This window comes from Pararhizobium sp. PWRC1-1 (assembly GCF_049897905.1).
Taxonomy (GTDB): Bacteria; Pseudomonadota; Alphaproteobacteria; order Rhizobiales; family Rhizobiaceae; genus Pararhizobium.
The window spans coordinates 227529-315797 of the sequence record NZ_JAFCXE010000005.1; the positions used below are offsets into that span (position 1 = coordinate 227529).

The 88269-nt window shown below is 60.6% G+C and carries 91 protein-coding genes, 1 tRNA gene and 1 pseudogene (1 of these 93 cut by a window edge); 54 read left to right on the forward strand and 39 right to left on the reverse strand.

Going from position 1 to position 88269, the window contains the following annotated elements; all coding sequences use genetic code 11:
• The 13 genes and pseudogenes from ACP7E0_RS10855 to ACP7E0_RS10915 form a co-directional block, all read left to right on the forward strand.
• Positions 1-565, forward strand: partial view of a phytanoyl-CoA dioxygenase family protein gene (locus tag ACP7E0_RS10855; protein WP_426124833.1) — the 3' portion only. It extends 266 nt beyond the left edge of the window; the window shows 565 of its 831 coding nt (coding positions 267-831); its start codon lies beyond the left edge, outside the window; the stop codon is at positions 563-565.
• Positions 566-691: 126 nt separating this feature from the next.
• Positions 692-2224: an acyl-CoA carboxylase subunit beta gene (locus ACP7E0_RS10860; RefSeq protein ID WP_426124834.1), complete on the forward strand. Its 1533-nt coding sequence runs from the start codon at positions 692-694 to the stop codon at positions 2222-2224.
• Positions 2225-2234: 10 nt separating this feature from the next.
• Positions 2235-2471, forward strand: a complete 237-nt coding sequence (locus ACP7E0_RS10865; RefSeq protein ID WP_426124835.1) for a DUF4160 domain-containing protein — start codon at positions 2235-2237, stop codon at positions 2469-2471.
• Positions 2452-2730 carry a DUF2442 domain-containing protein gene (locus ACP7E0_RS10870; RefSeq protein WP_426124837.1) on the forward strand — a complete coding sequence of 93 codons (279 nt, stop codon included), beginning with the start codon at positions 2452-2454 and terminating at the stop codon, positions 2728-2730. Before ACP7E0_RS10865 ends, ACP7E0_RS10870 begins: the two co-directional genes overlap by 20 nt.
• A 70-nt stretch (positions 2731-2800) precedes the next feature.
• Positions 2801-3721, forward strand: coding sequence for a glutathione-dependent disulfide-bond oxidoreductase (yghU, locus tag ACP7E0_RS10875; RefSeq protein WP_426124838.1), 921 nt, complete (start codon positions 2801-2803; stop codon positions 3719-3721).
• A 10-nt stretch (positions 3722-3731) separates the two neighbouring features.
• Positions 3732-4109 carry a hypothetical protein gene (locus tag ACP7E0_RS10880; RefSeq protein ID WP_426124839.1) on the forward strand — a complete coding sequence of 126 codons (378 nt, stop codon included), beginning with the start codon at positions 3732-3734 and terminating at the stop codon, positions 4107-4109.
• A gap of 4 nt (positions 4110-4113) precedes the next feature.
• A complete protein-coding gene (locus ACP7E0_RS10885; RefSeq protein WP_426124840.1) occupies positions 4114-4524 on the forward strand; it encodes a hypothetical protein in 411 nt (136 codons plus the stop codon).
• A 16-nt stretch (positions 4525-4540) separates the two neighbouring features.
• A complete protein-coding gene (locus ACP7E0_RS10890) occupies positions 4541-6562 on the forward strand; it encodes an acetyl-CoA carboxylase biotin carboxylase subunit (RefSeq protein ID WP_426124841.1) in 2022 nt (673 codons plus the stop codon).
• Positions 6563-7571: 1009 nt separating this feature from the next.
• Entirely contained in the window at positions 7572-9713 is a 2142-nt protein-coding gene (gene scpA, locus ACP7E0_RS10895; protein WP_426124842.1) for a methylmalonyl-CoA mutase, read from the forward strand.
• A 166-nt stretch (positions 9714-9879) separates the two neighbouring features.
• On the forward strand, positions 9880-10068 hold the full coding sequence (locus ACP7E0_RS10900; protein WP_426124843.1) for a hypothetical protein: 189 nt from the start codon (positions 9880-9882) through the stop codon (positions 10066-10068).
• Positions 10069-10217: 149 nt separating this feature from the next.
• Entirely contained in the window at positions 10218-10424 is a 207-nt protein-coding gene (locus tag ACP7E0_RS10905; protein ID WP_426124844.1) for a hypothetical protein, read from the forward strand.
• Between the two features lie 69 nt (positions 10425-10493).
• The gene (locus ACP7E0_RS10910; RefSeq protein ID WP_426124845.1) at positions 10494-10916 is read left to right on the forward strand and encodes a winged helix-turn-helix transcriptional regulator; all 423 of its coding nucleotides are present in this window, start codon (positions 10494-10496) and stop codon (positions 10914-10916) included.
• 241 nt (positions 10917-11157) lie between these two features.
• Positions 11158-12434, forward strand: a pseudogene (locus tag ACP7E0_RS10915) (MFS transporter).
• A gap of 6 nt (positions 12435-12440) precedes the next feature.
• On the opposite strand, the gene ACP7E0_RS10920 reads toward ACP7E0_RS10915, so the two are convergent.
• A complete protein-coding gene (locus ACP7E0_RS10920) occupies positions 12441-13472 on the reverse strand; it encodes a hydroxyacid dehydrogenase (protein ID WP_426124846.1) in 1032 nt (343 codons plus the stop codon).
• Positions 13473-13577: 105 nt separating this feature from the next.
• The gene (locus ACP7E0_RS10925; protein ID WP_426124847.1) at positions 13578-13895 is read right to left on the reverse strand and encodes a hypothetical protein; all 318 of its coding nucleotides are present in this window, start codon (positions 13893-13895) and stop codon (positions 13578-13580) included.
• Between the two features lie 142 nt (positions 13896-14037).
• Between ACP7E0_RS10925 and ACP7E0_RS10930 the strand changes: the two genes are divergently transcribed.
• The 3 genes from ACP7E0_RS10930 to ACP7E0_RS10940 all read left to right on the forward strand — a co-directional run bounded on the left by ACP7E0_RS10930 (position 14038) and on the right by ACP7E0_RS10940 (position 17347).
• On the forward strand, positions 14038-14664 hold the full coding sequence (locus tag ACP7E0_RS10930; protein WP_426124848.1) for a ribonuclease D: 627 nt from the start codon (positions 14038-14040) through the stop codon (positions 14662-14664).
• Positions 14665-14858: 194 nt separating this feature from the next.
• Positions 14859-16226: a hypothetical protein gene (locus ACP7E0_RS10935; RefSeq protein ID WP_426124849.1), complete on the forward strand. Its 1368-nt coding sequence runs from the start codon at positions 14859-14861 to the stop codon at positions 16224-16226.
• Positions 16227-16291: 65 nt separating this feature from the next.
• Positions 16292-17347 (forward strand): hypothetical protein, encoded by a 1056-nt coding sequence (locus ACP7E0_RS10940; RefSeq protein WP_426124850.1) that lies wholly within the window; start codon positions 16292-16294, stop codon positions 17345-17347.
• Here ACP7E0_RS10940 and ACP7E0_RS10945 read toward each other — a convergent pair whose 3' ends face one another.
• Together ACP7E0_RS10945 and ACP7E0_RS10950 are read right to left on the reverse strand one after the other, a co-directional pair.
• Complete coding sequence (locus tag ACP7E0_RS10945; protein WP_426124851.1) at positions 17348-17683, reverse strand: DUF6665 family protein; 336 nt, start codon at positions 17681-17683, stop codon at positions 17348-17350.
• 62 nt (positions 17684-17745) lie between these two features.
• Positions 17746-19128, reverse strand: coding sequence for a nicotinate phosphoribosyltransferase (locus ACP7E0_RS10950; RefSeq protein WP_426124852.1), 1383 nt, complete (start codon positions 19126-19128; stop codon positions 17746-17748).
• Between the two features lie 179 nt (positions 19129-19307).
• On the opposite strand from ACP7E0_RS10950, the gene ACP7E0_RS10955 reads away from it, so the two are divergent.
• A complete protein-coding gene (locus ACP7E0_RS10955; RefSeq protein WP_426124854.1) occupies positions 19308-21344 on the forward strand; it encodes a hypothetical protein in 2037 nt (678 codons plus the stop codon).
• Positions 21345-21435: 91 nt separating this feature from the next.
• On the opposite strand, the gene rpsA is transcribed toward ACP7E0_RS10955, so the two are convergent.
• Positions 21436-23139 carry a 30S ribosomal protein S1 gene (rpsA, locus tag ACP7E0_RS10960; RefSeq protein ID WP_426124856.1) on the reverse strand — a complete coding sequence of 568 codons (1704 nt, stop codon included), beginning with the start codon at positions 23137-23139 and terminating at the stop codon, positions 21436-21438.
• Between the two features lie 152 nt (positions 23140-23291).
• Positions 23292-23942 carry a (d)CMP kinase gene (cmk, locus tag ACP7E0_RS10965; RefSeq protein WP_426124857.1) on the reverse strand — a complete coding sequence of 217 codons (651 nt, stop codon included), beginning with the start codon at positions 23940-23942 and terminating at the stop codon, positions 23292-23294.
• 390 nt (positions 23943-24332) lie between these two features.
• On the opposite strand from cmk, the gene ACP7E0_RS10970 reads away from it, so the two are divergent.
• From ACP7E0_RS10970 to ACP7E0_RS10980, 3 genes are all read left to right on the forward strand, one after another.
• A complete protein-coding gene (locus ACP7E0_RS10970; RefSeq protein ID WP_113246277.1) occupies positions 24333-24722 on the forward strand; it encodes a TIGR02300 family protein in 390 nt (129 codons plus the stop codon).
• A 202-nt stretch (positions 24723-24924) separates the two neighbouring features.
• Positions 24925-25000, forward strand: a tRNA-Ala gene (locus tag ACP7E0_RS10975).
• A 178-nt stretch (positions 25001-25178) separates the two neighbouring features.
• A complete protein-coding gene (locus ACP7E0_RS10980; protein ID WP_426124859.1) occupies positions 25179-25958 on the forward strand; it encodes an SDR family oxidoreductase in 780 nt (259 codons plus the stop codon).
• 65 nt (positions 25959-26023) lie between these two features.
• Here the strand turns inward: ACP7E0_RS10980 and ACP7E0_RS10985 are convergent, their stop codons facing one another.
• Positions 26024-26278 carry a DUF6894 family protein gene (locus ACP7E0_RS10985; RefSeq protein ID WP_426124861.1) on the reverse strand — a complete coding sequence of 85 codons (255 nt, stop codon included), beginning with the start codon at positions 26276-26278 and terminating at the stop codon, positions 26024-26026.
• Between the two features lie 149 nt (positions 26279-26427).
• Between ACP7E0_RS10985 and ACP7E0_RS10990 the strand changes: the two genes are divergently transcribed.
• Positions 26428-27147, forward strand: coding sequence for a Crp/Fnr family transcriptional regulator (locus ACP7E0_RS10990; RefSeq protein WP_426124862.1), 720 nt, complete (start codon positions 26428-26430; stop codon positions 27145-27147).
• A gap of 17 nt (positions 27148-27164) precedes the next feature.
• Here the strand turns inward: ACP7E0_RS10990 and ACP7E0_RS10995 are convergent, their stop codons facing one another.
• The 3 genes from ACP7E0_RS10995 to tauA are packed head-to-tail and all read right to left on the reverse strand — an operon-like array spanning position 27165 to position 29873.
• A complete protein-coding gene (locus tag ACP7E0_RS10995; RefSeq protein WP_426124863.1) occupies positions 27165-28013 on the reverse strand; it encodes an ABC transporter permease subunit in 849 nt (282 codons plus the stop codon).
• Positions 28010-28807 (reverse strand): taurine ABC transporter ATP-binding protein, encoded by a 798-nt coding sequence (locus tag ACP7E0_RS11000; RefSeq protein WP_426124864.1) that lies wholly within the window; start codon positions 28805-28807, stop codon positions 28010-28012. Before ACP7E0_RS11000 ends, ACP7E0_RS10995 begins: the two co-directional genes overlap by 4 nt.
• Before the next feature lie 55 nt (positions 28808-28862).
• Positions 28863-29873 carry a taurine ABC transporter substrate-binding protein gene (tauA, locus tag ACP7E0_RS11005; protein WP_426124865.1) on the reverse strand — a complete coding sequence of 337 codons (1011 nt, stop codon included), beginning with the start codon at positions 29871-29873 and terminating at the stop codon, positions 28863-28865.
• A gap of 215 nt (positions 29874-30088) precedes the next feature.
• Between tauA and ACP7E0_RS11010 the strand changes: the two genes are divergently transcribed.
• Positions 30089-31456 carry an LLM class flavin-dependent oxidoreductase gene (locus tag ACP7E0_RS11010; RefSeq protein ID WP_426124866.1) on the forward strand — a complete coding sequence of 456 codons (1368 nt, stop codon included), beginning with the start codon at positions 30089-30091 and terminating at the stop codon, positions 31454-31456.
• Between the two features lie 4 nt (positions 31457-31460).
• On the opposite strand, the gene ACP7E0_RS11015 is transcribed toward ACP7E0_RS11010, so the two are convergent.
• The 3 genes from ACP7E0_RS11015 to ACP7E0_RS11025 form a co-directional block, all read right to left on the reverse strand.
• The gene (locus ACP7E0_RS11015) at positions 31461-32114 is read right to left on the reverse strand and encodes a methionine ABC transporter permease (RefSeq protein ID WP_426124867.1); all 654 of its coding nucleotides are present in this window, start codon (positions 32112-32114) and stop codon (positions 31461-31463) included.
• Positions 32095-33174 (reverse strand): methionine ABC transporter ATP-binding protein, encoded by a 1080-nt coding sequence (locus ACP7E0_RS11020; RefSeq protein WP_426124868.1) that lies wholly within the window; start codon positions 33172-33174, stop codon positions 32095-32097. The genes ACP7E0_RS11015 and ACP7E0_RS11020 overlap by 20 nt, the downstream gene beginning before the upstream one ends.
• A gap of 129 nt (positions 33175-33303) precedes the next feature.
• Positions 33304-34137: a MetQ/NlpA family lipoprotein gene (locus tag ACP7E0_RS11025; RefSeq protein ID WP_426124870.1), complete on the reverse strand. Its 834-nt coding sequence runs from the start codon at positions 34135-34137 to the stop codon at positions 33304-33306.
• Positions 34138-34405: 268 nt separating this feature from the next.
• On the opposite strand from ACP7E0_RS11025, the gene ACP7E0_RS11030 reads away from it, so the two are divergent.
• Complete coding sequence (locus ACP7E0_RS11030) at positions 34406-34834, forward strand: OsmC family protein (protein WP_426124871.1); 429 nt, start codon at positions 34406-34408, stop codon at positions 34832-34834.
• A 13-nt stretch (positions 34835-34847) separates the two neighbouring features.
• Here ACP7E0_RS11030 and ACP7E0_RS11035 read toward each other — a convergent pair whose 3' ends face one another.
• Positions 34848-35435: a DUF1349 domain-containing protein gene (locus ACP7E0_RS11035; protein ID WP_426124872.1), complete on the reverse strand. Its 588-nt coding sequence runs from the start codon at positions 35433-35435 to the stop codon at positions 34848-34850.
• Positions 35436-35637: 202 nt separating this feature from the next.
• Here ACP7E0_RS11035 and ACP7E0_RS11040 point away from each other — a divergent pair, with 202 nt between their 5' ends.
• The 3 genes from ACP7E0_RS11040 to ACP7E0_RS11050 all read left to right on the forward strand — a co-directional run bounded on the left by ACP7E0_RS11040 (position 35638) and on the right by ACP7E0_RS11050 (position 38990).
• Positions 35638-36945 (forward strand): UDP-glucose dehydrogenase family protein, encoded by a 1308-nt coding sequence (locus ACP7E0_RS11040; protein WP_426124873.1) that lies wholly within the window; start codon positions 35638-35640, stop codon positions 36943-36945.
• 44 nt (positions 36946-36989) lie between these two features.
• The gene (locus ACP7E0_RS11045) at positions 36990-37994 is read left to right on the forward strand and encodes an NAD-dependent epimerase (RefSeq protein WP_426124874.1); all 1005 of its coding nucleotides are present in this window, start codon (positions 36990-36992) and stop codon (positions 37992-37994) included.
• A 222-nt stretch (positions 37995-38216) separates the two neighbouring features.
• The gene (locus ACP7E0_RS11050) at positions 38217-38990 is read left to right on the forward strand and encodes a metallophosphoesterase (RefSeq protein WP_426124876.1); all 774 of its coding nucleotides are present in this window, start codon (positions 38217-38219) and stop codon (positions 38988-38990) included.
• A 56-nt stretch (positions 38991-39046) separates the two neighbouring features.
• Here the strand turns inward: ACP7E0_RS11050 and ACP7E0_RS11055 are convergent, their stop codons facing one another.
• Complete coding sequence (locus ACP7E0_RS11055) at positions 39047-40204, reverse strand: fumarylacetoacetate hydrolase family protein (RefSeq protein WP_426124877.1); 1158 nt, start codon at positions 40202-40204, stop codon at positions 39047-39049.
• 253 nt (positions 40205-40457) lie between these two features.
• Between ACP7E0_RS11055 and ACP7E0_RS11060 the strand changes: the two genes are divergently transcribed.
• The 3 genes from ACP7E0_RS11060 to ACP7E0_RS11070 all read left to right on the forward strand — a co-directional run bounded on the left by ACP7E0_RS11060 (position 40458) and on the right by ACP7E0_RS11070 (position 43316).
• A complete protein-coding gene (locus ACP7E0_RS11060) occupies positions 40458-41642 on the forward strand; it encodes a TMEM43 family protein (protein WP_426124878.1) in 1185 nt (394 codons plus the stop codon).
• Between the two features lie 152 nt (positions 41643-41794).
• The gene (locus ACP7E0_RS11065) at positions 41795-42583 is read left to right on the forward strand and encodes a YdcF family protein (RefSeq protein WP_426124879.1); all 789 of its coding nucleotides are present in this window, start codon (positions 41795-41797) and stop codon (positions 42581-42583) included.
• A gap of 97 nt (positions 42584-42680) precedes the next feature.
• Positions 42681-43316, forward strand: coding sequence for a trimeric intracellular cation channel family protein (locus ACP7E0_RS11070; protein ID WP_426124881.1), 636 nt, complete (start codon positions 42681-42683; stop codon positions 43314-43316).
• Between the two features lie 56 nt (positions 43317-43372).
• Here ACP7E0_RS11070 and irrA read toward each other — a convergent pair whose 3' ends face one another.
• Entirely contained in the window at positions 43373-43792 is a 420-nt protein-coding gene (gene irrA / locus ACP7E0_RS11075) for an iron response transcriptional regulator IrrA (RefSeq protein ID WP_060637917.1), read from the reverse strand.
• A gap of 320 nt (positions 43793-44112) precedes the next feature.
• On the opposite strand from irrA, the gene fabA reads away from it, so the two are divergent.
• The 4 genes from fabA (at position 44113) to htpG (ending at position 48700) form a co-directional block, all read left to right on the forward strand.
• Positions 44113-44628 carry a 3-hydroxyacyl-[acyl-carrier-protein] dehydratase FabA gene (gene fabA / locus ACP7E0_RS11080; protein WP_318415760.1) on the forward strand — a complete coding sequence of 172 codons (516 nt, stop codon included), beginning with the start codon at positions 44113-44115 and terminating at the stop codon, positions 44626-44628.
• Between the two features lie 47 nt (positions 44629-44675).
• Positions 44676-45899, forward strand: a complete 1224-nt coding sequence (gene fabB, locus ACP7E0_RS11085; RefSeq protein WP_426124883.1) for a beta-ketoacyl-ACP synthase I — start codon at positions 44676-44678, stop codon at positions 45897-45899.
• Positions 45900-45903: 4 nt separating this feature from the next.
• The gene (fabI, locus tag ACP7E0_RS11090) at positions 45904-46710 is read left to right on the forward strand and encodes an enoyl-ACP reductase FabI (RefSeq protein WP_426124885.1); all 807 of its coding nucleotides are present in this window, start codon (positions 45904-45906) and stop codon (positions 46708-46710) included.
• A 103-nt stretch (positions 46711-46813) separates the two neighbouring features.
• Positions 46814-48700, forward strand: a complete 1887-nt coding sequence (htpG, locus tag ACP7E0_RS11095; RefSeq protein WP_426124886.1) for a molecular chaperone HtpG — start codon at positions 46814-46816, stop codon at positions 48698-48700.
• A gap of 26 nt (positions 48701-48726) precedes the next feature.
• Here the strand turns inward: htpG and ACP7E0_RS11100 are convergent, their stop codons facing one another.
• The 9 genes from ACP7E0_RS11100 to rbfA all read right to left on the reverse strand — a co-directional run bounded on the left by ACP7E0_RS11100 (position 48727) and on the right by rbfA (position 57246).
• Positions 48727-48966, reverse strand: a complete 240-nt coding sequence (locus ACP7E0_RS11100; protein WP_426124887.1) for a hypothetical protein — start codon at positions 48964-48966, stop codon at positions 48727-48729.
• Positions 48967-49061: 95 nt separating this feature from the next.
• Positions 49062-50078: a class I SAM-dependent methyltransferase gene (locus ACP7E0_RS11105; RefSeq protein WP_426124888.1), complete on the reverse strand. Its 1017-nt coding sequence runs from the start codon at positions 50076-50078 to the stop codon at positions 49062-49064.
• A 168-nt stretch (positions 50079-50246) separates the two neighbouring features.
• On the reverse strand, positions 50247-52379 hold the full coding sequence (gene pnp, locus ACP7E0_RS11110) for a polyribonucleotide nucleotidyltransferase (protein WP_426124889.1): 2133 nt from the start codon (positions 52377-52379) through the stop codon (positions 50247-50249).
• A 362-nt stretch (positions 52380-52741) separates the two neighbouring features.
• A complete protein-coding gene (rpsO, locus tag ACP7E0_RS11115; protein WP_113314631.1) occupies positions 52742-53011 on the reverse strand; it encodes a 30S ribosomal protein S15 in 270 nt (89 codons plus the stop codon).
• 178 nt (positions 53012-53189) lie between these two features.
• Positions 53190-53522, reverse strand: a complete 333-nt coding sequence (locus ACP7E0_RS11120; protein WP_426124890.1) for an SH3 domain-containing protein — start codon at positions 53520-53522, stop codon at positions 53190-53192.
• Positions 53523-53559: 37 nt separating this feature from the next.
• The gene (locus ACP7E0_RS11125) at positions 53560-55269 is read right to left on the reverse strand and encodes a sensor histidine kinase (protein ID WP_426124892.1); all 1710 of its coding nucleotides are present in this window, start codon (positions 55267-55269) and stop codon (positions 53560-53562) included.
• Positions 55270-55447: 178 nt separating this feature from the next.
• Entirely contained in the window at positions 55448-56383 is a 936-nt protein-coding gene (truB, locus tag ACP7E0_RS11130) for a tRNA pseudouridine(55) synthase TruB (RefSeq protein ID WP_426124893.1), read from the reverse strand.
• A 3-nt stretch (positions 56384-56386) separates the two neighbouring features.
• Entirely contained in the window at positions 56387-56842 is a 456-nt protein-coding gene (locus tag ACP7E0_RS11135) for a hypothetical protein (RefSeq protein WP_426124894.1), read from the reverse strand.
• Entirely contained in the window at positions 56842-57246 is a 405-nt protein-coding gene (gene rbfA / locus ACP7E0_RS11140; protein WP_113245463.1) for a 30S ribosome-binding factor RbfA, read from the reverse strand. The genes ACP7E0_RS11135 and rbfA overlap by 1 nt, the downstream gene beginning before the upstream one ends.
• A gap of 188 nt (positions 57247-57434) precedes the next feature.
• Between rbfA and ACP7E0_RS11145 the strand changes: the two genes are divergently transcribed.
• The 3 genes from ACP7E0_RS11145 to ACP7E0_RS11155 all read left to right on the forward strand — a co-directional run bounded on the left by ACP7E0_RS11145 (position 57435) and on the right by ACP7E0_RS11155 (position 59645).
• Positions 57435-58193 carry a type 1 glutamine amidotransferase gene (locus ACP7E0_RS11145; protein WP_426124895.1) on the forward strand — a complete coding sequence of 253 codons (759 nt, stop codon included), beginning with the start codon at positions 57435-57437 and terminating at the stop codon, positions 58191-58193.
• A 116-nt stretch (positions 58194-58309) separates the two neighbouring features.
• Positions 58310-59068, forward strand: coding sequence for a pentapeptide repeat-containing protein (locus ACP7E0_RS11150; RefSeq protein WP_426124896.1), 759 nt, complete (start codon positions 58310-58312; stop codon positions 59066-59068).
• A gap of 115 nt (positions 59069-59183) precedes the next feature.
• On the forward strand, positions 59184-59645 hold the full coding sequence (locus ACP7E0_RS11155) for a GFA family protein (protein WP_426124897.1): 462 nt from the start codon (positions 59184-59186) through the stop codon (positions 59643-59645).
• On the opposite strand, the gene ACP7E0_RS11160 is transcribed toward ACP7E0_RS11155, so the two are convergent.
• From ACP7E0_RS11160 to ACP7E0_RS11175, 4 genes are read right to left on the reverse strand one after another with little or no spacing between them, the layout of a single operon-like run.
• The gene (locus ACP7E0_RS11160) at positions 59642-59941 is read right to left on the reverse strand and encodes a CcdB family protein (protein WP_426124898.1); all 300 of its coding nucleotides are present in this window, start codon (positions 59939-59941) and stop codon (positions 59642-59644) included. The genes ACP7E0_RS11155 and ACP7E0_RS11160 overlap by 4 nt on opposite strands.
• On the reverse strand, positions 59941-60171 hold the full coding sequence (locus ACP7E0_RS11165) for a type II toxin-antitoxin system CcdA family antitoxin (protein ID WP_426124899.1): 231 nt from the start codon (positions 60169-60171) through the stop codon (positions 59941-59943). The genes ACP7E0_RS11160 and ACP7E0_RS11165 overlap by 1 nt, the downstream gene beginning before the upstream one ends.
• A 57-nt stretch (positions 60172-60228) precedes the next feature.
• Positions 60229-62064 carry a translation elongation factor 4 gene (gene lepA / locus ACP7E0_RS11170; RefSeq protein ID WP_426124900.1) on the reverse strand — a complete coding sequence of 612 codons (1836 nt, stop codon included), beginning with the start codon at positions 62062-62064 and terminating at the stop codon, positions 60229-60231.
• 49 nt (positions 62065-62113) lie between these two features.
• Positions 62114-63394 carry an MFS transporter gene (locus ACP7E0_RS11175; protein WP_426124901.1) on the reverse strand — a complete coding sequence of 427 codons (1281 nt, stop codon included), beginning with the start codon at positions 63392-63394 and terminating at the stop codon, positions 62114-62116.
• 217 nt (positions 63395-63611) lie between these two features.
• On the opposite strand from ACP7E0_RS11175, the gene ACP7E0_RS11180 reads away from it, so the two are divergent.
• The 3 genes from ACP7E0_RS11180 (at position 63612) to ACP7E0_RS11190 (ending at position 65260) form a co-directional block, all read left to right on the forward strand.
• Positions 63612-64187: a helix-turn-helix domain-containing protein gene (locus ACP7E0_RS11180; RefSeq protein WP_426124903.1), complete on the forward strand. Its 576-nt coding sequence runs from the start codon at positions 63612-63614 to the stop codon at positions 64185-64187.
• A gap of 5 nt (positions 64188-64192) precedes the next feature.
• The gene (locus ACP7E0_RS11185; RefSeq protein WP_426124904.1) at positions 64193-64723 is read left to right on the forward strand and encodes a GNAT family N-acetyltransferase; all 531 of its coding nucleotides are present in this window, start codon (positions 64193-64195) and stop codon (positions 64721-64723) included.
• A 159-nt stretch (positions 64724-64882) separates the two neighbouring features.
• A complete protein-coding gene (locus ACP7E0_RS11190) occupies positions 64883-65260 on the forward strand; it encodes a hypothetical protein (protein WP_426124905.1) in 378 nt (125 codons plus the stop codon).
• A 55-nt stretch (positions 65261-65315) separates the two neighbouring features.
• Here ACP7E0_RS11190 and ACP7E0_RS11195 read toward each other — a convergent pair whose 3' ends face one another.
• On the reverse strand, positions 65316-66026 hold the full coding sequence (locus ACP7E0_RS11195; protein WP_426124906.1) for an anti-sigma factor: 711 nt from the start codon (positions 66024-66026) through the stop codon (positions 65316-65318).
• Positions 66023-66574, reverse strand: coding sequence for a sigma-70 family RNA polymerase sigma factor (locus ACP7E0_RS11200; RefSeq protein WP_426124907.1), 552 nt, complete (start codon positions 66572-66574; stop codon positions 66023-66025). Before ACP7E0_RS11200 ends, ACP7E0_RS11195 begins: the two co-directional genes overlap by 4 nt.
• Before the next feature lie 241 nt (positions 66575-66815).
• Here ACP7E0_RS11200 and ACP7E0_RS11205 point away from each other — a divergent pair, with 241 nt between their 5' ends.
• From ACP7E0_RS11205 to ACP7E0_RS11215, 3 genes are all read left to right on the forward strand, one after another.
• Positions 66816-67604: a DUF4394 domain-containing protein gene (locus ACP7E0_RS11205; RefSeq protein ID WP_426124908.1), complete on the forward strand. Its 789-nt coding sequence runs from the start codon at positions 66816-66818 to the stop codon at positions 67602-67604.
• A gap of 177 nt (positions 67605-67781) precedes the next feature.
• On the forward strand, positions 67782-68447 hold the full coding sequence (locus tag ACP7E0_RS11210) for an OmpA family protein (RefSeq protein WP_426124910.1): 666 nt from the start codon (positions 67782-67784) through the stop codon (positions 68445-68447).
• 185 nt (positions 68448-68632) lie between these two features.
• The gene (locus tag ACP7E0_RS11215) at positions 68633-69733 is read left to right on the forward strand and encodes a helix-turn-helix transcriptional regulator (protein WP_426124912.1); all 1101 of its coding nucleotides are present in this window, start codon (positions 68633-68635) and stop codon (positions 69731-69733) included.
• On the opposite strand, the gene ACP7E0_RS11220 is transcribed toward ACP7E0_RS11215, so the two are convergent.
• On the reverse strand, positions 69730-70800 hold the full coding sequence (locus ACP7E0_RS11220) for a lysine-2,3-aminomutase-like protein (RefSeq protein ID WP_426124914.1): 1071 nt from the start codon (positions 70798-70800) through the stop codon (positions 69730-69732). The genes ACP7E0_RS11215 and ACP7E0_RS11220 overlap by 4 nt on opposite strands.
• The gene (epmA, locus tag ACP7E0_RS11225; RefSeq protein ID WP_426124915.1) at positions 70797-71867 is read right to left on the reverse strand and encodes an EF-P lysine aminoacylase EpmA; all 1071 of its coding nucleotides are present in this window, start codon (positions 71865-71867) and stop codon (positions 70797-70799) included. Before epmA ends, ACP7E0_RS11220 begins: the two co-directional genes overlap by 4 nt.
• A gap of 199 nt (positions 71868-72066) precedes the next feature.
• Here epmA and efp point away from each other — a divergent pair, with 199 nt between their 5' ends.
• Entirely contained in the window at positions 72067-72636 is a 570-nt protein-coding gene (efp, locus tag ACP7E0_RS11230) for an elongation factor P (protein WP_113314649.1), read from the forward strand.
• A 71-nt stretch (positions 72637-72707) separates the two neighbouring features.
• Here efp and ACP7E0_RS11235 read toward each other — a convergent pair whose 3' ends face one another.
• Positions 72708-73037, reverse strand: coding sequence for a hypothetical protein (locus tag ACP7E0_RS11235; protein WP_426124916.1), 330 nt, complete (start codon positions 73035-73037; stop codon positions 72708-72710).
• Between the two features lie 20 nt (positions 73038-73057).
• Positions 73058-73309 carry a GlsB/YeaQ/YmgE family stress response membrane protein gene (locus tag ACP7E0_RS11240; RefSeq protein WP_426124917.1) on the reverse strand — a complete coding sequence of 84 codons (252 nt, stop codon included), beginning with the start codon at positions 73307-73309 and terminating at the stop codon, positions 73058-73060.
• A gap of 297 nt (positions 73310-73606) precedes the next feature.
• Between ACP7E0_RS11240 and ACP7E0_RS11245 the strand changes: the two genes are divergently transcribed.
• Both ACP7E0_RS11245 and ACP7E0_RS11250 read left to right on the forward strand, forming a co-directional pair.
• Positions 73607-74413 (forward strand): EamA family transporter, encoded by an 807-nt coding sequence (locus tag ACP7E0_RS11245; RefSeq protein ID WP_426124955.1) that lies wholly within the window; start codon positions 73607-73609, stop codon positions 74411-74413.
• An 82-nt stretch (positions 74414-74495) separates the two neighbouring features.
• Positions 74496-75737 (forward strand): class I SAM-dependent methyltransferase, encoded by a 1242-nt coding sequence (locus ACP7E0_RS11250; RefSeq protein WP_426124918.1) that lies wholly within the window; start codon positions 74496-74498, stop codon positions 75735-75737.
• On the opposite strand, the gene ACP7E0_RS11255 is transcribed toward ACP7E0_RS11250, so the two are convergent.
• Positions 75732-76568 carry a lipo-like protein gene (locus ACP7E0_RS11255; RefSeq protein WP_426124920.1) on the reverse strand — a complete coding sequence of 279 codons (837 nt, stop codon included), beginning with the start codon at positions 76566-76568 and terminating at the stop codon, positions 75732-75734. The two genes, ACP7E0_RS11250 and ACP7E0_RS11255, sit on opposite strands and share 6 nt — an antisense overlap.
• 148 nt (positions 76569-76716) lie before the next feature.
• On the opposite strand from ACP7E0_RS11255, the gene mbfA reads away from it, so the two are divergent.
• Complete coding sequence (gene mbfA / locus ACP7E0_RS11260; RefSeq protein WP_426124921.1) at positions 76717-77700, forward strand: iron exporter MbfA; 984 nt, start codon at positions 76717-76719, stop codon at positions 77698-77700.
• Between the two features lie 141 nt (positions 77701-77841).
• Positions 77842-78234 (forward strand): glyoxalase superfamily protein, encoded by a 393-nt coding sequence (locus ACP7E0_RS11265; protein WP_426124922.1) that lies wholly within the window; start codon positions 77842-77844, stop codon positions 78232-78234.
• A gap of 66 nt (positions 78235-78300) precedes the next feature.
• Here the strand turns inward: ACP7E0_RS11265 and ACP7E0_RS11270 are convergent, their stop codons facing one another.
• A complete protein-coding gene (locus ACP7E0_RS11270; protein ID WP_426124924.1) occupies positions 78301-78921 on the reverse strand; it encodes a transglutaminase-like cysteine peptidase in 621 nt (206 codons plus the stop codon).
• A gap of 224 nt (positions 78922-79145) precedes the next feature.
• Positions 79146-79949, reverse strand: a complete 804-nt coding sequence (locus tag ACP7E0_RS11275; protein WP_426124925.1) for an alpha/beta hydrolase — start codon at positions 79947-79949, stop codon at positions 79146-79148.
• A 216-nt stretch (positions 79950-80165) separates the two neighbouring features.
• Here ACP7E0_RS11275 and infC point away from each other — a divergent pair, with 216 nt between their 5' ends.
• The 6 genes from infC to pheT all read left to right on the forward strand — a co-directional run bounded on the left by infC (position 80166) and on the right by pheT (position 85627).
• Positions 80166-80702 carry a translation initiation factor IF-3 gene (gene infC, locus ACP7E0_RS11280; RefSeq protein ID WP_113245492.1) on the forward strand — a complete coding sequence of 179 codons (537 nt, stop codon included), beginning with the start codon at positions 80166-80168 and terminating at the stop codon, positions 80700-80702.
• A gap of 232 nt (positions 80703-80934) precedes the next feature.
• Positions 80935-81138, forward strand: coding sequence for a 50S ribosomal protein L35 (gene rpmI / locus ACP7E0_RS11285; protein ID WP_113314658.1), 204 nt, complete (start codon positions 80935-80937; stop codon positions 81136-81138).
• Between the two features lie 36 nt (positions 81139-81174).
• A complete protein-coding gene (rplT, locus tag ACP7E0_RS11290; RefSeq protein ID WP_113314659.1) occupies positions 81175-81579 on the forward strand; it encodes a 50S ribosomal protein L20 in 405 nt (134 codons plus the stop codon).
• A gap of 107 nt (positions 81580-81686) precedes the next feature.
• Positions 81687-82772: a phenylalanine--tRNA ligase subunit alpha gene (gene pheS, locus ACP7E0_RS11295; RefSeq protein ID WP_426124927.1), complete on the forward strand. Its 1086-nt coding sequence runs from the start codon at positions 81687-81689 to the stop codon at positions 82770-82772.
• Positions 82769-83179 carry an ASCH domain-containing protein gene (locus ACP7E0_RS11300; protein ID WP_426124928.1) on the forward strand — a complete coding sequence of 137 codons (411 nt, stop codon included), beginning with the start codon at positions 82769-82771 and terminating at the stop codon, positions 83177-83179. Before pheS ends, ACP7E0_RS11300 begins: the two co-directional genes overlap by 4 nt.
• Positions 83180-83200: 21 nt before the next feature.
• Complete coding sequence (gene pheT, locus ACP7E0_RS11305) at positions 83201-85627, forward strand: phenylalanine--tRNA ligase subunit beta (protein WP_426124929.1); 2427 nt, start codon at positions 83201-83203, stop codon at positions 85625-85627.
• A gap of 1259 nt (positions 85628-86886) precedes the next feature.
• On the opposite strand, the gene ACP7E0_RS11310 is transcribed toward pheT, so the two are convergent.
• The gene (locus ACP7E0_RS11310) at positions 86887-87246 is read right to left on the reverse strand and encodes a nuclear transport factor 2 family protein (protein WP_426124930.1); all 360 of its coding nucleotides are present in this window, start codon (positions 87244-87246) and stop codon (positions 86887-86889) included.
• Between the two features lie 151 nt (positions 87247-87397).
• On the opposite strand from ACP7E0_RS11310, the gene ACP7E0_RS11315 reads away from it, so the two are divergent.
• The gene (locus ACP7E0_RS11315) at positions 87398-88009 is read left to right on the forward strand and encodes a hypothetical protein (protein WP_426124932.1); all 612 of its coding nucleotides are present in this window, start codon (positions 87398-87400) and stop codon (positions 88007-88009) included.
• The last annotated feature ends 260 nt before the right edge of the window (positions 88010-88269 follow it).

Sequence of the window (88269 nt, forward strand, 5' to 3'; positions counted from 1 at the left end):
CACGCTGGGGCCGGACTACCAGATCGTCGAAATCGGCCTGGACGTGCCGTTCGAGGGCGCGCGGTACCAGCCCTGGCACCGCGACTTTCCCTCGCCGGAAGACACCTATGTGGGCCGCCGCATCACCTCGCTCGCCTTCAACCTGACCGGCGTCGATGTCACGCCGGATATGGGGCCATTCGAGATCGCCCCCGGCACCCAGTATGATGACGGCCGCGACTGGAAACACGAGATGTTTCCGGACAAGGCGCTCTGGGGCCGGTTCCAGGAACGCGCCACCCGCAAGTTTCCGCAGCGCGGCGATATTTCCTGCCGCTCGGCCCTGACAGTCCATCGCGGCACCGAGCACCTGTCGCCGATCGCAAGGCCGGTCATGGTGCTCGGCGTCGATGCGCCGGGCGCCGGTCATGCCGAACTGCACGACATGATGGTAACGCAGGACTATTTCGATGCCCTGCCGGACAAGGCCAAGAAGCACCTCGTCTGCCGCGTCGTCGATGAACTGGTGCCGATCAGCCAGAAGCATGACATCGAGGGGCTGGTGATGGGCGCCGATCCCGCCTGACGGAGAGTTTCACCGCGCGCCGCCAGCGGCTCGTCCTTTTGTCTAAGCACGCACCGCTTGCGCGATCGGTGATTTCCTTCGATCGTGTTTCCGGCTAAGCAGGAGACAAAGACGACGGGAGGAAGCATGCGCAATATCATCGAAACCGTGGAAGCGCGCCGCGCCGAGGCGCGTCTTGGCGGCGGGCAGAAGCGCATCGACGCCCAGCATGCCAAGGGCAAGCTGACGGCGCGCGAGCGCATCGAGGTGCTGCTCGACGAAGGCTCGTTCGAAGAATACGACATGTATGTCACCCACCGCGCCGTCGATTTCGGCATGGCCGAACAGAAGGTGGCGGGCGACGGCGTCGTCACCGGCTGGGGCACGATCAACGGCCGCCAGGTCTATGTCTTTTCCCAAGACTTCACCGTGCTCGGCGGCTCGCTGTCCGAGACCCATGCACAAAAAATCTGCAAGATCATGGACATGGCCGTGCGCAACGGTGCGCCGGTCATCGGGCTGAATGATTCCGGCGGCGCCCGCATCCAGGAAGGTGTGGCCTCGCTTGCCGGTTATGCCGAAGTGTTCCGCCGCAATGCCGAGGCCTCCGGCGTCATCCCGCAGATTTCCGTCATCATGGGCCCTTGTGCCGGCGGTGCGGTCTATTCGCCGGCGATGACCGATTTCATCTTCATGGTGCGTGACAGTTCCTACATGTTCGTCACCGGCCCAGACGTGGTGAAGACCGTCACCAACGAGATCGTCACGGCCGAGGAACTGGGCGGCGCCGGCACCCATACGAAGAAATCCTCGGTCGCCGATGCGGCCTATGAAAACGACATCGAGACGCTCGAGCAGGTCCGCCTGCTGTTTGATTTCCTGCCGCTCAACAACCGCGAAAAGCCGCCGGTCCGTCCCTTCCACGACGATCCGGCCCGCATCGAAAACCGGCTCGACACGCTGATCCCGGACAGTTCCGCCAAACCCTACGACATGAAGGAGCTCATCCACGCGATCGCCGACGAAGGCGATTTCTTCGAGCTTCAGGAAGCCTTCGCCCGCAACATCATCACCGGCTTCATCCGGCTGGAAGGCCAGAGCGTCGGCGTCGTCGCCAACCAGCCGATGGTGCTGGCCGGTTGTCTCGATATCGACAGTTCGCGCAAGGCTGCCCGCTTCGTGCGCTTCTGCGATGCCTTCTCGATCCCGATCTTGACGCTCGTAGACGTGCCCGGCTTCCTGCCCGGCGTGGCGCAGGAATATGGCGGCGTCATCAAGCACGGCGCCAAGCTTCTGTTCGCCTATAGCCAGGCGACCGTTCCGATGGTGACGCTGATCACCCGAAAAGCCTATGGCGGCGCCTATGACGTCATGGCGTCGAAACATATCGGCGCCGACGTCAACTATGCCTGGCCGACCGCCGAAATCGCCGTGATGGGCGCAAAAGGCGCGACGGAAATCCTCTATCGCTCCGAACTCGGCGACGCAGACAAGATCGCCGCCCGGACGAAGGAATACGAGGAACGCTTCGCCAACCCCTTCGTCGCCGCCGAACGCGGTTTTATCGACGAAGTCATCATGCCGCATTCGTCCCGCCGAAGAATTGCCCGGGCGTTTGCCTCATTGAGGAACAAGCGCATGGAACAGCTGTGGCGCAAGCACGATACGATCCCGTTGTGAGGATGACCGGGTGCCCAAGGTTTTCGAATGGAAAGGCTGGCGATTCGAATTCTACAGTCTTGATCGCTCCGAGCCGCCGCACGTGCATATTCGTAAAGACCGGAAGGAAACGAAAATCTGGCTTGAACGTCTCGAAGTGGCACGCAACAAGCGCTGCACCGACAAGGAACTCAACGAGCTTCTCGATGTGGTAAAACATCACCAGCAGGCCTTTCTGGAGAAATGGAATGAGCACTTTGGAAATTGATGAGGATTTGCTCGAACCGACGGCTGCCCATTGCACCGACACGGCACTCGTTGTGCAGCTTGCAGACGGTGCAAGCTTGGTCACGCCGCTGTGGTGGTATCCTCCCCTTCTTGCCGCGTCTTCGGAACAGCGAAACAACATCGAACTTTCGCCCTATGGGGTTCATTGGCCGGGCCTCGACGAAGATTTGAGCATCGAAGGCATGCTGCGGGGCCGGAAGTATCCCGATGCCAAACCACCGGCGGAAGCCGCAGAGTGAAAGATGGAGGCAGTTCCAGCTTCACGCACGCTCCCGCAATGACGAATCCCCTTAGACAGGACCAACGCACATGACTGAAAAATCCCCCGCCGATAATTTTCCCGCCGGCTATGAAGTCCCGAAAGTCTGGACATGGGACAAGGGTAATGGCGGCGCGTTCGCCAGTATCAACCGGCCGATCGCCGGACCGACCCAGGACAAGCCGCTGCCGGTCGGCAAACACCCGCTGCAGCTCTATTCGCTGGCGACGCCGAATGGCGTCAAGGTGACGATCATGCTGGAGGAGCTGCTCGCTGCAGGTCATACAGGTGCCGAATACGACGCCTGGCCGATCCGGATCGGCGATGGTGACCAGTTCGGCTCGGGTTTTGTCGACGTCAATCCGAACTCGAAAATCCCGGCGTTGATGGACCATGCGCCGAAGGGCGGCGGTGAACCCGTGCGCGTGTTTGAATCCGCCTCGATCCTGCTCTATCTTGCCGAAAAATTCGGCGCCTTCCTGCCAACGGATCTGCGCGCCCGCACCGAAACGTTCAATTGGCTGTTCTGGCAGATGGGCTCGGCGCCCTTCCTCGGCGGCGGCTTCGGCCATTTCTACGCCTATGCGCCGATCCACATCAAATACGCCATCGACCGCTACGCCATGGAAGTGAAGCGCCAGCTCGACGTGCTCAACCGGCATCTGGCCGACAACCAGTTCCTGGCGGGTTCGGATTACACCATCGCCGACATGGCCACCTGGCCCTGGTATGGCAATCTGGCGCTCGGCCAGGCCTATGGCGATGCCGGTACCTTCCTCGATGTGCAGAGCTACAAGAACGTCCAGCGCTGGACGGCTGAGATCGCCGCCCGCCCGGCGGTCAAGCGTGGCCGCATGGTCAATCGCCTGAGCGGCGACCCTTCAGAACAGCTGCACGAACGCCACGACGCCTCCGACTTCGACACGAAGACGCAGGACAAGATCGCCCCAAACGGCGCGACGAAGGCGTAAGGAGACGACTATGGCCAAGCGGCCCGAGATGACAAAACACAGGGGTTTTCCCTCCGGCATGCCGGGCCATGGCCATCATTTCACCATTCGGCGGGTGAACGAGAAGGGCGTCACGCCGCTCAAGGCGCTGCAACGCCTCGCCCGCCCGAACTCGATCGAACAGAAGGTCGACGCCGCCTTCCTGCATGCCCTCTGGCACCAGTTTGGCACCGAGCCGTTCGAACGCGGCAATCTCGATGCCGGACGTTTGAACCTCCTGTTCGGCCGCGAAGTCGTGCCGGCCGAGGAGCCGTTCAACGCCACATCCTATGAGGCGTTGCTGCGGATCGATGAACGGGTGGGGCGCAAGAACTTCCCGGAAGCTTTTGAAGATGTGTTCGAGGTGTGACGCCATGGCCAAGACCCCTGAAATGCCCAAGCATCGCGGCTTTCCGCCCGGCCTGCTCGGAACCCAGTGGCAATTCACCCTGCGCCGGGCCAATTCCAAGGTCACCCCTTTGACGGCCTGGCCGCGGCAGCGGACCATGGATCAGACGGTAGCGCTCGCCGATATCGGCTTCGTCCAGGCGCTCTGGCAATATTTCGGCACGACGCCGTTCCAGCGCGGCAATCTGGACGGAGAACGGCTGTGCCGCCTGTTCGGGCGCGAACTGCTACCGGCGGAACGGGGTTTTGATCCTGCCTCATACGAAGGACTGCTGAAGCTCAACGAGGCCTTGGCCCGCAAGAACTTCCCGCAGGCTTTCGAGGAAGAGAAGAAGGATGCGAGCCCGGCGCGCGTCACCAGGAAAACTGCCGAATGAGCGAGGCCAGCCGTCCATGATCAAAAAAATCCTCATTGCCAATCGCGGCGAGATTGCCTGCCGGGTCATCAAGACGGCCCGCAAGATGGGCATCGCCACGGTTGCCGTCTATTCGGATGCGGATGCCGATGCGCTGCATGTGACGATGGCCGACGAGGCCGTGCATATCGGGCCTTCGCCGTCGAGCCAGTCCTATATCGTCATCGACAGGATTCTTGAGGCGATCCGCAAGACAGGTGCCGATGCGGTGCATCCGGGCTATGGCTTCCTGTCGGAAAACGCCGTGTTTGCGCAGGCGCTGGAAAAGGCAGGCATCGCCTTCATCGGCCCGCCGGTCGGCGCTATCCAGGCGATGGGCGACAAGATCACCTCGAAGAAACTGGCGGCTGAGGCCGGCGTTTCCACCGTGCCCGGCCATATGGGCCTGATTGCCGATGCCGAGGAGGCGGTGAAGATTTCCGCCTCCATCGGCTATCCGGTGATGATCAAGGCGTCTGCCGGCGGTGGCGGCAAGGGCATGCGTATCGCCTGGAACGACGCTGAAGCCCGCGAAGGCTTCCAGTCCTCCAAGAACGAGGCCAAGGCTTCGTTTGGCGACGACCGCATCTTCATCGAGAAATTCGTTACCCAGCCACGCCATATCGAAATCCAGGTGCTGGGCGACACGCATGGCACCGTGCTCTATCTCGGAGAGCGTGAATGCTCGATCCAGCGGCGAAACCAGAAGGTCATCGAGGAAGCCCCCTCGCCGTTCCTCGACGAGAAGACCCGCCGCGCCATGGGCGAACAGGCCGTGGCACTGTCGAAGGCGGTCGGCTATCATTCGGCGGGTACCGTCGAATTCATCGTCGATGGCAACAGGAACTTCTACTTCCTCGAAATGAACACCCGCCTGCAGGTCGAGCATCCCGTCACCGAACTGATCACCGGCATCGATCTGGTCGAACAGATGATCCGGGTGGCTTCCGGCGAAAAGCTGTCCTTCGGCCAGGATGATATCAAGCGCAACGGCTGGGCGATCGAAAGCCGGCTTTATGCCGAGGATCCCTACCGCAACTTCCTGCCCTCGATCGGCCGTCTCTCCCGCTACCGGCCACCGGTCGAAGGCAAGACGTCCGATGGCATCATCGTGCGCAACGATACCGGTGTCTTCGAGGGCGGCGAGATCTCGATGTATTACGACCCGATGGTCGCCAAGCTCTGCACCTGGGCACCGGAAAAAGAAGGGGCACCGGCTCGCCTCACCGCCATCGACGCCATGTCGGCGGCACTCGACGATTTCGAAGTCGAAGGCATCGGCCATAACCTGCCATTCCTGTCGGCCGTCATGCAGCATGAGCGGTTCCGCTCCGGCAACATCACCACGGCCTTCATCGCCGAGGAATTCCCGGATGGTTTTCATGGTGTCGAGCCTGATACGGCCTCCGCACGCAAGCTGGCGGCCGTCGCCACGCTGGTGCACCAGGCGCTGCAGGACCGCGCCGTGCAGATCTCCGGCACCATCGGCAATCATCGCCGGGTGATCGGCAAGGACTGGGTCGTCACCTTTGCCGGCCAGGACCATGCGGTAACGCTCGACGCGTCGGCCGATGGTCCCTATGCCCGGCTGTCGGATGGCACCCTCTTTGCCGCTGCCGGTGACTGGACGCCCGGCCGCAGCCACGCCACCTTTAATGTCGATGGGACAGTGATGGGCGTGAAAGTCGAGCTTGCCGGCACCGGCATCCGCCTGCGCTGGCGCGGCATCGATATCACCGCCCATGTACGCAGCCCGCGCGTTGCCGAGCTTGCCCGGCTGATGCCGAAAAAGCTGCCACCGGATACGTCGAAAATGCTGCTTTGCCCGATGCCTGGCGTCATCACCGCCGTCACGGTTATCCAGGGTGAGACCGTGGAAGCTGGCCAGGCCTTAGCAACGGTCGAGGCGATGAAGATGGAGAATATCCTGCGCGCCGAACGCCGCGGCGTGGTCAAGCGTGTCGCCGTGTCAGCGGGCGCCAGTCTGGCCGTCGATGAGCTGATCATGGAGTTCGAATAGGGGTGGCGGGGAAAAAGTGAGCCCCTCACCTATAAAATCGAGCACTTAGCTTCGCTAAGTCCTGATTTTATGTCCTCTCCCGCAAGGGGAGAGGGAAGCCGCAGTGGCTGCCGCGATTTGTCTCTCCCCTTGCGGGAGAGAAAGCAATTTCAATATCTTAGCTTCAGCTAAGTGTCAGAAATTGCAAGTGAGGGGCCGCGCCTTGGAATGGGAACGGAGAAGGGAGCGCAATTGAGAACCGAAACATCGACGGATTTATGCCGCTCGCATTTTCCCCGCCCAAACCACCCATGCCATACTCTGCCCATCCCGCCGTCGGATACGCTGCCAGGCGTGGCAGTGAGGCGGGACCGGCGCCGGGTGCAAGGGGATGACGTAAACCCTGGCATCGGGGGTCTGCGGAAAATGGTCTCCCTCCGGCGACACGGGAGAAGCGGTGAGGCTACGGATCGACCCTCCCGCTTCCGATGCCCGAAAGAGCGCGCCGGGCGTGCCTGTGCGGCACACAGGGTGGCAGACGGAGTGGTTTCGCCGGGCTTGCCGAAAGTCCGTCCGATTCCTCCTGTATCCTTCGGGTTAAACCCGGCGAGGAGGAGGAGATCGGAGGCACCGGCGGCGGCCGGGTGGAGCGTTGCCGATAAATTGGTTCGGCCGGGCTCCATCGGGTCAGACGAACACCATTTTGGCCAGCCACCTCAGAGAGATCCAAGTCGCAGGCAAAAACCGCTGAACGGGGTGCTGAAAGGTGCCATCTATTCTACTCCCTCGCGGCAGCTTCCAGCGCCCCGTCCGAGTGTCTTACAAGCAGACCCACGGCGCGGATCGCGCGCGTGGTTGAAGGCGGTTGAGGCTGATCTTTACCTCCCCCTTGAGGGGGGAGGTCGCCGCAAAGCGGCGGGTGGGGGTGATGGTCAGGGACGTTTGAGGCGTCACCCCACCCCGGCACTGCGTGCCGACCCTCCCCCTCAAGGGGAGGGTGTACGTCCGATCGATGCAAGGAGACTTTCCCATGTCCGATAACAAAACCCTCGCCGACTGGGCAGCCCTTGCCGAACGCGAGCTCAAATCCTCGCCCGACAGCCTGACCTGGCAGACGCCGGAAGGCATTGCCGTCAAGCCGCTCTATACCGAGGCCGATCTGGAGGCTGCCGGTCATCTCGGCTCGCTACCCGGCCTTGCGCCGTTCACCCGAGGCCCGCGCGCCACCATGTATGCAGGCCGCCCCTGGACCATCCGGCAATATGCCGGCTTCTCCACCGCCGAAGCCTCGAATGCGTTCTATCGCAAGGCGCTGGCGAGCGGCCAGCAGGGCGTCTCTGTCGCCTTCGATCTTGCCACCCATCGCGGCTACGATTCGGATCATCCGCGCGTCGTCGGCGATGTCGGCAAGGCCGGCGTGGCGATCGATTCGGTCGAGGACATGAAGATCCTGTTCGACGGCATTCCGCTGGAAAAGATCTCGGTGTCGATGACCATGAACGGCGCCGTCATCCCGATCCTTGCCTCGTTCATCGTCGCCGGCGAGGAACAGGGCGTGCCGCGCTCCCAGCTTTCCGGCACGATCCAGAACGACATCCTCAAGGAGTTCATGGTCCGCAACACCTATATCTATCCGCCGGAACCCTCGATGCGGATCGTTGCCGATATCATCGACTATACCGCCCGCGAGATGCCGAAGTTCAATTCGATCTCGATCTCCGGCTATCACATGCAGGAGGCCGGCGCGACGCTGGTGCAGGAACTGGCCTTCACGCTGGCCGACGGCCGCGAATATGTCCGCGCCGCCATTGCCAAGGGCCTGAGCGTCGACGAGTTCGCCGGCCGCCTGTCATTCTTCTTTGCCATCGGCATGAACTTCTTCATGGAGGCCGCCAAGCTGCGCGCCGCCCGGCTGCTCTGGACCCGCATCATGGAAGGCTTTCATCCAAAGAAGCAATCCTCGCTGATGCTCAGAACCCATTGCCAGACATCCGGCGTCTCGTTGCAGGAACAGGACCCCTACAACAACATCATCCGTACCGCCTTCGAGGCGATGTCGGCGGTGCTGGGCGGCACCCAGTCGCTGCACACCAATTCCTTCGACGAGGCGATCGCGTTGCCGACGGAATTTTCCTCGCGCATTGCCCGCAACACCCAGCTGATCCTGCAGCACGAGACCGGCGTGACCAAGGTCGTCGATCCCTTAGCCGGCTCATATTATGTCGAGAGCCTGACGGCGGAACTTGCCGACAAGGCCTGGGCGCTGATGGAAGAGGTGGAAGCGCTGGGGGGCATGACCAAGGCGGTGGCCGACGGCCTGCCGAAACGGCTGATCGAACAGGCCGCGACCCGCCGCCAGGCCGCCGTCGACAAGGGCGAGGAAGTCATCGTCGGCGTCAACAAATACCGGCTGGAGACCGAGGATGATCTCGATATTCTCGATATCGACAATGCCGCCGTGCGCCTTGCCCAGATCGGCCGCATCGAAGAGACGCGCAAACGGCGTGATACCACCGAGGTAATGGCAGCGCTCGAAGCGTTGACGCAGGTTGCCCGCACCGGCGACGGCAATATCCTCGAAGCCGCCGTCACGGCTGCCCGCGCCCGCGCCACCGTCGGCGAAATTTCCGATGCGCTGCGCGTGGTGTTCGGCGACCACACCGCCGTGCCGGAAGTCGTCCGCGATATCTATGGCGATGCCTATAAGGATGAACCGGAACTGGCGACCTTGTCGGCCCGGCTTTCCGACTTTTCCCGCACAACCGGCCGCAAGCCGAAGATCATGGTCGCCAAGCTTGGCCAGGATGGCCACGATCGCGGCGCCAAGATCATCGCCTCGGCCTTTGGCGATATCGGTTTCGATGTGGTGGCCGGCCCCCTGTTCCAGACGCCGGAGGAAGCAGCCGACATGGCGGTCAGTGCCAAGGTGCACGTCATCGGCATGTCGTCGCTGGCCGCCGGCCACAAGACGCTGGCACCGCAGCTTGTCGAGGCGCTGAAGGCCAAGGGCGGCGCCGACGTGATCGTCGTCGTCGGTGGCGTCGTGCCGCGCCAGGATTACCAGTTCCTGCTCGACCATGGCGTCGCCGCCGTCTTCGGCCCCGGCACCAACGTCATGGAGGCCGGACGCGCCGTGCTCGACCTCATGGAAGGTAAGCTGCGCAACGCGTGAGGCGAGAATTCGCCACAATTAATCATCGCTGAAAAGTTGTGCTTCCGATTTCAAGGAAATGTCGCATTCTGTTCTCGTGCTCGGGTGATTCGCCTCATGTGCCTGCGTCCAGGCCGGATTGAGAGCAGAACGACAACGCTAAATGATTTAGCCGGGGGGCAGCGCAATGCAGAAGCGCGACGACGTCGAAAACTGGGCAGTTTACAGGGCACAACAGATACTGATGCGCGAGGGCATGGACCTCGCTCTGTCGGCACGCGATTTCGACAGCGGCACGGTTAGAGCCAAGGGCAAGCTCCTTGCCATGGCGATCGCGGCTTCCCTGGTCGAAGCGTCCGCAGCCAGGGCGGAATGATCGGACGGAGCATGTGCTATTACCGGCAGCGACGCTGCCCGGTGGCTCGTTCTCCGGCTCAATACCCCCAGATCTGGGAATTGCCAGCGCTCCTCAAGGCTTTACACTATCGGTCAAACTGGGTGTGTTTCGAACGGTAGGGTGGAACAATGTCGTTTCTGTCGGACATGGCCTTGAACCAGAGTGAAATCGAAGTGGTCTGCGGTGCGCTGGAGGAATGGTGCGAGGAAACCCGCACTACCCTCGACAGCGATGACGGCCGCGATGCCGCCACCGTGATGCTCGGCCTCTACAAGACCGGCCATGGAACCAAGGGCTCGATCCTCCAAGCGATGCGCCGGGTCAACGGCGAGTAACTCGAGCGACTTGCAGGATGCAAGCCGAGGCTCTACATAAGAGCCATGCAGCGCCGGAACTTCGACGAGATGAATTGCCCCATCGCCCGTACCCTCGACCGGGTGGGCGAATGGTGGAGCATTCTCATCCTACGGGATGTGTTCTTCGGCCGCACGAAATTCGATGAATTCCAGAAAAGCACCGGCATTGCGCCCAACATCCTGACACGGCGGCTGAAATCGCTGGTCGAGGCCGGGCTTCTGGAAAAGCGCGCCTATCAGGACCGGCCGGTGCGCTACGAATATCTGCTGACCGACATGGGGCGTGAACTGCAGCCTTTGCTGATCGCGCTGTCGATGTTCGGCAACCAGCATTTCGCCGATCGCGGCGTCACCATGCGGCTGACCGACACGGAAACCGGGGCCGCCGCCCTGCCGATCTATGTCGACAGCTTGACCGGCAAGCCGATCGACGCTGAAAATTTCTCTCTGAAATCAATCCGCCAGGCCTGAATTTTCCCCGGTCCCAGAGACTGCGGTAAACTCCTCTGAGATCGTCAGTGGAGACCGTCTCTTTGCGCTTTTCTGCCCTTACAGTTCCCGAGCCGTCTTGCCGATGAGGCACAGGCCCACGCTGATCGCCATCCTCTCCGCTAGTAACTTGCATAATGAAAGCTTATGTACTAGTGACTTTCATATTGATAGTCATTTAGTCGCATCGCTCCTGATGCCGGGCCCGTTGAGAACCCTGCCCATGCTCTCCACAACGCTTTCCAGACGGCTAGAACAGCGCGACATCCATTATGGCTGGATCGTTGCCGCCACCGCATTCCTCACCATGCTCGTCACTGCCGGAACCATCGGCGCACCATCGGTTCTGATCCTGCCCCTGCAGAAGGAATTCGGCTGGGAGGCAACGGAGATTTCGGCGGCCCTTGCGATGCGCTTCATCCTGTTCGGGCTGATGGCGCCGTTTGCCGCCGCGCTGATGAACCGGTTCGGCATGCGGTTGATGGCGTTGACGGCGCTGACCGTCGTGTTCATCGGCATGGGCCTGTCGCTGTTCATGCGCGAGGTCTGGCAACTGGTCGTGCTCTGGGGCTTCGTCGTTGGTACCGGCACGGGGCTGACCGCGATGGTGATGGGCGCAACCGTCGCCACCCGCTGGTTCACAGCCCGGCGCGGCCTGGTCATCGGCCTGTTGACGGCCAGCACCGCCACCGGCCAGCTCGTGTTCATGCCGCTGATCGCGGCGCTGACGGAAGCCTATGGATGGCGTGCGGCCGTCCTGTTCATTCTCGGCATGCTGTTCGTCTGCGCCGTGGCCATGCTGCTGTTCATGCGCGACAGGCCTTCGACCTCGGCTTGCGTCCCTATGGCCAAGTGGTTGACGACCCGCCAGCCACTGCTTCGCTCAAGACCAATTCGCCAATCGACGTGCTCATCGAGGCCTCGAAGACAAAAATCTTCTGGGTGCTGTTCCTGTCGTTCTTCGTCTGCGGCGCATCGACCAACGGGCTGATCCAGACGCATTTCGTCTCGCTCTGCGCCGATTATGGCATGACGGCAATCACCGCGACGGGCATTCTCGCCATTATCGGCGTGTTCGATTTCGCCGGCACCGTCGCATCCGGCTGGCTGTCCGACCGTTACGATAACCGCTGGCTTCTATTCTGGTATTATGGCCTGCGCGGATTGTCGCTGCTCTGGCTGCCGTTCACCGGCTTCGAATTCCTCGGCCTGTCGATCTTCGCCATTTTCTACGGGCTGGATTGGGTGGCCACCGTTCCGCCGACCGTAAAACTCACCGCTCAGCATTTCGGCCGCGAGCGGGCCAACATGGTGTTCGGCTGGGTATTCACCGGCCACCAGATCGGCGCCGCCTTCGCAGCCTTCGGCGGCGGCTTCATCCGCGACAACTACGCGAGCTACCTGCCCGCGCTGATGATCGCCGGAGCGCTTTGCCTGATGGCAGCACCGCTGGTACTTTCGGCAGGCAGGTCCAAGCTGAAGCCGGCGATCGTCAGTTGATGGTGGTCAATTGACGCTGACGGGCTTGGAGCGCATGCGCGACACCGTCTCGCGTTCGGCCCGCTTGCAGCGCATCGGCGGCAGGTTGCGGTCCATCAGGTCCATGTCCTCCAGCACCATGTCGCCCATCTTCTTGAAGGCGCTGTCGAGCGCTCCGGCCCGGTGGGCGGAGCGGAGAAAACCCTTGAGGCTGCGGACAGGATGATCTGATGGCAATGGCTCGTCGGGATAGACATCGCTGGCTGCCACGATATGGCCGCGTGCGACCGCTGCCATCAGCGCATCGAAATCGACGACATTGGCGCGGCTGAGCAGGATGAAGGCGGCGCCCGGACGCATGCTGGCAAAAGCCTGGGCGCCGACGAAATGCTGGTTCTCGCTTGTGACTGCCGCAACGACGAAAATGAAATCGCTCTGCGTCAAAACATCCTCCAGGCTCGACGGCTTGACGCAGTTATCGATGAGGATCGAGGCCGGCATCCAGGGATCGTAGACGCGGGTATTGGTGCGGAAACCGGAGAGCACGCGGTTCAGCGCCTTGCCGAGATCGCCGAAGCCGACAATGCCGACATCGGCACCCGACAGCAGCCGTGCCCTTGCATTGCCCTCGCCACCCCACAGCTCACGGCCCTCCCGGAAATCGACGTCGGCATCGACGATGCCGCGGGCGATGTTCAGCGCCATGGCAAGGCCCATCTCGGCGACCGGCTCGGCAAACACCTGGCCCGTCGTCACCACATGGATGCCGCGGGCAAACAGAACCTCATAGGGCATGTTGTTGATCAGGTTGCTTTCGACATTGAGGATGCAACGCAGCTGCGGCATGCGCGCCAAAGTCTCGGCACTCAGGGGCGGCTGGCCGATTATGTAACGCGCTTCGCGGAGGATATCGTCGCCCAGCCCAGCGATATTGTCCGGATCGGCTTCGACGATGCGATACCTGGCTTTCAACTGCTCCAGTGCCTGCGGCGTGAAGATCAGATCGAGCGTGCGCGGCTCCGGCGCGCAGATGGCCAAGGGCCGTTGCGTTTCAGGCATGATATCATCTCCCTGGCCGGGCGCGGGAAAGGCCCGGCATTCCTCTTGGCCGAACTTGTATTGATGATCCGCCGATTTGCAAGGCGGCCGGCCGGGAGGATGGGTCTAATAATCGAGACCGCGCATATAGCGGTCGATCGAGCGGGGCGTGCCGGGAGACTGGAACACCGGGCCGTCGCCCTGGCGGCAATTGTTGATGGTCCGGTAGCGCGGAGCAAAGGTGGGGTGGCCCTCGCGCTCGACGACGGTCTGTTCGCAGTAGATCCGCTTGGCATCGAAAGCCTCTTCCGGTGTCTTCACACCCGGCAGATCGGTATAGACCTGGGCAAGCTGAACGGGCGTGGTTGACGGCGGCGTAGCGGCGACGGGAACACCGGACAGAACCAGGGCGGTGGAAAGAAAAACAGTCTGCAGGATCAACATCTACGTTCCAACTGGTACCCGATGAACGCCATGGGTCTCCTCCCGGGCATGAGGAGACGGTATCGTTTCCGGTGAAGTTGCGCTATAGCCCAACGACTTGAACCAAAGTGCTGCACCTTGTCCGGCTGATGTGGGGTTTTCCATGGCAAATACAATACGGCTTCACGAAGGCGACATTTCAGTTGAAGACGCTGCCCGCTACAAGGGCGCCATCGCCATCGATACCGAAACGCTCGGCCTCATTCCGCGCCGCGACCGGCTCTGCGTCGTGCAGCTTTCGCCCGGCGACGGTACGGCCGATGTGATCCGGATTGCCAAGGGCCAGACGCAGGCGCCGAACCTCGTTGCCATGCTGGAAGACCCAACCCGCCAGAAGATCTTCCACTTCGGCCGCTTCGATATCGCCGTGCTGTTCCACACGTTCGGCGTCACGACGACGCCGGTGTTCTGCACCAAGATCGCCTCGCGGCTGACGCGGACCTATACGGACCGGCACGGGCTGAAGGACAATCTGAAGGAACTGCTCGATGTCGATATTTCCAAGCATCAACAATCCTCCGACTGGGCAGCCGAAAAGCTCTCGCAGGCGCAGGTGGAATATGCCGCGTCCGACGTGCTGCATCTGCACGCGCTGCGCGACACGCTGACTGCACGCCTAATCCGCGATGGCCGCGCCGACCATGCCGACGCCTGCTTCGCCTTCTTGCCGACCCGTTCCAAGCTAGACCTGATCGGCTGGGAAGAAACTGATATTTTCGCGCATAGCTGATGCCGCAGTCCGGCCAGCAAGTGACCGGTCGGGAGCGATACATGCAAGACCAGAGCTGCCGGTGCGATGTACCCGCGGCGTCTCCGCAGTTGACGATATCCTAATGTAATAATTGCGAAAATAGGTTAATCACACATTAATGGTTGCCGGTTATCCTTAACGTTATCCCACGTTGCAAACCAGGCAGAGCTGCGATGATCACACCCCTTCAGTCAAGCGCCGGAACCGTTACCACCACGCTGATGCAGTCGATGATCGACCAGGCGGAAGAGAAGCGCGCCGAAGACGAGAAGAAGGCGCGCAGGGAAACCAAAGAGGATGATATCCTCAAGGCCCGGATCTCGGCAAGCAAGAGCCATGCGGCGCTGAACGACAAGGTCAACGCGCATTTCTTCGGCGCCCTGAAGAGCGACGACAGCCCGATGGTCGAGCTGATCTCGCGTTTTCTGGATATCCTCGGCGTGACGCGCGACGATGGTGAATCCAATACGGATTTCGGCACCCGTGTCGGTGATACGCTCACGCTGGTGTCGATGATCGGCAAGAAGGAGGCGAACCTTCCCATTTCATCACCGATCCCCGGGCACGCGCAGGAGATCACGCTGGCTCGTTTCCGGGTCAAAGTCGATGACATCGATGCGGTGCTCGATGGCACTGCCGAAGAGCCGACCGAAATGACGAAGATGGCTGCCCGCTTCGTGGCGCGTTACGGTCTGACACAGAACGACGGTGAAGAGGATCTGCCGTATAGCAAGCGCATCGGCGAGACGATGGCGAGCGTGCGCAAGTCGCTGCCGGTCGATATTGCCGAGCTCGAAACCAAGGCCGGTTTGAGAGACCTTGGGATCACGGCGGCCCAACTCGTGGATGCGATCAAAAACCCCACCGGCAAGCAGGCGCAAATCATCCAGGAAGCTCTCGATGATGCGGCGCGCGATACCGGCACATCGAAGGAAGACAAGCAGATCGCCATCCAGCGGCTGGAGGATATCGCCGATCCGAAATCCCTCGAAGAGCTGAAGCTTGAACGGACACAGCAGCCGGACCCGACCCGGGTCGAGACCGATGAAACGCGCAAAGAGCGCGAAGAGCAGATCCAGAAGCTTGAGGCGGGCGTGAAACTGGAGGAGGTCCAGGAGGTCCAGGAGACGATCGCCGAGGTTAACGATGCCATCCTCAACGCTCCATCCACTGGAACGGACACGACAACGGATGGTACGCCTGCCGCTGAGGCCGTTCCTGCCGGCGACCTCCTGCTGACCATGGCTGCCAGCGCCGAAATGGCGGAAATGGTTGCGAAGGTGGAAAGCGCCACTGCCGACACCAGCTCAACTCGGATCGAACCGCTCGATACCGAGGACGGCACGACCAAGCAATCCGAGGAAGCAAAGGACGAGACTGATATGGCCGTGCTTCTGGCGCGCTCTGGCCCTGGCGATGCAGCCGCACCGGTGGGTGAAGAAGCTTCGGCTGAAGGTATTCTGGCCGTCGGCGCTGATGAAAACGGAGTCTACGAAATTCTCAAGCGTCAGGCCGAGGGGACGAAGGCAGAAGCTGCCTAATCAGCCACTGACACGACAAAACAGCGCGTCCAACATGACGCATCAACGGACTGGACCGATTTGACATGCTGTTTCCGACCCAGCAAGCGGCCGCGACCGGCATCACATCCCTCATGCAATCGGTCATCGATGACGCTGGAAAGCGCCGGGTTGAGGAAGATGAAAAGCTGAAAGGCAAGAAGGAGGACAAGGTCCTCAAGACAAAGCTGCGCTCCGACGAAGTGCAGGGTGCCGCCAATGAGAAAATCAACGCGCATTTTTTCAACACGGGCGCCCTCGATGTCAACGAGATGAAGATCAAGCTGGTTGAATCTCTTGGAAAAATGCTCGGCATTGAAAAGCAGGAAGGCCAGTCCGGTTACAGTTACGGCGTGCAACTTGAAAAGGCGATCGCGCAACTCGGTCCCCAGGAGAAATTCGCCTTGACCGACAAGCTCGGTCTCGCCGATCTCGGGATTTCTCTCGATGACCTCGTCAAGGCGATCAAGAACCCCTACGGCAAAGAGGACGACAAACTCGAAATCGCGCTGGAAGAACGCGCCACCGGTATTTCGGGAACTACGGCGTCGCGGACGAAGGTCCTGCAGAGAATGGAAACCATTGTCGATCCGAAAACCCTTGAAGAGCTGAAGCTCGAGCGGGCAGGAGAAACGAGCGATCCGACCAAGGTCGAGGATGCAGAAACGAAGGCGGAGCGCGAAGAACAGATTGGCGCACTGGAGGCCGGAGAAAAGCTGGAGGACGTCAAGGACCTCCACGAGGCGGTGAAAACACAGAACGAACAGGCGATCGGCAAAGGCGCGGCTGAAGCTGGAGCGACCGAAGACCCGGTGGCAGCTGCCGTCGAGACGATCCAGGTTCTGGCTGCGGGCGGAGAGGCGATCCGGGACATTCCGGACGCGGCAGAGGCACCAGAGGGCGTTGCCAGTGAGTTGGCTGACAGAGGTCCCGAAAATGCCAACGGCAAGAACGATATTTCGTTAAGCGAACAGGAAGAGGTCTACCTGATTTCGAATAACGGCCCAGACATGACTGAAGTCACCGAGCCGATTCTGCCCATCGAGGTTGATGAAAACGGCATCTATGCGCTGCTTGCAAAGAAGGAAAAGCAAGCAGCCTGATTAAGGCTTGGGCCGAACAATGCCGAGACGCGCCATCACTTCCTTGGGGATGCCATAGCGCTGGACGGCATCGCGGTTTGAGCGCAGGCCGCAGATCTCTCGCTGGATGAAGAACGCCCAGACGACGTCAGCGGCATCATCCAACAATTGCTCACGACGCTCCGGTGTTGTTTTAGGGTCGCTGAGCACGCTCAACGCGGCGGTCGCCTTTTCCACCTTCAATCCATGCCGACCGAGCGCATCCGCCCGCTCCGACATCAGCTCGTATTCAAGCAGGTTGAGAGCACCATCCTTGGTAAAGGGCGGCGACAGGGATTGGGGCGGACGAACCGTCATCTTGAGGGCTCCACGATAAACCAGAGCCAAAGATGGGGCGGTACCGGCCGCCAGGCAATACGCTATTTTGCCCGGGCGCGGATTTCTTCAAAGCTCCAATCGCGCAGCAGATCGCCATTCTTCCAGACCGTTTCCAGATGATTGTGGCGATCCTTGAGCTCATCGAGACGCGCCGCTTCAAGGCCACCGAGCCCGTTGACAACTGCCTGGCGTCCCGCCTTTGACGCCTTGACGTTCATGGTGGCGGGACGTTTGAAGACATCGTGCCATTTGCCGGCTTCATCAAGCCGCGCATTGGTTTTCATGGCGAAGGAATAGGTATCGCGGTTGACTTTCTGCAAGAGGCCGCCACCCATGCCGAAGGCGATGTTTTCGGCGGAAAAACCGAAAGCCTCCAGCCGGCCGAGGATCTGGCTGATATCGGCGTTGGAAATGCCGTCGCCCTGGATCACCCGGACGGACCTGTCGAGCACCTTGTAGCCCTTGCCGTTCAGCGTTGAGCCGAAGTGATAGTCGAGCTGCTTGATCACATGCACCGGCGTCTCGATCGGATCGCCGCTGTCGGGCCGGATGACCACCGTACCGCCGCTGGCCCTGACCTTTTCACGCAACTGCTCGCCCCAGATTTTCGAGACCGCATAGTTGATGTCGTAGCTGTCCGACACGACGGCGAACATGCCGCCGCCGGCAAAGCGATCGATCATGTTGGAATAGGCCTCTGCTTCCCGCTCGACGCCCCAGGCGGTCATCGTCGAGTGTTCGGATGCGGGGATCGAGAACCCGGCCATTTTGGCGCCATAGTAGCGCTTCGCATAGAGCACGCCGGTCATGGTGTCGGTGCCCATGAAATTGACGAGATGGGCGGCTCCGCCGATGCCCGCCTGCTCCAGAGCGCCGACACCCCGGGCACCGAAATCGTGCAGGCGGAACGGCAGGGCTGCTTCCGGATCGTCGCAGGTCTTTTCGAGGATCGGCCGGATGATCTGCTTGACCTTGCGTGCATTGCTGGCGACCGATGACGGATACCAGACGGCACGCAGCAGCGCGGTCTCGATATAGGATGTCAGCCAGTAGCTGTCCGGATCGGTATTGACGACCTGGACCATCGGCACGCCGCGGCGCAGCAGCGTTCCCTCCGGCAGGGCCTGGATTTCAAGCGGAAGATAGCCACCGAAATGATCGACGATGCGCATCCAACCGGCCCGGTTGAACGGCAGGCCATGGGCAAGAACGATCGCTTCCGCCTCATCGACATCGGCCCGGGTTACCGGCTTGCCGAGATATTCCTTGAGGAACATCTGCAGGCCGAAGAACAGGACGTCCGCCAGATCGGGATGACCCCGGGTCTCGATATAGGCGGAGATGCCGCGCGTGCCTGGTGGATATTGAAGGAAATGGCTGAATTTATAGCTATCGGTGTTGAGGATCAGGTTGGTCAAGTTCATCGCATTCCCCCCGAAAGCAATTCCATGCCCGCCGCGTAATGGGCGGCGGCGCAGCGCAAATATGTACGCGAGCGGCGAAAGGGCGGCAAGGGTCAAGGGGCGCCTTGCCGCCCCGGATATCGCACCTTCGGTATGGTTAATAATCTGTCAATCATTCCATCCTAATATGGAAGCATACAATGCTCGGCAACCTTGGTTCCGAGGCCACCGCCGCAGTCTGGTTTGGCCGTGAACGAGCCCTCGGGCATGCGCATGAAGCGCCATCATCCCTCGACATTGCTTGGTGTCATCCGGCCCTTAGCCCGCATGCCGAACTGCCTACGGCCTCCCCCTCGAACCTGACGGAGATTGCGATGCTCATGCCCATTCTCACAGTCAAGATGCCTGTCGCTTCGGCGCAGGCGGCGATCGTGGTGGAAGCCATCACACCGCGAGAGCGGATGCTGCCGGTCGCGATTCCGGGCCGGATCTCGGGAAACCAGTCGGACGCGGTTCTGAAAATTCTGGAGACGCTGAACCGCCATCTGCTCGGAAGCGAACCTCTGCCGAAGGACGCCTTGATTCGCCTGCTCGATACGCTGGCAAAGATCCTGAAATTTCCACCTCTGCCGCAGGAGACGTTGCGCGATTTCACCAAACGGCTGGCCGTCTTTCTTGAGACGCTGCCGCCGGCAGCGCGGGCGGCGCTGGAAAAGCAGCTGGGGCAGCACAACCTGGCGATTTCCATGAAAATTCTCGCCGAGGTGCTGAAGATGCCCTCGATCATCGATATGCCGCGCCTGCTGGACAAGCCCGTCATGCCGCCCATTGTGCCTCGCGCCGATAGAACGCAGCCGGATGGCAAGCCGCTGCCCAATACCACCGGGCCACAGGGGCAGGCACAGGCGCCCGTTCCGGGCCGGCAGGCGCCAGCGCTCAACCTGCAAAGGATGGTAGCAAACCCTGCCGTCATTGCCGACCCCGGACTGTTACAGGCCGCACTGAAGAAAGCCTTCGGCGGTGACGACACGGCTCCAGCCATCATTGCCTTCGAAGAGAGCATCAACGAGGACGGCCCGGCGGCGGCATTGCGCACGGAGCAGCCGGCAAAGGCCCAGACGGCGCGCGGCAACGACGCAGCACCTGCCAGCGGGCAGCCGCAACAGACGACCAGGGCGAACTCCGACACGATCCCGCTGCTGCGCGCTGCTGCAGCCTTTCTGGCCGCCGATCCGGAGGCCTTGTCGCTGGTCGCCACGATCGCGTCCGACATGGATGGCCAGTTGAAGGCAGAATTGGCGGAGGAACTGGGCCTTGACCTTTCCGAGCCAAAGGAAGCGTCCACGCGGCCAGAGCATTCTGCCGGTACGACCAGACTTGAAGCCGACATCGATGGCGGCGATTTCCGAACGCTGGAAACAGAACCAGACACGCCGGTAAGTGCGGCAACGTCACGGGTCAAACCGACAGTTACCCGCGATCTCAACGAGGTCGTTGGCTTCAAGGGGCATGATCTAGGCGAGTGGGAGCTGGAGATCGAACCGCAGGATCAATCCTCCAACAGCGCCGATGACCTCCTCTCGCCGTCGGACGAAGCGGCAATGCACCGCCCGGAAAAGAGCCTTGCCCAGACGCTGAAAGTGTTGGTCGAAGCCAGCCTGCCGCTGCCCGGCGCAGCCCCGGACGGAGCCGATACACTGTTTGCAATGCTTGCCGGCGAGACGGCGGACATGGATGCCGAAATCCTGTTTGCCCAGCTGGAAGCAGCCGACAATGCCGAGATGCTGGCGGACACATCTCTGCTCACCGGCGATATCGGCGACCAGATGGAGATGGCTGGGCTCGAATCCGACACATGGAGCGCAATGCTGGATGGACCGGAGGAAAAAGCGGCCGGCCGACAGGCGCTCCTGCATTCCGCGACGATGGAAGAGAATGCACGCGAAGCCCTAACGCCCCGCCTGCCGGACGCGGGCATTATCCGCGACGCAATCCCCTTCGCGATGATCCCCTACCTGCCGGCAAAGACGCAGGAGACGCGAACCCTCGAAGTGGAGGACGAGGAAAAACAGGCCTTTGCTGACGAAGAGGATCAAGGCCAGCATGGCGAAGACGGCGACCAGCCAGAAACCCGGGACGAGGATGCGAACACTGCCCAGCAGGCCGATCCGGACGAGCCCGGGAACGACGGCGATGCCGCCTATGATCTCTACCGCCGCATGGGCGGGTACGGCTGAGCCCATTCGCGCAGACGCAGCTGCAGAAGAGGACACGAAAAAGCCCGCGGAAATCGCTTTCCGCGGGCTTCTTTATTCAGACTGCAGAGGCTTATTCGCCGCCGCGGTTCTTCAGGGCTGCACCCAGGATGTCGCCGAGCGAAGCGCCACTGTCGGACGAACCGAACTGTGCGACGGCTTCCTTCTCTTCAGCAATTTCCAGAGCCTTGATCGACAGCATGACCTTGCGGTCCTTCTTGGAGAAGTTGGTGACGCGGGCGTCGACAACCTGACCAACGGAGAAACGCTCCGGACGCTGTTCGTCGCGGTCACGCGACAGATCGGCACGGCGGATGAACGAGGTGAGGTCTTCGTGGTTGACGAGCTTCACTTCGATGCCACCGTCGTTGACGGCCAGGACTTCGCACGAGACAACGGCGTTCTTGCGCAGATCCCCAGATGTAGCGGCATCGCCGACTGCATCCTTGCCGAGCTGCTTGATGCCGAGCGAGATGCGTTCCTTTTCGACGTCCACATCCAGAACGACGGCCTTGACCATGTCGCCCTTGTTGAACTCTTCGATGACCTGTTCGCCCGGACGGTTCCAGTCGAGGTCGGAGAGATGCACCATGCCGTCAACGTCGCCGTCGAGGCCAATGAACAGGCCGAATTCGGTCTTGTTCTTGACTTCGCCTTCAACTTCCGTGCCAGCCGGATGGCTGTGCGCGAATGCCTGCCACGGGTTCTCGAGCGTCTGCTTGAGGCCGAGCGAGATGCGGCGCTTGGTCGGGTCGACTTCGAGAACGACAACGTCGACTTCCTGCGTCGTGGACAGGATCTTGCCGGGATGTACGTTCTTCTTGGTCCAGGACATTTCGGAAATGTGGATCAGGCCTTCGATGCCCGGCTCCAGCTCTACGAATGCACCGTAGTCGGTGATGTTGGTGACGGTACCGGAGATCTTCTTACCGACCGGGTACTTGGCACCAATGCCATCCCAAGGATCCGACTCGAGCTGCTTCATGCCGAGCGAGATGCGGTGGGTTTCCTGGTTGATGCGGATGATCTGAACCTTGACCTGCTGGCCGATGTTCAGGATTTCCGACGGATGGTTGACGCGGCGCCATGCCATGTCGGTGACGTGCAGCAGGCCGTCGATGCCGCCGAGGTCAACGAATGCACCGTAATCGGTGATGTTCTTGACGACGCCGTCAACAACCTGGCCTTCTTCGAGGTTCTGGACGATTTCCGAACGCTGTTCAGCACGTGATTCTTCAAGAACCGTACGGCGCGAAACAACGATGTTGCCGCGGCGCTTGTCCATCTTGAGGATTTCGAAGGGCTGCGGGTTGTGCATCAGCGGAGTGACGTCGCGGATCGGACGAATGTCGACCTGGGAGCGCGGAAGGAAGGCAACGGCACCATCCAGATCGACGGTGAAACCACCCTTGACCTGGTTGAAAATGACGCCTTCGACGCGTTCGCCGGCTTCGAACTTGACTTCGAGACGGATCCAGCTCTCTTCGCGGCGAGCCTTTTCGCGCGACAGAACGGCTTCGCCCATCGCATTTTCGATGCGCTCGACGTAAACTTCGACTTCATCGCCGACCTTCAGCGTGCCGTCCTTGGCCTTCGCGCCGAATTCCTTCAGAGCGATGCGGCCTTCGACCTTGAGGCCGACGTCAACGATTGCGACGTCCTTCTCGATGGCCGTTACAATACCCTTGGTGACGTAGCCTTCGGCAAGATCCTGCGTAGCAAAGGATTCCTGCAGCAACGCGGCAAAATCGTCGCGGGTGGGGTTAGCTTGAGACATGAATACTCCTGATGTGCCTTCATGGGGCACAGGCGCCGGGGGTTAGCGTTGACAGGTCCAAAAACCATCCGCTCCAATCATGAAGGAGCAAATCCGGCGCGGGGATGGTGGTTCGGACTATTTCGTCGCAGGTTTGATCGGAAAACCGTGGTTCAGTTTTCCGAACCTGCTGAATGCTTCAATGCGGCATCGACAAACGTCTTCGCCGTTAAGAATGCGGCCTCTATACTCATTTCGGACGTATCTAGCAAGTGCGCATCCGCAGCCGGGCGCAGCGGGCTGTCGGCGCGTCCCATGTCGCGTTCGTCACGTTTGACGATATCGGCCAGGATCTCCAGGAAATCGGCCGGAATTCCGTTGCCGACGATCTCGTCGAACCGTCGCCGCGCCCGCACTTCGGCCGAGGCGGTCACATAGAGTTTCACGGGCGCATCCGGGCAGACGACGGTACCAATATCGCGGCCATCGAGCACCGTGCCGGGTTCCCTCAGCGAAAAGGCGCGCTGCGTCTCGACAAGCGCCTGGCGTACCAGCGGCATGACGGCGATCTTGGAGGCCGCTTCGCCGATCGAATGGGCGGAGAGGACGCTGCGGTCGAGCCCCGCAAGCTCGATGTCGCGGGCCATCTGCTCGGCGATCCTCTCGTCGTCCAGCGGCAGTCCGGCATCCAGCAGCGCCTTGGCAGTGGCGCGGTAGGTCAACCCGGTATCGAGATGATAGAAACCGTATTCCTCGGCGATCCGGCGCGACAATGTCCCCTTGCCTGCAGCCGCAGGTCCGTCGATGGCGATGATGAAAGTCATTGTGCTACCTGAAAATGGATATGATCGTCGTGGCGGGCCGCCCGGCAGCCTTGGAATCTCACACTATCGTTCTCGACGGCAAGCGTTTTTGCGAGATGCATTCGCATGTTCCCGGCCAGCCCTCCCCGGCCAGCCCTCCCCATCCAGCTCGGCGGAAAATGGAAAAACGCCAGCGCGCGGAACCCGCTATCCGCGACTTTGCATGCTGCGTAACACCAAGTTGCAGAATGGTCATCCTCTCTTCCAAAGAAAAGCGCAGCGGACGCTTGCACAAGTTAAGCTTTGACAGACGGGGCCAAGACGATTATGGGGACCGGCTAATTCATTTCATCTTCAACGCCGGTATTCCGGCAGATGCCGGTAATCCCGGCCATTCAAGAGGCTTTGACCGTGGCAAAAGCGGAACTTGGAACAAAACGCGCCGATCCGGAAACGGGCCGTAAATTCTACGACCTGAACAAGGACCCGATCGTTTCTCCCTATACCGGAAAATCCTACCCGCTCTCCTTCTTCGAGGAAACATCCGTTGCCAAGGTAATGGAAAAGGCCGCCGAAGAAGACGAGGTTCAGGAAGTCGATACCGAGAACCCCGAAGTGGAACTGGTCTCGCTCGAGGATGCCGACAGCGAAGCAGCCGGCGGCGACGACATTCCGGATCTGGGCGATGACGACGTCGAAATTGAAGGCGATGACGACGACACCTTCCTGGAAGCCGACGAGGACGACGAGGACGGCCTGTCCGACCTGATCGGCGTCTCGGACGACGACGACGAGGTCTAAACCTCACAGAATTCAAACAATTGCGTCCGCACGGGGTTTTCAACCCTCATGCGGACGCAAGGCTCCGGGCGCACACAATAAAAACGTCGCCCTTTGTCTTTTTCGGCTTGCCATCTTCAAAAAGCAGAAGTATGAAGCCGCCAACCGACCGGACAAACAGTTCGGACGGCCTTCCCGGAACCGGCCTAGCCGGACCCAAAATGGGGCTATAGCTCAGCTGGGAGAGCGCTTGCATGGCATGCAAGAGGTCAGCGGTTCGATCCCGCTTAGCTCCACCAAATCTTTTCCTGATCCACTGTTGAGTACCGCAAAGCGTTTGATCTGCATCGACCGCGTCTTGCTGCGTCAACCTGTTACCCACAACACTCAACCGCCCGTTCCCTCATCTTTTCCATTGACTGCAAACCATCCTCGCGCTCCAACCGTCGCTACAAAAAAGCGACAGGGGAGCAGATCATGGATCTCGGGATCAACGGCAAGCGGGCACTCGTTCTCGGCGGCAGCAAGGGGCTGGGGCGCGGGATTGCCGAGGCGCTGGCGGCAGAGGGAGCGATTGTTGCCCTGACGGGGCGGGATCAGGCCAAGTCGGCGTTGAGTGCGGCGGCGATCGGTGATTCGGTCCGCGGATTTGCGCTTGATCTTGAAGACCCCGATGCCATTGACCCATTCCTCGACCGGCTTGCGGCCGATTTCGGTGATATCGATATCCTCGTGTTGAACGGTGGCGGGCCACCGCCGAGCCTGGCTTCGGAGATCGATCCGGCGTTCTGGCGCGCGCAATTCGATACGATGGTGCTGGCCGGCATGCGGATCACCAACCGTTTGCTGCCGTCCATGCGGCAGAACGGCTGGGGGCGGATCATGGCCGTGGCCTCCACCAGCATTCGCGAGCCGATCGCGGGCCTCACGGCCTCCAACGCGCTTCGCAGCGCCGTTGCCGGCTGGCTGAAGACGCTTGCGGGCGAAGTGGCGGCCCAAGGCGTTACCGTCAACATGCTTCTGCCCGGCCGGCTGGCGACAGACAGGACGCTGAGCTTCGACAAAATGGATGCAGCGAGTGAAGGGTTAAGCATCGAGACGGTTGCGGCTCGCAGCCAGTCGGACATTCCGATCGGCCGTTATGGTACGCCGGCGGAGTTCGGGGCGGCGGCAGCATTTCTAGCCAGCCGTCAGGCAGGCTACATTACCGGCGTCGCGCTGCCGATCGACGGCGGTCTCAGCCGGGCAATGTTGTAGCCGCCTTCATTGCTCTGGCGCGGCATGGCCGTCCGGTCCACGGACGGCGGGGGGAGCCGATGCTCCTATTCGGTTGGTTCGGCCTCGAACCAGGAATTGCTGAAGGTCAGATTGGCCATCGAAACAGCTCTGCCTTTGTCATCGCGAACCACAACGGATACTGCGCCGTTTGGCTGCTCGCCAATCTCATCCTGGACGACATCCAGCAAGATCCGGCTGACTTCCCGGGTCACGCTTTCGCGTGTTGAGAGCTCCAACCCGTCTTCGTCGCGAGTTGCGCCGTCGCCGTTGTGCAGATCGAAAAAGTAGCGGCTCATCATCTTTGCATCCCTTGAACGATCAGGAATTCGCCGGAATGAAAATAGTTCCTGAAATCAACAGGATTCGTCATTCATGTGTCAATGTTAAATGAGCCCCGACCGTTTGTGGGATAGGTGGAGAGCCCATCCCTCACATGGCATGCCGCAAATTGATCGATTCCCTCCTCCTCAATCTTCAAAGTCATGATGTGGTGTCGCCTCATGAGGTAGCCCTGCTCAGGAACTTGATCTGGCGCGACAGGCGCTTCAAGGTCGACGAGGAGATCGTGGTCGAGGGATCGCGGCCGGGCTATAGCACGCTGCTGATCGACGGCTTTGCGGCGCGCTACAAATTCCTGGCCGATGGTACGCGCCAGATCACCGCCCTGCACATTTCAGGCGATTTCGTCGATCTGCATGCCTTTCTCCTGAAAACCATGGACCATGGCATCGTTGCGATGTCGCAATGCCATGTGGCGTTCGTCGAGCACGGCGATCTCAAGGCCATCACCGAATCGCAGCCGCATCTCAGCCGCCTGCTCTGGCTCGACACGCTGGTGGATGGCGCCATCCATCGCGAATGGATCGTGGCGATGGGGCGGCGTTCGAAGAAGGCCCATCTCGCCCATTTGGTCTGCGAGCTGTTCATGCGGCTGCAGGTGGTCGGGCGGACGACCGGTTACAATTTCCATTTCCCGCTGACCCAGGTGGAGCTGGCCGATGTGCTGGGCATATCGCTGGTGCACCTCAACAAGACCTTGCAGATCCTGCGCAAGGCCGAGCTTCTGACCTGGATCGGCCAGATGATCACCATCCTCGACTGGACGCGCCTGCAGGAACTGGCGCAATTCGACCCGACGTATCTCAGCCAGACGGTGGAGCCTCGTTAGCTGGCGCCGTATCGCTCTTAGCGATGCGCGGCCCAGGGCACGAACCAGCGCTCCAGCAGGCGCGCCAGAATCTCGAACAGGAACGCAATCGCGGCAATGACGATGATGCCAGCGATCACGATGTCGGTGACGAGGAATTGCGCGGCCGACTGGATCATGAAGCCGAGGCCGCGGCTTGCGGCCACCAGTTCGGCTGCCACCAGCGTCGACCAGCCGGCGCCGAGCGCGATGCGGGTTCCGGTCAGGATCGAAGGAATGGCGCTGGGCAGGATCACCTGCAGCAGGATTTGTAGCCGGGTCGCACCAAACGATCTGGCGGCATTGATGAAATCGGCCGGTGCGGATTTGACCCCGGCCGCCGTCGACAGGATGATCGGCGGCAACATGGCGAGCGAAATAACGGTGATCTTCGACGCCTCGCCGATGCCGATCCAGATGATGATCAGCGGCAGATAGGCCAGCGGCGGCAGCGGCCGCAGGAATTCGACGATTGGATCGAGGATGCCCTTGCCGATGCGGCTGGTGCCGATGGCAAGACCGGCGGGAATACCGATGACGATGGCGGCGGCAAGGGCTGCGAAAATCCGCAGCAGGCTGGCGAACGTATGCTCGACAAGCGTCGAATCGACGAAGCCATTGACCGCGACGGAATAGGTCGCCTTCAGCACGATCAGAGGCGATGGCAAAAAGAGCGGCGACACGACGCCATGGGCCGAGGCAAGGCTCCAGGCAGCAATGATGACGGCGATTGTCGCCAGCGAGACCGGCAGGGTTCCGAGGCTGCGCTTGGGCTTCTGCACTTCGATCACGGCATCCGCAGGCACAGTCGGGGTGGCGGGTACAATGGCGCCGATATTGATCGTCATGCCGCTTCCTCCTCGCTATCCGCATGAATGAGGCCGTTCAGGCCATCGTGAAGACGCCGGTATTCCGGTGAGTCCTTGATATCCTGCAGGGACTTTCCGCTGAGCAGCTGGCGGCCGAAGCTTGCCGGGATATCGGCGACGATGCGGCCCGGGTTGGGCGCCAGCACGACGACGCGGGTGGCGAGCAGCATGGCTTCCTCGATACTATGGGTGATCAGCAGCGCCCCGGTCTTGCTGTCCGACCAGACCTTGAGCAGGAATTGCTGCAGGCGGGTGCGGGTCAGCGCATCGAGTGCGCCGAGCGGCTCGTCGAGCAGCAGGAAACGCGGCTGAGACGCCAGCGCGCGGGCGATGCCGACACGCTGGCGCATGCCGCCCGACAGTTCCCAGATATTCTTGGCACCGGCATTGTCCAGGCCGACTTTGGCCAGCAGTTCATCGGCCAGCAGCCGGCGTTCGCCCTTGGCAATCCCCTTGAGCTTCAACGGAAAGGCGACATTGTCGCGCGCATTCAGCCAGGGATAAAGCGCATCGTCCTGGAAGACGACCGCACGATCGGCGGCAGGCCCAGTGATATCCACTCCATCCACCGACACGCGGCCGGACGTGGGCTTGAGGAACCCTGCAGCAAGATTGAGAAGGCTGGTCTTGCCGGAGCCGGAGCGGCCGATGACCGCAATGAATTCGTCCGAGGCGAGATGCAGCGTCACGCCATCCAGTACCAGCCGCGTCTGACGGCTGTCGCGATCGGCCGGAAACGCCAGGGATACGGATTGCAGCGACAGGACGCTCATGATCACACCGATGGTTTGCGGCGCTGGAATCCCGTCGGATTCCAGCGCCTGTTTTTTAAAGACCAGCCTTGGCGGCTTCGACGACCCAGCGCGACGAAACGTAAGGGGCGTAGTCCGGAAGGACCGCCGGGATCTTGCCCTGCTCCAACAAGAAGGCCGAGGTTTCCGCGACAGCCTTTGCCGTGCCGCCGCCGAGCAGATCGGCGCCGGCCTGCTCTTCCAGCGTCGGGAAGTGATAGCCCTTCAGGAGAGCCGGAACTTCCTCGACCTTTGCGCCGGTGAACTTGGCAATCTTCTCGGCTTCCGGCGATGTGGCATTCCAGCTGTCCGGATTGGCAAGGTAGGATGCGTATGCCTTGCCGGTCACCTGAACGAAGCCGGTAACGATTTCCGGATGTTCTTCGGCGAACTTCTTGCTGACGATCCAGGCGTCGAAAGTCGGGCCGCCCCATGAAGCGACATCCGCCGACGTGGCCAGCACGCTGCCGGTTTTCTTCAGTTCGGACAGGACCGGATCCCAGACGTATGCGCCATCGATATCGCCGCGTTCCCAGGCGGCTGCGATTTCCGGCGGCCGCAGGTTGAGGATTTCGACCGATTTCGGATCGACCTTCCAGTGCTTCAGCGCCGTCAGCAGGCTGTAATGGGCTGTAGAGACGAAGGGGGTGGCAATCTTCTTGCCGGCAAGGCCTTCGGGCTTGTCGATGCCCTTGACGGCCAGCGCTTCGGCTTCCGAGATCAGGCCGACGACGAAGATCGTCTCGATCGGAATTTCGCGGCTTGCGGCGGCGGCCAGCGGCGAGGAGCCGACATAGCCGATATCGAGCGAGCCGGAAGCGATCGCGGTGATCACGTCGGCACCGCTGTCGAACTTCTGCCAGTTGATCTTGGCGCCGGTCACCTTTTCATAGGTCCCGTCGGCCTGCGGCACGCGCGACGGCTCGACGATCGGCTGGTAACCGATATTGACGGTGACGTCGGCGGCGTAGGAGAAATTGCTCTGCGTCGTGAAAGCGAGAACGGCTAAGGTGGCGGTTCCCAAAAGGCGGCGTCGGTTGATTGTCATGTCCCTCTCCCGGCAATGGTTCAATGGCATTCCGCGCCGAAGGCTCCGGTGGAATGATGTTTAATCATTGTAAAATTCATAGAATTTATAGAGATAAAAAATTCCTGAATTCGCTATGCTTTCGTAATGCGAATCTAAATTAACGATGGACTTGGGTCTTTTCGCCGGAATGGTACAAAACAGAGAAAACGCGACCGAAAGAGGGAAACGGCAGGATGAAGACAATGCAGATCTACGCCTTCGACATGAAGTGCGTCGGCCACATCAACCATGGTCTGTGGACGCATCCGCGCGATCAGTCGGTGCGCTATACCGATCTCGACTACTGGACGGATCTGGCCATCACTGCCGAACGCGGCAAGCTCGATGGACTATTCCTGGCCGATATCGTCGGGGTTTATGATGTCTACAAGGGCAGCCCGGCACCAACGATCGAGACCGGCGCGCAAATCCCGGTCAACGATCCGCTGATCCCGATTTCAGCCATGGCGCATGTGACCAAACACCTCGGTTTCGGTGTTACCGTCAACACGACCTACGAGCCGCCGTTTCTTCTGGCGCGGCGCATGTCGACGCTGGATCACCTCACCAAGGGGCGGATCGGCTGGAACATCGTCACCGGCTATCTCGATAGTGCTGCCCGCAGCATGGGTATCGAGCGGCAGTCGGACCATGACGCCCGCTACGATGCGGCGGAAGAGTATCTCGAGGTGCTCTACAAGCTCTGGGAAGGCAGCTGGGACGACGACGCGGTGCTGCGCGACAAGACGGGCCGGACATATGCCGATCCGTCCAGGGTACGGGCTGTCAGGCATGACGGGCACTACCACAGGATGGAGGGCATCCATCTCAGCGAGCCCTCGCCGCAGCGCACGCCACTGCTGTTTCAGGCCGGCGCTTCAGCGCGCGGGCAGGATTTTGCCGGCAAACATGCGGAATGCGTGTTCATCGCCAGTGCGACGCCACAAGCCGCCAAGCCGATCGTTGAAGGCTTGCGCCGCAAGGCCGAGGAATTCGGCCGGGGCAGTGATGCCTTGCGCATTCTCAATCTGTTGACCGTCGTTGTCGGGCGGACGGAAAAGGAAGCTCAGGACAAGCTGGAGGACTATCGTCAGTATTCCAGCGTCGAGGCCTCATTGGCACACTATTCCAGCTCCATCGGCATCGACCTTTCGAAATATGGGCTAGATGAGCCGATCGAACAATTGACCACCAATGCCAACCAGTCGGCGCTGGCGGCGATTACCAAGCAGGCCGCCAAGCCGCTGACGGTGCGGCAGATCACCGAACAGATGGTGCTGGGCAGCCGGATGAAGCCGGTGGTCGGTTCGCCGGAGCAGATTGCCGATCATCTGCAGATGTGGATCAAGGACGCCGGCATCGACGGCTTCAACCTCGCCCGTACCGTGGCACCGGAGAGCCTTGCGGATTTCGTCGATCTTGTCGTGCCGGTTTTGCAGGAGCGCGGCCTGTTCAAGGCGGACTATGCTGAAGGACCGCTGCGGCAGAAACTGTTTGGCGGCGCAGATGGAAGACTGACTGCCTCCCACCCCGCCGCCGCTTTCAGGCACACAAGAGATTAGCCGGCTATTTGTGATCCAGCCTGGTGACGAGGCGGTCACCAAGCCACTGGATGCCGCAGACCAGAATGATCAGCACGATCACCACGGCGATCATCACCGTCGTTTCGAACCGCTGATAGCCATAGCGGATGGCGAGATCGCCGAGGCCACCGGCCCCGATGGCGCCGGCCATGGCCGAGGCGCCGACCAGGGTCACCAGCGTCACCGTAAAGCCGGAGATGATGCCTGGCAGCGCTTCCGGCACCAGCACTTCGCGGATGATCGTCCAGCGATTGCCGCCCATGGCGCGTACCGCATCGATCAGGCCACGATCGACCTCACGCAACGACACTTCGGCAATGCGGGCATAGTAAGGGGTCGCTGCGATCGCCAGCGGCACAATGGCCGCCCAGGTGCCAAGCGCCGTTCCGACGATCAGCCGCGTCAACGGGATCAGCGCGACGAGCAGGATGATGAAGGGCACGGAGCGGAAGCCATTGACGATGGCCCCGAGCACGCTGTTCAACCAAGGCTTCTCGGCAATGCCGCCACGGGCGGTGGCAACCAGCGCCAGACCCAGCGGCAGGCCGGCAACCAGCGAGATGATGCCGGAGGCGCCGGTCATGAGAATGGTTTCCCACAGAGAGCGGAAAAGCAGTTCAAGCATGATTGGTGTCATAACCAAGCACCTCCACCCGCGCACCGCGAGCTTTTAGAAAATTCTGGACCTGTTCCGGCAGCGCAGCGTCGCTTGTCGGAACGGCAATGAAGAACCGCGCCACCGGCTGGTCCTGGATATGATCGATACCGCCGTGCACGAGGCGGAAGGACTGCGGCAGCGCTTGCGAAAGATCGGCAAACAGCGCGCCCTGGGCGGCTGGGCCTGCCATATCGATGCTGAGGATCTGCTCGGCTCCAGACACCGGCGACAGCCGCGCGGCGATAGAGTCCGGCAACTGCGGGCGGATGCCGCTGAGCAGGCTCTTCGTGATCGGCGCCTGCGGATCGGCAAATACCGACCAGACCTGACCCTCTTCGACGATCCGGCCGGCATCGATGACGGCGACCCGGTCGGCGACGCTGCGCACCACTTCCATCTCGTGGGTGATGAGCAGGATGGTCAGGCCAAGCTTGCGGTTGATGTCCTTCAGGAGAACAAGGATCGAGCGGGTCGTTTCCGGATCGAGCGCCGAGGTGGCTTCATCCGACAGCAAAAGTGCGGGACGGGCGGCAAGGGCGCGGGCGATACCGACGCGCTGCTTCTGGCCACCAGACAGGGACGAGGGATAGGCTTTCGCCTTGTCAGAGAGCCCGACAAGGTCGAGCAGTTCGGCAGCGCGCTTCAGGCGTTCGGCCTTGCCGAGGCCCTCGATCTTGAGCGGCAGCGCCACGTTTTCCTCGACCGTCTTTGCCGACAGAAGGTTGAAATGCTGGAAGATCATGCCGATGCGGCGGCGCAGCGGCTGCAGGTCCTTTTCGCTGAGGCCGGTGATGTTGCGGCCCTCGATATGGATTTCGCCACTATCGGTCTGTTCCAGCCCGTTCAGGCAGCGGATCAGCGTCGACTTGCCGGCACCGCTGCGGCCGATAATGCCGAGAATTTCGCCCTTGCGCACCGTCAACGATACCCCATCCAAGGCAGGCGTCGTGCCGAAGCGGCGCTTGACGTCCTTCAGCCGGACGACCTCATCGGCCTGTGGCAGCGCCGCGGCCGCAGGCGCGGAAACTACAGAATTCATGCCTTGTCCTTCATTGGGTTTTCGGCGTTTGGTTTCGGGTGCCTCTACAACGCCCAAGGCGGCCCTGGCAAATGAATGCCAGAACCGCCCGGTTTAGCGTACCCCTTCGCTCAAAGGGACGAAAGTGGATCAATAGGCGCTGATGCCGGTGCCCTTGTAGACCTTGTCGAATTCGGCCTTGACGGCGTCATTCTGGTAGGAAGAGACCAGTGTCTTTACCCAGGCTTCATTCTCTGTACCGGTCTTGACGGCAATGAAGTTGCGGTAAGGGTTGTTGTCGACCGGCTCCTGGGCAATGCGGTCTTCCGCAGACAGGCCGCTCTTCAGCGCCCAATCGGTGTTGACGACGGCGGCATCGAGGTCTTCGATCGCACGGCCAACGACGCCGGCATCGAGTTCCTTGATTTCGACCTTCTTCGGATTTTCAACGATGTCGGTGATCGTCGCCAGGATGCCGGTACCGTCCTTCAGCTTGATGATGCCTTCGTTCTGCAACACGCGCAGGGCACGGCCTTCGTTCGACGGATCATTCGGCACGCCGATCACGGCGCCTTCCGGCAGTTCGGCAATGGTCTTGAACTTCTTGGTGTAAAGGCCGATCGGCCAGACGCCGGTATAGCCGGCATTGACGATGTGGTAGCCGTGCTGCTTGATCTGGTTGTCGAGATAAGGCTGGTGCTGGAAGGCGTTGGCATCAACTTCGCCGCGCTCAAGCGCTTCGTTCGGCTGGGTGTAATCGTTGAAAACAATGGTTTCGATGGTCAGGCCCTGCTTGGCAGCTTCGGCCGTGACAACGCGCCAGACGTCCTCGTCCTCGCCGCTGATGATGCCGACCTTGATCGACTTGTCTTCGGCAAAGCTTGCGGACGGCGCGGCAAAGCCAGCAATCGCAGCGGCGGAAACGGCAAGAGCGGTCAGGGCCGCGCGGCGCGAGAAAGTGTGAAAGATCGTCTTTTTGGTCATTGTCAGTCCCGTCCTGTCAAATGAGGCAAGCGCCCCGGTGTGGGATGGTTATCGCAAAATCGGATGCGCCCGGCGAAGCACGAACGCCTCTTATCGGGTGATGGCCGGGAAAACTCTTGCGGATGTTCGCCATTTGCGGACACAAATTTCCATAAAATCCGTAGACTACTTAATCCGGCAGGTTTTATTGATCGTGGAAGCCAAAATTGCTTCCAACACAGGAAAAATTGCATATCAAATGAGCTGCGCGTGACTTTAGGAGAGCAAAATGGCGGAATTAACGACAAAAACCAGGCCGACAGGCGCAACCGCTGTTCTCGCCCGGCACGGGTTTCCGCAGGTCACATCCGCGACAGGTGGCGAAATCCAGATCGTCACCGGTCCGTCGCAGGCAGGCTTCAATCCGATCGACCTTTTGTATGCATCGCTGTCGGCCTGCCTGACGATGAGCGCCCGGATCGCAGCAAGCCAGATGGGCCTGCTTGACCGGCTGACTGAAATCCTTGCCGAGGTGACCGGTGAAAAATCCACCGAGGGCCTGTCGCGGGTGGTGAAGTTCAATGTCGTGCTGACGATCCGGGGAGATCTTCATGCCGAAGCCCGGCATGCAATCGCCAAGGCCGCCGAAGAGGAAATCTGCACGGTCAGCAACACGCTGCGCGGCGGTGCCGACTTTTCGATGACGGTTCGGGAGTAAAGAGGCGGCGAGCCTAATCGTGGCCCGTATCATGCAAGGCGCGGCTGATCGGCGCGCCGATGGCGATATCGCTGAACGTCGCCTCGAACCCACCACGTTCCGGCGAGCATGCCGTGATCCCGAATTGGGCATCCCCGGCGGAGAACGGGCAGAGCCGCGCCATCTGCCACAGCGCATGCGTGTCGAACCGGAATTGAACACGCACGGCCGCGTCGTGGCGCGTCAGCCGCACGAAGAGCGGCGCAGACGGCGAAATGCCGGGCAGCGGGATGACCGACCAGTCCGACACGTCGCGCGTGACGACCACGCTGAAATGCATCAGGCCGTCTGTGTATTCTATCCCACACTTGATCCAGTTGTGCTCGTCCAGCCGCAGCATCAGCCCGGCCTGATCATAGAGAGTTTCGTAGACGCCGGTAACCGTCGCCGAACCTGTGAAATCGCCGGAGACAGGACGCAGATAGGCGTGACCGCTGTCACGGTGAAAGCCGTAGAAGGTTTCCTGCCAGAAATCGGTTTTCGCATCGGTTTTCAGCGAAAGCCGGCCAGCGTCTCCATGCCAGACGGCCGGTTCATTGTGCCAGCGAAATGTCTCGGCCATGTCTGCTTTCCTTGTCATATGTCACTCGTGTCGTGGCGGCAATCTAGCCATCGGCGACCGGCTGGCAAGCCCGGCAGCGCGCCGGTACCGCACATCCGGCATTGGCAAGGCGCGTGTGTTTGACTATGGATGCCGCCACGTGCGCATCTGAAGCCGGCATGAAGCCACGATGCGCCTGCGCGATGTCATTCTGGAGTGTGCCATGAAAATCACGATGATCGGTGCCGGTTACGTCGGACTTGTTTCCGGCGTTTGTTTTGCCGATTTCGGCCATGACGTTGTCTGCATCGACAAGGATGCGGGCAAGATCGAGGCGCTGCTTGCCGGACGCATCCCGATTTTCGAGCCCGGGCTTGAGCAACTGGTGGCCGACAATGTCAAGGACGGGCGGCTGAACTTCACCACGGATCTCGCTACAAGCGTGTCCGAGAGTGAGGTGATTTTCATTGCCGTCGGCACGCCGTCGCGGCGCGGCGATGGCCATGCCGATCTGTCCTACGTCTATGATGCCGCCCGAGAGATTGCCGCACATGTGACCGGCTTTACCGTCATCGTCACCAAGTCGACCGTTCCGGTCGGCACCGGCGACGAGGTCGAGCGGATCATGCGCGAGACCAATCCGGATGCCGATATCGCCGTGGTTTCCAATCCGGAATTCCTGCGCGAGGGTGCCGCCATCGACGATTTCAAGCGGCCCGACCGCATCGTCATCGGCCTCAACGATGAGCGCGCCCGTGGCGTGATGACGGAGGTCTACCGGCCGCTCTATCTCAACCAGTCGCCGCTGCTCTTCACCACACGCCGTACCTCCGAGCTGATCAAATATGCCGGAAATGCCTTCCTCGCGATGAAGATCACCTTCATCAACGAGATGGCGGACCTGTGCGAAAAGGTCGGCGCCAATGTGCAGGAAGTGGCGCGCGGCATCGGCCTCGATGGCCGTATCGGCGGCAAATTCCTGCACGCCGGTCCGGGCTATGGCGGCTCGTGCTTTCCGAAGGACACGCTTGCGCTGGTGAAAACCGCACAGGATCATGACAGCCCGGTGCGGCTGATCGAGACGGTCGTCTCCGTCAACGATAACCGCAAACGCGCCATGGGCCGCAAGGTGATCGCGGCAGCGGGCGGCGATGTGCGCGGCAAGAAGGTCGCCGTGCTCGGCCTCACCTTCAAGCCCAACACCGACGACATGCGCGACAGCCCGGCCATTGCCGTCATTCAGGCGCTGACCGATGCCGGCGCCATCGTCACCGGTTATGATCCGGAAGGCATGGAGAATGCGAAACACGTGATCGACGGCATCGCCTATGCCGACAATCCCTACAAGGCGGCAGAGGGCGCAGACGCGCTTGTCATCGTGACCGAATGGAACGAATTCCGGGCGCTCAATCTCGACCGCCTGAAGGTCCTGATGAACACGCCGCTTCTTGTCGACCTCCGGAACATCTATCAGTCCGGTGAGGTCACCAAGCACGGCTTCAGCTATACCAGCATCGGCCGTCCGGAATAGACCACCGTAGGTCCAAGACGACTAAAGACAGACAAGGAGCCGGCATGCGCTATCTGATCACGGGAACGGCAGGGTTTATCGGGTTTCACCTGGCCAAGCGGCTGCTCGACGACGGCCATTTCGTCACCGGTTTCGATGGCATGACGCCCTATTATGACGTCCGGCTGAAGGAACGCCGCCACGCGATCCTTGCTCGCTCCAACGGTTTCAAGCCCGTCATCGGCATGCTGGAGGACAAAGCGGCGCTGGAGAAGGCGGCCGAGATCGGCGAACCCGACGTCATCGTGCATCTCGCGGCCCAGGCTGGCGTGCGCTACAGCCTGGAAAACCCGAAAGCTTACGTCGATTCAAACCTGATCGGCTCCTGGAACATCCTGGAACTAGCCAAAGCTGTGCAGCCCAAGCACCTGCTGCTCGCCTCCACCTCCTCGATCTATGGCGCCAACGAGAAAATCCCATTTGCCGAGACAGACCGTGCCGACGAGCCGATGACGCTCTACGCCGCCACCAAGAAGTCTGGCGAACTGATGGCCCACAGCTATGCCCATCTCTACAAGGTGCCGACGACAGCCTTCCGCTTCTTCACGGTCTACGGTCCCTGGGGCCGCCCAGACATGGCGCTGTTCAAATTCGTCGATTGCATCCTCAACGGCCGGCCGATCGAGATCTATGGCGAAGGCCGGATGAGCCGCGACTTTACCTATATCGACGATCTCGTCGAAGGCATCGTCCGGTTGATGGGCGTTGTGCCGGCCGAGGACAACCGCGTCGAGGAGATCGATACGCTGTCGCGCCATGCACCGTTCCGGGTCGTCAATGTCGGCGGCGGGCAGCCGGTCGAGCTGATGCGCTTCGTCGAGACGGTCGAAGCTGCTGTCGGGCGCCCGGCGATCCGCACGATGCTGCCGATGCAGCAGGGTGATGTGCCCAGAACCTTTGCAGCACCCGATCTTTTGAACGCGCTGACGCAGTTCAAGCCATCGATCGCGGTGGACGAGGGCGTCAAGCGGTTCGTCGAGTGGTATCGCGCCGAAATGGCCACGGGCTAAACTTGGCGCCGCCTTTTGATTGATCTCTCCGCTACCGCCGGATCATCTTGACGGGGCGGGTGTCCATCCGCGATCTTCATCAGCTTGCCGTTGCAGGTGCTGTCTTTTCCGGCACCGCACATTTCCGGGATTCGATGCCTTGACGCCAATTTTCGCCATTCTTCCAGCCACAGCCAGTTCCCGGCGCTGCACGCCTGGACATTGCGGCGAGAGGATCGTGCGATGATGCGCGGCATCCATGATTTCATGCGCCGCATTCGCATGCCGGTCTCCGGACAACGGCGCAAACTCTTCTTCGATGCGGCCCCGGACATCATTTATGCCATCGGCGATGTGCATGGCTGCGACGATATGCTCGGCCGGCTGGAAGACCTGATCTTTGAAGACAGCGGCAAGCATGACGGAACGAAATGGCTGATCATGCTCGGCGACTATGTTGACCGTGGGCCGAAATCAGCATCGGTCCTGCAGAGGCTGATGACTGCACCTCGCGCGGATATCGATCGTGTGTGTCTTGCGGGTAATCACGAGAGCGTCATGCTCGATTTCCTGCGCAATCCCGCCAGAACCCACCGCTGGCTGGAACTCGGCGGCCTGGAAACGCTGCGCTCGTATGGCATTCCCACCGTGCCGGATAACCGCGACGCGTTGAAAGGCCTGTTGCAAGCTCACATTCCGTCGGAACACGTCGCCTTTCTCGAATCCTTGCCTTCGATGCTGAGCGTGCCCGGTTACTGCTTTGTTCACGCGGGCCTTAAGGATGGCGTGGCGCTGGCGCAGCAGCGGGATTCCGACCTCTTGTGGCTGCGGCCGACCGCAGTCGATAAGACGGCGGCTCGCAACGACTTTGTGACTGTCCATGGCCATACGCCGGTGTCCAAGGTCGAGATCGCACCAGGCCGCATCAATATCGATACCGGCGCCTATATGAGCGGGGTGCTGACCGCACTCCGCCTATCGCGCGGCCGCGCGCCTGCGGTCCTTCAGTGCAGATGAACGCAACGCGTGGGCGCTGCGTTTCCGTATGACCCGGAACGCTTGAACAGCAGATCTCAGAGCAATCCACGCGCAGCAAGATTGCGCATCAATGCGGAAGGGCCGAAGGTCCAGGGCGGGCATTCGGTCGAGAGCCGCACCGTATTGGTCAGCGATCCCAGTTCAGCATTCGCGATCGTCACGACATCGCCGAGCTTGTGGGTAAACCCCTGGCCCGGCGTATCGCGATCCTCCACCGGCGCAAACAGGGTGCCCATGAACAGTAGAAGGCCGTCGGGATATTGATGATGGCGGCCGATGGTCTGGGAGACCAGATCGAGCGGGTCGCGGCTGATTTCCCGCATCGTGCTTGCGCCCTTCAGAAGGAACCCGTCGGAACCGATGATCGTCAGCGACAGATCGGCGCTGCGCACGTCGTCGATCGAATAGGTATCGTCGAACAGCCGAATGAACGGGCCGATGGCGGACGAAGCGTTGTTGTCCTTGGCTTTGCCGAGCAGCAGGGCCGAGCGCCCCTCGACGTCGCGCAGGTTGACGTCGTTGCCGAGCGCTGCCCCTTTAACGCGGCCCTGGCTATCGACGGCCAGCACGATCTCCGGCTCAGGATTGTTCCATTTCGAGATCGGATGCAGCCCGACCGACGCGCCCCAGCCGACAGAAGCCAGAACCTGCGCCTTGGAAAACACCTCCGCATCCGGGCCGATGCCGACCTCCAGATATTGCGACCAGACGCCCACCTCGATCAACGCCGCTTTCACCTTGGCGGCTTCCGGCGATCCAGCTTTCAGATCGCGCAAGCTGTCACCGATGATGGCGGTTACGCGTTCGCGCATCGTTTCGGCCAGCGCCGGATTGCCGGCCGCTTTTTCCTCGATGACCCGCTCGATCATCGAACGGGCGAAGGTGACGCCGCAGGCCTTGACCGCCTGCAGGTCGCATGGAGCAAGCAGATGGATGCTCGAGAGATCGCCGGCCGCTTCGACCGAGGCTGCCAGGACGGCTTCAAGGGTGGACAGCCGCTCGCCCTGAAGGCCCGAAAGAAACCTGATGGGGTCGTCGAGTTCCAAAAGGTCGCGCATCGTCGGAACCTCTTTCGAGGTGATGTCGATGAGATCGCCACCGCGCAGAACCACCAGCGCTGGACCCGCAACATCGGGCCGCCAGACGCGCCCGACAAACGTTCCCGTTTCAAATGCCTCGTTGACCGATGTCATGCCGCGCCTCCCCAACCAATATCACGGCCGCAAGATACAAGCCGCCGGATCGCGGACAAGGTGCCAAATGCAAAAACAACCTGCCTGTATGGAATGAATACCGCGAAATTTTCGCGAATGCCCCAAAGAGTGTTCATCGAAGAGCACGGCCGCTATATTTAATTTTACTGATTTTCTGCTAGCACCTGTTTCAGCGAATAAGCGTGTCGAACCAACCGTTAGACGGATGGGCATTAGCAGAGGGACGAGGGGCATGAGCTTTACGGAAACAACTACAAGATCGTGGTTTTCAAAACTGAAAAGCGGCCTTGCCGGGCTTATCATCGGCCCCATCCTCGTGATCGGGATGATCTGGCTGTTGTCCTGGAACGAAGGCCGTTCCGTCCAGACCTATCGTGCCCTGGTGGAAGGGGCCGGCATCGTCGTTTCGATCGATAACGGCAGCGTAGACCCGGTCAATGAAGGCAAACTCGTCCATGTCTCCGGCCCGGTCAAACCGGACGGCACGCCTGAGGATCCGATGCTGGGCGTCTCGGCACAGGGTGCGGCCGGCCTTAACCGCCAGGTCGAGATGTACCAGTGGATCGAAGACAGCAAGAGCGAGACCCAAAAGACGCTCGGCGGCGGCGAAGAAACCGTCACCACGTACAGCTACAAAAAGGAATGGCGTCCGCGCCCGGTCGATTCCTCCGATTTCAAGCAGAGCGACCAGCACCAGAACCCCGAGATGCCGATCGAGGGTGACCGCTTCACGGTGGCAACCGCAACGCTCGGCGCCTTTATCGTCGATGGCAAGGCCGTTGCCAATCTCGGCACGGAAACGCCGGTCAAGCTTTCTCCCGATGTCATCGGCCAGGTCACGGCTGCGATCGGTTCCGACAAGCCGGTCAATGCCAATGGCACCACAATCTACGTGTCGCAGAACCGTCAGAACCCGGCCGTCGGCGACCTGCGCATCAGTTTCAGCCGTGAAGACATTGCCGAAGCCAGCTTCGTCGGCGCCCAGAAGGCCGCAAACGTTACCGGCTACAAGGCCACAAACGGCCGTGAACTGTTCCTGAGTGCTGCCGGAAAGGTCGATGCGGCTCAGATGTTCGATGCCGCCCAGAGCGAGAATACCCTGATCACTTGGCTTATTCGCGGCGGCGGACTGCTCGGCATGTTCATCGGCTTTGCCCTGTTGCTATCGATCCTCGGGATCATCGCCGACGTCATTCCGTTCGTCGGCTCGATCGTCGGTTTCGGCACCTCGGTCATCGCCGTCATCCTGACACTCATCCTAGGACCTCTGGTCATCGCCATCGCCTGGATTGCCTACCGGCCGGTGCTGGCCATTGCCATCATCGCCGCCGGCATCCTGCTCGCTGCCGGGCTGATCTATCTGAGGCGGAACAAGACGGTTGCCGCACAAGTGCCAACGACGCTCGGCCGGGCCTGAAAGCCCGACCCCCCGTCTCCAGAAAGCCCGTGGCAGGTAAACTGCTACGGGCGTTTGCTGTCTGCATTGGACTGCATTGGCCAATACCGTCTTGGGCTGCTAGGTTCGCCCTCCCCGATCATGCGCCCCTGAAAGAGACGGTAGCAGGCCTCATGTTTCTCGCATCAAAACTGTTCTGGCTGCTTGCCCAGCCTCTGTCGCTGGTCTTTATTCTCCTGGTACTGAGTTTCCTTTTTGCGGCCGGTGGCTTGCGGCGGCTGTACCGGTTTCTGTCGGGACTTGCCGCGACGCTGCTTTTCCTCACCCTGTTCACAAGCACTGGACCCGTCATGCTTCAGGTGCTGGAAAACCGCATCCCAAAGCCCGCAAGCCTGCCCGCCGACCTCTCCTGCATAATCATTCTTGGTGGCGCCTTCGAAAACGAGGTGATTGCCAAGCGGGGCGGCATCGAACTCAACCAGGCCGCGGACCGGTTCGTCGAAGGCCTAAAGCTTGCCCAATCCCATCCATCCGCACGCATTCTCATCTCGGGCGGCGACGGCTCGTTCAGCGGGCAATATGATGGCGACGCGCAGACATCCGAGACATTCTTCTCGACCTTCGGCATTGCCCCTGAACGGCTGATCCGCGAAGACCAGTCACGCACCACCTTCGAGAATGCTGCCAATACGAAACAATTGCTGGAAGCGAACGGGTTATCGAACTGCGTCCTCATCACCTCGGCCTTCCACATGCCGCGCTCCGTCGGGCTGTTCCGCAAGCTCGGCATCGCCGTGACGCCATGGCCGGTGGATTATCGCACCAGCGGCGAGGCGACCCTTGGCCCCGATTTCAGCCAGCCTTCCTTGAACGCGCAGCTGACGACAACGGCGATGCGCGAATGGGCGGGCCTGGTCGCCTATTTCATCAGCGGCCGCACGCACGTTCTCTTTCCGCAATAGTCAACACGACCCGCTTTGAGACCTGCCGTTGACGCGACCGCGCCATTGTGGTCCTTCTCGAATTTCTGGCGGGCTCGATTTTCTGGCGGGGGGAAAAATGCCGATCCTGGAAATTCTCGATTATGCCGGGGTGGCAGTGTTTGCTGCGACAGGCGCTCTATCCGCCTCGCGCAAACAGCTGGATATCATCGGCTATATCTTCCTTGCCTCGGTCACCGGTATTGGGGGCGGCACGTTGCGCGATGTCATCCTTGGCGCGACGCCGGTCTTCTGGGTCACCAATCCGATCTACCTGCTCGTCTGCGGCGGCATGGGCCTTCTGGTATTCTTCTCAGCCCATATGATGGAATCGCGCTACAAATTCCTCGTCTGGCTCGATGCCATAGGGCTGGCTGCCTATAGCGTCATGGGAGCTGCCAAGGGGCTGGCTGCGACGGGATCCCCCATCGTTGCGCTTGTCACCGGCATGTTGACGGCGACCTTTGGCGGTATCCTGCGCGACCTGCTTGCAGGCGAGCCATCGGTTTTGTTGCGTCCGGAAATCTACGTCACCGCCGCACTGGCCGGTTCAGCCGTGTTCACCGCCGCGACATGGCTGGGGGCATCGCTGCTGATCGCCTCAAGCCTCGGCGTGGTGACAGCCTTTGCGGTGCGCGGCGGAGCGCTTAAATATGGCTGGACGCTGCCGACCGGAGATCCGAGGCCAGGACGTCATCCCGACGACGTGATGTAACGTCGTTGACGACGTGATGTAACGTCGTTGACGACGTGATTTCGAGAAAAAGAAAATCAGCCGCGCTTCGGGCGCAAGCGGATGATGACGTCGACATGGGCGATTTCCATGCCTTCCGGTGGCTCCGGCAGATTGCCGATCGTCAAGCTGCTGACCGGAATATCGAGCACCTCGTTATGGCCTTCGACGAAGAAATGGTGATGATCGGAGACGTTGGTGTCGAAATAGGTCTTGGCGCTTTCCACGGCCAGGACACGGATCATGCCGGCTTCGGTGAACTGGTGCAGCGTGTTGTAGACTGTCGCCAGCGATACCGGAACACCGGCGGTCACCGCTTCTTCGTGCAATTCCTCGACCGTCAGGTGGCGATCACCCTTGGCAAAGATCAGGTCGGCAAGCGCCATGCGCTGACGCGTCGGCCTGAGACCGGAGCGGCGCAGGCGTTCTTCCGAACAGATCTCGATGGCAGTCGTCATACGGACGGATCCAGATTTCCAAGCTATTGCAGAACAGACTTACAGAGCCGATATAACTTTTGCCGAGAATGCTTTCAATAGTAAGCAAGCTCCCTCAAGGCATCCAGACGGTAAAAACCGCCTGATTCTTGGGGCAAAAGGCAATTATCTCTGGCTGTTGCAGCAGCCATCATGTATGCGACGGCGGAATTAGGCCTTGTGCTTGGCCAGACAGGAATACGCGAAACGACGCGCTTGGGTCATACCGGAGCTTCAATTCGCACCCATCTTGCTCTAAACCAAGTCAACCAAAAACGGATGTAGCGGGGAAACGACAGTTCATGACGACCAGACAATCCAGCTTCAATTATGAAGAGATCCTGAAATGCGGTCGCGGCGAACTGTTTGGCCCGGGCAATGCCCAGCTGCCCCTGCCCCCGATGCTGATGGTTCACCGTATCACCGACATCTCCGAAACCGGTGGTGCCTTCGACAAGGGTTACATCCGGGCCGAATATGACGTGCGTCCCGATGACTGGTATTTCCCCTGCCACTTCCAGGGCAATCCGATCATGCCGGGCTGCCTTGGCCTTGATGGCATGTGGCAGCTGACGGGCTTCTTCCTCGGCTGGCTCGGCGAACCCGGCCGCGGCATGGCGCTTTCCACCGGCGAAGTGAAGTTCAAGGGCATGATCCGCCCGGAAACGAAGCTCCTTGAGTACGGTATCGACTTCAAGCGCGTCATGCGCGGCCGCCTTGTGCTCGGCACTGCCGACGGCTGGCTGAAGGCCGATGGCGAAACCATCTATCAGGCGTCCGACCTTCGCGTCGGTCTGTCGAAAGAAAAAGCTGCCTGAACCGCGGCATAGCCGCACTCAGCTAGATTAAAGAAGAGGTCATCCACATGAGACGGGTTGTTGTCACGGGTCTGGGCATTGTTTCCTCGATCGGAAACGATGCGCAGGAAGTCACCGCGTCGCTGCGTGAAGCAAAATCCGGCATTTCGTTTTCGAACGATTTTGCCGAACACGGCTTCAAGTGCCAGGTCTGGGGTGCACCCAATCTCGACACGACCGAGCTTGTCGATCGCCGCGCCGCACGTTTCCTGTCGCAAGGCGGCATGTGGAACCATGTTGCGATGAAGCAGGCGATCGCCGATTCAGGCCTTGAAGACAAGGATATCGGCGGCAACGAGCGCACCGGCATCATCATGGGCTCGGGTGGTCCGTCCACCCGCACGCTGATCGAAGCGGCCGAAATCACCCTGAAGAACAACAGCCCCAAGCGCATTGGCCCGTTTGCCGTGCCGAAGGCGATGTCCTCGACGGCATCGGCGACGCTTGCTACCTGGTTCAAGATTCACGGCGTCAACTACTCGATCTCGTCGGCCTGCTCGACATCGGCGCACTGCATCGGCAACGCCATGGAAATGATCCAGTGGGGCAAGCAGGACGTGATGTTCGCCGGCGGCCACGAAGACCTCGACTGGACCATGTCGAACCTGTTCGACGCCATGGGCGCCATGTCCTCAAAGTACAACGACACACCTTCGACCGCCTCGCGCGCCTATGACGTTTCCCGCGATGGCTTCGTCATCGCCGGTGGTGCGGGCGTTCTGGTTCTGGAAGAACTCGAACACGCCAAGGCCCGCGGCGCCAAGATCTATGCCGAAATCACCGGCTACGGCGCGACGTCCGACGGCTACGACATGGTTGCTCCATCCGGCGAAGGCGCCATCCGCTGCATGCGCCAGGCACTGGCAACGGTGAAGGGCGAAGTCGACTACGTCAACACGCACGGCACCTCGACGCCCGTTGGCGATTCGAAGGAAATCGGCGCGATCCGCGAAGTCTTCGGCAACAAGATCCCGCATATCCAGTCGACCAAGTCGCTGACCGGCCATTCGCTGGGTGCTGCCGGCGTGCAGGAATCGATCTACGGCCTGTTGATGATGCAGGCGGGCTTCATTGGCGAAAGCGCCCATATCACCGAACTCGACCCGGAATTCGACGGCGTGCCGATCGTGCGCAAGCGCATCGACAACGCCAAGATCGATACCGTTTTGTCGAACTCCTTCGGCTTCGGCGGCACCAATGCCACGCTCGTTTTCCAGCGCCATAACGGATAAATCCATGACCGGTATCATGAACGGAAAGCGCGGCCTCATCATGGGGGTCGCCAACAGCCACTCCATCGCATGGGGCATCGCGCAGAAGCTGGCTGGACAGGGCGCTGAACTCGCTTTCACGTACCAGGGCGAAGCGCTCGGCAAGCGCGTGAAGCCGCTCGCCGCCGAACTCGGCTCCGACTTCGTCATCCCCTGCGATGTCGAAGACATCGCTTCCGTGGATGCGACCATTGACGCGATCAAGGAGAATTGGGGCAAGCTCGATTTCGTCGTGCACGCCATCGGCTTTTCCGACAAGAACGAACTGAAGGGCCTTTACGCCGACACCTCGCGTGAAAACTTTTCGCGCACGATGGTGATCTCCTGCTTCTCCTTCACGGAGATCGCCAAGCGCGCTGCAGGCTTGATGAACGAAGGCGGCGCGATGCTGACGCTGACCTATGGCGGCTCCACCCGCATCATGCCGAACTACAACGTCATGGGCGTTGCGAAAGCCGCCCTGGAAGCGTCTGTCCGCTATCTTGCTGGCGACTACGGCCCGCGCGGCATTCGCGTCAACGCCATCTCCGCCGGCCCGATCCGCACGCTGGCTGGCGCTGGCATTTCCGATGCCCGTGCGATGCTCTCCTGGCAGCAGCAGAACGCACCGCTTCGCCGCACGGTCACCATCGAGGATGTCGGCAACTCGGCGCTCTACCTTCTCTCCGACCTCTCGAGTGGCGTCACCGGCGAGATCCACTATGTGGACTCTGGCTACAACATCACCTCGATGCCGGCCATCGATGCATTGCGCACGGCGGACACGGAGTAACATCCGGGCCGCCCACCCCTTTCCGTGCCTCTTGAATTTTGCATCTGCACTTGCCAGTTCAGAGCGCGCAAACCATCCAGACACACGTTGAGGACAGACACGCATGAGCAATGCCGCTGATAAACCCATCGAAAATCACGTCTTCGAAGCCGATGTCGCACGCCTGCTGCATCTCATGGTGCACTCGGTCTATTCCGACAAGGACGTGTTCCTGCGCGAGTTGATCTCCAACGCCGCCGATGCCTGCGAGAAACTGCGCTACGAGGCCATCAGCGCCCCTGAACTGCTCCTCGACGATCCGACACCGCGCATCACGCTGACGCTCGATGCGGACAACAACAAGCTCATCGTCGAAGACAACGGCATCGGCATGAGCCGTGACGACATGATCGAGGCGCTCGGCACCATCGCCCGTTCCGGCACCCGCGCCTTCATGGAGCGCGTCGAGGCCGCAAAGGCCGGCGAAGGCGCCCAGCTGATCGGCCAGTTCGGCGTCGGCTTCTATTCCGCCTTCATGGTCGCAGACAAGGTCGATGTCGTCTCCCGCCATGCCGGCAGCGCTCATGCCTTTGTCTGGTCGTCCGACGGCAAGGGCAGCTACACGGTATCCGAGGCCGATCTGGCTGACGCTCCGGCACGCGGTACCCGCATCACCATGCATCTGATGGACGACGCCAAGAGCTATACGTCCAAATGGAGCGTCCAGAAGATCGTCAAGGATCAGTCCGGCCACGTTCCTGTTCCGATCGATCTGATCGAGAAACCTGGCGCGGACGCCGAGCGCATCGGCGATGGCACCGCTCTGTGGACGAAATCCCGCAACGAGATCACCAAGGAAGAATACGCGGATTTCTATCGCGGCGTCTCCGGCCAGTACGACGAGCCGGCTTTGACCGTGCATTTCCGTGCCGAAGGCCGGCATGAATATACCGGCCTTGCCTTCGTGCCGGAATCCAAGCCGATCGACATGTTCGATCCTTCGGCCAAGGGCCGCATGAAGCTCTACGTCAAGCGCGTCTTCATCACCGACGATGCCGAGCTTCTGCCGCGCTACCTGCGCTTCGTGCGGGGCCTGGTCGACACATCCGACCTGCCCCTCAACGTATCGCGCGAGATGATCCAGGAAAGCCCGATCCTTGCCGCCATCCGCAAGGGCCTGACCAACCGCGTGCTGACTGCCATCGAGAAGATGGCCGACAGCGACACTGACGCCTTTGCCAAGCTCTGGGACGCCTTCGGCGCCGTGCTCAAGGAAGGCATCTACGACGATTTCGAGCGCCGGGAACAGCTGATCGCCCTGTCGCGCTTCCGCACCACCACCTCTGACGAGGCGACCCGATCGCTTGCCGACTATGTCAAAGACATGAAGGATGCGCAGGCGGCGATCTATTACCTGACGGGCGACAATCTCGACCGGCTGAAGGCCTCGCCGCAGCTCGAAGGTTTTCGCGCCCGGGGGATCGAGGTTTTGCTGCTGACCGATTCCGTCGACAGCTTCTGGGTGACGGCCGCGCCGGATTTCGACGGCAAGCCGTTCAAGTCGATCACCCAAGGTGCTGCCGACCTCGCCCAGGTGCCAACAGCCGATGGTGAGGCACCCGCAACGCCGGAAACCTCCGAAGCCGTCACCGATTTCATCGCCTTTGCCAAGACGACGCTCGGCGACGCGGTATCGGACGTGCGGGCCTCCGACCGGTTGACGGAAAGCGCCGTTTGCCTTGTTGCGCCTGAGCAGGGCTATGACCGCCAGCTGGAAAAGCTGCTGCAGGGTTCCGGTAGGCTCGACTTGATTGCCAAGCCGGTGCTTGAGATCAATCCGGGCCACGGCCTGATCGCAGCGCTTGCCTCCGGTGGTAGCAACGAATTCCGCACCGACGCCGTACAACTCCTGCTCGACCAGGCCCGCGTCCTCGACGGTGACAAGCCACAGGACCCGCGCGCCTTTGCCGAGCGGCTGTCGCGGTTGTTTGAGCGGGCTTTGAAGAGCTAAAAAGGCTTGTCAGATTGGGTGGGCCGTCAGGCGGCCCACCAGACCACGAGCAGAACGGCGAGAACCCCGACAGCAAAAATGCCGAACATCGTCATCTGCTTGCGGGTATTGCCCAGAACCGCGGGGTCAACCGGCGCGCGGCCGGTCTGGAAGGCCAGAGGCACTTCGGAGGCGCCGCTTTTGCCTTCTCCGCTCTTGATATCTTTGACGATGACTTCAGCGACGCCCTCGGTGACGGGCGGGCGGTGTCCATAGCTAGAAACCATTGGCACACTCCATCGATGCCTGCGCGATATCACGCAAGTGAGAGAGCTAAAGGTGTACCCGTTTCGTCAATAAAGCAATTGCAAAAGCAAGCGCGTCAGCGCTTGCCCCAGAGCACCTTGAACCGCGCATTGCGGCAGGTCTCGCCCCATTCCTTGAAGGTTTCGGGCATGACTGTCTCATAGGGTAGGCCGCGATTGGCAACCAGCATCAGCCGTCCGCCAATCTTCAGCGCCTTGGCGGCCGCCTTGATCATCGCAGCGCCCAGCGCCGGGTCGGCAGCCTGTGTCTCGTGGAAGGGCGGATTCATGACGATCAGGTCGTACTTGTCGCGGGTTTCCTCCGAGGTCAGGTCCTGCCAGAAGAAACGGGTGGGCACGTTCGGGCAATTGACCTTCAGGTTTGCCCGCGCGGCTTCCAGCGAATGATAATCAGCCTCGAACAGGTCGATGCCCTTCAGGCCCGGTGCCTTCTCGGCCAGCATCACCGAGAGATAGCCCCAGCCGGCGCCGAAATCAGCGGCGTGACCCTTGAAATCCTCGGGAAGGCGCGAGGCCAAAAGTTCGGAGCCGGCGTCGATTCGCTCATGCGAAAACATGCCCGGCGCTGCATCGAAGCGGCCGTCGATACGAGCCGGCTTCTTGGAAAACTTAGCGATGACGTCGGTGGCGTCTTCCGGACGGCCGAACCAGAAGGCGATGCCATGATATTTCGGCAGGCTGTCACCACCCCAGCCGAGCTGGTTGACGCGCTTGCGCAGCGACTGGATGCCGTCATCCTTGCCGCCGGCGACAACGATCAGACCGCCGACCTTGACGCGCTTCAGCGCTTCAGCGATCCGGTCCTCGTTTTCGCCCTTGTGCTTGCCGCAAAGGATCAGCGTGGCATCATAGTCCTCGCCCTCGACAAACGGTGACACTGGCGCCTTGGCGGCTTCCAGAGCCTTGTAGAGCGGCTTTGACGCCTGAACGGCGGCAATCGAGCCTGCAAACTCCGCCGGCAGCCGGTAGCCAGCCTCGGCTCCCAGGAACAGCACACGCTCGCCCTCGCCGGGTGCGGGAACAACGCCGGTTTCGAAAGGATGGAAAAGGGTTTTCAGCGTGTCGCGGCTCATGGTCGAGGTCCTCGGGCTTGTCAGGGAAGATGGAAAGCTATTTCCCAAAAAAGACAAACGGTAACAAAGGGGATGAGAGATTGCCCGGTTCGGACGGCCCTCAGGGAAAATAAGAAAGGGCGCGGAACGATCCGCTCCGCGCCCGTAGTCGATTAAACGGTCGAACGCTTATTCAGCGGCTTCGCCTTCGCCCCTGGCGACTTCCTTGCCGGTTGCCTGATCGACAACCTTCATGGAGAGACGAACCTTGCCGCGCTCATCGAAGCCCATCAGCTTGACCCAAACCTTGTCGCCTTCCTTGACGACGTCGGAGGTCTTGGCAACACGGTCGGAAGCGAGCTGCGAGATGTGCACGAGGCCATCACGCGGACCGAAGAAGTTGACGAAAGCGCCGAAGTCGGCGGTCTTGACGACCGTGCCTTCGTAGATCTGGCCGACTTCCGGTTCTGCAACGATCGAGTGGATCCACTTGCGGGCCGCTTCGATTTCCTTGGCGGAGGACGAAGCGATTTTGATCGTGCCATCGTCGTCGATGTTGATCTTGGCGCCGGTCTTTTCAACGATTTCGCGGATGACCTTGCCGCCCGAACCGATAACTTCACGGATCTTGTCGACCGGAATGTTCATCACTTCGATACGCGGTGCGAATTCGCCGAGCTGGCTGCGGCCTTCGGTGATGGCATTGGCCATCTCGCCGAGGATGTGCTTGCGGCCGCCCTGTGCCTGGCTGAGCGCGACCTTCATGATCTCTTCGGTGATACCGGCGATCTTGATGTCCATCTGCAGCGAGGTGATGCCGTCGGCAGTGCCGGCGACCTTGAAGTCCATGTCGCCGAGGTGATCTTCGTCGCCGAGGATGTCGGAGAGAACGGCGAAGCGTTCACCTTCGAGGATCAGGCCCATGGCAATACCGGCAACCGGCTTGGCCAAAGGAACGCCGGCATCCATCAGTGCGAGCGACGTGCCGCAGACGGTTGCCATCGAGGACGAGCCGTTCGACTCGGTGATCTCGGAAACGACGCGCAGCGTGTAGGGGAACTGGTCCGCAGCCGGCAGCATCGGACGGATAGCGCGCCATGCGAGCTTACCGTGGCCGATTTCGCGGCGGCCCGGGGAGCCCATGCGGCCTGTTTCGCCGACCGAGTAGGGGGGGAAGTTGTAGTGCAGAAGGAACTTTTCCTTGTACATGCCGGTCAGTGAATCGACGTACTGTTCGTCTTCGCCAGTGCCGAGCGTGGCAACAACGATCGCCTGCGTTTCGCCGCGGGTGAACAGGGCCGAGCCATGGGTGCGCGGCAGGATGCCAACTTCGGAGACGATCTTGCGAACGGTGTCGAGATCGCGACCATCGATACGGCTCTTGGTGTCAAGGATGTTCCAGCGAACGATCTTGGCCTGCAGGTGCTTGAAGACGGCACCGATGACTTCGTTGGTGTACTTCGGCTCAGCGCCTTCCGGGAAGAAGTGTGCCTTGACCTTCGCCTTGACGGCATCGACTGCAGCGTAGCGCTCTGCCTTCTGGGTGTTCTTGTAGGCGGCGCGCAGTTCGGTCTCTGCCATGCCGAGCATTTCGGCTTCGAGCGCCGAATGATCTTCCGGGGTAAAGTCGCGCGGTTCCTTGGCAGCCACTTCAGCGAGCTTGATGATCGCGTCGATGACCGGCTGGAAACCCTTGTGGCCGAACATGACGGCGCCGAGCATGATTTCTTCGTTCAGTTCCTTGGCTTCCGATTCGACCATCAGGACGGCGTCCTGGGTGCCGGCAACGACGAGGTCGAGGATCGACTCAGGCATTTCATCGAGATGCGGGTTCAGAACGTACTGGCCGTTGATATAGCCAACGCGTGCGCCGCCAACCGGGCCCATGAAAGGAACGCCGGAGATCGTCAGGGCAGCAGAGGCCGCAACCATCGACAGGACGTCCGGATCATTTTCGAGGTCGTGCTGCATGACGGTGACGACAACCTGGGTGTCGTTCTTGTAACCATCAGGAAACAGCGGGCGGATCGGGCGGTCGATCAGGCGGGAAACCAGTGTTTCCTTTTCCGACGGACGGCCTTCGCGCTTGAAATAGCCGCCGGGGATCTTGCCGGCTGCGTAGGTCTTTTCCTGGTAGTTGACGGTCAGCGGGAAGAAATCCTGGCCCGGCTTCGGCGACTTGGCCGAAACGACGGTGGCGAGAACGACGGTTTCGCCGTAGGTGGCGAGAACTGCGCCGTCAGCCTGACGGGCGATCTTGCCGGTTTCGAGCTTGAGCGGGCGGCCTGCCCATTCAATTTCGACTGTGTGGGTATCGAACATGTTTTGTCCTTCGTGTGCGGCAATGCCGCGCCGCAGCCAGTGTGGCGCGGGCGGCAGTGTTTCCGCTGATATGACACATCACGGGCAAGACAACGGGAGGCTTCCAAATCGGCTGACGCTCTTTCCGCTCCCTCAAAGCCTGAAGCTCCGGGTGCGTGGAAAACGCGCAAGCGCCGAAGCATCCTGCAATCCTGCCCCATGACAGGTCATCGGTTGGTTCCGCAGAGCCGGCCCATCCGGTCTGCTGGGGTGTCTGCCTCCAACTGCGCCGTATCGGCATTTTTGGAAGCGCAAACGCGGGATGTACCCCGCAAAAAACAAACCGGCGGGCCCCTTGTTGAAGGGTCCCGCCGGTGTAAGGCTTAGCGGCGAATGCCGAGAGCAGTAATCAGCTTGGTGTACCGTGCCTCTTCCTTGCCCTTGACATAGTCAAGAAGCGAACGGCGGGTAGAAACCATTGCCAGAAGGCCACGACGCGAGTGGTTGTCCTTCTTGTGGCCCTTGAAGTGATCGGTCAGGTTGTTGATCCGCTCGGTGAGGATCGCAACCTGGACTTCCGGGGAACCGGTGTCGCCTTCGACGATTGCGTATTCCTTGATAAGCGCAGCCTTGCGCTCTGCAGTGATCGACATCGTGTCATCCTTTCAATGTTTAGGATTTCAGGTCGCCAGCAGCCGGGATGTCGTCTAGCTGCGGCCGTGAAGGCAAAAGTCCGCGGAGAGCGGGGTCTGATGCTGGCGCTGCCTATAAACCATCCGGCATTAAAAAGAAAGAGGGCGGATAAAGGCGCCGCAATCTCTCAACATGCCGTCATTGCGGCGGTGTGCGCGGTTTCATCGGGGCGGATTTTGTGTTGTCATCGGCCATCGTACAATCGAGATAGGTGGCAAACACCCAGCCGAGCGTCCCGTCCGTCGCACTCACCTTCGCCCATCGCTTGCCGGCGAACGACCTCTCCTCAACGATCACCACGGCAGTACCGTTGGGCAGGGTGGAAAGGACACGGCCCTGCGGCCCGGACCGCACGTTGAGGGGCGTTGCGGTCGGGTCCGAGACGACACAGCCAGCGGCAACCGCGACGGCCGTATCACCGGACAATACCGCAACAACAACGAGCGCCGTCTTGATGACGTTCAGAAACATATCCCCTCCACGACAAAGCAGGCCGTCCGGCAATACCCTATGGCGAAACTGCGAGATTGGCGCTCAGCTTTTCATCCGGGATTTCGACGCGCCATTCGATCCCGTCGTCGTGCATGATCCGCTCCAGCTTGGCATCCAGCGCCATGCCGAGCATGCGCTCCAGCACCATCGTGCCGAAGCCCTTGCGCACGCTGCCGCCCTCAGGAGGAGCAATGTCGGCGCCCTTTTCTCTCCAGACGAACACGAACGTGCCACCGGAGACTGACCATTGCAGGTCGATCATACCGCTAGCGTTGGCAAGCGCCCCATACTTCGTGGCATTGGTGGCCAGTTCGTGCAAGGCCATGCCGAGCGTCTGCGATACCTGCGCATCCAGCCGCACGGGCGGTCCCGACAAATGAACCCTCTGCGGATCGTCAGGCGTGAACGGCTGCAGCTGGTTCTGCGCCAGCTCGCGAAAATCCACACCCTGCGCGGCATTGGCAATCATCAGATCGGTCGAGCGGGCAAGGCCCGCGATACGCTTGCGGAAGGCTTCAGCGAAATCCACCCGGCTTTCGGCTGCGTTGAGCGACTGGTTGAGCATCGACTGGATAACGGTGAGCTGGTTTTTCGAGCGATGCGCCACCTCGCGCATCAGGAAGCGGATTTCGTTTTCCGCTTTTCTGCGCGCTTGCGCCGCTTCGGCCAAAGCCGCCGATACAGTTTCGATTTCGGCGATCATGTGCTTGCGCGCCGCAATCGGCCGGCCCGCTCCCAAGAGATGCGCGTCCCGAGCCAGCATCTTGACGCCCTGCGCCAGAAGGCGGGCGATGGTGGCGGATCCGGCTATCGCTATACCGGCAAAGAGAAGCCCGCCCAGCGACAGCCAAAGATAGGACCAGAGCGCAGGCGCATCGACATCCACACTTTTTGCCCAGGCAATGATCTTCCAACCGGTGAGCACGGAAAATTCGGTGACTGTTCTGTATTCAATACCATCGTGCACCGCGTCGCCGACACCGACACGCAGTGCCGGCACGATCTCCATGAAAAATGGCTTGCCGACAGCGACCGCCGTATCCGACGAGGCAATCACATTGCCAGCGCCGTCCAGCAATGCCGCATTCCAGCCAGGCGACAAGACATCCCGGTTGACCGCCTTCAGCATATTCTCCGAATTCTGGGTCAGGGTCAGCAGGTAGTCGCCATTACCAAGCGGCGTGGTAATCGGAAGGTAGACGTTGAACACCCATCTTTTTGCCGTCTGACCAAAGAACACATTCGAGACGAACGGCCCGCCATTTCGGAATGCCTGGTCGATGGAGGTCGGGTCGGACGCCTTCGCCAGCTGGCTTCCGAACGGCACCCGCGTATTGAAGAGCTGATTATGGGCACGATCGATTACCAGCAGGTTCGAATCCGTTCCCGCAAGCGATGAGCGGGCGCGATCGTAGAATTGCCGAAGATTCTTGTTGTCGATCGTGCTCGCCGTGGACATCACCTTCAGCGTGGTCAGCATACTATCGATCTCGCGCTCCACCACACGCGTGACCGAACCGGTCGATGCCTTGAGCAGCGCTGTGACCACACGCTCCTGCTCATCGGTGCTGCGTTTCAGAATAATCATCGAAAATACGAAGGATGGTATAACGGCAACAAGCAGCAGCACCGTCAGATAAAATGACAGCGGACGTCTCAATCGCGAACGCAGAAGCGCTCTCCAGGGAGCACGCGGCGCACTTTTTCTATCCAGTCCGTCGCTCAAGCGTCCATCACCCAAATTGCATAGCCGAAGGTCGGCATGGGCCGATTTCGATTCACGTCATACGCGGGCCACTCCAGAAGGAGTTTGCGAATCCCAAATACAGACCGGAACATGCGCCAGCGACTTCCGGAAGGCAACCGATGCCATGCTGCGAAATCTATGAGGGTCTATCGGAGTTTCAAGCGGTGACGAAGACACGCTTCGGCCGGAATTCGCCTTCGCCGATCTCGCCGATGGCAACCAGCTTGCCACGCGACGTCGCATAGGCTTCCGGTTCGGCCATGGGTGCATCGCGGCCGCGCAGGATGATCGGATTGCCCATTTTCAGGCGATGGGCCTGGTCCTCGGAAATCGCGATATGCGGCAGGTTCGACAGGGCTTCGCCGGTATCGATCAGGAAGGCATCGAGCGCTTCCAGCCGCTCCTCGTCGTTCTCGATCTTTTCCAGCGCGACCAGTTCAGCCAGTGGCACCATGGCTTCTTCGGCAAAAGGAGCGACGAAGCTGCGGCGCAGCGAAGCGATATGACCGAAACAGCCGAGATCACGGCCGAAATCGCGGGCCAGCGACCGCACGTAGGTGCCCTTGCCGCATTCGATCTCGAAATGCGCGAGGTTCGGCGTGCAGCCAAGCAGCGACAGGCGGAAGACTTCGACTTCACGGGCAGGAATATCGACGGTCTCGCCTTCGCGGGCCAGATCGTAGGCGCGGTTGCCATCGATCTTGATCGCCGAAAACTGCGGCGGCACCTGGCTGATCACGCCGGTATACTTCGGCAAGAGCGCGCGAATATCTTCCTCGGACGGACGGACATCGGACGACTGCGTTACCTCGCCTTCGAGATCGTCGGTCGAACGCTCTTCGCCCCAGGCGACGGCGAATTCATAGATCTTGCGGCCATCCATGACATAGGGAACGGTCTTGGTCGCATCGCCCAGCGCGATCGGCAGCATGCCCGAGGCCAAAGGATCGAGCGTGCCGGCATGTCCGGCTTTCTGCGCCTTGAACAGCCACTTGATCTTCGACACGGCCTCGGTCGAGCCGAAATCCAGCGGCTTGTCGAGGATCAGCCAGCCGGAAATCGGGCGGCCCTTGGGCTTGCGAGGTTTTGACATGGTTCAGGCTCTTTTTTTACGAAACGTCGCTGCAGTCTTGGCGATGCTGCCATCCGGCATTTTCTGGCTGTTGCCCTTTTCAAATCCCAGGGCGTAAAGCCGCCTGGCGATCAAGTATCCGGCAGCAATGGTGGCACCATTGTCGATGCTATAGTCTTCACCGAGGCCTTCGACCAGCAAGGGCTCGATGGCGCCAAGCGGTGGTTTTCCGGATGCGGCGGCCTCAAGCAGCAGCTTCTCATTGTAGGGCGAATAAACGATGGCTTCGAGCGCCTTCATCTCGCGGTCGCCATGGGCGATGTCCTTGCCGTGGCGAAACGGCAGGCCGGAGGCAACTATCATTTCGACGAGACTGACAGAATCGGAATTGTCGAACCGCGCCAGGCCGCTACGATAGAATGTCTGGCGCCGGTCGAACGTCCAGGCGTTGAGTTCGTCCAGAGTGATATGCTTTGCCATCACTGCTCGCCGTCTTCGTCCTTCAGATCGCGCATGACTTCCGGAGACCGCAGCAATTGGTCGATCTTCTTATAGTTGTCGAAGCTGGTATCGTCCTTGAAGCGGACTTCCGGCATGTATTTCAGCTGCCGGATATGCGGCGTCAGACGGCCACGGATATATTTGGCATGGCGGTTCAGCGCTTCGATGACATTGGAGTGATCGGCAACGCCGAGCGGTGTCACGAAGGCCGTGGCAACGCGCAGGTCGGTCGACATGCGGACTTCCGAAATCGAAATCACCGTCGTCTCAAGCAGGGAATCGCGCACTTCTCCGCGCTGCAGCACCTGTGTCAGGCCTGCACGTACCTGTTCGCCGACCCTCAGCATGCGCTGCGAGGGGGCAGAGGATGTCACTTTACTCATGGCTTTTCCGCTGTCTGGCGTTTCAAGGAACGCGACCAAGGCGGTCCAATGCTACTTTCAGGCCAAAAGGTCAAGGCTTTCCGGTCATTCGGCAGGCCTCGCCAACGGTGAAATCACCCCGCAACCCTCTTGAAAGCGGGCACACGGCGTGGTCAACCTGATCGAAACGGCGAGCAGACGGAGACAGGATGCGGGTTCTGGTGATTGAAAACATGGCGCATTCCGGCCTTGGGCAGGTTGGCGTGGCGTTGGAGGAAGCAGGCGCCGAGATCGACCTGCGCCAGCCCTTCGTGGGCCAAGCCCTGCCCGGCGACATTCACGGGCATGATGCCCTTGTGGTGCTTGGCGGCGAGCAGAGTGCGGTCGATGACCACATCCACCCCTACCTGCCGGAGCTTGCCCGCCTGATGCGCGCCTTTGCCGATGCCGGCAAGTCGGTGCTCGGCATCTGCCTCGGCAGCCAGCTTCTGGCGCGCGCCCACGGCGGCGACAATCTTCTCGGCAAAACGCGGGAATTTGGCTGGCACGAGGTCACGCTTACCGCGGAAGGCAAACGTGATCCGGTGCTCAGCGCCGCGGGCTCTGCCTTCAAGAGCTTTGAATTGCATTCCGACAGCTTCACAATTCCACCCGGCGCCGAGCATCTGGCCGCGAACCCAGCTGTTGCCAATCAGGCCTTCCGGATCGGCCGCGCCGCCTATGGCATGCAGTTTCATTTCGAGGCGGGAACACCCGTCGTCGAGGGCTGGAACCGGACTTTTGAAACGGTAATCAACCGCATCGATCCGGATTGGCTGCAAAACTATCCGGAGCATGCCGCACGCCATGCCGAGCAGTCAGATGCTGCCGGATTGGCGTTGGCACGTGCCTGGGTCGCCACGATCCAGCCCGCCGAATATGTTGACCATGGTACCGCCGGTTGGCGGGCGTCAGCGCATGACAGATAAACGTGTTCCGGCATTTGCCGCCGGAGCCAATGATCCTATCTATTAAACTGCGTGACATCGTATAGAGCGCAGGAGGAGCTTGCGACCGGGGCAAGCTTGAAGCTGAGGAGCAGAACATGCGGATAAAGAGCCTTTTCGACGGACAAGCCGAGCATTCGGTGCCGAACCATGGTTCCACCGCCAAATACCGCCCACTTGCCATCGGTGTTCTGACGCTCTTAGCGTCTCTGGCGACCACTGCCCCCGCAATGGCCGCCTATTGCGGCAGCACGCCGGAGCCGGGGCTGGACTGGAGCGAATGCACCAAGAAAAACCTGATGCTGCCCTCCAGCGAACTCGAAGGCGCCAACCTCTCCGGCACCGATTTTTCGTTGACCGATCTCAGCGGTTCGAACCTGACATCGGCCAACCTCGAAAAGGCCAATCTGGTGCGCGCATGGCTGGCCGGCTCCAAGGCTGAAAAGGCCAATTTCGCCCGCGTCGAGGCCTATCGTTCAAGCTTTGCCAATATTGCCGCCAACGGCGCTTCATTTGCCGGCGCCGAACTGCAGCGCGCCGATTTCAGCGGCGCCGATCTGACCGGAGCCAATTTCGAAAAGGCGGAGGTCGGCCGCGTCCTGTTCAAGGGTGCCGTGCTTACCGGCACGCGCTTTGCGCTTGCCAACCTGTCGCGCGCCAATCTCAGCGGCGCGACCTTCGAAGGCCCCCTGGATTTCGATCAGGCCTTCATGTTCCTCACCCATATCGAGGGGCTGGATCTTTCCGCAGCCAAGGGTCTCGTACAGGCGCAGGTCGATCTGGCCTGCGGCGACGAGCAGACGAAGCTTCCGGAAGGACTGACCACGCCGGCGGGCTGGCCTTGCGCATCAGACTAAGCCGGCTAACGATCGGCGCATGTCATGCGCCGTTTGTCCTCGGGTCAACCATCGGCAACACTGGACATCAGAGGCTTCTCCGCTAGGTTCATTGCTGAACGCGGAGGAGCGAATCATGAGCAAACTGACTATCCCCCAGGAAGGTGGCTGCCGCTGCGGCCAGGTGCGGCTGAAGATCAGCGCACCGCCGATCATCACCATGGCCTGCCACTGCACCGGCTGCCAGAAAATGTCCTCCAGCGCCTTTTCGCTGAGCGCCGCCATCCCGGCCGAGGGTTTCGAAGTCATCGCCGGCGAACCGGTGATCGGCGGCCTGCATGGCGCTACCCGTCACTATTTTTGCCCGCACTGCCTGACCTGGATGTTCACCCGCCCCGAAGGCATGGACTGGTTCGTCAACCTGCGCTCGACCATGCTGGATGACACAAGCGGTGTTGCCCCTTTCGTCGAGACATTCACCAGCGAGAAGCTGCCCTGGGTGGCAACATCGGCCGTGCACTCCTACGAGACATTTCCGCCGATGGAAGCCTTTGGGGGGCTGATGCAGGAATTTGCCGAGCGAACGGCATCCGCCTAAAACCCCTGGAACAGGAAATCCGTGGCGGCGGTAATGGCGTCCGCATGACCGGTGAGGTCGGCAACATCGACGCCAAGTTCAGTGATCGAAACGACACCGATGAACTGCGTCGCCATCGTATAAGAGCGTCCATTGATCTCGAAATGCGGATTAAGCCGAGCAATGACGGGTGACAGGTCTCCCTTGGGTAGAAGCGGAACGACGGCGCAGGTCTGGAGGTTCGACAGAAGATCGGACTGCACGGCCATAATCAATGCATCCCCAGACCTCAGACGATAAGCATGAAATCTCGCCATCAGAACTGACGATATTTGGCCAATGGCAAGCCGTGTTCCTCGACATATTTATTCGACGCCGCGATTGCCTCGGCATTTTCCAGCCGCCACAAACGTTCTTGCTCGGCCTTGACCGCACGCCCGATGCCGTCCTCGGCCGCACGCGACAAATTGATCTTGAGATCGCGCGCCTGTGAGACAAGGTCGCTATCGAGGGATAGATTGGCAGATTTACGGGCGGGCTGAGACATGATCCTCTCCATCGGACATGCGCCTAATATATGCGCATGTCCGATGAAAGAGAAGACCTACTCGTCGCTCATCTTCAGCGCTGCAATGAACGCTTCCTGCGGAATATCCACCTTGCCGAACTGGCGCATGCGCTTCTTGCCGGCCTTCTGCTTGTCGAGCAGCTTGCGCTTGCGCGAGGCGTCGCCGCCGTAGCATTTTGCCGTCACGTCCTTGCGCAGTGCCGAGATGGTTTCGCGGGCGATGACGTTGCCGCCGATGGCGGCCTGGATCGGAATCTTGAACATGTGCTTGGGGATCAGGTCCTTCAGCTTTTCGCACATGTCGCGGCCGCGCCGTTCGGCAGCCATACGGTGCACCATCATCGACAGGGCATCGACAGGCTCGCCATTGACCAGCACCGACAGCTTGACCAGGTGGCCTTCGCGGTGATCGGTCAAGTGGTAATCGAACGAGGCATAGCCCTTCGAGATCGACTTCAGCCGGTCGTAGAAATCGAACACGACTTCGTTGAGCGGCAGGTCATAGGTCAGCATGGCGCGCTTGCCCACATAGGTGAGCTCGATCTGCAGGCCGCGCCGGTCCTGGCACAGCTTCAGGATGCCGCCGAGATAATCGTCAGGCGTCAGGATCGTCGCGCGGATCCACGGTTCATGGATTTCGGCAACCTTGACCACATCGGGCATATCGGCCGGATTGTGCAGCTCGCGCTCTGTGCCGTCGTTCATGAACAGTTTGTAGACGACGGACGGAGCGGTCGCGATCAGGTCGAGATCGAACTCGCGCTCGAGACGTTCCTGAATGATTTCGAGATGCAACAAGCCGAGGAAGCCGCAGCGGAAACCGAAGCCGAGCGCTGCAGACGATTCCATCTCGAAGGAGAAGGAGGCGTCGTTGAGGCGCAGCTTGCCCATGGCGGAGCGCAGATCCTCGAAATCGGCGGCATCGACCGGGAAGAGACCGCAGAACACCACCGGCTGGGCCGGCTTGAAGCCCGGCAGCATCTTGGCCGTCTGGCGCTTGTCCTCGGTGATGGTGTCGCCGACGCGGGTGTCGGCCACTTCCTTGATCGAGGCGGTGATGAAGCCGATCTCGCCAGGGCCGAGCGCCTCGACATTGACCATTTTCGGCGTGATGACGCCGACGCGCTCCACCTGATATTTGGCATCCGCACCCATCATCCGCACCGTCATGCCGCGCTTCAGCGTGCCGTCGAGCACGCGCACGAGAACGATGACGCCGAGATAGGCGTCGTACCAGCTATCGACGAGCAGCGCCTTCAGCGGGCCATTCTCGCCTTCCTCGCTCTTGGGCGCCGGCAACTGGTGGACGATCGCTTCCAGTACCTCGGGAATGCCGAAGCCGGTCTTGGCCGAGATCAGCACGGCCTGGGAGGCGTCGATGCCTATGACTTCCTCGATCTGCTCGCGGATACGGTCGGGTTCGGCGGCCGGCAGGTCGATCTTGTTGAGAACGGTGACGATCTCGTGATTGTTGTCGATCGCCTGATAGACGTTGGCGAGCGTCTGGGCTTCAACGCCCTGCGACGCATCCACCACCAGAAGCGAGCCTTCGCAGGCCGACAGCGAGCGCGAGACTTCATAGGCGAAGTCAACATGGCCGGGCGTGTCGATCAGGTTGAGGACATAGGTCTCGCCATTGTTGGCGACGTAATGCAGGCGCACGGTCTGCGCCTTGATGGTGATGCCGCGCTCTTTCTCGATATCCATCGAGTCGAGAACCTGCTCCGACATTTCGCGTGCGGCAAGGCCGCCGGTCGACTGGATCAACCGGTCAGCCAGCGTCGACTTGCCATGGTCGATATGGGCCACGATCGAGAAATTGCGGATGTGCGACAGGGGCGTCTTTGAAGGTGTTGTGCTCATGCGCCGCATATAGCAGCGGTATCAACCGCCGCAAAGCAGGAAATGCAGGCTTTGTTCACTATAATTGCCGGATATCGCCCGCAACCGGATCGCCCTCGACCATCGCACCGGCATTCGGCATCTGCGCGCTCTTCATCTCGAAATTCTCGCGCAGGTGCGGCGGCACCGTTTCGCGGAATTTGAGCCGCACGGCCACGAAGGCTGCGTAGGCGAGCGCCGTGCCCATGGCGGCATAGATGAAGGTCTTCGGGCCGAAGACCGGCGTCAGCAGCGTGATCGACAAGGGAATGATCGTGGCGGCGATCGACCAGCACATCAAAAGCGTCGAGGCGAGCGGCACGAAATCGGCGGGGGCGGTGCGATCGTTGGCATGGGCATTGGCAATCGAATAGACGGTTTCGACGGCACCGGCAAAAACGGCGAAGACCAGCATCAACAGGATCAGGTTGGCAAACGAGACGGAGAGCGCCACGAGGGCGGCGGCGGCAATCAGCAGGCAGACCAGGATCAGCACGATGCGCCGGTCGATCCGGTCCGACAGCACGCCCATCGGATACTGGATGAAGATCAGCCCGAACTGCATGACCAGCATCAACAGCGCCACATCGCCCTGGCTGACCGAATTGGCGGCCGCATAGATCGGGGTAAAACCCTGCACGGCCATGGATAGCCCACCGGCAGCAAGAACGCCGACGAAGGCGACGGGGGAGTTGCGCCAGACCATCGGCACATCGACGCTGACTTTGGCTGGCGGCGGCGGATTGGGCAGGCGGGTCAGGCCGATCGGCAGGATCGCCATGGTGGTGAAGAAGATGGTGAGCAGCGGTGCCAGATTGCCATCTGCCGGAATCTGGCCGAACAGCCAGGCGCCAGCGCCAATGGCGATGACATAGACCATGTAGAATACCGACATCGCCTTGCCGCGCCAGCTGTTGGCGCTGGCATGGTTGAGCCAGCTGAGCGAGATGATGAAATTGATATTGCCCGCCGCACCATAGACGCCGCGCGCGAACACCCAGAGCAGCGGATGAAAACCGAGCGCGATCAAAAAGGCCGACAGCAGAACCAGCGCCATCGAGCAGGAAAACGCCCGTGCATGGCCGACCCTGCGGATCATCGGTCCGGCAACGACGCAGCCGGCGAGACCGCCAAAGGCAAGGGCCGTGACCGCAGCACCGGCAACCCAGGGCGGGCTGTCGCCCTTCGCCAAAAGGAAAGGCACATAGGCGAACATCATGCCATTGCCGATGCCGACACAGGCCATGGAGGCAACGATGCTGGCGATCGACAGCACGGATGCGCGCGGCTGTTCGGACCGGATTCCTTCTATCGCCGCCATTCACCCTCTCAAGCCCGCAACAGGCGGCACTGCCGCCGCCTGTTCAAGTCTTCACTAAGATATTGATCGCAAGGCGATTTCCTCAGCCGCCTCACGAAATCGCACTCTATCCGGTTGCGTCGAATTTGAATGTCGCCAAAACGGCATAGGCCGACTTTATTTCAAGGGACCAGCAATTTCCGTTGACTCCACTATAAGAACAATTAATTCTCTTATAATGGAAAATTCAAACGGTTTCGAAACGAATATTGCCGCCCGGATGAGGGCGCTGAGATTGGCTCAGTCGATGACGCTCGACGAGCTCGCCACCCGTGCCGGCGTCAGCCGGGCGATGATCTCGCGCATCGAACGTGGCGAAGCAAGTCCGACCGCCCAGCTTCTTGCCCGGCTCTGCAGTGCATTGGGCACGACCTTGTCGCGATTTTTCGCAGACGGCGAAAACACTGAAGATCCGCTCTCGCGCAGGAACGACCAGCGGATCTGGCGCGATCCCGAAACCGGCTATCGGCGCCGCTCTGTCTCACCCGATGGCACCGGTTCGCCGGTCGATATCGTCGAGGTCGAGTTTCCGCCGGGTGCCCGCGTGGTGTTCGAGCAACAGCAGTTCGACGCCGGGCTGACGCAGCATCTCTGGCTGTTTGAGGGCAAGCTGACCATGACCGCCGGCGAAGAGACGCATGTGCTGGAGGCCGGCGACTGCCTGTTCATGCGGCTTGCCGAGGCCCACATCTTTCACAATCCCCATGGCAAGCCGGCACGCTACGCCATCATTCTCAACCGCAGCAAAGTCTAATCCCGATGTCCAAGATTACCATCCGCACGCTTACCCCCTCCGAAACCACGGCCGCCCTGCCCGCGCTTGCCGACATCCTGTCCGATTGCGTCGAGGGTGGCGCTTCCGTCGGGTTCATGTCACCCTATACACCGCAGGATGCGGCCCCTTATTGGCAAGGGGTTGCCCAGGCGGTCACCGAAGGCAACACGGTACTGATCGTGGCGGAGAAGGACGGCGAAATCCTTGGCACGGTGCAGCTCGGTATCGGCACGATGCCGAACCAGCCGCATCGCGCCGACCTGAAGAAGCTGCTCGTCCACCGCAAGGCCCGCGGTCTCGGGCTTTCGCGCCTGCTGATGGACGCTGCCGAAGACGCCGCGGTCAAGCATGGACGGCATGTTCTGGTGCTCGACACGGCAACCGGAAGCCCGGCGGAAGGTATTTACGAGAGGTTCGGCTGGCAGCGCGTCGGCGTTATTCCGCAATACGCCCTGATGCCGGATGGTAGCTATTGCGGCTCGACGTTCTTCTACAAATCACTGGCTGCGGATTGACGCGCCGAAAACACGCAGGGCTCCACCTATCCTTGTCACCAAAAATGGCCATACCGCGCTGAAAAAACCACGTTTTCCGGCCGATCCGCCCATTCCGCACCCCTTATCTTCGTGCTAGCTGATGTACTGCCGCAAGGCCGATATTCTTAAGGGGAACCCATGAAAACCATTCTTCAGCGCGCGGGTCTGGCCGCGCTTTCCATCGCCATGCTTCTCCGCGGCGTCTCCGTTGGCTCAGCTGCCGACGTCACCTTCGAGATGAAAAACAGCCATCCGAATGCCGTCGAAGTCGAACTTTACAGCCAGGATCGCGACCATGTCTGGCCGGGCAACAACCAGGTTTACCTGCTGGATGACGGCGAAACCAAGCAAATCCCGCTGTCCTGCGATCAGGGCGAAAAGATCTGCTACGGCGCCTGGATTTCCGGCGACAAGTCGACCTATTGGGGCACCGGTCCGGACAATGGCGAAACCTGCACCGATTGCTGCTACACCTGCACGGGCGGCAACACCGAAGAAATCGATCTGACCGAATAGCCGATCATCGGCCGCGCGGGCGCCCAACCGGAGCGCCCGCCAGCCTTCAGACAATTCAGCGCGGCATCTTTGCAAAACCCTTGACCAGGATAGGCCCTGTTGGCCGGCCTGTCGGCGAGCCGCCGGCCTGCTCGATGGTAATCTCGTAGAGTTGCGCTTCCTGCGGCTGCGGCAGTACGGGACCGGCAAGAACGATTTCCTGCGAACGCGGCAAAAGCCCCAGCGACACCGGCCCCAGATCCTTGGAAGGAAGCGTCCACACCTGCATGGTGCGGCCTTTTGGAACTTCGAAATCGACAAGCGGCATCACGCGCGCCGACGCATTGCCGAAATCCTCGACAATTGCCTGTGGCTCTCCCGCTGCATTCAGAAGCACGGCTACCACGCGCGGCTCCGGCTGCGACAGCAGGCTCCAGCCCAGACCAACCGCCAGAAGCAGCGATGCCGCAATGCCGCCAAGGGCCGTGCGGCGCCATACGGAACTGCTGTTGTCGTTTGCCGGCGCCGGTTGGGCAAGACCCGCAGTGACACCGGCCTTTGGCTCGTCCAGCGTTGCAGCAATGCGGCCCCACAGGCCATCCGGTTCGGGACCTGGCTTTGCCAGAAGATCCAGCGCCAGAAAACGATCGCGGCTTGCGGCGACGGCGGCGCGAAGAGCAGCGTCGGTTTCGATCTCCACTTCGACGCGGGCGTGATCGGCCGCATCCAGAAGGCCCAGCACATACTCGTCGGCCAGTTCGTCGATATCCTGCTTGCCGGCGCTCATGCCATGCACTCCCGAAGCGAGGTCAGCCCACGGCGAACCCAGGCCTTGGCGGTGCCGAGCGGTACTTTCAGCCGGCCGGCGATCTCGCCATGGGTATAGCCGGATATATAGACCATCAGGATGCTCTGGCGCTTGGTCTCGTCGAGCCGCGACAGGCACGCGCGCAACCGGTTCTGACGGTCGAGATCAGCCCAGACATTGGTTGCGTGATCCATGTGTTCGGCATCGTGCAGATCGGCGAGATTGTCCGGCTCGGTGAATTCCAGCCGCTTGCCGTCGCGCACCAGATTGAGCGCCCGGTTGCGGGCGATGGCATAAATCCAGCCGCGCGCCGATCCACGATCCGGCGCGTATTGGCCGGCCTTGGTCCAGATCTGGATGAAGGCTTCCTGCACGACATCTTCGGCGAGGTCACGCCGGCGCAGGATACGCTGTGCAACGGCCACAAGCCGCGCGCCTTCGAGCTCGAAGATCGTCCGCAGCGCATTGCGATCGCCCTTGGCGCAACCGGCCAGTGCGTCCGCCAATATCTCCTGATGCTCCTGCATTCCGCTCCCACTGTTCCCAAGGCCCGTTACCCGGCCTTCCAGTTGTATCAATTCCGTCAAATGCCGTTGTTTGAGGGTCAACATAGGCGTTTTACCCGCAAGGGCGACCTGCGGATGCAGTTCAGGAAAATTAATTTTCCACCAGTGCATCCAAACCCTGCTTCCCGTGTGTCTACCGGTTGGAAGGCGGCTTCACATGGATCGCCTCCTGTGACGATTTCAGACAACAAGGAGACTTCGAATGAAGACCATAAAGACTGCATTGATCGCCTCCACGGTCCTGTTTACCAGCGGCGGCATCGGGTTTGCTGCGCCGGTTCTCGGCCTGACCGGAGACAAGACGCTCGTTCTGTTCGACACGGCCAATCCGGCAGTCACCAGGACGATGGACGTTACCGGCGTCGACAGCCTCGCCGGCATCGATTTCCGCCCCTCCAACAAGACCGTGATCGGCGTGACGCCGGACAGCCGGATCGTCACCATCGATCTTGAAACGGGTGCAGCAAGCGATGTTGCCAAGATGAATACGCCGCTGCCAATCGACGATGCGGCGGTGGTGGTGGACTTCAACCCGATGGCCGACCGGCTGCGCTTCATGACCGGCACGACCAATCACCGCGTCCATCCCGATACGGGCGAAGTCACCGTCGATGGCAAGCTCGCTTACGAGGACGGCGACATGCACAAGGGCGAAACGCCGAACATCGTCGCTGCCGCCTACATCAATTCCCACGGCAAGCCGGAAAAGACCGGGATGTACAATATCGACGCGACGATCGGCGCCTTGATCAAGCAGACCAAACCGAATGACGGCACGCTGGCCGCAATCGGCAAGCTCGGCATCGACGGCGGAGCTCCGGCCTTCGCCTTCGACATCCAGACCACGGCGGATGGAACCAATACGGCGTGGCTTGCCAATGGCACCAAGCTCTACACGGTCAACCTGGAAACGGGCGCGGCCACGGCGGCGGGCGAGATTACCGGCTCGGCAGGCGCGCTTCGCGACATCGCCGTTTTGCCGGCAATGTAGTGATTGCGCACCGGGCGGGTGGGCAAACCCTGCCGGCTTGCCCGGTTCGAAAGCAAAGGCATGACGGTGCACCATGGGCTGAAACAGAAAGTTGATTTCCCAAAAGGCTTGATCTTCATCTTCCTGCCGCAATCGGTAGTATGAAGCAGAGTAGATCTTTTGGGGACCCGTGATTCCATGATGAAGAAAATTGCCGTTCTGGCCATCGCCGCAATCTATCTTTCCGGCTGCACCACGACCGACCCGTATACGGGCGAGCAGAAAATGTCGAACACCGCCGGTGGCGCGCTGATCGGTGCGGGGCTGGGTGCAGCAACCGGCCTTCTGGTCGGTGGCAGCTCTGCCGGACGCCGCGACGCCGCTCTTGTCGGCGCCGGCATCGGCGCGCTCGGTGGCGGCCTGATTGGCAACTACATGGACAGCCAGGAATCCGAACTGCGCGCACAGCTGCAGAACACCGGTGTTTCGGTCACCCGCGTTGGCGACCGCATCGTTCTCAACATGCCGGAGAATATCACCTTCGCCACCGATCAGGACCAGATGAGCCCCAGGGCCTATCCGACGCTGAACTCGGTCGCGATCGTGCTGCGCAAGTTCAACAAGACGTTGATCGATGTCGATGGCCATACGGATTCAACCGGTAGCGCCAGCCACAACCAGGACCTTTCGGAACGGCGCGCCATCTCGGTCGCCAATTATCTTGGCTCGCAGGGCGTCGACCAGCGCCGCATGTCGGCCGTCGGCTACGGCCCCGACCGGCCGATCGCTTCGAATGGCAGCCCGGCAGGACGCGCCCAGAACCGCCGCGTCGAAATCTCGATCGCGCCGATCAAACAGGGCTGATCCCGCCTACGATATCAAAAAGCCGGTCACTGCCAGTGGCCGGCTTTTTTGTGCGCAGAATCCAGCTCAAACCACGACAGAACCAAAATAGGACCAGTTCCGCCGGCGAGACCCTGCCTTCACACCATTGACGAGAGGAGAAAAGTAAACCTAAAGTTGGTTATTACGAATATGAGCAGATTCGAATGCGCGTTAACGCCGAACTCCTCTCCGAAGCTCTTGAACAGGTTCAGGCTGCAATTTTTGAGCCTTCACTCTGGCTTCCGGCAATCGAAGCTATCAGCAGGGCCAGCGGAGCTTTGGGCGCAACGATCGCCGAGCCGAACGGACGCGGTGTATTCGGTGCAACGCTGAGCACGGAAAACCTTGAAGACTTCCTCGAAGGGTATGTTCGCGAAGAATGGGGCTCGCGGGACTTTCGTGCGCAGCAACTTCTGCCGCCGGTGCGCCGTGCCGGCGTGGTCCTCGAAACCGACATCATTTCAAAGGAACAGTTCGAGCGGCACGACTATTACAAGCTCATGAGAAAACACGGCATTGCCGATTGTGTCCTTTTGGATCTCTCCTCAGCCAAGGACGAACTCTATCTCGTCTTCCAGAATAGCCTGGCAGAAGCTCCTCCGCGGGCGGAGGAAGCAGTCCATTTCCACGCGATCCGGACACGGCTTATCGCCGCGTTACAGCTTGCTCAACATGTTGACGCCAGCAAAGTCATGGGCATGGCGGCCGCCTTCGAAACCTCCCGTATCGGCTGTATCTTCTTTGACCGGAAAGGCTTTATCACGCTGGCGAATCCGAAAGCCAAAGCGCTGTTTACCGGTGACCTGCGCATTTCGCGCGGCGAGTTGCGGGTAAGCTCTGCAATTGAAACGGCGCACTTCAACCGGGCGCTCAAAACCGTGCTGCAGGCAAAAAGGGCCACCACCGATACCGTGTCCGCCGTTCGTCTATCCCGCCCCGGCAAACGGCCGCTCATCGTTCGCTTTGAACGCTTTGGCACCCAACTCGCCGACGTTTTCTCCCATTCCTGCGCCATGGCCTTGATCGAGGATCCGGACGAAGAGATACGCCTGAAGCCGGAAACGCTGATGGCACTGTTCGACCTGACACCGGCGGAAACGCGGATATCCCTGCTTGTCGCTAGCGGCATGAGTGCCGTCGATATCGCCGGCCAGCACGGCATCGGCTATGAGACCGTTCGAAGCCATATACGGTCGATATTCCAGAAAACCGGTACCGGCCGGCAATCGGAACTCAGTGCCCTGTTCGGCAAAATCCGTCTTTAAAGAGGCTGTTTCCCGGCCGATGCCGGTGGATAGGCGTGTTCTTCGCCGTGGAAATCCGAAACCGTATAACAGCCGCCGCCATTATCCTCGATGGTCGAGGCGCTGATCACCGTCTTGCCGTGGCCGCCGGGGATATCGAGGATATAGGCGGGCTGGCAGAGACCGGAGACACGGCCGCGCAAGGAGGCGACCAGCGCCTGCCCTTCCTTGATGGTCAGCCGGAAGTGGTTGGTTCCCGGTGCAAGGTCTGGATGATGCAGATAATAGGGTTTGATTCGGTTTTCGACGAAGGCACGCATCAGGCTAGCCAGCGTCTCCGGATCGTCATTGACACCCTTGAGCAGCACCGACTGGCTGACCATGACGATGCCGCTATCGACCAGCCGGGCGCAGGCGGCGCGGGCCTCGGCGGTCAATTCGCGCGGATGATTGGCGTGCAGCGCCAGATAGGTGGTCTTGCCGCTGGCCTTGAGCGCTGCGATCAGGACGTCATCGACGCGCTCTGGCTCGACGACCGGCACGCGGGTGTGAAAACGGACGATCTTCACATGCTCTATCGATGCCAGCCGTTCCATGATCGACGCCAGCCGGCGCGGCGACAGCACCAGCGGATCGCCGCCGGTGAGAATGACCTCCCAGATCTCCGGATGTTCGGCGATATAGGCAAATGCATTGTCCATCGCCTGCGATGCAAGCGTGCCGAGCCCCTGCGGCCCGACCATTTCGCGGCGGAAGCAGAAGCGGCAATAGACCGGGCAGACATGCACGGCCTTCAACAGCACGCGATCCGGATACCGATGAACGATGCCCTCGACGGGACTATGGGCGCCGTCACCAATCGGGTCTTCGCGCTCTTCCGGCAAGCGCAATAGCTCCGCCGCATCGGGGATGAACTGCCGGGCAATCGGATCATTGGGGTCGCTGGGATCGATCAGAGCTGCGATCGCCGGCGTGACGGCCACCGCATAACGGGCGGCAACATTATCCAGCCCGGCGCGCCGATCGACGGAAACCAGGCCCGCGTCCTGCAGATCATCGATCGTTTTCAAGGAACGAAGTGCTGTCACTTGCGACCCTCACGCAACAGCTCGGTGTCCGCCACCGGAGCCCAGATCACCTGATCGATCCGCGAGGCGCCGGTTGCCAGCATCACCAGCCGGTCGAAGCCGAGCGCGCTGCCGCTGGCCTGCGGCATGATCTCAAGCGCCTTTAAAAAGTCCTCGTCCAGCGGATAGGTTTCGCCATAGACGCGGCTCTTCTCCGCCATCTCCATGCCGAAGCGGCGGCGCTGTTCGCTCGCATCCGTCAGTTCGCCAAAGGCATTGGCGAGTTCGACGCCGCAGGCATAGAGCTCGAACCGTTCAGCGACGCGCGGATCATGCGGCGTAGGCCTCGCCAGCGCTGCCTCGGCGACCGGATATTCATAAAGGATCGTCGCGCGGCCAAAGCCGAGATTGGGCTCGACCTTCTCGACGATCACCCGGCTGAACATATCCGCCCAGGTATCATCATCCGCAACCCGCAGGCCAGCGGCGCGAAGCGTTCCGGCGAGGCTTTCCCGGTCGGTTTCGCCGCTCGGATCGATCGAGGAGAGAAGATCGACGCCCGCGAACTGCGCGAATGCCTCGGCAACGGTGATGCGCTGCGGCTCAACGAACGGATCGGCCAGCGCGCCGCGATAGGTCAGCTGCTTTGCCCCCACCGTTTCGGCTGCCAGACCGAGAATATCGGCGCAGTCGCGCATCAGCGCTTCGCAGGTCTCGCCGGCCCGGTACCATTCGAGCATGGTGAATTCCGGGTGGTGCAGCGGCCCGCGCTCGCGGTTACGATAGACATGGGCAAAGCAGGCGATGCGCTCCTCACCGGCCGAAAGCAGTTTCTTGCAGGCAAATTCAGGCGAGGTATGGAGATAGAGCGGTGCGGTGCTGCCATCAAGATGAATAGCCTGCGTTGCAAAGGCATGCAGATGCGCCTCGTTGCCGGGCGATACCTGCAGGGTCGCGGTATCCACCTCGATGAAATCGCGCGCAGCGAAAAAACCGCGCAAGGCAGCCTGAATGCGGTTGCGGCCGATCAGGAAACCACGGCGGTCGGCATGGACGTCTGGCGTCCACCAGGGAGAGGCAGCAGGCATGAAAGTCGTGTTTCCGTTTTCTCGGGCAGTCGATATTTTACGGTGGTTGCACGGGTTTCTTCGAGCCTGATCCGCCGTCACACTGGCAATTTACCCAAATATAGGATAGGTGCGGCCCGAAAACGCATTCTGGCGTCTGTGACGCGCATATTTCGTGCGCTCCTCTACGACGCATCCCGCTCAGTTACAAGGAAGACTTATGGTCAAGGTAATCGCCTCCTCAGTCCGCAAGGGCAATGTTCTCGAAGTCGATGGCAAGCTCTATGCCGTTCTGACCGCCGCGAACTTTCATCCCGGCAAGGGCACGCCTGTGACCCAGGTGGATATGCGCCGCATTTCCGATGGCGTGAAGGTTTCCGAACGCTGGCGCACCACCGAGCAGGTCGAGCGCGCCTTTGTCGAAGATAGCGAGCACACCTTCCTGTACGAAGATGGCGAAGGCTTCCATTTCATGAACCCGCAGAACTACGACCAGGTTGCCGTTTCGCCTGATGTCGTCGGCGACGACAAAGCCTATCTCCAGGAAGGCATGTCCGTTCAGCTGAAGATGTTCGAAGGCCTGGCGCTGGCGCTGGAACTGCCGACCCGCATGACGCTGGAAATCGTCGAGACCGAGCCGGTCGTCAAGGGCCAGACAGCATCGTCTTCCTACAAGCCGGCGATCATGTCGAATGGCGTGCGCACCATGGTTCCGCCGCATATCGGCGTCGGCACCCGCGTCGTCATCCTGACGGAAGACGCATCCTACGTCGAACGCGCCAAGGATTGATTCTTGGTGCCGGAATGAAAAACGGGCGCGGTTTCAAACCGCGCCCGTTTTCGTTATGCAATAAGTGAGAGTTAGTGCTTCAATTCCGGGTAGATCTCCGACACTTCCTCTGCGTCGCTAGGGGTGTCGTCGTACCCTTCGAGCGTTACGTAAACGCTGTCATCAACAGCCAGCCCGCCTTCGCGGCGCACCGCGATGCGTGAACCATTGTCGCGGACGAGGACCGCTTCGCCGTTGAAACCCTGTTTCAGCAGCCAGTCGCGCGGTGCGTTCAGACGAATACGGACCTGACGGCTATCGTCTTCTTCGCGCGCCTCTATAAGTTCATAGGAAACCGGCTGCGAATTGCCGTTGATTTCCAGCTGGCCATGGCCACTGCCTTCGGCTGCGAATGTCAGCATGATCGTCTCCTTTGGAAGATTTATCGGCGAACGGCGCGGCCAACCGCGATGAGAATGCAGGCACCGATGAAGCCGATGACCAGATAGGCGAGCCAGCCGTTGAAACCCATGTTGGCAAAGGCAAGGATGGCATTGAGAACGATGGCGCCGACAATGCCGAGAATGATATTCATGAACAGGCCCATGTTGGATTTCATGAACTGTTCTGCCATCCATCCGGCAAAGCCGCCGATGATGATTGCCGCGATCCAGCCTACGCCGTTGACGTCCATGTGTTTGCCCTCGCTAAAACAGAGTTGTTGCTGCAACAGATAACGGGCTGAGCGCCAATATGTTCCGGGCTGCTCCGTGAGCATTATCAAATACCCTTATGTTAACCCCCACAAATATGAATTTGCCGGAGGGCTCTGCATTCGATAGAGCCGTTCGGAGCGAGATCGGCATCGCCTCTGGAGGAGGACGTCTTGGATCAACAGGCAACGGCACCAGCCCATGCAACCGAAGGCATCGTTCCGCCCGCGACAACGCTGCCGGACACCGGCACCACGGCTGCGCTGACCGGCGGGCTGATGTGTCTGCTGTCGATGTCGAGCGTGCAGTTCGGTTCGGCGCTGTCGGCGCCGGCGATTGCCGCCTATGGTCCGTTCGGCACCACCTGGCTACGGCTCGTCTGGGCCGCCGCTCTGCTGGCCATTATCGTGCGTCCGCCGATCCTGCGCTACTCGCGGGCTCAATGGCGGATGGCGGGGCTGCTCGGCGCCTGCATGGCCGGAATGACCTTGTGTTTCTTTGCGGCGATCGAACGCATTCCGCTCGGTCTCGCCGTCGCCATCGACTTCCTCGGCCCGCTCGCGGTTGCCACCTTCGCCTTCGGCCTCGGCTGGCGGCTGGTCTGGCCGCTGATTGCCGGTGCCGGCGTGCTGCTTCTGGCGCATGACGGCAATGGCTGGATCGGCGATTCCACCGGCATTCTCTTTGCCTTCGGTGCGGCCACCGGCTGGGGGCTTTACATCATCCTGATGAAGAAGGCCGGAAACGCCTTTGAAGGCCTGCAGGGCCTCTCCATGTCGCTGATCGTCGCGGCAATCGTCGCCACGCCTTTCGGGCTGATCGATGCGCCGCGCATGACGGCCGAAGGTGTGGTGACGATCGCCGGTCTGGCGCTGCTTGTGCCGCTGATCCCCTATGCGCTGGAAATGATCGCGCTGCGCCGGATGAGCACATCCTCTTTCGGCATCCTGATGAGCCTTGAGCCCGCGCTTGGCGCCCTTGCCGGCTTTCTGGTGCTGAGCCAGCCGATGACCTACCTGCAGATCACCGGCACCGTTCTCGTCGTTGCCGCCAGCGCCGGCGCCACCGCCACCGGCCGTTCATAAAGCCAGAATTATGGGCGCGCTTTTTGTAAACCCGGTGATAGAGTGATGCTCCGCAAGCGTCGCTTTTTCCATCGAGGTGTGCATGTTTCCACTATCGCATATGATGAAAGCTTTCATTCGCAAGGGCCAGCTGACCGTCATCGACGCCGATGGCAAACCGCATGTTTTCAAGGGTGAGCCGGGTCCGGAAGTGACCATGCGGCTGACCGATCGCAAGCTCTACCGCACCCTCGTCTTCAATTCCGAACTGGCCGCCGGCGAGGCCTATATGGATGGAACGCTGCGCTTCGAGGACGGCTCGAACTTACGCGATTTCCTGACATTGTTCTCGATCAACCGGCTGTCGCTCGGCTCCTATCCGATCCAGAAGGTGCTGCGCGCCATCAAGATGCGTTTCCGCAAGCGCCAGCAATCCAACGTCAAGGGCGAGGCCCAGCGCAACGTCGCCCATCACTACGACCTCGGCAACGAATTCTACAAACTCTTCCTCGACGAGCACATGCTCTATTCCTGCGCCTATTTCCGCGAACCGGACGAGACGCTGGAGCAGGCTCAGCGCAACAAGCTGAGGCTGCTCGCCTCCAAGCTTTGCCTCAGGCCCGGCATGAAAGTGCTCGATATCGGCTGCGGCTGGGGGGATCTGGCGCTCTATCTCGCCCAGCTCGAAGACGTCGAAGTGCTCGGTGTTACCCTTTCCAAGGAGCAGCAGGCGCTGGCGACACAGCGCGCCAAGGATGCCGGGCTGGAAGGCCGCGTCCGCTTCGAACTGCGCGACTACCGCGAGGTCAACGAGACCTTCGACCGCATCGTCTCGGTCGGCATGTTCGAGCATGTCGGTGTCAGCCACTATGACGAGTTCTTCAAGAAGCTGAACACGCTGATGCCGGACGACGGCATCGCGGTTCTGCATTCGATCGGCCATATGAGCCCGCCCGGCATGGCCAGCGCCTGGCTGCGCAAATATATCTTCCCCGGCGCCTATTCGCCCGCCCTTTCCGAGGTTTTCGAAGTGGTGGAGCGCAACAGCCTGTGGGTGAGTGATCTGGAATTCCTGCGCGTCCACTATGCGACGACGCTCAAGCATTGGGTCGAGCGCTTCGACAAGAACCGCGACAAGGTCGTCGAAATGTATGACGAACGCTTTGCCCGCATGTGGGAATTCTATTTGGTCAGCTGCGAAATGATGTTCCGCACCGGCAGCCAGCTGGTGTTTCACATGCAGTTGTCGCGGAGCCGCGATGCTGCCCCCATCGTGCGTGACTACATCACCGACCGGCAAAAGGCCTATATCGTGCGCGAACAGACGCTGAATATCACCCTATGACGAGCTGGTTTTCTCGATGAATGCCTGTTCGTCATCGCCCTGCCATTGCAGCCGCTTGTAGTCGAAGCCGTATTCCAGCGTCGGTTTCACCACGGCGAAATAGGGCGAGAGATCGAAATCGCGCGGCGTGTAGAGCGAATGATGGCGGATATGCAGGATTTCGGCGCGTGAATAGGTCGATGTCGCCGACGCCCGGCCGGGTGCGCGGGTAATCTCCGGCAATATCGGATAGCGGATCTGCTCGAAAGCCTGTGCGATCAACGTCGAGCAGATGGCGCGCGTCGGGTCCCCTGACCCGAAGGCCAGCATACGGCGTCGAAAGCGCACCGGCACCGGCGGTGTCGGCATGAAATAACGCAGCATGTCGAAGATGTTCTTCATGTCGTATTTCAGGCCGAGCCTTGAGATCATGAAGGACAGGACCGCATTACGATCATCCGGCGTCAGCCCGACAGGCCGGCAGATACGGGTGTTGTAGGTGCAGTATTTTCTGAGTGGCACCGCAACACAGCCCTCGCCGAGATTGACCTCGATGAGCTGCGGTCGATCGATAATGGGGAGCGTTGCCTGATCGAGCGTCAGCGGGATTTCGTCGCCGGCGAAAAAGGCCGCGTGCGACCATGTCGATTGGGTGAGATACTTGATCGTGTTGGAAATCTTGTGATTGCCCTCGATCAGCAGGATATCTCCCGGCCGCAACGTCCGGGCCAGCGTTTCGGGGTCGGATGGCGTGTAAGGTTCGTAGCCCGAGGTCCGGGCCGTCAGCCTTCCTGCCATCGCCATGCCGATGCGATCGAGAAGCGTGTCCTTGCTGGTCAGAAGCGGGTTCATACGACAGCAGCCTTCTTTCGGGCGTTCATCCTGCTGTTTATGTAGGAATTTATCCGGCCACCTGTCGAGTCACACTACCGGTTCGGGGTTGACCTTCGCGTGAAGCAGTCTTAAATTTAGAATTATTCTAAACTAGGTTGATTGCATCATGTTTTCCCACCTGCTTTCGCGCTCCAAGCGTCCGCTGTCCTCACTGTCCGAACAGGAAGTTCTGGCACTCGCCATCTCATCCGAAGAGGACGACGCCCGCATCTATTTTGCCTATGCCGACGCGCTGAAAGACAGGTATCCGGATTCAGCCAAGGTCTTCGAGGACATGGGCGAGGTGGAAAACGCCCACAAGACCATGCTGATCGACATGCACCGCCGCCGGTTCGGCGAACGCATTCCCCTGATCCGGCGCGAACATGTCAAAGGCTTCCTCACCCGCAAGCCGGACTGGCTGCGCCATAACCAGTCGCTCGACGCCATGCGGCGCGAGGCGGAAGAGATGGAAACGCAAGCGTATAATTTCTATGTCGAGGCGGGCAAGAACACATCCGATGCGGCAACCCGGCAATTGCTGGGCGATCTGGCACTGGCCGAACAGGGCCATGAGGATATTGCCCGCATGCTGACGGACAAGCACGTGCCGGAAGGCGCGCGCAAGAAAGAAGACGAGGCGGCGCACCGCCAGTTCCTGCTGACCTATGTGCAGCCGGGTCTTGCGGGACTGATGGACGGCTCGGTCTCGACGCTGGCGCCGATCTTCGCTGCCGCCTTTGCCACGCAGGACACCTGGCAGACCTTCCTGGTTGGCCTGTCCGCATCCGTTGGCGCCGGCATATCCATGGGCTTTACCGAAGCAGCGCATGACGACGGCAAGCTTTCCGGCCGTGGCTCACCGCTCAAGCGCGGTCTCGCCTGCGGCATTATGACGACCCTCGGCGGCCTCGGCCACGCTTTGCCCTATCTCATCCCGCACTTCTGGACGGCGACGATCACCGCCGGCATCATCGTCTTCTTCGAACTCTGGGCCATCGCCTTCATCCAGAACAAGTATATGGAAACCCCGTTCCTGCGCGCGGCCTTCCAGGTGGTTCTCGGTGGTGGGCTGGTGCTGGCTGCGGGTGTTTTGATCGGTAATGCCTGAGCGAAGCACTTTGCCGCTCAGGGTTTTCCTGTTACAGGCTAAAGGGCGTGAGCACCGTCTCATCGATCGAAAAACGGAGTACGGGCCTCATGCGGCACCGCCCGCTGGCTTCCCGGAATCTCCCAAATCTGAGGTGAAGCGATGGATGACATCGCCGATCACGGCATTCGCTTCGGGCGAATTGCCGCCATGCTCCCAGTCAAGGACATGGGCAAAGCCCATGACTTCTACGTCAACGTCCTCGGTTTCCGGAAAACCTTCCAAAACGGCAATCCGGTCGGCTTCATGATCCTTGAGCGGGATCGGGCCGAACTGCATCTGACCCTGCAACCGGGTCACAGGGCCGCAGACTTCAACGTGGCGCACATGATGGTGGGGGATGTCGATGCACTGCATGCGATTTGCCAGAGCCATGGACTGCGCATCATCAAAGGCCTCCAGGACAAGGACTATGGTCTTCGGGCCTTTGTCTTTGAAGATCCGGACGGCAACCGGATCGATGTCGGGCAGGTGTTGCCAGCGAACCCAGGCTGATCAAAACGGAAGAAGGGCGCGACCTGATGAGGTCGCGCCCTTCTTCAAATCCATGTTTGGCGGCTATCAGTTCCCGACCGAACCGACCAGCACTTCCGCGCCGTTCTCGATCGTCACCCAGCGGCCCGTGTTGAATGATGCCTGGCGCTTGAGGAAGCGATAGGGCGTCTTGCTCCAGATCTTCACGTCATTTTCGAGGTTATCGAGGATGAAGTCGCCCTGTGCGGTGCGCACGGTCAAAACGGCATGGCCTTCGCCGTCTGGCTTGCGGACAACGGTGATCAGCAGATCAGACGGAGAGAAGCCTTTCTCCATCAGGCGCTTGCGCTTGAGAAGAACAAAGTCTTCGCAATCGCCGGCACCATCCGGATAGGCCCAGACTTCGTCCTTGCCGAACAGGTCCATGTCGGTCATCGGGGTAATTTCGCTGTTAACGGCGAGATTGACCTGGCGGATAACCGACCAGCCAAAATCGGTGACGCGTGGTGCTACCGTCGATTTGGTCTTGATCTCGCATTCCGGACGATGGGTCTGGCAGAATTCGTAATGACCGATCGGCTGCGAGGTGATGGCGCCGGTCTGCATCGACAGTGCGGTTGCAGACGGCGCCGGGATTGCAGCGCCTGCCGAAGCGAAAACAGCCGCAAGTGCCACGACCATTTTCCGGATGCCCATCAACTGCGCCATGCAAGTCCCCTGTGGCGCGGTTTTCTTCCGAAACATTTCTGAAGAATCCCCGCGAAGCTTGAAAACTCTGGTCAGCTTTCGCGGTGATACCCCGCCGCGCGCCGCTCTAATCGTTAACAAAGAGTTAACAGCGCGGCCGAAACGAAGTCAATCTGCAGATTTGGGGATCGCCGGATATGGTTAAAATGCCCGGCCGAGCCTGTCCCAGTGGGGTTTTACGGCTTTCAGACGGCCAGCATGGCATCCACGGCGGTCAGAATCCGCTCGATATCCTCCGGCCGCGACAGGCGGTGATCGCCATCGCGGATGAGCGTCATCACCACATCATCCGAGGGCAGATGCTCCATCAGCTTCAGGGCGTGGCCATAGGGAACATCGGGATCCCGCATGCCCTGCAGGATATGCACCGGGCAGCCGGTCTCGATAATACCGGTCAGCACCCGGTTTGTCCGTCCATCCTCGATCAACCGCGCCGTGAAGATGTTCGGATCCGGGCCATAGGGCGTCGGCTCTTCGAAATAGCCGCGCTCGGTCAGCGATGTCAGTTCGGCGTCCGAAAGGTTCGGCTCGATCAGGTCGCTGGTGAAATCCGGGGCCGGCGCGATCAAGACGAGACCGGCAATTTTTGCGCCTTCGCCGCGAGCCCGCAGTTCGGCAATCAGCCTGAGCGCCACCCAGCATCCCATCGACGAGCCGACCAGCACCATGCGTTTCGGGCCGACATGATCGATGACCGCGAGACTTTCCTCCAGCCACCTGGAAATCGTCCCGTCGGTAAAGGCACCGCCCGAGGCGCCATGACCGGAATAATCGAAGCGGATGCAGGCGGAACCCAAATCAGCCGCATGCCGCTCCAGCTCGACGGCCTTGGTGCCGGTCATGTCCGAGCGGTAGCCGCCCAGCCAGACCAAGGTCGGCAAGCCATTGCCGTTCTTTGCCGGCAGGATACGCATGGCGATGCGGCGCGATTCGCTGCCGGTGCCGACTTCAAGCATGTCCGGATCGGCGTTCGACATTGGCAATGACATGCTATTTTCCCTATTCTAAAGCGCTTCCCGCTGATTTTCTTTCTAAAACAGATTCTCCGAATGCCTGACAGGTGGTGATTTTCGTGAAGAGCTGTGTTATTGACTTTTCCGCAGCAATTTACACATGAAGACCAAGCGGCAGTTGGACGGCATTTTGCCGGGACAAAGCGCTATGAACCGATATTGCATTCGAAACAGCTCGAGGAGAGTACGACCATTCGCAGACCGTTCAAAACGGACGCCCCTGTCAAAGACGGGCCCCGCTCTAACAAGGAAATCCGGTCCCTCCGGGTTCAGCTCATCGACGCCGAAGGTGTAAACCACGGCAGCATTCCCACAGAACAGGCGCTCCGCATGGCGGAAGAACTGGGCCTCGACCTCGTCGAGATCTCGCCGAACGCGGAACCGCCGGTGTGCAAGATCCTTGATCTGGGCAAACTGAAATACTCAACGCAGAAGAAAGCCGCCGAGGCACGCAAGAAGCAGAAGATCATCGAGATCAAGGAGATCAAGATGCGTCCGAATATCGACACGCATGACTATGACGTCAAGATGCGCGCGATGAACCGCTTCTTCGAAGAAGGCGACAAGGTCAAGGTGACCCTGAAATTCCGCGGCCGTGAAATGGCACACCAGGAGCTGGGCATGAAACTGCTCCTCCAGGTCAAGGAAGACACCACGGCAATCGCCAAGGTCGAAGCCGAGCCGAAGCTGGAAGGCCGTCAGATGATGATGGTTCTGGCTCCGAGGTAAGCGCCTCGTTTTCAGGCCGGACCTGATGAAAGCCGCCTGCCTGGCGGCTATTTCATTCCGAGCTCGGAAAATGGGAAATATCGGGTACTATCCTGAATCCCATTGCACTTTGCGGGCGCTTCGGTTACAAGCCCCCGTCCGAACGGTCCGGCAGGGCATGCCGTGGCCGTTCTTTTACGCTGGAGACGACCTCGTCAGTCGATCTCGAAATCAAGAAAAATGGAGTAGCAAAATGCCCAAGATGAAGACGAAATCCTCGGCCAAGAAGCGGTTCAAGATCACCGCAACCGGCAAGGTGATGGCAGCTGCCGCAGGCAAGCGCCATGGCATGATCAAGCGGTCCAACAAGTTCATTCGCAACGCGCGCGGAACGATGGTTCTGGCCGAGCCCGATGGCAAGAAGGTCATCAAGAACTACCTGCCCAACGGTCTCTAAGACTTCTGGCACTTTGGATTTTAAGGAGATCATATCATGGCACGTGTAAAACGCGGCGTAACTTCCCACGCCAAGCACAAGAAGACACTCAAGGCAGCCAAGGGCTTCTACGGCCGCCGCAAGAATACCATCCGCGCTGCCAAGGCAGCCGTGGATCGTTCGAAGCAGTTCGCTTACCGCGACCGCAAGGTCAACAAGCGCAACTTCCGCGCTCTCTGGATCCAGCGCATTAACGCTGCCGTTCGTGAAAATGGCCTGACCTACGGCCGTTTCATCGACGGTCTGTCGAAGGCTGGCATCGAAGTCGACCGCAAGGTTCTGTCCGACATGGCTATCCATGAGCCGGAAGCATTCGGCGCGTTGATCGCTGCTGCAAAGAAGGCGCTGGATTACCTCAAGGACGCCGGCACCAAGAACGAGTTTGAAAGCGCGGTTCGTTAAGACCAGCGCTTCCCAAGCCTTTTAGATATTAGTTGGGAAACCCGCGCTGGCTCGGCTGGCGCGGGTTTTTCTTTGACCGATCACGGCAAGGAACCGGGAAATAAACGATGTCCGATCTGGAAGCACTGAAAGACAATCTGCTGGCCGAAGTGACCGCTGCCGGTGACGAAGCGGCGATCGAAGCCGTGCGCGTCAACGCACTCGGCAAGAAGGGCTCGATCTCCGAGCTGCTGAAGACGCTCGGCACCATGACGCCGGAAGAACGCCAGACGCGCGGTGCCGCGATCAACGCGCTGAAGACCGATGTCTTTGCCGCGATTACCGCCCGCAAGTCCGACCTGAAGGACGCGGCGATTGCCGAACGGCTGGCCCGCGAAACCGTCGATATCTCGCTGCCGGTGCGTTCTTCCCCGGCTGAGCGCGGCCGCATTCATCCGATCAGCCAGATCATCGACGAGATCACCGCGATCTTCGCCGACATGGGCTTCTCGATCGCCGAAGGCCCGGATATCGAGACCGACTATTACAATTTCACCGCGCTGAACTTCCCCGAAGGTCATCCGGCCCGCGAAATGCACGACACGTTCTTCTTCAATCCGGACGCAAACGGCGAGCGCAAGGTCCTGCGCACGCATACCTCGCCGGTACAGATCCGCACGATGGAGACGCAGAAGCCGCCGATCCGTATCATCATTCCGGGCAAGACCTACCGCCAGGACAGCGATGCCACCCATTCGCCGATGTTCCATCAGGTCGAAGGCCTCGTCGTCGATACCAAGTCGAACGTCGCCAACATGCGCTGGATTCTCGAAGAATTCTGCAAGACCTTCTTCGAAGTCGATGACGTGACGATGCGCTTCCGCCCGTCGTTCTTCCCGTTCACCGAGCCGTCCTTCGAGGTCGATATCCAGTGCGACCGCTCCTCCGGCCCGATCGTCAAGTTCGGCGAAGGCACCGACTGGATGGAAATCCTCGGCTGCGGCATGGTCCACCCGAATGTGCTGCGCGCCGGCGGCCTTGATCCCGATGTCTACCAGGGCTTTGCCTGGGGCATGGGCCTCGACCGCATCGCCATGCTAAAATACGGCATGCCGGACCTGCGTAACTTCTTCGATGCCGATGTCCGCTGGATGAGCCACTACGGTTTTCGCCCGCTCGATATGCCGACCCTGTTTGGCGGGTTAAGCACGTGACAGACCTTCCAGCACGCCTCAAAGGCTTGGTAGCCTTTAGTTTCGGCGATTCTCCGGCGCTTGCCGACGAATTGCTGGCGCTTGTGCTTGAAGGCCGAAAAACCGCGACGTGCAGCCGGCCACAGGATTACGGTGATGGCAAGGAGCCTATGCCGCAACTGGGGCGGCACGACGTGGTTCTGGACGGGCAAGCCCGGGCAGCGGCCGTCGTCGAAACGATCGAGCTGACCTATCGTCGCTTTGACGAGGTTGATGCCGCCTTTGCCCATGACGAAGGAGAAGGCGACCGGTCCCTGTCTTTCTGGCGCGAAGCACACGAAACCTACTTCCGGCGCAACGGCGGCTTTTCTCCCGACATGGACCTTCTTTGCGAACGCTTCCGCGTCATTGAAGTGCTGGAACGCTGATTATTTGAGAACAGGTGGACAATGAAATTTACACTCTCCTGGCTGAAAGACCATCTGGAAACGGATGCTACCCTTGAACAGATCTGCGCGCGCCTGACGTCGATCGGGCTCGAAGTCGAGGACGTCGATGACAAGGCCGCGTTCAAACCCTTCGTCATCGCCAAGGTCGTCTCGGCTGAAAAGCATCCGCAAGCCGACAAGCTGCGGGTGCTGATGGTCGATACCGGCACGGGCGCCCCGATCCAGGTCGTTTGTGGCGCCCCAAATGCGCGGGCCGGCCTTGTCGGCGCTTTCGCCGCTCCCGGTGCCTATGTTCCGGGCATCGACGTGACACTCGCCGTCGGCACCATCCGCGGCGTCGAAAGCCACGGCATGATGTGCTCGGAAAAAGAGTTGCAGATGTCGGATAGCCATGACGGCATCATCGACCTGCCGGAAGATGCGCCCGTCGGCACCAGCTTTGCCGCCTATGCCGGGCTGGACGATCCGATGATCGAGATCAACCTGACGCCGAACCGCCCGGACTGCACCTCGATCTACGGCATTGCCCGCGATCTCGCCGCCTCCGGCCTCGGCACTTTGAAGGCCCCGACGGCGCCGACTTTCAAGGTCGAAGGCGACACCACCACCAAGGTCACGCATGACCTTGGCGAAGACAGTCATCTCTGCCCGGGCTTTGCTCTGCGTCTCGTGCGCGGCGTCAAGAACGGCCCGAGCCCGAAATGGATGCAGCAGCGCCTGCTCGCCATCGGCCTTCGCCCGATCAATGCACTCGTCGATGTCACCAATTACATGACCTTCGACCAGGGCCGACCGCTGCACGTCTTCGATGCCGCCAAGGTCAAGGGCAACCTCACCGTCCGCCGTGCCATCGAAGGCGAAAAGGTGCTGGCGCTCGATACGCGCGAATACACTCTTTCGCCGGCTAACGTCGTCATCGCCGACGAGGACGGCATCGAGTCGATCGGCGGCATCATGGGCGGTGAACATTCCGGCTGCGACGAGAACACTGTCGATGTGCTGATCGAATCGGCCCTCTGGGACCCGATGAACATCGCCAAGAGCGGTCGCGCACTCGGCATCATCACCGATGCACGCTACCGCTTCGAGCGCGGCGTCGATCCCGCATATATGGTTGCAGGCCTCGAACGCGCCACCCAGCTGGTCCTCGATATCTGCGGCGGTACCGCGGCCAAGACCTATGTGACCGGTTATGCCGGCTACACGGCCAAGATCGTCGATTTCCCGGTTTCCGAGGTGAAGCGCCTGACGGGTCTTGAGGTCAGCTCGGAAGAGAGCATCTCGATTCTCAAGGGCCTCGGTTTCGGCGTTGAAGGCTCCGGCGAGCGCGTCTCGGTTTCCGTTCCCTCCTGGCGGCCGGATGTCGATGGCAAGGCCGACCTCGTCGAAGAAGTCATGCGCATCCATGGCGTCGATAATATCAAGCCTGAACCGATCGAAAGCCTTGGCGCGGTCAATGGCAAGATCCTGACGAGCCTGCAGATCCGCACCCGGCTTGCCAAGCGGTCGCTGGCCGCCCGCGGCATGCTCGAAGCCGTCACCTGGTCGTTCATCTCGAAGGCGCAGGTCGAGTTGTTCGGTGGCGGTGCACCTTCGTTGTCGCTGGCAAACCCGATCGCAGCCGACATGTCCGACATGCGCCCATCGCTGCTGCCCGGTCTTTTGACCGCCGCCCAGCGCAATGCCGACAAGGGCTTTGGCGACGTGGCGATCTTCGAAGTCTCCGGCACCTATGAGAACGACACGCCCACCGGACAGCGCCGCGTGGCCGGCGGTATCCGCCGTGGCACGGCATCGCTTGCCGGTGCCGGCCGCTCGTGGTCGAACGCCGCCAAGGGTGGTGGCAAGCCGGTCGACGTGTTCGACGCCAAGGCCGACGCCATTGCCGTTCTCGAAGCCTGCGGCGTGCCGATGGGCAATGTCCAGTTCGAAGCCGGCGGCCCGTCCTGGTATCATCCGGGCCGTTCCGGCACGATCAAGCTCGGCCCGAAGATCATCCTCGGCACCTTCGGCGAATTCCATCCGAAGGTGCTGGAAGCGCTCGACGTTTCCGGCGCGCTCGCAGGCTTCGAAGTCTATGTCGATGCCATGCCCGAACCGAAGAAGAAAGCCACCCGCACCAAGCCGGCGCTGGAGCTTTCCCCCTTCCAGGCCGTCAAGCGCGACTTCGCCTTCGTGGTGGATAAGACCGTTGAGGCTGGCGCGATCCTCAAAGCCGCATCGAGTGCCGACCGCAAGCTGGTCACCGGCGTCAACGTCTTTGATATTTTCGAAGGCGCATCCGTCGGCGAAGGCAAGAAGTCGGTCGCCATCGAAGTCGTCATCCAGCCTGCGGACCGCACGCTGACCGACGAGGACTTCGAAGCCCTGACCGGCAAGATCATCGCCAATGTGACGAAGAACACCGGTGGTGTTCTGCGGGCCTGACAAGGCTGCTGTCCCACCCGTTTTTTTGCTCTTATCTCCTCATCCCCGCCCTCGTGGCGGGGATGCAGCGCGCCGCCTCTTACACGCAAAATCAATTTCCAGCCCACATGCCGCAAGTCTCTCCTGTGCTGTGGCAGGATACTCGCGGCAAGCCGGAAAATGATGACGGACGATGTGCCCCGGCTCATGCCGGGCAACGCCCATGATCAGCTACGATCCTGGCGGCCATTCAACAGTTTCCTTTTTATTCAAGCGTTTATCCCTTGCGTCATTTCTGCGCCCGTCACAGGAACCCAGTCACGCGACGGCTCTGTTCTCTGGGCGCTTTCACGATGCAGATGCGCCGTGGCGGGTAACCGGCAACAGATATGACGGCGCATTTCGAGGACGGTCCACTCGGCGAAAACGCCCCCCACGGAAAAGCCCCATCCCCGCAAATCCCCGCGCTTAAAACCCGTGCGATACTTCTTCCCGTCTCATCACGGATACACCGGTTTGCGTTGCCGGCGAGGTGGGGCCGGTGCCCGGATGGTTTGGCGAAACGCGCGCAAAATCCCCGGGGCTGCGTGAAAGGCGGTTCTCCTCCGGTTCGTGAAAGCGGACCGGGCGTGCCGGGTGGTCACGCCGTCTTCGGACGGTCCAGGGCTAAACCCCGTCTCATTGAAAGGCCTGGCGGATAAGCGGCCGGGCTGGGGCATTGGAGGCTTTCCCCTGACAAGGGAAAGCGCAGAAGAACCTGAGAAGCGCGGCAAAAGACATCGAACGGGGCGCCGGAAGGCGTCATATAAACTTACTATCCTGCGGCACTTTCCAGCGCCCCGGCCGAGTCAGCATCAGAAAAACCACGGCGGATTTTTCCGGGCGTGGCTATAGGCCGTTGAAGCTGCCGCGATCTCCCTCTTCTCCCCATCGGGGAGAAGGTGGCCCGCAGGGCCGGATGAGGGGGGCGAAGCCACCTTGAAGAACAAAACCGGGCGAACTGAGATTGAGAAAGTTGGGAAAACACTGCGATGAAGGCCTGCCCCTCCATGCCGAACCGCCCCCTCATCCGCCCTTCGGGCACCTTCTCCCCGCTGGGGAGAAGAGGGAATTCCACCTCCCCCTTGAGGGGGGAGGTCGCGACGCAGTCGCGGGTGGGTGATCGCCGCAAACGCTACAGGTGATTCGAGCATGCCGCAGTTCACCCCACCCCGGAGCTTTGCTCCGACCCTCTCCCTCAAGGGGAGGGTAAAACTGGCGCAACCTTTGGCGAACAGACTCTACCGGTGCAGATGAAACAGCTTGTTGACGATCACCCAGCGACCGTCGATCTTCAGCAGCGACAGGTAATCGCTAAACCGCATGCCGGCGAACTCGTCGGTGACCTTGACGAAGGCGGCGTCGCCCTCGATGTCGGTGATCTCGATATCCATCAAAGGCTGGGTTCCGGGAGGGGCCGGCGGTTCCGCGAGGGTGGCGGCGATGAAATCGTCGCGGGACATCCATTCGACGGCCCCCTGATAATGGCCGATGATCTTGGCGTCCGGGTGGAAAGCCTTGCGTAGCGCCGCTTCGTTGCAGAACGCCATGCCATCGACATAGAGGTGAACGACTGCGCCTATTGCCTGCTCGTCGGACATGCTTCTCTCCCTTGCTGACCGCCCAATCCTAGCACGAAGGCGCGGTGGAATGAAGGCTAGACGGCGGATCACCCCAAGACCTGCCGCACGGGAAACGGGTGGCTCGCCGCCCGTCTCCAGCATAGTCTTCGCCAAAACCGAGGAGCATCCGATGAAAAAGCCGGGATCGATGAAAGCGCTGGAAGACATGGGACGGGTGCGGCTATCGGAGAACTTCTTTCTGCGCGAGTTCCTGCATTCGGAAATCGCTGATTTCTACGGCATGCCGAATATTCCCGACGATCCGGAACTGGCGATCTCCGCCGGGGCCAGGCTTTGCGAAGAGTTGCTGGAACCGCTGCAGCGGACGTTTGGGCGGCTGCACATCCGCTCCGGTTACCGCTCCCGCTCGGTCAATGACTTCGGCAACCGCCAAAAGCTAAACTGCTCAACCAATGCCGCAAGTGCTGCCGACCATATCTGGGACATGCGCGACGCCGATGGTTGCATGGGCGCCACGGCCTGCATTGTCGTTCCCTGGGTCTGGGACCGGCGCGCCACTCTTGGCGGCTGGCAGTCGCTGGCCTGGTGGATCCACGATCACCTGCCCTATGCCTCGCTCTGCTTCTTCCCGAAACTGTGGGCCTTCAACATCCAGTGGCATGAACGGCCGGCCCGGCGTATCCGCAGCTATATCGCGCCCGCCGGACTTCTGACCAAGGAGGGCATGGCCAACCATTCCGGCAGCCATGCCGAGCTCTACAAAGGTTTCCCGTCGCTCTAACAGCCTGCTGGCAAGCCCGGAACACGATTGCGCAGCGGGAGCGGCACCTCACTTTCCGTCATGCTCGCCCTTGTGGCGGGCATCCAGCGACCCGACGTCCGTCGGGTCAAGAGACTCTTTCAGCTCAAGAACTTGAGCCGACTGGCAACTGTGTTTCTACGTTTGTGAAAAAATTGTTTTGTCCCTCGTGATTGCGTTTGCGATGGCGAGTATTTTGCGTGCGAGGGCAATGATGATGACCTTGAAAGGCTTGCCGCGTT

Excerpts from the sequence above, each read along its gene's own strand:
- ACP7E0_RS10860 (WP_426124834.1), top strand. The coding sequence starts at position 692 with ATGCGCAATATCATCGAAACCGTGGAAGCGCGCCGCGCCGAGGCGCGT.
- ACP7E0_RS10870 (WP_426124837.1), top strand. The coding sequence starts at position 2,452 with ATGAGCACTTTGGAAATTGATGAGGATTTGCTCGAACCGACGGCTGCC.
- yghU (WP_426124838.1), top strand. The coding sequence starts at position 2,801 with ATGACTGAAAAATCCCCCGCCGATAATTTTCCCGCCGGCTATGAAGTC.
- ACP7E0_RS10880 (WP_426124839.1), top strand. The coding sequence starts at position 3,732 with ATGGCCAAGCGGCCCGAGATGACAAAACACAGGGGTTTTCCCTCCGGC.
- ACP7E0_RS10885 (WP_426124840.1), top strand. The coding sequence starts at position 4,114 with ATGGCCAAGACCCCTGAAATGCCCAAGCATCGCGGCTTTCCGCCCGGC.
- ACP7E0_RS10890 (WP_426124841.1), top strand. The coding sequence starts at position 4,541 with ATGATCAAAAAAATCCTCATTGCCAATCGCGGCGAGATTGCCTGCCGG.
- scpA (WP_426124842.1), top strand. The coding sequence starts at position 7,572 with ATGTCCGATAACAAAACCCTCGCCGACTGGGCAGCCCTTGCCGAACGC.
- ACP7E0_RS10900 (WP_426124843.1), top strand. The coding sequence starts at position 9,880 with ATGCAGAAGCGCGACGACGTCGAAAACTGGGCAGTTTACAGGGCACAA.
- ACP7E0_RS10905 (WP_426124844.1), top strand. The coding sequence starts at position 10,218 with ATGTCGTTTCTGTCGGACATGGCCTTGAACCAGAGTGAAATCGAAGTG.
- ACP7E0_RS10910 (WP_426124845.1), top strand. The coding sequence starts at position 10,494 with ATGAATTGCCCCATCGCCCGTACCCTCGACCGGGTGGGCGAATGGTGG.
- ACP7E0_RS10920 (WP_426124846.1), bottom strand. The coding sequence starts at position 13,472 with ATGCCTGAAACGCAACGGCCCTTGGCCATCTGCGCGCCGGAGCCGCGC.
- ACP7E0_RS10925 (WP_426124847.1), bottom strand. The coding sequence starts at position 13,895 with ATGTTGATCCTGCAGACTGTTTTTCTTTCCACCGCCCTGGTTCTGTCC.
- ACP7E0_RS10930 (WP_426124848.1), top strand. The coding sequence starts at position 14,038 with ATGGCAAATACAATACGGCTTCACGAAGGCGACATTTCAGTTGAAGAC.
- ACP7E0_RS10935 (WP_426124849.1), top strand. The coding sequence starts at position 14,859 with ATGATCACACCCCTTCAGTCAAGCGCCGGAACCGTTACCACCACGCTG.
- ACP7E0_RS10940 (WP_426124850.1), top strand. The coding sequence starts at position 16,292 with ATGCTGTTTCCGACCCAGCAAGCGGCCGCGACCGGCATCACATCCCTC.
- ACP7E0_RS10945 (WP_426124851.1), bottom strand. The coding sequence starts at position 17,683 with ATGACGGTTCGTCCGCCCCAATCCCTGTCGCCGCCCTTTACCAAGGAT.
- ACP7E0_RS10950 (WP_426124852.1), bottom strand. The coding sequence starts at position 19,128 with ATGAACTTGACCAACCTGATCCTCAACACCGATAGCTATAAATTCAGC.
- ACP7E0_RS10955 (WP_426124854.1), top strand. The coding sequence starts at position 19,308 with ATGCTCGGCAACCTTGGTTCCGAGGCCACCGCCGCAGTCTGGTTTGGC.
- rpsA (WP_426124856.1), bottom strand. The coding sequence starts at position 23,139 with ATGTCTCAAGCTAACCCCACCCGCGACGATTTTGCCGCGTTGCTGCAG.
- cmk (WP_426124857.1), bottom strand. The coding sequence starts at position 23,942 with ATGACTTTCATCATCGCCATCGACGGACCTGCGGCTGCAGGCAAGGGG.
- ACP7E0_RS10980 (WP_426124859.1), top strand. The coding sequence starts at position 25,179 with ATGGATCTCGGGATCAACGGCAAGCGGGCACTCGTTCTCGGCGGCAGC.
- ACP7E0_RS10985 (WP_426124861.1), bottom strand. The coding sequence starts at position 26,278 with ATGATGAGCCGCTACTTTTTCGATCTGCACAACGGCGACGGCGCAACT.
- ACP7E0_RS10995 (WP_426124863.1), bottom strand. The coding sequence starts at position 28,013 with ATGACGATCAATATCGGCGCCATTGTACCCGCCACCCCGACTGTGCCT.
- ACP7E0_RS11000 (WP_426124864.1), bottom strand. The coding sequence starts at position 28,807 with ATGAGCGTCCTGTCGCTGCAATCCGTATCCCTGGCGTTTCCGGCCGAT.
- tauA (WP_426124865.1), bottom strand. The coding sequence starts at position 29,873 with ATGACAATCAACCGACGCCGCCTTTTGGGAACCGCCACCTTAGCCGTT.
- ACP7E0_RS11010 (WP_426124866.1), top strand. The coding sequence starts at position 30,089 with ATGAAGACAATGCAGATCTACGCCTTCGACATGAAGTGCGTCGGCCAC.
- ACP7E0_RS11015 (WP_426124867.1), bottom strand. The coding sequence starts at position 32,114 with ATGACACCAATCATGCTTGAACTGCTTTTCCGCTCTCTGTGGGAAACC.
- ACP7E0_RS11020 (WP_426124868.1), bottom strand. The coding sequence starts at position 33,174 with ATGAATTCTGTAGTTTCCGCGCCTGCGGCCGCGGCGCTGCCACAGGCC.
- ACP7E0_RS11025 (WP_426124870.1), bottom strand. The coding sequence starts at position 34,137 with ATGACCAAAAAGACGATCTTTCACACTTTCTCGCGCCGCGCGGCCCTG.
- ACP7E0_RS11030 (WP_426124871.1), top strand. The coding sequence starts at position 34,406 with ATGGCGGAATTAACGACAAAAACCAGGCCGACAGGCGCAACCGCTGTT.
- ACP7E0_RS11035 (WP_426124872.1), bottom strand. The coding sequence starts at position 35,435 with ATGGCCGAGACATTTCGCTGGCACAATGAACCGGCCGTCTGGCATGGA.
- ACP7E0_RS11040 (WP_426124873.1), top strand. The coding sequence starts at position 35,638 with ATGAAAATCACGATGATCGGTGCCGGTTACGTCGGACTTGTTTCCGGC.
- ACP7E0_RS11045 (WP_426124874.1), top strand. The coding sequence starts at position 36,990 with ATGCGCTATCTGATCACGGGAACGGCAGGGTTTATCGGGTTTCACCTG.
- ACP7E0_RS11050 (WP_426124876.1), top strand. The coding sequence starts at position 38,217 with ATGATGCGCGGCATCCATGATTTCATGCGCCGCATTCGCATGCCGGTC.
- ACP7E0_RS11055 (WP_426124877.1), bottom strand. The coding sequence starts at position 40,204 with ATGACATCGGTCAACGAGGCATTTGAAACGGGAACGTTTGTCGGGCGC.
- ACP7E0_RS11060 (WP_426124878.1), top strand. The coding sequence starts at position 40,458 with ATGAGCTTTACGGAAACAACTACAAGATCGTGGTTTTCAAAACTGAAA.
- ACP7E0_RS11065 (WP_426124879.1), top strand. The coding sequence starts at position 41,795 with ATGTTTCTCGCATCAAAACTGTTCTGGCTGCTTGCCCAGCCTCTGTCG.
- ACP7E0_RS11070 (WP_426124881.1), top strand. The coding sequence starts at position 42,681 with ATGCCGATCCTGGAAATTCTCGATTATGCCGGGGTGGCAGTGTTTGCT.
- irrA (WP_060637917.1), bottom strand. The coding sequence starts at position 43,792 with ATGACGACTGCCATCGAGATCTGTTCGGAAGAACGCCTGCGCCGCTCC.
- fabA (WP_318415760.1), top strand. The coding sequence starts at position 44,113 with ATGACGACCAGACAATCCAGCTTCAATTATGAAGAGATCCTGAAATGC.
- fabB (WP_426124883.1), top strand. The coding sequence starts at position 44,676 with ATGAGACGGGTTGTTGTCACGGGTCTGGGCATTGTTTCCTCGATCGGA.
- fabI (WP_426124885.1), top strand. The coding sequence starts at position 45,904 with ATGACCGGTATCATGAACGGAAAGCGCGGCCTCATCATGGGGGTCGCC.
- htpG (WP_426124886.1), top strand. The coding sequence starts at position 46,814 with ATGAGCAATGCCGCTGATAAACCCATCGAAAATCACGTCTTCGAAGCC.
- ACP7E0_RS11100 (WP_426124887.1), bottom strand. The coding sequence starts at position 48,966 with ATGGTTTCTAGCTATGGACACCGCCCGCCCGTCACCGAGGGCGTCGCT.
- ACP7E0_RS11105 (WP_426124888.1), bottom strand. The coding sequence starts at position 50,078 with ATGAGCCGCGACACGCTGAAAACCCTTTTCCATCCTTTCGAAACCGGC.
- pnp (WP_426124889.1), bottom strand. The coding sequence starts at position 52,379 with ATGTTCGATACCCACACAGTCGAAATTGAATGGGCAGGCCGCCCGCTC.
- rpsO (WP_113314631.1), bottom strand. The coding sequence starts at position 53,011 with ATGTCGATCACTGCAGAGCGCAAGGCTGCGCTTATCAAGGAATACGCA.
- ACP7E0_RS11120 (WP_426124890.1), bottom strand. The coding sequence starts at position 53,522 with ATGTTTCTGAACGTCATCAAGACGGCGCTCGTTGTTGTTGCGGTATTG.
- truB (WP_426124893.1), bottom strand. The coding sequence starts at position 56,383 with ATGTCAAAACCTCGCAAGCCCAAGGGCCGCCCGATTTCCGGCTGGCTG.
- ACP7E0_RS11135 (WP_426124894.1), bottom strand. The coding sequence starts at position 56,842 with ATGGCAAAGCATATCACTCTGGACGAACTCAACGCCTGGACGTTCGAC.
- rbfA (WP_113245463.1), bottom strand. The coding sequence starts at position 57,246 with ATGAGTAAAGTGACATCCTCTGCCCCCTCGCAGCGCATGCTGAGGGTC.
- ACP7E0_RS11145 (WP_426124895.1), top strand. The coding sequence starts at position 57,435 with ATGCGGGTTCTGGTGATTGAAAACATGGCGCATTCCGGCCTTGGGCAG.
- ACP7E0_RS11150 (WP_426124896.1), top strand. The coding sequence starts at position 58,310 with ATGCGGATAAAGAGCCTTTTCGACGGACAAGCCGAGCATTCGGTGCCG.
- ACP7E0_RS11155 (WP_426124897.1), top strand. The coding sequence starts at position 59,184 with ATGAGCAAACTGACTATCCCCCAGGAAGGTGGCTGCCGCTGCGGCCAG.
- ACP7E0_RS11160 (WP_426124898.1), bottom strand. The coding sequence starts at position 59,941 with ATGGCGAGATTTCATGCTTATCGTCTGAGGTCTGGGGATGCATTGATT.
- ACP7E0_RS11165 (WP_426124899.1), bottom strand. The coding sequence starts at position 60,171 with ATGTCTCAGCCCGCCCGTAAATCTGCCAATCTATCCCTCGATAGCGAC.
- lepA (WP_426124900.1), bottom strand. The coding sequence starts at position 62,064 with ATGCGGCGCATGAGCACAACACCTTCAAAGACGCCCCTGTCGCACATC.
- ACP7E0_RS11175 (WP_426124901.1), bottom strand. The coding sequence starts at position 63,394 with ATGGCGGCGATAGAAGGAATCCGGTCCGAACAGCCGCGCGCATCCGTG.
- ACP7E0_RS11180 (WP_426124903.1), top strand. The coding sequence starts at position 63,612 with ATGGAAAATTCAAACGGTTTCGAAACGAATATTGCCGCCCGGATGAGG.
- ACP7E0_RS11185 (WP_426124904.1), top strand. The coding sequence starts at position 64,193 with ATGTCCAAGATTACCATCCGCACGCTTACCCCCTCCGAAACCACGGCC.
- ACP7E0_RS11190 (WP_426124905.1), top strand. The coding sequence starts at position 64,883 with ATGAAAACCATTCTTCAGCGCGCGGGTCTGGCCGCGCTTTCCATCGCC.
- ACP7E0_RS11195 (WP_426124906.1), bottom strand. The coding sequence starts at position 66,026 with ATGAGCGCCGGCAAGCAGGATATCGACGAACTGGCCGACGAGTATGTG.
- ACP7E0_RS11200 (WP_426124907.1), bottom strand. The coding sequence starts at position 66,574 with ATGCAGGAGCATCAGGAGATATTGGCGGACGCACTGGCCGGTTGCGCC.
- ACP7E0_RS11205 (WP_426124908.1), top strand. The coding sequence starts at position 66,816 with ATGAAGACCATAAAGACTGCATTGATCGCCTCCACGGTCCTGTTTACC.
- ACP7E0_RS11210 (WP_426124910.1), top strand. The coding sequence starts at position 67,782 with ATGATGAAGAAAATTGCCGTTCTGGCCATCGCCGCAATCTATCTTTCC.
- ACP7E0_RS11215 (WP_426124912.1), top strand. The coding sequence starts at position 68,633 with ATGCGCGTTAACGCCGAACTCCTCTCCGAAGCTCTTGAACAGGTTCAG.
- epmA (WP_426124915.1), bottom strand. The coding sequence starts at position 71,867 with ATGCCTGCTGCCTCTCCCTGGTGGACGCCAGACGTCCATGCCGACCGC.
- efp (WP_113314649.1), top strand. The coding sequence starts at position 72,067 with ATGGTCAAGGTAATCGCCTCCTCAGTCCGCAAGGGCAATGTTCTCGAA.
- ACP7E0_RS11235 (WP_426124916.1), bottom strand. The coding sequence starts at position 73,037 with ATGCTGACATTCGCAGCCGAAGGCAGTGGCCATGGCCAGCTGGAAATC.
- ACP7E0_RS11240 (WP_426124917.1), bottom strand. The coding sequence starts at position 73,309 with ATGGACGTCAACGGCGTAGGCTGGATCGCGGCAATCATCATCGGCGGC.
- ACP7E0_RS11245 (WP_426124955.1), top strand. The coding sequence starts at position 73,607 with ATGTGTCTGCTGTCGATGTCGAGCGTGCAGTTCGGTTCGGCGCTGTCG.
- ACP7E0_RS11250 (WP_426124918.1), top strand. The coding sequence starts at position 74,496 with ATGTTTCCACTATCGCATATGATGAAAGCTTTCATTCGCAAGGGCCAG.
- ACP7E0_RS11255 (WP_426124920.1), bottom strand. The coding sequence starts at position 76,568 with ATGAACCCGCTTCTGACCAGCAAGGACACGCTTCTCGATCGCATCGGC.
- mbfA (WP_426124921.1), top strand. The coding sequence starts at position 76,717 with ATGTTTTCCCACCTGCTTTCGCGCTCCAAGCGTCCGCTGTCCTCACTG.
- ACP7E0_RS11265 (WP_426124922.1), top strand. The coding sequence starts at position 77,842 with ATGGATGACATCGCCGATCACGGCATTCGCTTCGGGCGAATTGCCGCC.
- ACP7E0_RS11270 (WP_426124924.1), bottom strand. The coding sequence starts at position 78,921 with ATGGCGCAGTTGATGGGCATCCGGAAAATGGTCGTGGCACTTGCGGCT.
- ACP7E0_RS11275 (WP_426124925.1), bottom strand. The coding sequence starts at position 79,949 with ATGTCATTGCCAATGTCGAACGCCGATCCGGACATGCTTGAAGTCGGC.
- rpmI (WP_113314658.1), top strand. The coding sequence starts at position 80,935 with ATGCCCAAGATGAAGACGAAATCCTCGGCCAAGAAGCGGTTCAAGATC.
- rplT (WP_113314659.1), top strand. The coding sequence starts at position 81,175 with ATGGCACGTGTAAAACGCGGCGTAACTTCCCACGCCAAGCACAAGAAG.
- pheS (WP_426124927.1), top strand. The coding sequence starts at position 81,687 with ATGTCCGATCTGGAAGCACTGAAAGACAATCTGCTGGCCGAAGTGACC.
- pheT (WP_426124929.1), top strand. The coding sequence starts at position 83,201 with ATGAAATTTACACTCTCCTGGCTGAAAGACCATCTGGAAACGGATGCT.
- ACP7E0_RS11310 (WP_426124930.1), bottom strand. The coding sequence starts at position 87,246 with ATGTCCGACGAGCAGGCAATAGGCGCAGTCGTTCACCTCTATGTCGAT.
- ACP7E0_RS11315 (WP_426124932.1), top strand. The coding sequence starts at position 87,398 with ATGAAAAAGCCGGGATCGATGAAAGCGCTGGAAGACATGGGACGGGTG.